Below are 115,343 nucleotides of genomic sequence, written 5' to 3'. Positions count from 1 at the left end.
CGCGAAGCAGACCACTGCACCGCCAGCACGCTGGCCAGCACCACCAGCAGGCCCAGGAAGGACATGCCCGTCATGGACTGCGACAGCAGCGCCCAGCCCAGGACCACGGCGGTGAGCGGGCTCAGCAGGCCCAGCGAAGACACGGCCACCGAAGGCAGGCGCCCGATGCCGCGAAACCACAGCACATAGGCCAGCAGCGCGCCGGCAAGACACAGGTAGGCATAGGCGCCCAGCTGGGTGGGCGACAGCGCGGGCAGCGGCGCATCCACCCACCAGGCCAGCGGCAGCAGCATCAGCCCGCCAAACAGCAGTTGCCAGCCCGTCAGCGCCAGCACCGGCAGGTCCACGCGCCAGCGCCGCGTGAGCCAGGTGCCGGCGGCCATGCACACCGCACCCGCCAATGCCGCCGCCATGCCCACAGGCTCGAACACCGTCTGCGGCGACAGCAGCAGCACCGCCATGCCCGCAATGCCCGCCACGGCGGCCCACAGCGTCAGCCGCGCGGGGACCCGCCCGTCCACGCCCCAGGCCAGCGCCATCACCAGCAGCGGCTGCACGGCGCCGAGCACGGCCGCCAGCCCGCCCGGCAGCCGGTAGGCCGCCACGAACAACAGCGCCTGGAACACGCCGATGTTCAGCGCGCCCAGCACCAGCAGCCGCCACCAGCCCGAGCCTACGGGCAGCCGCCGCGTGAACAGCACCAGCAGCAGCCCGGCCGGCAGCACGCGGATCAGCGCAGCCGTGAACGGACGGTCTGGCGGCAGCAGTTCGGAAGTGACGATGTAGGTGGAGCCCCAGATGGCGGGCGCCAGCGCGGTCAGCAGGATGTCGCGCCAGGACATGGCGGGGCTGGCCGAGGGTGCGGAAGAAGAGGATGGCGAGGAGGACATGGCATTTATCTTCAATTCAAGACAAATCCATTATGCACGACTTATCTTAAAATCAAGACAAATGCCGAAACCCACCCTCCCCCGCCTGCCCGACCGGGTAGACACCATCCTCGAACAATGGGCGCGCGAACGCCCCGACCTGGACGCCAGCCCCATGGGCCCCATAGGCCGCATCAAGCGCTGCGCCGCCCTGCTGGAGCAGCGGCTGGAAGAGTGCTTTGCCCGCTTCGGCATGACCATGTGGGAATTCGACGTGCTGGCCACGCTGCGCCGCTCGGGCGCGCCCTTCTGCCTCACGCCCACGGCCCTGTTTTCCACGCTCATGGTCACCTCGGGCACCATGACCCATCGCATGAAAAGCCTGGAGACGCGCGGGCTGGTGCAGCGTTTGCCCAACCCGCAGGATGCGCGCAGCATGCTGGTGCAGCTCACCGACCAGGGGCTGGAGCTGATAGACCGCGCCGTGGAAGCGCACCTGGACAACGAGCGCGCCATGCTGGCGCCCATGCCCGTTGCCGAACTGGCCGCGCTGGACCAGCGGCTGTCCCAGCTGCTGCGCGTGCTGGAGGGCGGGCCTGACGAGGGCACCCGCCCTGCCCCCTAAACTGGCGTCTATCCAGGTCGTTGGAACTGGCGACGGTCGTGGTGCTCACGCCCTTCGTCATGACCCGGGAACGCTTTTGGCAAAAGAAGTGCTTCCCTTGAAGCACGTCGCAGGCACCCAGCCGCTTCTCGATACGCCATGGCAGGAATTGCTTACCCGCATGTCTCAAGAGCTGCGCAACAGCCCGCATCCTGGACTCGGCTGGGCAATGCCAGAAAATCCTGATCACGCAAGCGCGATCCACAGAAGACCATTGGCTTTCCCACAATCTGCTGCAAAAACCTTGGTGTCGAATTTTTGTAGCCAGATGTAATGATTTCACCAAAGATTTCCACTAAGATGTCCATTCCAACGGTGAAATGGCGATAACAGATTCTCAAACGACTTTGATACTCCCTCAACGCACCACACCATCTTGATAATGGTTTACTAATCTCCCGCCTTGGATACAAAAGGCTGCCACAGGCTGAATACGCGCGATTTTCAATCGTCCAATGTTCAGGATTTTTCCGGCTGATCCTTTACCGCACAATTTTCACACGAATGGCATGACGTCAGTTTACTCAGGCGGTAAACAGGCGGTTTAGCGAGTTATTCAATCTTTCAAACGGCACTGTGCAAAGCAGTCTCGCCGAGGCTTCGGCGTGGAATGGCCCTATGGCATCGGCACATAAAAAATGGGAGACATACCATGGATAGATCGGAAATAGTTTTAGCAAATAGCGAATGCCATCTCGATGCTGCGCATCCAATAGCAGATGAAGTCATCGCGTCTGCGCTCACCGCGCGCGAAATCGATGTACTCGAAGCGATGGCCAAAGGCCTCGGTTGCAAGGACATTGCGCACACGCTGGGCATCAGCGAACACACGGTACGCAAGCACCGCAGCAATATGTGCACGCGGCTGGGCCTGCGCAATGCCGTAGAACTCGTCACGCATGCCAGGCGGCACGGCTGGTTGAGCGCTGCCCGCTCAACGCTCCCTCTGTCGCCCCGCGAGCAGGAGGTGATGGTGCACGTGCTGGCGGGCCAGACCAGCAAGGAGATCGCACGTTCGCTTTACCTCAGCGACTTGACCGTGCGCAAGCATCGCGAAAACATTCTGCGCAAACTGGGCCTGACAAGCACCGCCCAGTTGCAGACATTCGCGCCAACGGCAACTCGCAATGGCGGCAGCATCTGATATCCAGACCAGCGTGCATCGCCTGTCCATGCTCACCGAATACGACATTGGAAGTATTCCATCCTCCTGATGCAATTGGGCATGATGAGTCCAACGAATACTTATGACGGCTTCAGCAGGCGCCAGTGCATTCCAGGTTTGCGCGGTTGATATGGAATATCCGCGGGAGCCTTGAAAGGCTGCAAAGGCTCATATCCCTTCACCTCTTCGCCTCTACGATTAGCGTCCGTCGAGGCATCTTCCCGGCGCCCACGTGTCGGATTCCTGCACGCAACTCAAAGGAGTATCCCGCCATGAACCACTCTTCGCGGTCACCCCCTGCGATTTCTCCCGGGCACCCCATGCCTTAGGCCCAATACCGGGCAATCATTCTCATTGGCAAAGAAAAGCGTTCATGACTTCAAACCTCATATCGCTCCCTATTCATTCAATTTCAGGAATTGCACGCCATGTCAGATCAAGCCATGTTCAGCCAGTTGTACAACGCCCTTGTCGATAATCTCGGCACCCCGAATTTCCAGTTGCTTGGCACCCCCAAGGACTTCAGCTGGGGCACGGCTCCAACCGGGCAATGGGACGCGGCGGCCTATCAGGTCGTCAGCGGCATGCCGCAGTGGTCTGCGATCGGCCAGTACGGCAGCCTCGATGCAACGCTCTTCGACGCCGTTCGCCAGATCTTCGGCCACGTGACATTCAAGGTCAGCCCCGAGCAGCAGGCCGATCAGACAGCGCTGGCCAACCTGTGCGTCCAGAAAAGCAATGCGATCGTCAAGGCCAACAGCGACATGAACCAGGTCTACCTGAGTTCAAAGCAGAACGGCGGCTTGATATTCGCGGCCCGCTACCCTGACATCAACACGTGGATCAGCAACGCGCCGGAGGCTACTGCCTACGTTGCCACCATCCAGGCGGCCACCAACGCCTACAACCAGGCGGTCAAGATGAAGATGGAGCTGGAGCGGGCCAGCATGCCCAGCGATCTGCAGCGCGCCATCGACATGATGCAGACGCCGTCGGGCGACCCCGCCACGAACAACGCACCGGCAGGCTGGACCAAGGTGCCGGATGGCGCGGGCATCCTGCGCTGGCAGCCGGACTTCCACATCGACACGAACGGCGCGGACTGGCGCGCATCGCTCAGCAATGGCAGCGCAGGCGCGTTCTCGATCGCGATGAAATCTTCGCAGTCGAGCAGCGACTTCAAGTCCTCGTTTGCCAAGGGCTCGACCAGCGCTGGCAACTTCTTCTGGAGCGTCAACGCATCGGGCGGCTGGAGCAAGTCCGACCTGTTCAACCAGGACTCGAGCTCGGCAGTGAAGATCAGCTGCGAGTCCTCCACGCGCGTGAAGGTGAATCCGGGCGACTGGTACCCGGGCGGCTTCATGAGCGAGCTGGCCAAGGCACAGCAGGGGCCGAACGGCCAGGGCTACACCATCGTCGCCCCTTGGGTGGCAAACGGTGGCCCGGGATCGAGCTCCCTGTTCGGCCCGAACGGCATCGTCGCGGCACGGGTGTCCGAGCTGCTGGTCGTCTACAAGCCTTCGTTCGAGATCACGATGAGCGCCAACACCTATCAGCAGAACAAGCAGGCCTTCGAGGCCAGCGCGGGTGTGCGCATCGGACCCTTCACCTTCGGTGGCACGGGCGGTCACCAGTCCGAGTACACCAAGAGCACCGCACAGGCCAATACCTTCAAGGGAAGCAGCACCTCGGTGAACCCGCAAATCATCGGCGTGATCGTCGACTTCCCGGGCATCCACTGACCTGAAGACCAGCGGGTGGGCGGGACGCCGCAGCGGGTCCCGCCCACCCCGCTCACCCCCGTCAACCGGAGACAGCGTTCATGAACGTGATCCATCAGTTCCTCGGCGGCCTGGCTGATCTGGTGCCTCCGCCCCCAAGAGCTCCAAGCGTATCGAGCGGGCCGAAAACCGGCATGGTGTTCAAGCGCTCGGCATCCATTTCGGCGCCGCTGGTGCGGGGGCAGATGCTGATGCCGGTGACCGCGTGGAACTGGCCGGATCCAGTGACCGGCACCATGGCCGACGCGCAGTTTCTCTTTGCAGATACGGTGCCCCAGTCCGCTGCCAATGGCGCGCTGTACCAAGCGTCGGGGCGCAGCTTTTCGCAGGGATACAAGACCTTTCTGCAGGTACTCGAAGCCTGCAAATTTCCCTATCAGTCGATGCTTGCAGGCGCCATGCAGAAGATGGCAACGCCTGCGGGCGAACCTGCATACTCGCCCACTCCGGTGGGATGGACCAAGGTGTACGAGACCGGCTACCTCCAGTGGAAACCGATCTGGACACTGCCCAAGAGTTCGTCGGAGTGGAGCGCAGCAGTGGCTGTCGGCACGATTGCAAACCCCGGCACCTTGCGCTTGAATCTCAACGACACATCCGGCGCAGGGCCGCAGGCTCCGGCTTCCCTGCAGGCCCTGGACGCTTCCGGCCGCGTCCTTGCGCTACCCGCAGCTTCGCTGGAGACGGTCACGATCACCTCTGAATGCTGGGACCAAGTGCCGATCTACCCCGGCAGCTGGTACGACGCCTCGATGGTGGCGCTGGGTCGCGGCCTGGTGCCGGATGCAGGCGTATTCTTCGGGCCTGGCGGCCTGATGGCGTGCCGTGTGTCAACTTTCTACGTCGCGTTGAAACCCCGCTTCGACTTCACTGCCGCAGCGCCGATACCCGCCTCGCTGCGCCAGACGCTGGATGAGGCGGACACCGTGCAGGCCATGGGTGTGACGGTTCAGCGAGCAAGCGGAGACGGGCAGCCAAACCAGGCCTTGCGCCTCGTGAACACGGATCCTGCACCCGTCATCGTGGCCGTGAGCCTCGAAACCTTGGCGTGATTCGTCACGTCCACCGCCATATCCGCCGCCATATCCACCGTCATGTCCACCGTCACCCCAGCCCCGCCTACCAGCGGTAGGTGGCCGTGGCCACTGCCTGCCGCAGCTCGCCGTAGCGGCAGCTGCCTGCGCTGCAGTTGCTCAGATAGGCCTTGTTGCCCAGGTTGCGCAGGTTCAGCGCCAGGCTCCAGCGCTGCAGGTCGTAGGCGACCAGGGCATCCACCACCGTGTACGAAGGCAGCGGGGCCGCTGCCGACTCCTGGTAGCCGCGGTTGGAGCCCATGTAGCGCGCTCCAATCCCCATCCGCAGGCCGGTTGCAAAGCGGTAGTCGGCCCATACCGACAGCTGGTTGCGCGACACCGCCTGCATCTGCTTGCCAACCTCCGAAGGCGTGCTGCTGGCCGTGACGATGGCCTTGGGCGTATAGGTATAGGCCGCGATCACGTTCAGGTTCTTCAACGGTTGGAACGCGGCCTCCAGCTCCAGCCCGCGCACCGCAATCTCGCCGGTCTGCCGGGGCAGGAACTCCGGCGTGTAGGTGATGTAGTTCCTGCGGCGCAGATCGAAGATGGCGGCGCTGTAGCGGCCTTTTCCATCTGTCGGCACATAGCGCACGCCGGCCTCGTACTGGCGCCCGGTTTCGGGCTTGAGCGGCGTATTGGTCTCCGGGTCCATGGTCACCGTGGGCGAGAACGACTCGGAATAGCTCACATAGGGCGCCCAGCCGCTGGGGTGCAGATAGACCAGTCCCGCGCGGCTGGTGAACTTGTGGTCGTTGATGCGCGTGCGGCTGCCGTCGATATGGCTGCTCACCGTGGCCGAGGCGCTGTCGTACCGGCCGCCCACCGTGGCCACCCAGTCGTTCCACTTGATCTGGTCCTGCAGGTAGATGCCCGTCTGTGTCAGCCGCGTGCGGGCGTCGAACCAGGGATCACCGGGCACCACATCGTTCGTATACACCGGCGCATAGCCGTCGATGCCCGACACCGTGCCCGCGTTGTAGGTGCGCTGGTCATTGCGCGAGCCCTGGTAGTCCAGCCCCGCCAGAAACGTGTGCTGCCAATCGCCCAGCCGCAGCTTGGCCTGGACCTGGTTGTCTATGGTCAGCAGCCGCGCCCGCTCCTTGCTGCCGAACGGAAAGCGGTTGAGCCGCCGGAAATTGGCCGGGTCCAGCGGATCGGCAGGGTTGACGGTGGCGAAATCGCTCTGGTTGTAGACCTGCTGGTAGTCCACCTTGATGGCGCCGTAGCGCGCGTTCTGGCGCAGCGTCCAGGTGTCGTTCAGGCGGTGCTCGAACAGATAGCCCAGCATCCACTGGTCCTGATTGAAATGGTCGAACCCCGGCTCGCCCACATAGGTGCCCGGCGAGAACTTGCCGTTGGGATTGGGCAGCAGCGTGCCCACCTCGGGAAAGCTGCCGTAGGAGCTGCCATCGCGTATGCGCAGATAGTGCGCCAGCACGGTCAGCGAGGTATCGGTGGAGGGCTTCCACGTCAGCGAAGGCGCCAGGTACACCCGGTCATTGGGCAGGCCGCTGGCCTGCAGCTCGGCATCGCGCACCATGCCGGTCACGCGGTACTGCAGCGTGCCCTGCGCATCCAGCGCCCCCGCAAAATCCCCGCCCACCTGGCGCCGCCCATGGTTACCCACCTGCACCTGCAGCTCACGCAGCGGCTCGCCCGTGGGCCGCTTGCTGACCACGTTGACCATGCCGCCCGGCCCCGTCTGCCCATACAGCACCGAGGATGGGCCGCGCAGCACCTCGATGCGCTCCGTGCCGTAGTTCTCCGTCTGCCACACGGCCCAGCCGTTGTTGTTGCGCAGCGGCAGGCCGTCCAGGTAGTAGCCGGGCGTCTGCGCATCAAAGCCGCGGATGATGGTCCAGTCAAAGCGCGAATCCGCACCCCAGGGCGACACATTGATGCCCGGCGTATAGGCCAGCGCATCCTTGAGCCGCAGCGCCCCGCTGGCGTTGATGAAATCCGAAGTCACCACCGAGATCGACTGCGGCGTCTCCTCCAGCGGCGTATCGGTCTTGGTGGCCGTGGCGCTGCGCCGGGCCACATAGCCGGGCACCGGCCCCGTGGCCGTCTCGGCATCCACCGCCCCGCTCACGGTCACCGTGGGCAGGCGCGGCACCTCCTGGGCCGAGGGGGATGGCGCCGCAGGCGCGGGCTGGGGCGCCGCCCGCAGCACATAGCCACTGGCCGTCCTGGCCAGCGCATAGCCGCTGCCACGCAGCAGTACGCCAAAGCCTTCTTCCACACCATGGCGGCCCTGCAGCCCAAGGGAGCGCAGGCCGCGCAACTGATTGGCATCGATGGCAATCGCCACGCCCGCCTGCAGCGCAAAGCGGTTCAGCGCATCGGCCAGCGGGCCGGCAGGCACGTCATAGGCAATGGGCTGCGCGGGGCCTGCGCGACCGCGGCCCCCGTTCCCGTGGCAGCCAGCGCCGCCACCGCAGCGGCGATGGCGATCCTGGCGAACCGCCCGGGCAGCGACGGGGGGCGGCTGCGGCCTGCGTTGATCGGCAATGGCATGGCAGAGGATTCCTTCCTTGGTTCGTTGGTGTCTTCCAGGGCTTGACGCACGAACTGCGGAAAGGCGAACCGGATCGGCAAAAAAATTTTGAAATCGTCCCCTCAGGGCCTGGGCGCATCCACCAGTACCAGCCAAGGCGTGAGCTTGCGAATGCGCAGCTCGGGAAAACTGCTCAGCAGCAGCTGCAGCGCGCGGTCCGTATCGTCAAGCGGCAGCACGGCGCTCACGCGCAGGTGGTAGATCTGTGCGCTGTCGTAGCGGATATGGCCGGGCCGGTGGCGGGCCAGCGCATCCAGCACCTCGGCCAGGGGCTGGTCGCTCACCACCAGCTGGTGCTGGCGCCAGGCATCCGCCAGGCCCCGGGCGTCCATGGCCTGCACGGGCCCCAGGCCGTGGTCCGTGATGCGCACACGCTGGCCGGCATCCACCGTGGCGGAACCCTGGCCGCCCGCAGCGGCCTGCGCCGCCACGCGCGACTCCAGCACGCTCAACACCGTGGCATCGGCCTGCCGGTCCACCACAAAGCGCGTGCCCAGCGCACGCAGGCTGCCCTGCGCCGTCTCCACCACAAAGGGGCGCGATGCATCACGGGCCACATCGACCAGAATCTCGCCCTGCACCAGCTCCACCGTGCGGCGCCGCTCGTCATAACGCAGGTTCACCGCGCTGCCACTGGCCAGGGTGATGCGCGTGCCATCCGCCAGCGCCCGGGTCTGCCACTGGCCTGTGGCCGTGCGCAGGTCCGCCATCAGATAGCCCGGTGGCCAGGCCTGCAATGCCACCCAGGCCGGCAAGGCCAGCACGGCAGCCAGCATCAGGGCCGCACCGGCACGCCGCGTGCGCCGAGCCCGGCGTGTCTGCCCATCCTGCTTTCTTCCAGCGCTGCCCGACGCATCCAGCGCCGCACGGGCTGGCCGGCTGCCGGCCGGGCCGCTGCGCGCAGCCTGCAGGCGGTCCAGAAACTGCTCCATGTCCAGGGCGGCGGCCGCATGGCGCGGGTCGGCACGCTTCCATGCGTCAAAGCCCGCGCGGGCCGTGGCGCATTCGGCCTCGTCATCGCCCGTCAGCGCCACAAGCCACTGCGCCGCCTGCTCGGCCAGGGCATCGTCATCCGGCCCTGTGCCGGGCATGCGCTCCGCTCTACCGGACATGCTCGGCCACGGCAGGGCAATGGGCGCGGCAGTGCAGCAGCGCCTGCACCAGGTACTTCTGCACCATGCGCGTGGAAACACCCAGGCCCTGTGCAATCTCGGCCTGCGGCTGCTCGTCCAGGTAGTGGCGCAGAAACGCCTCGCGCGGGCGCTCGGCCAGCCCCTCCAGCGCAGCGCCAATCTGCTCCAGCGCCTGCACCGCCATCAGGATTTCTTCGGGCGCCGGATAGCCGGGCAGGCTTTGCGCCACCAGCGCCAGCTCATCCAGATAGGCCTGCGCCATGGCCTGGCGCCGCGCCCGGTCCACCAGCAGCCGCCGCGCCGTGGTCGTCAGGTAGGCCCGCGGTTCCGCCATGCCCAGCAGCGCATCGCGCGACGCCAGGATGCGCACAAACGTGTCATGCGCCACATCGGCCGCATCAAACGCATTGCCCACCCTGCGCCGCAGCCAGCCGCGCAACCAGCCATGGTGGTCGGCATAAAGGGCAGCCATGCGTTGCTGCAGCGCAGATTCGGTGGAAGACACGGTTTCTTCTGCGCTGCGCCCGGGGCAAGGCGGCAGCCGCAGCGGCGGAATTGAGAATGAAACGCATTCTATCGAGACAGAACGCATGCGTATCAGTCTGCGGCGTGGCCACAACGGGCGCGGCGGCCAGCATGGACCGGCGGGCAACGGTGCGGCAGATACGGCCAAGCCAGTCCAGGGCACCGCCATGTGCCCTGCCCCGCCCTATCGCAGCCCTTCCGCCTGCAGCGACTTGCGCACGGCAGGCCGCTCCCGCATCCGCGCGTACCAGCCTGCAAGATGCTCCAGGCCATCGAAGCGAATGCTCGTCTTGTAGACCGACTCCAGCCACGGCGCCTGCCCCCACTGCGTGAGCGCGTACAGATAGGCATCGGCCACGGTGAAGCCATCGCCCATCAGGTAGCGCTTGCCGGCCAGTTGCGCGTTCACCCAGGCATACCGCTGCTCCAGCTTGGGCCTGGCCGTCTCCACGCCGTACTTTCCCGCCGCCACCGCATACAGCAGCGGGATGAAGCCCTTGTGGATCTCCGAGTTCAGAAAGGCCAGCCACTCCAGCAGCCGATAGCGCTCAAGGCTGCCCTGGACTGGCACCAGAAGCGACGCAGGCCGCAGGTCCGCCAGGTACTGCAAAACGGCGGGCCCTTCCCGCAGCAGGCTGCCGTCGTCCAATTCCAGCAGGGGGACATAGCCAAACGGGCTGAGCGCACGGAAGTCCCTGCCGTCTTCCGTCTGGTGGGTCTTGTGGTCCACCCGGACCAGTTGGAAATCAAGCCCCAGCTCGTTCAGGACAATGTGCGGCGCCAGCGAACAGGCGCCCGGCAGGTAATACAGCTTCATGGAATTTCTCTGGTGATGGAACAAGGGGCCTGCGCGTTCAGGCACAGCCCCTGGCCAATGTCATGCACCAGGGATAAATCTGGAAGAAGGCAATAAAACTGCCCATAGGTTAAAAAAATATACCTGCCGCCTGCCTATGATGAATGTGCTATGAAATCCAACATCTCCGGCTGCTCCGTGGAAGAAGCCATGCGCCTGCTGGGCGGCCGCTGGAGGCTGCTCATCGCCTCCTACCTCATCGACGGCCCCCGGCGATTCAACGACCTGCGCCGCGACATGCCCGGCATCTCCCAACGCTCCCTCACCCTGGACCTTCGCGCGCTGGAGGAAGCGGGCCTGGTCAAGCGCACCGTCTACCCCACGGCGCCGATCAAGGTGGAGTACGAATTGACCCAGGATGGAGAACGGCTCAAGCCGGTGGTGGGGGTGATGAAGGAGTTTGGATTGTGGGTGAAGGGGAAGGCGCCGGCCTGAAGAGAGCTGCGCCGGCTGGTTGTCTACATCCACCCCCCTGCTGACAGGCAGGCCCCATCGCCGCATGCACGGTGATTTCCAGAACAACGACCATGACGAACAAGCCTTCCGAGCAGGCATCCCGCGCCGAGTACGCGCGACGGATCAATCGCGTGCTCAACTACATCGATGCCCACCTGGATCAGCCTTTGGACGGTGCGCATCTGGCCGACATCGCCAATTTCTCGCGCTTCCACTTTCACCGAATTTTTGCCGCATGGATGGGAGAAACGCTGGGCAGCTATGCGCAGCGGCGACGGCTGGAGAAGGCGGCGTTCCGGCTGTCCTGCGGCAGCAAGGAAACCGTGCTTGAAACCGCCTTGGCCACCGGCTTCCAATCGGGCGAAGCATTTGCGCGCGCCTTCAAGCTCAAGTTTGGCTGCACGCCATCGGCCTGGCGCTCCACCACGCTTGAGCGGCTGAAAACCCAGGCGGCCGCCATCGGGCAGCCGCCAGGCAGCCAGGAGAGCAATCCTGATCAGGTCTTCGGCAATCTCCATCAGGAAGACCTGTGCCCGTTCGGCGAACCTCAGGGCTCTTGTCACCTGAAGGAAGAAATCGCCATGGACGTCCGCATCATTGATCTACCCAAAGCACATGTCGCCTATCAACGCTTGATCGGCCCCTATGGCCCAGCCATAGGCCAATTCTGGCGAGGCACCATTGCGCCGTGGATGCACTCCAATGGCCTCAGCGATCAAACCTGCTACGGCATAGGTTATGACGACCCCTCTCTCACGCCCGCCAGCAAATGCCGCTATGACGCCTGCGTGGAAGTCCCCGCGCATTTTGTCGCCAGCGGCCAGGTGGACACTCAAACCCTGCCGGGCGGCCGTTACGCCGTGGCAAGGTTCAAAGGAAAACCCGAGGGCTTGGCCAATGCCTGGATGTGGCTGACGCGCGAATGGATGCCGTCCAGCGGCATGCAATGTGACGACCGGCCTTGCTTTGAGATGTTTTCTGCGGCCACTGCCATGGATGCCGACACAGGCGAGTTCTGCTGCGACATCTGCATTCCAGTGCGGGCGCTGTAAAGCGACTCAAGCCGGTTGAGGTTTGACGAATGTGTTGGGTTGGCTGGTTGAATTCACTACCCGCTGCAGGCGTTGGACCTTAGCCGTCAGGTGTCGGCTTTGCAGCGAAAGCGGTCCTCAAGTCACGTCGTCGCGAATGACTGCAAGCTCGCGCGCTGCAGTCATCCCCAATGCTTGTCATTGGTCAATGACTACGTATGAAGAATTGACTGCGCTCTTTCAAGCGGCGTGATATCACTATGAAGCCTGTCACCGTCATCCCGAGCAAGACGTGATGAGTTCCATGGCACCGGAACCTACGAGGATGCGCGTCTCCACCTCAGAAAGCAGTCCCGCTACGGTGATTTCTTACAACGCCCATCAGCTCTCCAGAGCGTCTGTGGAGGCGTCGGCCGCGAGTCCATCGGCATCGCCGTTAGCGCTCTTCGGAATGTAGGGGGGAATCACTCCAAGCTTTTGCAGTTTTTTAAGCCGCGCCACGATGCCTTCTGTTTCCCGACGAATATCGAACATCCGCTTGTAGATGGAAACGGTGTGGTCTACCTCAAGCTGCGTGCGTGCTTCGATGGCACTTAACCTGCCAGTCTCGTAATCATCCCAGACAGATGTGCCCGAGGCCACGTTGGCGGGCTCAGCCAAGTATTTGTTGTACAGCATGGCCTTGCTCTTGGGATAGGAGAAGTAGCGCATCTTCGATGAGAACTGGCAGTAGGTGGCGGTCGAAAGATCAATCTGCCGGCAGCCGCAGAGATAGTCGTAAATTCGCGTCGGAAGGTCTACGAGCGACATGTTCATCTTCGCAAGGAGTGCAGGCACGTCGCTGTGCGAAATGCCGATACCGCATAGGATCAAGGACCCTCGATCACCTCGCTCCAATCCCTTCCATTCACATTTCAGCAGGGCAAGAATCTCTTCAAGAACTCGCTTTTCTGAGCCTGCAGTCCACTCCCAGATCTGAACTGGCGGCCTCAGATCATTCGTCATGGGGAGATACGTCTGAAACGTTCCGCCCAAAATTTTGTGCCCGGGCAAGTACGGCGAAAACTTCATGCTTGAAGGCGCCTTGCGGGTACGGTCCTCAACCGGAACGTAGTACTCTAGATCGAAGAAAACGACCTTTGTGCTTTCGGGGAAATGGCGCAGCATAGACTACCTAGGCAACCCTATCAAATAGACAGAAATAAAAAAATAGGCGTGGGGCGAAGTCTCTAATTTCATAGGTCGTATCACGTCACCATCATTTGATGCGATGCCAAGGCCCGCCAGCTAGTCAGTAACCGTCTTTCGTGGTTTGAGAGCCAACGTACGCTTCTGGTCCCAGAGGGGCCTCATACGTCATGAGCTGCAATTTTAGAAACACCGCAAAGCGGTCGCTGGCATGCCCTTGTCCACAGGCGCCAATCCCCCATTGCTGCCGCTCCCGCCCGCATCGTCAGCTTTCGATCACAGCCGCATGGCGGTAATCCGATTACCAAGACCGCCAGCGCCTCGCTATCGTGGTGCATAGCTTAGAACAGTACGTACTACAATGGGGCCGCGAAATTAAAATAGACATTATCACCACCATGCAGTTGGCGATAATGTCCTAGATGGGAATTAATCTTCCGCTGCTCATGTATGAATCACACACCGCCATCTATTGGCGCCGATCGCAACTTGTGACCAGGGCATGCCTCACTTCTTTTTTGGTACTGCAGGCTTCAGAGCAGGATTATTTCCAGGAGTCTCCTTGTTATCACGGCGACGTTGGTCAGGCTTGCCCGTCGATTTTGCAATCGGTTTTGGTCCCGGCTTAAGGTTCATGAGGAATCTCCTTTAAATTGGTGTTGTGCATAGTAGCTGTTACTTCCCTCCACTGCAACTCCGCAAAGAACTTTGCCAAATTTTTGTTGGCGCACATCCAACAAAGACCGATCAGCCCAATGCCTTCCGTGGATGTTCTTTTTGAGAAAACATTATCATCTTTCGCTACCTCACCGATCGGGCTATTTGGCGACGTGCGCACCAACAGCATCTCGCCTCCAGCCGATGCTCTGAAGTGCAGTCAGGATCGCGGTTGTTGCTACACCACTAGGGATACCCCTATTCAACTTTGGAGAAGTGTATTTACCCTTTGCAGAAACACTGGCATCAAAAATCAGGGAGTAATCCTCCCTGTCGTTCCCGGCATTAAAGCCAAACCACTTGACAGGAGAAGACATGAGCAAGCCCGTAATGTCAGTCACAACTGCAGATGTAAAACCCAATCCACCTCAATACGTCATCGAAGTTGCCGGATCAGTATCCACATCCGGATGGACAAATGCTCGACTTGAACCAAGGTAGTACATCAATTTCCCAGAAGATGGGATACAGGATCTTGATTTCGTTGCAGACCCTCCAAAAGGCATGGCACTCATGGTTATCACACCAATCATCGCTAGCCCAATGGAATGGAGTGATCCGCCAGTGTACGCAAAGAGCATTCGCGTCCACGCTCAGTCCAACGAAATTACAACAATGTTCTAAACCGCAGATGCAAAAGATTGCCCATACGCCTCTGGGCATCTTCATTGGCGGGTACTTGGTGGTCACACATTCCGCATCAGCGCGACCACATCGGACGCGTGCAGCCCAACAGCGCGGCCAGCAACCGCAACGTGCGGCACGTGGATCTCACCGAGAATGGCTCGACTGTCACAAGCCGACCCGGTACAGACGTTTTTCTAGTACCTACGGGTGCCCACGCAGCGATTGCTGACCTTGGACCGATGCTGCCTACAGGCCGCTGTGGACCGGAAGAGACCTTTGCTAGCTCCGTTCCATTTGCATCAACGCGTATATTGAAATCCTCGTCTTCAAACCTCAGGTAGTTGCCAATCGGCTATTGCGTTTGGCTGTTCACTTATGCACGATGAAAACCTTGACGTTGACGCTACGGTCGCTTTTTTTGTGATCACCCTCTAAATCTTTCAGACCTGCTGAATTCGTGAGGTAGTGCTCTGGATCGTAGACCACGCACCAAAGTTTCTTGCAGCCCGGGTGTATTGCGTAGTGCGCAATATCGAGCACAAGCTCATCGCCGACCGCCTTTGCATGTGACCTGTCCCGCACGCATTTGGTCTCAATGACAAGGTCGTGCGCCGGAAGGAAGAAATCCATGCGCGTGCTCCTTCCCGCATAGCTCGGTGTGTATTCTTCAGCTCGCACGTCCACTACCCAAGGTCGAAGCAGGGCATGAAGCAGATCTTGAACATCGTACTCGTTGACGAAGTGCATTGTTTCCGCACCCTTTCGTCGATAAGTGAGTGGGTGCATTGCACGGCGGAGGCCTTGAATGACGACTTTCACTACCTCATCAACGGTGCTAGGCTTAGCAGGAACCATCCGCGCCGCTAATTGCCCGAACTCATCGATATCAACGGCACGCCCGACCGGTAGAACTCGTCCATGTCGATAATAGCGAAGTCCGTCTTCAGCCAGGACGGCCTCGATTCTTGCCCTAGCTTCTTTCCAAGACTCGACTTCTGCCTGGAGTACAGGCCTCGTGTCCATATATTCTTCAAGCACATTGCCAAGAATCTGCAGGCTATCCGAGTTTGGGTCCTGACCGGCTCGAAACAACCACTCCTTCCATTTTGAGTGGTGTGCCAATGCAGGCGGTTCGCCTGGGGCGCCAGAGCTCGAAAACAAAGCATCAAGCGTGGCGTGCCCTCCCGTTCCTTGGATGACGTCGCCTACCACCTTGCAGAGCGCCCTTGAAAGCCGTGTGTTTGTCATGCGGCGTACTATAGCGGCAGCCTTATAGGCTGCAGCGCGTGCTCTTGGCGATTCGGAGAGTACCGCTCTCAGCCACAGAAGTCACTTATAGCCCGCAGCGCGGCCAGGATCAGACGCAGGTTATGCCCGGCGCCGCACATCACCGCGTACAACGCATCTCCCAGCGCGCCCTTGAGCGGATTGCGTTCCAAGCGCCCGTCCATTTTCATGTGCCCAATGGCCGCCTCGATGGCGCTTCTTCGCTTTATCATGGCCTTGAGGGTTTTGGTGAAGCCCCGTATCTACCTGAGCGCAGGATGCGCGCACCGTCTATGTCCACATCCCGATAGCCCTTGTCCACGATGGCTGCTGCGGGCCGTTTGTCCGTTCCGGCGAAGATGCCCACCTGTTCCAGCGCCTCGGCCAGCGTGTGGCCGTCGAACGGGTTGCCCGGCATGGAGCGCATGCCCACCACCAAGCCCTCTTTCAAGGTAATGGCGATGCTGACCTTCACGCTGAACTCATACGGCGTACGGGCTTTGTCCTTGCTGAAGCATTCCACTTCGCACGCGTGCAGGGCGTACAACTTGTTCTTGTCCTTCGTGCGCTGTCTCAGGATGCGGCCAGTGCGCTGCAGCAGATCCTGGACCTTGGCTTTGGCGGCTTGGGGCAGCATGTGCAATTGGCGAGCCACCTCGCGGTGCACGAAGCCGACACGGGTTCGCAGCGTACGCACGGACTTCTTCATGCGCTTGAACTGCTTGGCGGGCGCGTAGCGTCCGATCCGCTTGGCCAGTCGTGGTACCACACAGATGTAGCTCTGGCGCAGCTGCAGGCCGTGGTCCCGGGCCGCCCTGACCAGGTGCTGTCGACCCCTGTCCTGCAGCGTCTCCAAGCCTTCTTCACCAAATCAACGGCTTGCGGTTTGTTCAGGGCGGACTATTTAAATAATTAATTTAACCCCAAAATAGACATAACTACCTCAACAGCACCACTACCATCCGCGTGCGAAGCCTGTGCAATACCAAATACCCAAGGAATAAGAGCTCGCGAAGATAAATGGAGATTGCATATTCATCGGTAGAAATAGACGGCCAAAACAGGCTGACACTTTTGCCAAGTTGATGAAGGGTCTCGCTTTTTGGCATCTTGTAAACGAACTTGTTATATTTATTTGCTTTGATGATTTTTAAATTCACAGCTTAATCGGTAAAATTTTTCAGGAACCTCAACCTCTCTTTCAAAAAATGACTTTAGGTCCTCTACCCTTGCAGCCTTTAAATCTGCCAGCACTATTGATTGTGCTGACCCCAGGTAAACAACCGGCACATCAGGCTTGATATTGGCGCATTCGTTTTTACCATTGAAGTCCAGTGTGTGAGCCAGCTTGTATATCTTCGATGGCAAAACCTCCTCGCTTAGATGATTTTTTGACCAATCCCAAAAGACCACTAATACTATAGTTGCCATTATTGGAAAAACAAATGAGTGAACGGGTGGTAATTTGTAATTCCATTCATCGTTGAACTTAGAATAAATATATCCAGCAGCATCAAATGCAAAAAATACCGCAATGACTCCCACTAAAGCTAAAAATGGGAGCACGTAATAAAAGAAAAACAAACCCGCTGTAAATGTCAAAGTAAATGGAAATGCAGATGCATCAACACCAAAAACAGAATTTATAGAGCCTGCCGCCTTCCCTGTAGAAAATACAATTAAACCTGAAACTGCAATTGATGCAACTAGCTTCGAAATCCCAAACTGCCACAGATTGCGAAAAATTGAAATTCTTTCAGTTGAAATCCCAATATACAGTGTCGCTAGAGCAATACCCCAAATCTTAATAGTAAAACTATTCTTGTGCAACCAACCAAATTCATGGTTCTCTTTAATACCGTTGAAAATTAGCACAAATGCCACAAATGCCAATAAACCAAGCGACCAGCTAAGCTCGAGATCTTTTTTTTCCGTCGAAGTTTTTCTTTTCCAGTCTTCGTTCTTCTGCCTTTCAAGTATTTCATACACATAGGTCTTCAATGTACTAATCCCGCCATTTGATTTTTCGTTCTCAGAAATCTCTTCATAAATTGCAGCCAAGTACTCTTCTTTGGTCGACGGTTTTTTATATTTAAATTTCAACTCTTTTTTTTCGTTCACTTTCTAATCCTTGTAAGGTAAAAACAATTTGAGAAGGAATTTTAAAATACCCCTACCACTAAAATATTTAATTTATCCGCAATTATGCGTATAAGCAATCGCATCCGATCTTTTTAGACATCAAAAAAATTTCGAGATTGAAGATCTTTGTGAGCCGCCAAAGACCAGTGATGAAATGGCTACTTCATGTCCTTAATCAGCTCACGACTGCATCCTCAGCCGGAACGCATGCCGGTCAGCGCGACACCTTGGGCCCTGCATCTCGCATCAGCGAGGTCGGCAGCCTCCCTTCGTAGCCCTCGCGGCGGTCGCAGATCAGCCCGTTGAAGTCATTCGCAGCACCTCGGTCGCCGACTGCCCTGCAGCGTGAGCCATATGTCGATGCCGACAGGCGTATTCACGCTCGCTGGCAACGAGCGGTCAATCAGCGCAGCGATCAGAAGGTTCACCAGCCTGCTGCGCGCGAGGCGCTTTATCTTCGAAAAAATCGCGCCCTGAATCATCGACTCCGCTGACAACCAAAAGATCACCCCTGCGCGTCTGCGGCCACAGCCAGTTCCGCCGCTTGAATGGACTCTGCCGGCATGACCATCCGAAGGCTCTCGCGGTACTGCTCTGCCGCCGCCACATGCTCAACTTCTACCACTGCGTCGTAGTTCGCCCGGATCACCGCTTCGATCTCTTTGAGGTCGGCGCGGAAGAACTCTTTGCGCCCGTTGACCTTATTCATGCGCCCTAATGCAAAGTGCGCGTGCAACTTTGCCTCGAGTGCCGGTGCGTTGTTGGAGAACACCAGGGCGTGCACATCGAACCGAAATGGCACAGAGGCATCGCCTAGTTCGTCGACTCGATCCATGGGCTCCAGACGTCGGGTCATTCCAATCTTGTAGATCCCTTCGCCGAACGCGCCGATGTTCGAGATCACGTATACGTAGCCGGCTCGAGCGTTCTGCTCGCGGTAATCCAAGACTCGCTCTTCTTCGTCAAGCGCCAGGTTTTGCTGCACCACTTCAGAGAGGCGTGCCTGCAAGTCTTCACGCTCTTGCTCGTTCTGGGCGCTTGCCAACCGAAGTTGTAGCTTCTGAATTGCACTGGCAAAGTGCCGACGCTCCTTGTCGATCTTGACCCGCACCTCGCGGATTTCGCGCTCCAGCTTTTCCTGCTCACGCTGGTCCTCGCGAGCCTGGCGCGCCATCTCTTTCTCCTCGGCGCGCTTCACTTGGAATTCGTGAGCCAGGTGCAGCTCTGCCAACTTGCGCTGAAGGACCACTTCCGTCCACCAGCACTCAGTCCGCTTGAGCAGTTTGTTGCAGACGTCGAAAGACCGGCGGATACGTTCTTCCATGCGGTCGAAGTTATTGAACTTGACGTTGTCGATGCAGTTCTCACACTCGCTGTTGAATGCGCGCAGCGAGAGCTTTAAGACATCCTTGCGCAACTGTTTCCACTCCGTCTTTGTCAGCGTGACCCCCGTGTGGTCCCAACTTTCGACTTCCTTGCTCAATCTCCGGGCCGACTCTTTTTGCTCCTCACGGATTGCATCCAGACGGCTCTTGTAGTCGGCGCTGTTGGTGAATTGATACTTGGGCACGTACAGCGCGAACGATTCGAGCTCCACCGTCTCCTCTGCAACCAGGATTTCCTTCTGGATGTCCTTCAAATTTCGAAAGGCGGCGTCCACTTCGGCTTGGGCGGCTGCCACATGCGCCTTGGTCTGTGCAAGCCGGTCTTCTTCCATTTTTACTAAGCCTTTGATTTCACCCAGACTCAGTAGGCCGCTTTCCTGCAGTTGGCCCTCCAGCACCTCACAGCGCTTTCGAAGTTCTTCGGCAGACGACTGGGAAGCCTTCAGCTCTTGCTCTAGTCGTTCGGCTCGAACCCGGTGCTTCGTCCCGTTCCAGAAGTCACTGAGTGTCATCCGTCCTCCATTTTTGTTCCGTTTACGATGACTATATCCGGGGTGAAATTTTTAGCCATAGGCACTCACTTGGCATCGACCTAAGGCAATTGCCTTCTGCAAGAGGCCGAAAGTTCCGACTGCACGCTTTACGCATCCCTTCTGGTATCGAAGATCGGTTGTGCCGATGACAGAACTAATAAGATCGCTGCCAATCGTTTAGTTTGACTCGACCGGCGGCTCCCAGCATGAAGCCGTCGTTCAAACGTCTGCGGTGGCCTACTGCTGACACACAGGCCTTGAACAACTGATCTGCAAAGAAAGCAAAACAGGTGACGTTGCCCTCGCAATTCACTGCAAAGCCCCTCATTCAACACGTCCCTGCCCCCTCCATCCAGCACCTCTACGTAACCGCTTTGGGCACCTCCCGCACGCCCCCACCTGCTACGATCCCCCCCGGTGCTCAACACACCTTCATAGGCGGAAGTCACTCCCGAAAGTCAGTGGCATTTCGCCCATACGCTTTGTCTTGCCCTGCAACCCAGGGCAAGTCTTGTTTATGGCCGGGCTGCCCGCCGCTGCATAAAGCCGTTGCGGCAAAGACAGACGGGCAACCCTATGACCGTGTTGACATAGGAGGCCATTCATGGCTTTGCGATCCCCCTCCCGTGCCGTCCCCGCAGACGACATCACCCCCCAAACCCTCCACTTCGGCGACATCCCGATCCGCACATTCCCCGGGAATGGCGTGACCTGGCTTCTTGCCAAGGATGTGTGCACCGCCCTGGGAATCTCCCGCCACAAGGTGGCTACGGGCCAACTCGACGAGGACCAGCGCTGCACCGTCCGCCTTGCCAGCGAACCCGGCCGCAAGCCCAGGCGCGAAGCTGTGGTGGCCATCAGCGTGGAGGGTCTGCATGCACTGATACAGGCCAGCCCCTCACCTGAGGCAAAGCGCTTCAGGCGCTGGGTGAAGGACAGGGTCCTGGCCAGCATGGATGCATCGGCCAAAGTCAGCAAAACGAAGCGCAAGACCCGGCCCGGGCACGATGCCATGCACCCGCCCCAGAGCCTGATCCCGGGGCCTGCGCCCAAGGTCTTGCGCCGCATCCGCACCTGCGATGACCTGTCTTTCACACGGCGCAATGCGAAGGGCGAGCGCATTCAGTGGTTTGTGCCGCCGCGCGTGAACAGCGGGCATGAGCACTACGGGATTGGAGAGATCTGGTTCAGCGAGGTGGTGGAGCTGGCGCGCCACAACCCCAGGCATGCCTATGACGCCATGCGGTTTGCGGGGCCGGAGATGGCGCGGTACTGGAACCATGGGCACCCTGACGGCTTCTTTGACCGCATGGCACGTTGGGCGCTGGGGGCCATTCTTGCCAATGCGCAGGAGCCCATGCTGCCGTTCGAGCTGCCCTGCCTGGGCTTTGCGCCGCTGGAGGGCATGGAGTCCATGCTGGCGACTGCGGCTGCGCCCCGGCCGTTGCCAACCCATGTGCAGGAGGCCATAGACAGGCAGGCCTGGCAGGAGGCGGCCGAGTGCCAGCGGCATTACTACGAGCGCCGCCGCCGTGACCTGATGGCGCGGCACGACTGACGCGGGCGTCAAATGCCACTCCTTTGCCCCAGGAGTGGCCAGCGGCTGGCCGGGCAGTGAACCGAGCAGTGACTCGGGCAGGGACAATGGCGCATATAGCGAGACTCCCATGAAATTGAACCTGCTCACCCTGCACGAAAGTGACCTGGCCGCGCTGCCTGATGGTGTGTACATTCGCCGCCTGACCCACCCCATCACCGAGATGTTCATGGCCCTGCTGCCTGCGGTTGAGATCAATGGCAGCAGCAAGATTGCCGTGGTTCTTGGCCCCCAGGGCGAAGCGGAGGCGTTCGACAACGTTCTTGGAGTGACTGCGGTTTTTGTTGAGGATTTCGACTTTGCGCATTTTCTGGCGCAGGACCGCACTGCCCAGAACCAGCAGTTGCTGGAGCTCCTGCGCGAGTGCCTGATGGACATCGCCAACCGCAAGGGACCGAACCCGCAAGCCGTGCAGGCCATCAACGCGGCAGCGGATGCGGTGGTGCAGCGCCAATTCCAGCTGACGCTGCCCATCAAGAAGCTGGGCAAGCGCAGCAAGGACAGAAAGTCCCGGGTGGAAGTGTTCCGGCGCCTTGATTCCGAAGTGGGTGAAGCCTGGTATTGCGAAGTGACCAGGGCAGGCCAGAGCACCCCGCAAAAACTGTGGATGAGCGATGTGCCCGGCTTCATTGACCGCCGCGACTATTTCAAGACCGCCGAGATCAGCGGCAATAGCTACATCGTCAAGAGCCGCCTGGGCCGGGTGGTCTTCGAGACTCCGCTGGCGTAGCGCCAAACTACCCCGCCATTTCCTTTGCTGGAGCGCGCTCAGGGCAAATCGATCTTCAGCCCGCGTCCGGTCTGCACGGCCACGTGGTGCGCATCCTTCAGGGCCCGGGCCAGCTCTGGATCGGTCTCGTCGAACTCCTTCACCGCAACGCTGCCGATGGTGATCTGGTGCAGCCTGGAGCGATCCAGGCCCCGGTCCAGCAGCACCGCACGCACGTATTGCAGCTGCTGCGCCAAGTGTTGGAAGACATCGTGACCTGGCAGGGCCAGGGCACGTTGGGCCACCAGCGCCAGGGCGCGATCGATGTATTCAAGGGGCGTCAATGGGATTCAACCGGTTCATGGAGTGGCTGCAGAGCATGCCAGAGCGCCGCGGGCCCGAGAGGGCGGGCCGCTGGAGCCAGGGGCTCCAGGGGCTCCAGGCTCCCCTGGCCTCACCCGGTGGCTCTCAGAAACTGTCCCAGTCGTCATCGGCCGTGGAGGCCATGGCGACGGGCTTGGCGGCGGCCGTTTTTGCCGGGGCGGCCGATGCTGCGGGCTTGGCTGCGGCAGCGCTGGGCGCCAGCGCCGGGGCACGGCGGATTGCGTCGCTGGTGGTTGGCGCGGCGCTCGCTGCGCGGGCCGCAGTCTGCAGCGGCGCACCGCTGCCGCCCGACAGCCTGAAGACCGAGACCACGCGCACCAGTTGATCGGACTGGTGGCGCAGGCCTGCGGCGGCGCCGGCCATTTCCTCGACCAGGGCCGCGTTCTTCTGCGTGGTCTGGTCGATGTGGGTGATGGCCTCGGCCACCTGGGCGACGCCGCTGTTCTGCTCGGCGCTGGCGTGGCTGATGTCCGAGATGAGCTGGGTGACCTTGCGGATTTCCTCCATGGCCTGTTCCATGGTTTCCCCGGCAAACGCGGCCTCCTGGTTGCCGGTGTGGATTTCGGCAACGCTGTGGCTGATGAGCTGCTTGATTTCCTTGGCGGCCTCGGCGCTGCGGCCCGCCAGGGCGCGCACTTCCTCGGCCACCACGGCAAAGCCCCGGCCATGCTCGCCCGCCCGGGCCGCTTCCACGGCGGCGTTGAGGGCCAGGATGTTGGTCTGGAAGGCAATGGAGTCGATGACGCCGATGATGTCGGCGATCTTCTTGCTGCTGGCGTCTATGCCCTGCATGGTCTGCACGACCTTGCGCACGGCCTGCCCGCCTTCGGTGACGACGCGCTGGGCCTCGCGCGTGATGCGGTCGGCCGATTGCGCGTGGTCCGCGTTGTGGGCCACGGTGGAGCCCAGTTCCTCCATGGCGGCGGCGGTCTGCTCCAGCGCGCTGGCTTCGCTTTCGGTGCGGGCGGCCAGGTCCTGGTTGCCCTGGGCGATTTCCGCGCTGGCCAAGGCCACGCTGTGGGCCTGTTCGTTCACGCTGCCGACCACGCGCGTCAGGCCCGTGCTGGTGGTGTTCATGGCTTCCAGCAGGTGGCCGATTTCATCCTGGCGGTCGCTGGCGATGCGCACGGTCAGGTCGCCATCGGCAATGGCGTAGGCCATGTGGCTGGCCTGCTTCAAGGGGCGCACGATCATGCGGCGGATGAGCCAGAACCATGCCGCCGACAGCAGCAGCACGGCGCCCAGGCCCATGAGGGCGAACTGCAGGACCAGGCTGCGGGTCTCGGACACGGCTTCGTCCACGTAGGCGCTGGTGGCAATGACCCAGTTCCAGGGTGCGTATTGGCTGAAGACGACCAGCTTGTCGCGGGCCTGGGTTTCGCCCGGATTGGTCCAGGGATAGGCCATGCTGCCCTGCTTGCGGTCCAGCATGTCGCGGATGAAGAAGCGGCCATCGCCGTCCTTGGAATCGCTCATGTTCTGGCCTTCCAGGGCGGGATGCACGACCAGTTGGCCGCGCTGAGGGCCGTCTTCGGCATTGAGCACGTAGTAGTAGCCGGTCTGGCCCACCTTGAGCGCGCGGATGGAGTCCTTGAAGTGCTCCAGCAGTTGCGAGAAGTCCTGGCCCACGAAGGCGATGCCCACGGTGGCGCCGGAGGCGTCCTTGAGCGGGCGATATTGCGTCATGTACTGGCGGCCGAACAGGTGGGCCAGGCCCATGTAGCTTTGGCCGGCCTGGATGGCGGCATAGGCGGGATGGGCGCGGTCCAGCCGGCTGCCCAGCACGGCCGCGCTCTGGTCGCCTTTCTCGTTTTTGAGCGTGGTGGCAATGCGCACGAAGTCGCCCTGCCCCTGGGCCGCAAACACGGTGGCCACGGCGCCGGTGCTGCGCGTGAAGGCCTGCAGGTGCGCATCGTTGCCGTTGAGCGGCTGGCCGTCCAGGCTCAGCACGGGTTCGCCGCCGCTGGTGTCCAGGCTGAGCGTTCCCTGCAGGCTGCGCGCCAGGCTATCGGCCAGGAACTGGGTGCGCTGGCGCAGCTCCTTGTCGGTGGACTCGACGAAGTTGTGCAGCATCTGGACGCCCTGCTGCATCTCGTTGTGCATTTTTTTCTGCAGGGACTTGCTCACATCCCAGGCAATGCCCAGCACCAGCAGCGCCAGGATGGCGGCGACCCAGACAAAATTGGTGAGTGACAGCTTTGCGCCCAATCCTTGGCGGCGCCAGAAACGTTGACCGATGTGCATTGATGCATCTCCTGTGCGGCGTTGTGCGCCGCTGTTGTGCGCGCACAGGCGGGGAATGCCTGCGTGCCAAGCCATGCTGACCAAAGTCAAGCCCTGGTGATTCATGGGCCGAAGCGTATCGACGCTGCCGCATGCGGGATTTGAGATGGGTCAAGGAAGTAACCAAGTGTTGCAACGACAGCGTCCGGCCATCTCCCCAGGCTTCGGCCAACGCCCGCCAGAACGGCTGGGGCACAACCAGGCGCATGACAACGATGCCGAGGTGGTGGGCTTTGTCACCGAAGCCGCCAACGTGCGCTACCTGGAGACCGAGCTGGCGCTGGAAGGCGGCATCCACTGCACGACGCAGCAGCAGCCGCGTTGATGCGCGCCGTGCGGCAATAAGAATCGTCTTAACCTGGGCTGCGCAAGGCCGGGCAAGACTGGAGAGCGGTATATCGATCCGTTTTTTCCAGAAATGCAGCCAAAGAGAACGTCCCAGAAACTGTGCGACCCGTGCTACGAATTGCTGAGCAATACACGCCTGTCAACGCCCCACCCCGGACTGAGGTTCCGCTTTTATTCACTGGAGCAGGACGCCAATTTCGTGAACTATTGCTGCGTGCATTGCCAGGCGCCCCTGGCGATGAAGACAAGCCGGCGCGGGGCACTTCTGGGGTTTCGCCTGATGCCGTCCGAACCGCACTATCGCCTGGGTGAGGGGGACGCCGAGGACGGCGGCCAGGCGCAAGGCCAGGCGCTAAAAGGGTGACCGGCTTGTGCAGCCCGCAGGCCGGTCAGTCGAAGAGATGGTGCTCGGCGCAGAAGGCCGCCAGGTCCTGGTTGCTGTCCACGTTCAGCTTGCGCATGGCGGAGTTCTTCTGGAGGCTGACGGTCTTGACGCTGCGCCGCAGGCGTGCGGCGATTTCGGTGATGGACTCGCCATTGGCGAAATGCCTGAGGACTTCGAACTCGCGCGGCGAGAGGCTGTTGGCGCGCTCGGTCAGGAAAACGGACCGCTCCTGCCTGGGCGTGTCGGCCTGGAATGAGGGCGAATAGTAGCGGGCATTGAGGCGGACACACTGCAGCGCCGCCATGATCTGGGTGAGCGGCTCTTCCTTGAGCAGCACACCGGCGACGCCGGCGTCATACAGGGCCGAGATGATCATGGGGTTGGAGACGGTCGTCAGCACCAGCACCTTGATGTCCGGGAAGTGGCGTATCAGATAGTCCACGTAGCGCAGGCCATCGCCATAGACATCGTCGCCCGGCATGGAGTAGTCGGTCAGAACCACGTCCAGCGGGTTCGACCTGGCGTATTGCATCAAGGACGATGGCGTGCTGAACGTGGCCACGACCTGGAGATTGGGGTCCTGCTCCAGGAAGTCCTTGACGCCAAGCAGGACCACGGCGTGGTCGTCCACGACAGCAATGCGCAGTTTCAGTTTCATGGGATCGCAAGCAAAGGGTTAGGGCTGGGGCAATTGCGCCATCATGGCTCGAAGGTCGGCCAAGAGGTCGGCCAAAAGGACTGACAGCGCGGCCTGCAGGCCGGGCTCCCGGGTGCCGTTCGGGAGCTGGTCCTCCAGCGACTGGGTGCGCGCGGCAAGCTCCTGCATCCTGGCCAGCAGCAAGGCGCCGCGCATGCGATGCAGCGCCTGCGCGGCCAGGTCGGGCCGGCGCTCCTCCAGGCCACGGGCCAGCATTGCGATGTCGTCGTTCATGCACTGCACGAAGACCTGCCGGTGCGTCTGCAGCACGTTGGGCTCCGACAGGGCCGCAGGCTGCGGGGTATCCCCCACCGGGGTATCGGCCTGGGCAGGCGCCGGACGGAGCCGCTTTTTCGGCGCGAATTTCTCCAGGGTGCGGACCAGCGTGCGCAACGGGATGGGCTTGACCAGCCAGGCATTCATGCCGGCATTCAGGCAGCGGTTTTCCTCGTCCAGCATGGCATTGGCGGTCACGCCGACGATGGGGCAGGCAACGCCCTCCGCACGCAGCCGCTCCGCCAGTTCGTAGCCGTTGAGGTAGGGCATGTTCACGTCCGTCAGCACCAGATCGTGCGGGCTGATGTCCCACAGCGCCAGCGCCTCCTCCCCGTCGTCGGCGACCGTGACCTCGCAGCCCAGGCTCTCGAGCTGGCCGCGCAGCGTCACCTGGTTGACGGGATTGTCCTCGGCGACCAGCACGCGCAGGTCGAACAGGGGCAGATCGGAGCCGGAGCCGGCCGAGCGCTGTGCGCCGCCGAGCACTTGCGCAATGCCCAAACCGATGCTCAGAACGTTGTGCCCGTCGATGCCCCGGTTGTCGGGCGAGGAAAGGTTCAGGTGCGGCCCCGTCCATCCGGGCGCGGGGCTGTCCGCCGGCAACAGGACGTCCAGCAGCAGTTCATCCTTGTCCGCGGCCACCGGGGCGGCACCCGCCGCGCGGGCCTGGCCGGCCCAGCGCTGCAGCCAGGCACAGATGTTGTCCGTCAGTTCCGGGTGGGGAGTGCGCACCGCGATCCGGGCACCCTTGAGCTCGGGCGCCTCCTCCTCCTCCTGCGCGACGGTCTCCAGCCCCAGCTCGAACCAGAACCGGCTGCCCAGGCCGGGCTCGCTCCAGACCTCGATGGAGCTGGACATCATCCGGGCCAGGCTCCAGCAGATGGACAGGCCCAGGCCCGCTCCACGGGCAGTGCGGCTGCTGTTCTTGACGAGATAAAAGGGCGTGAAAAGCTCGCCATGCAGGGATTTTTCTATGCCCACGCCCGTGTCGCAGACCTCGAACACCAGCCGGACCTGGGAGGCCGCGCCCGGCACGCTGCGCAGGCGGACGATCACATGGCCGGCCTCCGTGAACTTGATGGCATTGCTGATGAGATTGCCCAGGATCTGGCGGATGCGCACCGCGTCGCCCAGCACCGACTCGGGCACCTGCGCGTCCACGCAGGAAAACAGCAGCAGGCCGTTTTGCTGCGCCATGGCGGCATAGGAGCTGGTGCAGTTTTGCACCAGCTCCCGGGGATTGAACGGGGCCTTTTCCAGCTGCAACTGGCCCGCCTCGATCTTGCTGGTGTCCAGGATGTCGCTGATGATCTGCAACAAGATGGACGAGGAGGCTTCGATACGGTCCACATACTTGCGCTGCAGCTGCGTGAGCTCGGTCAGGCCCAGCAGCTCCAGCGTGCCCAGCGCGCCATACAGCGGCGTGCGGATCTCGTGGCTCATGGTCGCCAGAAAGGTGGACTTTGCCTCGTTGGCCTCGTCCGCCGCGATTCTTGCCCGCTCCAGATTGCTCTCGATTTCTGCGCGCGCACTGACGTCGGCAAACACGCACAGCGTCACATCCTGGCCCAGGTAGCGGGTGGGCGCGTAGGCCACGTAAAGCGTTCGGCCCTGCGCGGTGACCAGCTGCTCCATGGTTCCTGCGGCCCTGGCGTGGACAATCTCGTCCAGCGCTGCCCTGTTTTCCGGCGAGCCGGGGCGCAGGTAGCCATCGGCCGAGTGCAGCCACTCCTGCACCAGCGAGTTGCTGAAGATGATCTTTCCACTGCCGTAGGCGACAAGGCAGACAGCCACGGGGGCGGTTTCGATCAGCGTCCTGTTGAATTGATTGCTCTCGACGATGACCCGCTGCGCGTCCTGGGCAGGCGCAATCACCTTGCGGTTGAACCAGCGGGTATAGGCAATACCGGCCAGCAGGCTCAGCAGCAGGGCCAGCACCAGGCCGGCAGAGGGCGCGAACAGCCGGCCCTGGAAAAAGGTGGCGTAGTCCACCTGGTAGTAGCCGGTCCACCGGCCGGAGGCATCCTCGGTCTTGAGGATCAGGCCATTGCGCGTATACCGCATCCCCGCCTCGTCCACCTGCGGCACCGGGCCGGTGCCCATGAGCACGCCGAAATCCCGGTGCTCCAGCCAGAAAAGATGCCTGGGCAGCGTATGGATGGATCTTTCTATGGCGCTGATGCGCTGGCGGCTGAAAAGGATGGCGGCGTAGATCGGGCTTGTGGCGGCTTCGTCGCCGGCATCGATATGGCTTGAAAAGCCGGCTGCGACCATGCCGATCATCTTTTCCGGGAACTGGGGCGACCGGAACCAGACGATCTCCTGCGCCGGCGCCGTGGAGCCGGCGCCCGGCCGGGCATCGGCGGCCCTGGCCCGCAGATGCGCCTTGACGGCGGCAATCGTGCTGTCGAACATTTCCTGCGTGACGCTCTCGTTGCCGATGGGCACGTCGATGGCCGGCACGCCGATGCTGATCGCCCCATCCTCCTTGGTGAAGAAGGCAGCGGCTGCCGGGAAGTAGGAGCCTGCCCAGAAGGAGGAATAGCCCGCGGCCAGGGAGCTGCCCAGCGAGAAAAGCCGGTCCGGGAGCGTGTCGCAGGCCGCGCGCGCAGAGCATTGCAGTGAAAAGGGAATGCCGCCGATGGCCTCGCGGCCACGGAACATGCGGTAGTCCGCCTGCGCAGGAGCGGGCACGTCAACGATGGTGGCTACTCTCTGGTCCGGCAGCGCTTTCCAGGACTCGTTGCGGCCCTTGAGCCGCCGAAGAAAGATCTCCTGCTCGTCCAGCGAGCCGACGATGGCGGAGAAGTTCAAGGCCAGGCGGCCCTGCTCCTGCTCGAAGATCCTCTCCGAGCCCCACAGCAGCACGGCGATGAGGAAGATCGCAAGGGGAAGCACTCCAAACAGTACCCGGTTCTGCCAGCGTGTGGTGCGTGTGATCTTGCTGAACGGGGAGTCGGGCATGGACGCCTTGCGTGCTTGGGTCAGGTGGGGTTGCCTTGGTGTCGGGGTTCGGATGCCAGCATAAGGGCAAATTCGCTGGCGGGCACCGCGGCGGACAGCAGATATCCCTGCACGCAATCGCAGCCGATGCTGCGCAGCAACTCCAGGTCCTGGGTGGTCTCCACCCCTTCCGCCGTCACCGTCAGGCCCAGTTGCCGCCCCAGCTGCACCGACGACGTCAAGGCCGCAGTGCGCACCTCGTCACCCGCGGCGCCGGCCACGAAGGCCCGGTCGATCTTCAATTCGGTGAAGGGCGTGGAGATGAGGCTGTACATCGAGCTGTAACCCCGCCCGTAGTCATCCTGGGCCAGGCCGAAGCCTTTGAGCCGCAGGCGGCTCGCGCACATGTAGTAGTTGGCAGGTATGCCGACGGCCTGGTCCTCCAGCAGCTCGAACGTGATGTTCTCCGCAGCGATGCCGCACCGGGCCGCCATGCCGTGCAACTCATCCGGCAGGCCAATATCGTCCAGCAGCGGTATCGGCAGGTTGACGGACACAGGCACGACATGTCCGGCACTGCGCCAGGCCAGGTGCGCCGACATGGCGTCTTCCATCATCCGCACCAGCAAGGCATGGTCCAGGCCATGGAACCGGATGGCGGACATGAACGAGCCCGGCATCATGAAGCCGAACTGCCGATCGTTCCAGCGTGCCAGCGCTTCCACACCGACGGTGTGGCCCGTGAGCAGGGATTTCTTGGGCTGGAACCAGGCCTGTATGGTTTTCTCCTCCAGCGCCTGGATCAGGTGTGCCTTGGCGAAAATCGGCCGTTCCTTGATGCCTGGAGCGCTTTTCCTCTCGTAGGCACGCAAGGACCTGAGTTGGCTGGCCAGGACCTGGACATGGTCCGCACCGAACGGCTTTTGAAACATCCCGACAACGGAAAAGCCGGACTCCTTGGCCATGAGACTGACACTGTTCATCAACCGGCGCGAGCAGGAGCTGGATATGACGAGCATCGGATGCAGGCCGCGCTGGCTCAGTTCATTGATGAACTGCAGGCCGTCCATGTCGGGCATTTTCAGGTCGGTGATGACGAGGTGGAATCCGCCATCGCGCAGCATTTGCAGGGCATCGCGTGCGTTGCAGGCAATGTGCGTGTCCACGATTCCCGCCTCCATGAGCAGGCTGCGCGTGTGCTCGCAGCACAGGGCGTGGTCGTCAAGAATGAGTACTTTGAATGTCGACAGCATGGGATCAGGTCCTGCATTGCTTGATGTGGTTCAGGGTGGTGCGCAGCACCGCCAACGTGAATGGCTTGCACAGCAGGCTGTCGAAGCCGGCCGGCAGTCCGTCGCCCTGCCCTTGCGCCTGCGTTTGCGTCTGCCCTTGCGGCTGCGCATTGGCCGTCAGCCCGACGATCGGGCGGCCGTAGCCACGCTTTCTGAGCGCACGCGCCAGGGCCAGGCCATCCAGCAGCGGCATGTGCAGGTCGGTGAGAACGGCGTCGAATTCGAGCAGGCCGGGCATGGACAGCGCGTCCTGCCCATTGCTGGCCTGCTGGACCTCGCAGCCCAGCACCTGCAGTTGCTCTCGCAGGATGATTCTGTTGATGGGGTTGTCCTCGACGATGAGCACGCTCAGCCCCATCGGCTCGTGGACCTGGGGAACGGCGGCGTACAGGTCAGGGCGCGCGCCCGGCGCAATGCCCTGCTGGGCCATGCCCAGCGCCTGGCCCACGGCCAGCACGCCAGGCATGCTGGTTTCCCACACACGGGCCTGCAGGGTTTCGCGGGGGACCTCGCCCGGCGCCAGCGCCACAACGCATTTGCCCGTCCATTGCGGACGGCGCACCGACCGTGGCCAGGCTTGCACCAGCACCGCCTGTTCATTGGAGCCCTGCACCTGCTCCCGGTAGGGCTGGGCCATCGCGCCCCAATGCCGAAGCCAGGCGCACAGGTTGTGCACGACTTCCGGAATGGCGCCATCCACGTAGACGGTGTGCGGCAACAGGCTGGGCACCGCCTCATAGCCTGCCGCGCTCTCGCGCGGCAGGCGCAGCTCGAATGACACGCAGGTCCCCAGTCCCGGCTGGCTGGCGGCCGTCAGCCGCCCGCCCATCTCCTGGCTGAGGCGCAGGCAGATGGACAGACCCAGGCCCGCGCCCTGGACCTGCTGCTGCGTGGCCGCATGGGCACGGAAGTACGGGTCGAACAGGAAGGGCTGCTGCTCCGGCTCGATGCCGATGCCCGTGTCCTGAACCTGGAACCGCAGGTCGGTGCCTTCCTCGCTCTCTCCCATGACCTGCAGGCGGATGGCCACATGGCCGGAGAACGTGAACTTGATGGCATTGCCCACCAGGTTGTCCAGGATCTGCCGCAGCCGCAAGGCATCGCCCACCAGCAGGGGCGGCGTTTTCACATCGGAGACGGCATACAGCTGCAGCCCCTTTTGCTCGGCACGCGACAGCAGGCCCGCGGCCACGCTGTCGAGCAGTTCGGTGGCCGAGAACGCATGGGCCTCCAGTTGCAGCCGGCCCGCCTCGATGGCCGACAGGTCCAGGCTGTCGTTGACGATGCGCAGCAAGGAGGCCGACGCCTGCTGCATGGCCCCCAGGTAGCGGGTCTGTTCGGAAGGAGCTCTGGACAGCGCCAGCAGCTCCAGCGTTCCCAGGATGCCAAAGAGCGGCGTCCGTATTTCATGGCTCATGGTGGCCAGAAACTGCGTCTTGGCCTGGCTGGCCGATTCGGCGCGCAGCTTGGAATCGACCAGTGCTGCCTGTGCCTGCCTGAGCGCCGTCACATCGCTGACCAGGCAAAAAACCACCGGCTCGCCGGCGTGGCTGGTGTGCGTGGTGCGGACCTCCACCAGCCGACCGTCTCCCAGCACCAGCTCGCGCCGGGCCTGCTGCGCGCCCTCGGCAACGGCATGCTCGAACCACGAAGAATCACTGCATACCCACTGCCGCGCCAGTCCGTTGGACAGCAGCAGGCTGCGATCGCTGCACCGCACCAGCGCCAGGCCCACGGGGGCCGTGTCCAGCAGCTTTCGGCAGAGCGCATCACCGGCGGCGCAGGCGCCTGCCCGGCTCCAGGCCGAAGTCGGCACGCCGCGGCGCAGCCGGCGCACGCACCATGCAAGTACAGCCATGAAGGCAAGTCCCAGCGACACGGACCCCAGCAGCAGCCAGACATGGGCCCTGACCAGCTGCCGCGCGGGCTCCCAGCGGTCTGCAAGCCATCCGGCGTCGTTCGCGGATTTGCGCAGCAACAGGGATTCGGGAAGCGCCCGGCCTGCCTGCATCAGTGAATGGAGCGGCCCGGGCTGGCCCTGCGGTGCGCTGGCGCGCCACGGCCAGGCATAACCGGCTTGCGTGTGGATGGCTGCGTGCGTGGCCCCCACCGCAGCGTCCAGCAGCAGGAAGCATCGGTCCATGAAAAACAACTGAATGTCTCGCACGGGCACATGACCGAGGCTGCGCGACGGCGTCGCCGGGGCGGCGGCGTCCCTGCCGCCGTGACCGGCACAGGCCAGCATGGCCATGATCGCCAGTGCAAATGCCATCAAATCACGCCGTGCCAGGGACAGGCACAGCCTGTGATGTATCGATCTGGAAGAAAACAAGAGAGCTTGAAACTGGCGCATTGCCGAATCTTAGAAATCAAAGGGCGAATTTGGACTAAGAATTTTCTTAATGCTGAAACCTCTTGCACGCCGCCTCGCCAAAGAGCGATTTCAAGCATCGATCCGCCATCGAAAAATCGTCAAATCTCTTTGAAAATGCAATTATTCCTGTCACTTTAAGAAAATTCTTAAACCAATATTCCGATGCCCTGGAGATCATTGCCGGATTGATTCATCGACAAAGGCTGCTCCGTTTCTGACCACCCCCTGTGATATTGAACACAGACGTCGCGCATGCAGAATGCCAGCGCTATTTCACGCCATGTATTGCGCAATATCCAGAATGCGTTTCGGCAGCCCCTTTCAGGGAAAGTAAAAAATGGCAATGAGGATATACAGGCAACGATTCACGACCAGGCCGGCAAGCAGGCCGCTGCGCCTGCTCGCCCTGGCGTTGCTCTTGCAAGGCTGTGTCGCCACGGCCCATGCATGGACCGTCGTGGTGGACAGCGCCGCCGACGCAAGCGGCCCGTGCGCCAGCACCGGCCTGGGACCCTGCTCCCTGCGCGACGCCATCACCTACGCCAACGCCAACCGCAACAAAGGGGGCGACAACCGCATCGAATTCAGCATCGGTGCGGGGGGAGAGCAGACCATCGTCACCCAAAGCAACTGGAATGGCAGCCTCATGCAGCCCATTGCACCCGCCACATCACTGACGGTGGACGCCAGCACGCAACCCGGCTATGAGGACCACTTGCCACGCCGCCCCCTGATCACGCTGCAGGCAGGCAGCTCCGAGTTCGGTACAGGGCTCGAGCTGGCAGGCGCCATCACGGTGCGCGGTCTGGCGATAGGCGGCTTCAACACCGCCCTGGCGGTGACCGGCGACGGCAACACCGTGCTGGGCTGCCATATAGGCGTTGACGCATCGGGAACGGTCGCCATGGGCAATCGCAGCAACATTATTGTCAACTCCGGCAACCGCAACCGCATCGGTAATCTGGATATTGGCGGGCGAAATGTCATTTCCGCGGCGGAAAATTCCGGAGTATGGCTTTCCTGGCCGGGCGTCGGTACAGAAAACATCATTCAGGGAAATTACATAGGCACCGATATCACCGGCAATGTGGCGCTGGGAAACCAGGGAAACGGCATCAGCGTGGCATCCGGATTTACCGGCACGCTGATCGACAGCAACCTCGTCTCCGGCAACGTCAGGGAAACCGGTGGTTCATCCGGCATTTCCATTTCCGGCTCGCACACGCTGGTGACCCGCAACCGCGTCGGGACCAATGCAGCCGGCACGGCCATGATTGCCAACAATGGGCCAGGCATTGCCGTATTCTTTTCGCCGGAAGGCGGACATCGCATTGGCACAGGCCCTGAAGACGGCAACCTGGTTGCCGGAAACAAGGAAACGGCCATTGAATTGAATGGAAACTACGCCGCACGCAACTCGAATACCCTGATTGCCGGGAATATCGTGGGAACCAGCCTGGATGCCAGCACCATGCTGCCCAATCAATGGGGCATCGTCATCAAGGATTCGGACGAGGTCACCGTGCGCGGAAACATCGTCGGTGGCAGCAAGGCGTCCGGCATACAGTTCCAGGGCGCCGGCAAGAACAACCTCGTGCAGGGCAACTACGTGGGCGTCAGTCCCCAGGGAACCGCCCTGCCCAATGGGGAAGGCGTTTCCTTTTTCCAGAAGGCCCATGACACCCTGGTCGGCGGTGACGACGCGGCACATGCCAACGTGATTGCGCACAACAGGCTGTTCGGCGTGGGATTGCGGGGGGACGAAGTCAAGGGCGTCTCCATGCTCGGCAATGCCATCTACGGCAATACCGAGGGAGGCATCGCACGAACCAGCCTGGCCAACGGAGATCCTGCCGATCCGGTACTGCTCACGGTGACGCCCGACGGCCTGTCCGGCACGCTGGACAGCGTCGCCAACGAGAGCATGCGCATCGAGTATTTCTCGACGCCCAGGCTGCCCGACGGGCTGGTGGAGCGCGCCGCCGGCAAGGTTCTGCTGGGCTCGCAGACCGTGACCACCGATGCCTCCGGCCATGCGCCCTTGGCGTTCAAGGGCGCCATGCCTCCGGGCGACCAGGCCGCTGTCACGGCGACCGCCACCCGGATTTCCACCGGCGACACCTCGCGCTTTTCCAACGCGATGGCGGCCAACGCCGCCCCCGTGGCGCTGCCGCAAGCCGTCACGACGCCGCAGGATACGGCGCTGTCCATCACCCTCGCTGGCACGGACTTCGAGTCGGACCCGCTGCGCTTCGAGATCACCGCTGGCCCCGCCCATGGCGGCATCAGCGGCTTCGATCCCCAGACGGGCACGCTGGTCTACACGCCGGCGGCCGGCTACTCCGGGCCCGATACCTTCGCCTTCACGGTATCCGACGGGCACCAGAGCGCTGCCGCACCGGCGGCCGTGTCCATCGAGGTGGTCGCTGCCGATCCTCCCGACCCGGGCCCGGGCACCGATCCCGACCCCGGTCCGGGCACGGACCCAGGACCCGGTCCCGGCCCCGGAAATGTCCAGGCCGTTCCCGGCCTGGGCCAGGGTGGCATGCTGGCACTGTTGTGCGGCATGGCCTATCTGGCCAGCCGCAGGATGAGGAAAAGGCAGGCCTGAGCCTGCAGCGGGCGCAGTGGTCCCCGCGCAAACGTCAGGCCGGCAGCCAGCGCAGCCAGCTCGGCCGCCAGGTCAGGGTGAAGGCAATGGCCAGGGCGGCAGCGGCCAGCGTCATGATCCAGACCAGGGAGGCCATGGAGGCATGGTCCACCGCCAGGCACAGTCCCAGCGAGGCGGCCAGCCCCGCAGCGCCCAGCCAGCGCAGCAGCCTGACCTTGCCATCGGGCTGGGGCATGTCGCCGTGCACCTGCTCCCAGTGCACGTCCTTGGCCAGCGCAAACCAGCCCATGCCGGCCAGCGAGGCGGCAAAGGCGGCGGCCAGCAGCAGTGCGTCCATCAGTCCCTCAGACATGGGCCACCTCCGCGGCGCGCGAGGGCATGGCGGGCACGGCGCGCGTCTTGAGCTTGCGCGCCACCACCACGGCCAGCACGGCGCTGGCCAGCATGAACAGGTCCACGCCAGCCACCGGCCAGTAGCCCTCGCCCAGGGTCTTGAACAGGTGGTCGCCCGTGGTCAGCCAGTTCAGCAGCACGGCCGTGACGGCCATGGCGGCCACGGCCCAGCACTGCTCGCGCCAGGCGGGATTGGGCAGGCCCCGGGCCACGGGGGCGCTGCGCACAAAGGCATGCGCCATGGCCAGCAGCCAGGCGGCCCAGAAGAAATAGCGCTCCATGTCGCCCCGGCCCGGCCAGCCCTGGGGCATGGCCTCGGGCAGCAGGCGGTTGGAAATCAGCATGCCCAGGGCGGCCACCAGCATGCCGGTGACGGTGGTGACGGCCAGGGCATCGACCACGCGCGCGCCCTGCACGCCCTGCTTGGCGTGCTGCTTCTTGCGCTTTTCCACGAAGAAGACAAAGCCGGTGGCAATGCAGGCGCAGCCGGCCAGGCCACCGAGCACGTACAGCCAGCGCAGCAGCCAGTGGCGGAAGTGCTGCAGGTGCAGGCCGGTGAGGAAGGTGTTGAGGCTGTCCACGGCCGTGCGCGGCGGGTCTTCCCGCAACAGCGCGCCCGTGCTGGCCTTGAAGTGGATGCCCTCGCCCGTGAGCGCGATGCGGTCGGTGCCTGCGCGGTAGACGCTGACGTAGCCATTGGCATCGCCCACATGGGTGACGGACAGGAAGCCCACGTCGCCGGCCATGCCCTTGGCGGCCCAGCGGCGCTGCGCCTCGGCCACCATGGCGTCCACCGAGGCCACGGGCGCGGCCACGCCGGCGCGGTCATGCGGCAGGCCGGTTTCCTCGGCCTCCATTTTTTCGTGCAGCTCGTGCAGCGGCTCCAGCTGGGTGTGGGTGATGGGGAAGTAGATGCCCGCAAAGATCACCAGCCCCGTGAAGGCGAAGAAGAAGTGGAAGGGCAGCGCCACCACGCCCGTCATGTTGTGCAGGTCCAGCACGCTGCGCTGGGTGGCCTTCTTCGGACGGAAGGTGAACAGCTCGCGGAAGATCTTGCGGTGCATGACCACGCCGCTGACCAGGGCCACCAGCATGATGAGTGCGGCAAAGCCCACGATCCAGTAGCCCAGGCCCATCCAGTTGAGCGTCAGGCTGTAGTGCAGCGGGTAGAAGAACTGGCTGCCGATCTTGAGGTGGTCGTCCGGCAGGGACTCGCCATTGCGCGGGTCGATGGTGCGCATGGCCCAGATCAGGGTCTCGGGCTTCTTGGCGTTGGCCACCTCGTAGCCGGCGAACAGGCCCAGCACCGGGTCGCGGTGCGTGGTGTAGGCGCCCCAGCGCTGGGGCGTATCGAAGCGCTCGGGCAGCGGGCCGTTGACCTCGCCGCGCATGGCCTCGCGCGCCTGGGCGTTGGGCTGCATGGACTCGAAGACCGGCTTGAGGATCTGGTCGTACGAGGGCATGGGCGTGGGCTCGAAGCGCGAGGCCGGAATGGCCCAGCGGTCGATCTCGCGGTCGAACACCGACAGCGCGCCAAAGAAGAACGCGGCCATGAGCACGAAGCCGAGCACCAGCCCGAACCAGGTGTGCAGCCAGGCCATGGAAAGGCGGAAATTCTGGAACATGGGAAGCAATCTCCGGATCAGGGCAGCAGCATCTGCTGGAGCAGCGATGCGCAGCCGGTCATGACAATGCCGCCACCGGCCAGCACGGCCCAGACGCGCGGGAGGCTCTGCGCCGCAAAGGCCCAGAGGAACACCGTCAGAAACACCAGGAAGCCGAGGATGTAGCCCAGATGCTCGGCATCGTGGAACTCCATTCCGGCGGCAAACATCAGCACGACGCCCAGGGCGATGAAGCCCCAGGTGAAGGCATAGCCGCCGAAGATGGCAGCTGCAATGCGAACCAAAATAGTTTTCATTTACACAGAAAAATACAGTTGTGCACCAAGTTCTCGGGGCGCATTATCCCCGAGGGTTGTTAAAACCTGTAATCGGCTGTGGTCTGTGGCGCCTGTCTTCTGTGCGTGGCGTCTCTAGGCAGCCTGGCCTGCCGCCTGCGCCTTGGCCTGCGGCGCAGAAGGCTTGAGCGTGGGCGGCGCGAACTGGAAGGTGTGGGCGCTGGCGCCCGGCCAGTAGAGCTTGAACACGCTGTGCTGCTTGTCCAGCGGCCCCAGCAGCGCGCCGGGCTCCACGCGCAGGACCAGGTTGGCCAGCTGCCGCACCTCGGTGTCGGAGATGCGCCGCACGATGTGGTGGGCCGTGATGTCGCAAGGGTGCTCCAGGCCCGCAGCCTGCACCAGCTCCTGCAGCGCATGCAGGGTCTTGTCGTGGAAGTTGGCCACGCGCGTGGCCTTGTCGGGCACCACCAGGGCCTTCTGTCGCGCCGCGTCCTGTGTGGCCACGCCCGTGGGGCAGTGGCCGGTATGGCAGTTCTGCGCCTGGATGCAGCCCAGGGCCATCATGAAGCCGCGCCCGGCATTGCACCAGTCGGCGCCCAGCGCCATCATGCGCGCGATGTCGAAGGCCGTGATCACCTTGCCGGCCGCGCCGATCTTGATGCGGTGGCGCAGGCCCACGCCGATCAGCGTGTTGTGCACCAGCAGCAGCCCTTCCTGCAGCGGCACGCCCACGTGGTCGGTGAACTCCACCGGCGCCGCGCCCGTGCCGCCCTCGGCACCATCGACCACGATGAAGTCCGGCGTGATGTCCGTCTCCTGCATGGCCTTGACGATGGCGAACCACTCCCAGGGATGGCCCACGCAGAACTTGAAGCCCGTGGGCTTGCCGCCCGACTTCTCGCGCAGGCGGGCGATGAAATGCATCATCTCCACCGGTGTCTTGAAGGCGCTGTGGCTGGACGGGCTGATGCAGTCCACGCCCACGGGCACGCCGCGCGCGGCGGCGATCTCAGGGGTGACCTTGGCGCCCAGCAGCATGCCGCCGTGGCCGGGCTTGGCGCCCTGGCTGAGCTTGATCTCGATGAGCTTGACCTGCGGGTCGGTAGCGTTGGCGATGAATTTTTCTTCGTTGAAGCTGCCATCGTCGTTGCGGCAGCCGAAGTAGCCCGAGGCCACCTCCCAGATCAGGTCGCCGCCGTGCACGCGGTGGTGCTGGCTGATGGAGCCCTCGCCCGTGTCGTGCGCAAAGCCGCCCATCTTCGCGCCCTTGTTCAGCGCCAGGATGGCATTGGCCGACAGCGCGCCAAAGCTCATGGCCGAGATATTGAAGATGCTGGCACTGTAGGGCTGGGTGCAGGGCGAGGCGCCTTCATCGGCGCAGCCGATGGTGATGCGGAAGTCATGCGAGGCCAGCTTGGTGGGCTGCATGGAATGGTTCACCCATTCATAGCCCTGGGCCGTGACATTGAGCTGCGTGCCCAGCGGGCGGCTGTCCGGGTCGCCCTTGGCGCGCTGGTAGACCAGGGAGCGCTGGGCGCGCGAGAACGGCAGCGCCTCATGGTCGGACTCGATGAAGTACTGCCGCATCTCGGGCCGGATGAACTCCAGCAGGAACCGCAGGTGGCCGATGATGGGGTAGTTGCGCAGCACCGAATGGCGCACCTGGGTCATGTCGCGCACGCCCAGCAGCGCCAGCGCGGCGCACACGCCAAAGCCCAGCCACCACCACAGCCCTCCCCACACCAGCGCCGCCACCAGCAGCCCCGCGCTGCCGACCAGGCTCAGGCAGAACGTGGTGTAGCGCAGCGGCACCCATGCGGGCAGGCGATGAACCGGGGAGGCAGACGTTGACATGGCGTGGGTCCTTGGGGGCGTGTTGACGATCTTGTGCATGCCGCGCCGTCGAGGGCGCGCTGTGCACAAGGGTAACCCACGATCCGCGTCAGCCCTGGCGCGGCCGGGCGCCGGCGCCCGTTGCCTGCGCGGCCGCAGGCAGCACGAACCGGAAGCTCGCCCCCTGCCCCGGCTGGTCCACCAGTTCGATGCGGCAGCCGTGCAGCTCCAGCATGCGGTGGACGATGCGCAGGCCCAGGCCGCCGCCGCGGCGGGCGCCGCCCACGGTGAAGGGGCGCTCGAACAGGCCTTCGCGCAGATCGGCCGAGATGCCGGGGCCGGTGTCGGCCACGGTGACTTCGACCGCGTTGCCCGCTGCCGCCAGCGCCACCTGGATGCTGCCACCGCCGGGCGTGTGGCGCAGCGCGTTGTCCAGCAGGTTGCCCAGCACGCGCTCGATCATGCCCAGGTCGGCCTGGACGACGGGCAGGCGGGGCGGGAAGTCAGCCCGCAGCGCCACCTGGCGCGCCTCGGCACGCAGCTCGAATTTCTGGAACACGTCCTGCACCAGGTCGGGCATGGAAAACGGCTCCGGCTCGGGCTGGACAAAGCCGTATTCCAGGCGCGCCAGCTCGAACAGGCTTTGCGCCAGCTCGCCCACCTTCTGGCTCTGGGCCAGGGCAATGCCCAGGTAGCGGCGGCGCTCGGTGGCGTCGAGCACGGCGTCCTTGAGCAGCAGCGTTTCCAGGTAGCCGTGCAGGGACGACAGCGGCGTGCGCAGGTCGTGCGAGACATTGGCGATGAGTTCGCGCCGCTCCTGGTCCTGGCGCGTGAGCGCCCGCCACTGCTCGCCGATGCGCGCTACCATGCGGCGGTAGGCCGAGTCCAGCACGGCGATCTCGTCACGGCTGTCCTGTGCGGCGCCGGGCTGGGGGGCCGGCATGTCCGGGGGGCGCCATGGATGTCGAAGCCGGCCACCTCTTCGGTGAGCCGGCGCAGCGGCCGCGTGATCAGCGCAAAGGCCACCAGGCCCGCCACCAGGCACAGCAGCGCCACCATGCCGATGGACCACAGCGCCGTGCTGAGCACCGAGTTGGCGGAGCCCTGCGCCACCAGCTGGTCATGCGCCTCGCCCTGCAGCACCACGTAGATGAAGCCCACGTCCTTGCCGTTGACGCGCAGCGGCGCCGCGCTGAAGACCTTGCGGCCTTCGACGCTGCGCGGGTCGTCGCCCAGGATGGGCAGCGTGCCGCCTTCCAGCAGCCGGTGCACGGGCGCCAGGTCCACGCGCTCGCGGCGCACGCGGCCGTCGGGGCGGCATGGCCGGCAATGCGGCCGTCGGCGTCCAGCAGGTAGACCTCCACGCTGGGGTTGACCAGCATGAGCTGGTTGAAGAAGCTGCGCACGGCGCCGGGCATGAGGCCGTTGGCGTCGGTCAGCTGGGCGTCGCGCGCAATGCTTTCGGCCACGTCGCGCGACAGGCCCTGCACCACTTCCAGCTCGTGCATGCGGCTGGCGCGCAGCTGCATCCAGGCCGAGGTGCCGCTGCACACCAGCAGCAGCACGGCAAAGACCAGGGACAGGCGCTGGGTCAGTGTCAGGCGCAGCTTCATGGTCATGCGCCCTCCCCCGCCTCGGCGAACTTGTAGCCGCGCCCCCAGACGGTGAGGATGCGCGCGGGCTGGGCCGGGTCGGCCTCGATCTTGGCGCGCAGGCGGTTGATGTGGGTGTTGACGGTGTGCTCGTAGCCTTCGTGCTGGTAGCCCCAGACGGCGTTGAGCAGGTCCATGCGCGAGAACACCTTGCCGGGCTGGCGCGCAAAGAAGTACAGCAGGTCGAACTCGCGCGGGGTCAGGTCCAGCCGGGCACCATGAAGCCGGGCATCGCGCGCCACGGGGTCCATGGCCAGGCCGGCGATGGTCAGGCTGCCGGACTCCAGCCGCGCATTCTGGGCCAGCGCCTCCACGCGGCGCAGCAGCGCCTTGACGCGCGCCACCAGCTCCAGCACGGAAAACGGCTTGGCAAGGTAGTCGTCGGCGCCGATCTCCAGGCCCAGGATGCGCTGCACCTCGCTGGAGCGCGCGCTGATGATGATGATGGGCGTGTAGCGCGCCATGGCGCGGGCGCGGCGGCAGATCTCCAGGCCGTCCACGCCGGGCAGCATGATGTCCAGCACCAGCGCGTCCCAGCCGCCGCGCTCCAGTTGGCGCAGGCCGTCGTCGCCACGCGCGCAGTGCATGACTTCCAGGCCTTCGTCGCGCAGGTGCAGCGTGAGCAGGTCGGCGATATGGGCGTCGTCCTCGACGAGAAGTACGCGGCGCGTGGCGGTCATCGGATGCGGTTTCCTGGAAGTGGCGGGAGTGGCTGCCATTGTGCGCAATACCGGGGCCGGGAGTTATCACGAATCTTTGAACTCTGCGTGAAGACTTCGGGAGGCCGCCGCCCTAACCTGACTGGCATCGCATCGTTTCAGACGCACGCAACCTTCAGGAGCACACCATGACCACCAGACGCCATCTTCTGTGGACTGCAGGCGCCGGCACCACCGCCGTGCTGGCGGCCAGCCTGTTCCCGCGCAGCGCACCGGCCGCCGCCTCCAGCGAAATCTTCGAGGTGAGCTACAGCGACGCCGAGTGGCGTGCCCGGCTCACGCCCGAGCAGTACCAGATCCTGCGCAAGGAAGGCACGGAGCGCGCCGGCACCAGCCCCCTGAACAAGGAGCACCGCGCCGGCACCTTTGCCTGCGCGGGCTGCGCGCTGCCGCTGTTCTCGTCCAAGACCAAGTTCGACAGCGGCACCGGCTGGCCCAGCTTCTGGCAGCCGCTGGACAAGGCCGTGGCCACGCGCCAGGACCGCACCTACGGCATGCTGCGCACCGAGGTGCATTGCCGCCGCTGCGGCGGCCACCTGGGCCATGTCTTCGACGACGGCCCCAAGCCCACGGGCCTGCGCTACTGCATGAACGGGCTGTCGCTGACGTTCACGCCCCAGCCTGCCTGAACCCGGGAGCCACGCCATGCTGCTGATCGTCCTGGCCTATCTGGGCGGGGTGCTGACCATCGTCAGCCCCTGCATCCTGCCGGTGCTGCCCTTTGTCTTTGCACGCGCCGACCAGCCCTTCGCCAAAAGCGGCCTGCCGCTGCTGGCGGGCATGGCGCTGACCTTCGCCCTGGTAGCCTCGCTGGCCGCCGTGGGCGGCGGCTGGGTGGTGGCCGCCAATGAATACGGCCGCTGGCTGGCCCTGGGCCTGGTCGCCGTGTTTGCGCTGACCCTGCTGTGGCCCGGCCTGTCCGAGCGGCTGACGCGGCCGCTGGTGGCGGCGGGCTCGCGCCTTTCCGAGCGTGCCCAGGGCACGGAAGGCGGCGCCCGCCCCGGCGCCTCGCTGCTGCTGGGCGTGGCCACGGGCCTGCTGTGGGCGCCCTGCGCGGGCCCCATCCTGGGCCTGATCCTCACGGGCGCCGCACTGCAGGGCGCCAACACCACCTCCAGCCTGCTGCTGCTGGCCTATGCGGCCGGTGCGGCCACCTCCATGGCGGCGGCCCTGCTGCTGGGCGGCAAGGTGTTTGTGGCGCTCAAGCGCATGCTGGGCGCGGGCGAATGGGTACGGCGCGGGCTGGGCGCAGCCATGCTGGCCGGTGTGGGCGCGATTGCGCTGGGGCTGGACACGGGCGTGCTGGCGCAAGTGTCCACGGCCTCCACCGGCGGCCTGGAGCAAAGGCTGGTGGACCGCCTGAGCGGCAGGCCCGAGGGTGGCGCCATGGCCATGCAGGCCGGTCCCGCCATGATGGCCGCCGTGGACAGAGGTGAGGGTTCGGGCCAAGGCTCGGGCCAGGGCTCCGGTACCGGCCCGGCCATGATGGCCGCAGGCGGCGCCATGCGCTTGGCCGGCGGCCCGTCCCGCGCCGCCCTGCCCGACGAAGGCCTGGCCCCTGCGCTGGACGGCGCCACCGACTGGCTCAACTCCACCCCGCTGACGGCCGAACAACTGCGCGGCAAGGTGGTGCTGGTGGATTTCTGGACCTATTCCTGCATCAACTGCCTGCGCACCCTGCCCTATGTGAAGGCCTGGGCCGAGAAATACCGCGACCAGGGCCTGGTGGTGGTGGGCGTGCATGCGCCGGAGTTCGCCTTCGAGCGCAAGCTGTCCAACGTGGAAAAGGCCATCAAGGACCTGGGCATCAGCTACCCCGTGGCCGTGGACAACGGCTACAAGATCTGGCGCGCCTTCAACAACCAGTACTGGCCGGCGCACTACTTCATCGATGCCCAGGGCCGCATCCGGCACCACCACTTTGGCGAAGGCGGCTATGCCGAGTCCGAGCGCGTGATCCAGCAACTGCTGCAGGAAGCCGGATCGAAGCAGGTGGACCAGGGCCTGATCGACGTGCAGGCCAAGGGCGTGCAGCAGCCCGCCGACATGGCAGCCGTGCGCTCGCACGAGACCTACCTGGGCTATGAGCGCGCCGAGCAATTTGCCGCCACGCCTGCCGCCGTGCACAACCAGGCCACCGCCTATGCCACGCCCGAGCGCCTGCCGCTGAACGCCTGGGGCCTGAGCGGCCAATGGACGGTGGGCCCGGAAAGCGCCACGCTGGACGGCGCCACCGGCCGCATCACCTACCGCTTCCAGGCACGCGACCTGCACCTGGTGCTGGGCCCCGGCAGCGATGGCAAGCCCGTGCGCTTCAAGGTGCTGATCGACGGCAAGGCGCCCGGCGCCTCGCGCGGCATGGACGTGGCCGCCGACGGCAGCGGCAGCGTGACCGAGCAGCGCCTGTACCAGCTGGTGCGCCAGGACGGCGGCGCAGCCGAACGCACCTTCAGCATCGAATTCCTGGATCCCGGCATCTCCGCCTATGCCTTCACCTTTGGCTGATCCCTGGCCACTTCACTTTCACCGGAGAGACACCATGACCAACGATTCCACCCTCGCCACCGCACCCCGCCGCCGCGGCCTTCTCCAACTGCTGACCGGCAGCGCCGTGCTGCTGGGCGGCGCCCTGCTGTGGCAGGGCAGCAACCTGCAGGCGGCCGAGCAGGCCGTGCGCATTCCACCACCCGCGCAGGATGCGCCCGCCACGGGCCAGGGGCCGCAGAAAGCCATCTTTGCGGGCGGCTGCTTCTGGGGCGTGCAAGGCGTGTTCCAGCATGTCAAGGGCGTGCAGCGCGCCGTCTCGGGCTACAGCGGCGGCACGGCGGCCCAGGCCTCGTATTCGGCGGTGAGCAGCGGACGCACCGGGCATGCGGAGTCGGTCGAGGTCACCTATGACCCGGCCCAGGTCAGCTACGGGCAGCTGCTGCAGATCTACTTTTCCGTGGCCCATGACCCGACCCAGCTCAACCGCCAGGGGCCGGACACGGGCACGCAGTACCGCTCGGCCATCTTCGCCACCGACGCCGCCCAGCTCAAGACCGCCCAGGCCTACGTGGCCCAGCTGGACGCGGCCAAGGTCTTCGGCAAGCCCATCGTGACCCGGCTGGAGGACAAGCCCAGCTTCTTCCCGGCCGAGAACTACCACCAGGACTTCATGACCGAGAACCCGCGCCATCCCTACATCGTCATCAACGACCTGCCCAAGGTGGAGCAGCTCAAGCAGCTGTTCCCGGGCAGCTACCGCGCCGAACCGGTGCTGGTCAAGCAGGCCGCCCGGCAGATGTAGCGTCTGCGCAGCACAGGTGCGGAGCGGGTGCCGGCAGGCGTCGGCGGCGGCTGCCGTATGAGACATTTGCGGCATGCCTCCCAGTTCGCTTGATGCACCCGCTGCACCCCTCCCGCCCACCCGCGCCGAAGCCCTGCGCTACTGGCTGAAGCTGGGCTGCATCAGCTTTGGCGGGCCGGCCGGGCAGATCGCCATCATGCATGAGGACCTGGTGGAGCGGCGGCGCTGGATCTCGGAGGGGCGCTTCCTGCATGCGCTCAACTACTGCATGCTGCTGCCCGGCCCCGAGGCGCAGCAGCTGGCCACCTACATCGGATGGCTGCTGCACCGCACCTGGGGCGGCATCGTGGCCGGCGGGCTGTTCGTGCTGCCTTCGCTGCTGCTGCTCATCGCCCTGTCCTGGATCTATGTGGCCTTCGGCCATGTGCCGGCCGTTGCCGGCATCTTCTATGGCATCAAGCCGGCCGTGACGGCGCTGGTGGTGCAGGCGGCCTGGCGCGTGGGCTCGCGCACTCTGCGCAACGGCTGGCTGTGGGGCATTGCCGCGGCGGCCTTCGTGGCCATCTTCGCGCTGAAGCTGCCGTTTCCGCTGATCGTGCTGGCGGCCGGCGCACTGGGCTACCTGGGGGGCAGGCTGGCGCCGCGCCACTTCTCCCCTGCGGGCGGGCACGGCCCGCGCGGTGGCAGCCACGGCCCGGCCGTCATCGACGATGACACGCCCACACCGGCCCATGCACGGTTCCGCTGGCGCTTTTTCAGCCAGGTGCTGGCGGCCAGCCTGGGGCTGTGGGCGCTGGCACTGGGCCTGCTGGCCGCCGCCTTCGGCTGGCAGGGCGCACTCACCCAGATGGGCTGGTTCTTCACCAAGGCGGCGCTGCTGACCTTTGGCGGCGCCTACGCCGTGCTGCCCTACCTCTACCAGGGCGCCGTGGACCACTACCACTGGCTCACGGCCACGCAGATGATGGACGGGCTGGCCCTGGGCGAGACCACGCCGGGGCCGCTGATCATGGTGGTGTCCTTCGTGGGCTTCCTGGGCGGCTGGAGCACGCAGGTGTTCGGCCCCGATGCGCTGCTGCCGGCCGGCGCCGCCGCCGCCCTGGTCGTGACCTTTTTCACCTTTTTGCCGTCCTTCGCCTTCATCCTGCTGGGCGGCCCCTTCATCGAGTCCACCCATGGCAGGCTGGGCTTCACCGCGCCGCTGACAGGCATCACGGCCGCCGTGGTGGGCGTCATCGCCAACCTGGCCGTGTTCTTTGCCTGGCACGTGCTGTGGCCCCAGGGCTGGGCGGGTCCCTTCGACTGGCCGTCCGCACTGCTGGGCCTGGCTGCGGCGGCCGCGCTGCTGCGCTGGAAGGTGGGCGTGATCCCCGTGGTGGTCGGCGCGGGGCTGGCCGGCCTGGCGATCACGCTGGCGCGCCAGGGTGGGTAGGAAAGGCTGCGGCATGGTATCGACCACGGATGGGCATTTCAGCTGGCTGCGCTGCCGCACCGCAGGCGTGGAGGCCGTGGCCGCCGACACGGCGAGGCACTTTGGGCGGCACGCCCACGAGCAGTACGGGATCGGCCTGATCGAGCGTGGCGCGCAGAAATCCGCCAGCGGGCGAGGTCTGTACGAGGCCGGGGCTGGCGACCTCATCATGGTCAACCCCGGCGAGTTGCATGACGGCATGCCCCTGGGCGATGGCGGTCGCGCCTGGCGCATGCTTTACCTGGAGCCCTCGGTCGTGGCCCGGCTCATGGCGGACATGGATGGCGCAGGGCCGGCGACCAGCTTCGAGTTCCGCCAGCCCGCCGTGCGCGACCCGCGCCTGGCCGCGTGTTTTCAGGCTCTGTACCGCAGGATGACCGGCAGCGGCGAGGCAACGGACGCCCTGGACCTGGACGAAGCCCTGCTGCAGCTGCTGGGCGGCATGCTGCAGCCCCCTGCCCCGGCGCCCCGCGCACCGGCCCCCATCACACTGGCCCGCGCCCGGATGGACGACGATCCCGGTGCGCCGCTGACCCTGGGCGCCCTGGCCCACGAGGCGGGCCTGAGCCGCTACCAGTTCCTGCGTGCCTTTGCGCGCGCCACGGGAATGACGCCCCATGCCTATCTGCTGCAGCGGCGCCTGCACCAGGCGCGCAGGCTCATCGCCAGCGGCATGCCGCTGGCCGAGGCCGCCGCGCACAGCGGCTTTGCCGACCAGAGCCATATGACGCGCCTGTTCGTGCGCAGCTTCGGCATGGCGCCCGGCTTCTACGCCAGGGCAGCCAAGGCCTGCGCTGCGTGACGCGCTGCAATTTCCTTCAAGACCACGCAAACCGGCCTGGCGAGGATGGAGATCACCTCCCCTCTCCACTCACAAGGCCTGATCTTGCAGTTCTCCTACTCACCCTCCATCCCCCGCGACTTTCCTGAACTGGCCTCGCAGACCTTGCTGCTGCGCGGCCTGTCGCCCGACGTGCCCGTACACGCCGTGATCGCCCCCTTCATGGCACAGGCCAGGCAGAACCTGGCCTGCACCCCGGAAAGCGAGATGCCATCCATTCAGGCCTGGCGGCGCGGCTTTGCCAGGATGGGCCTCAAGCCCACGCAATACCGCTGCGCCGCCGAGGCCCTGCTGCGCCGCTTGCGCAAGGAAGGAGATCTGCCGGGCCTGCATCCGCTGGTGGACCTGTGCAATGCGGCCTCGGTGGCCTTTGCCATTCCCGTGGCCGTCTTCGACCTGGACCGCATCAGCGGCTGCCTGCAGGTGCGCCCCGCAACCGGCAGCGAGGTCTACGAGACCTTCTCGGGCGAGATCGAATATCCCGAGCCCGGCGAAATCATCTTCGCCGACACCGCTGGCCGCGCCCACGCCCGGCGCTGGTGCAACCGCCAAAGCGGCCACTCGGCAGTGCGCGAATCCACAGTCAACGCGCTGATCGTGACCGAAGCGCTGCACGCCACGGGCAAGGCGGATACGCGGCAGCTGGTGGAAGCATTGCAATCGGCGGCCGGGCGGCTGTGGCCCGAGGCCGTTTCACACCGAAGCAACCCCTCGCAGGCCGCCCTGGCCTGAGGCGACCGGGGCCGTTGGCGCCCCGGCGTGAAAGGGGCTAACACGCTGCGCGGACTTCCCGCAAGCAAGACCGCACGCGTATCGCACCGCCCTGCACATCGACTCACAGATCTCTTCAAGACATGCTTTGTTGCTATCAAAAGGATACCAATGCGTTGCATGCTACATACAAATAAAAAGAAAAAGCAATCATTCTCATTGTCATTCTAGAATCCGCACCCGCCATGACAGGCTGCGCCGCTGGCCCCAGGCCGGCAGCAGCGCCGACGCACCCAGAGCACGCCCCACGGCACAGGTTTCCCAGCTCTCGACCATTGACCATGCTTATCCAAAGACTCTCGCGCACGGCAGTTGCGCATGCCGCCCTGCTTGCCCTGTGCGGCGCAGCCCACGCGCAGGCCCAGCCTGAAAATGTTCCCGAGGCCACGCTCGCCCCGGTCACCGTGAACGCAGGCACCGAGAAGGAAAATCCCACCGGAGCCGTGGTGGGCTTCACCGCAAAGCGCGCCATCTCGGCCACCAAGACCGACACGCCGCTGATAGAGACGCCCCAGGCCATCAGCGTGGTCACGCGCGACCAGTTCGAGGCGCAGGGCGTGCAGACGCTGCGCCAGACCACCGCCTACAGCGCGGGCGTGGTGTCCAACTACTTTGACAGCCGCGTGGACAGTTTCTCGGCACGCGGCGGCAGCGTGAGCCAGTACCAGGACGGGCTGCTGCGCACCTACGGCACCTACAACACCAGCCGCCCCGACCCCTACACGCTGGAACGCGTGGAGTTCCTGCGCGGCCCCTCTTCCGTGCTCTACGGCCAGGGCAGCGTGGGCGGCGTGCTCAATCTGACCAGCAAGCGCCCGCAGGCCGAGGCGCTGCGCGAGGTGCAGGTGCAGATGGGCAGCTACGGGCGCAAGCAGATCGCCACCGACCTGACCGGAGCCGTCACCGAAGACGGCCAGTGGCTGTACCGCCTGGTGGCCGTGGGCCGGGAAAGCGGCACCCAGGTGGACCATGTGAACGACGACCGCCTGGTCATCGCGCCCAGCCTGACCTGGCGGCCCAGCGCTGATACCTCGCTCACGCTGCAGGCGCTCTACCAGAAGGACAAGAGCGGCTCGCTGATCGGCTTCTTCCCCTGGCAGGGCACGCGCCTGCCCAGCCCCTACGGCCAGATTCCCACCAGCACCTTCATCGGCGAGCCCGGCTGGGACTCGTTCGACACAGAGAACAAATCCTGGGGCTACCTGTTCAGCCACCGCCTGAACGCGGACTGGACCGTGCGCCAGAACCTGCGGCGCACCATCAGCGACGTGGACTACCGCTCCATCTACACCAGCTTCACCGCCATCCCCGGCCAGGGCCGCCCTGCGCGCCCGGTCTTCAACCCCGACAACCGCAGCGTCTACCGCGATGCCTCCTGGCAGGTCAACGGCGGGCGCATGCTGGTGATCGACACGCAGCTCGAAGGCCGGCTGCGCTGGGGCACGGCCGAGCACACCGTGCTGGCCGGCATGGATGCGCAGCGCAACAGCACCAGCCAGTCCACCTGGCGCGGCCTGACCGCGCCGTTTGACGTATACAACCCCGTCTACGGAAATTTCACGCCGCCCACGGCCTCGCAGCTGGTGCGCCAGCCGGGCGTGTCGCAAAAGCAATTGGGCTTCTACGCCCAGGACCAGATCAAGTGGGGCCGCTGGACCGCCACCCTGGGCCTGCGCCACGACAGCGCCCAGACCGATACCGAAGGCCGGCCCGCCTCCGCCGTGGACGAGAAGGCCTGGACCAAGCGCGCAGGCGCCACCTACCAGATGGACGGTGGCTGGGCGCCCTACCTGGGTTACTCCGAGTCCTTCCAGCCGCTGGGCGGCGTGAACGTCTACGGCACGCCCTACAAGGCGCAGCGCGGCGAGCAATGGGAAGCCGGCGTGAAGTGGCAGCCGCCGGGCCAGGGCCTCTCGGCCTTTGCCGCGGTCTATACGCTGCGCGAGAAGAACCGCAAGACCACCGACCCGGCCAACCCGCTCAACAGCCTGCAGATCGGCGAGGTCAAGGTCAACGGCTTCGAGGCCGAGCTGACCGCAAGCCTGGCCCGCCACTGGGACGCCACCCTGGCCTATGCGTACACCGACGCCGTCATCTCGCGCAGCAATGGCGGCGACCAGGGCCAGCGCGTGACCAGCGTGCCGCGCCACACGGCATCGGCCTGGCTGACCCACCGCTTTGCCAGCGAAGGACGCGGCGGCTGGAGCCTGGGCGCGGGCGTGCGCTACACGGGTTCGCAGTGGACGGGCACCAGCCTGGTGGACACGCCCTCTGCCACGCTGCTGGATGCCATGGTGTCCTATGACGCCGGCCCATGGCGCCTGGCCTTCAACGTGGTCAACCTGACCGACAAGGTGCAGATCACGCAGTGCCTGGCACGCGGCGACTGCTTCTACGGCCAGCGGCGCACCTTTGCGGTGACGGGAACGCACCGCTTCTGAGGACCGCCGCGCGCCTTTCACAGCGCAGGCAGCTCAGGCAGGCAGCTGCCTGAAGCTCCTTCGGTCCGCCGTGCTGCCAAACGATGCGCAGCCCGACAGCACGGCGGGCGAAGGCGCGGTGGTCGACAGCGCCTCGCTGCACAGCCGGGGCAGTTGGCTGTGCTCGTCTTCCAGGGCCTGTGTCTGGATCATGGGGGCCATGGCCACCACGTTGCCGAAGATGGTGGCAAAGGCCACGTCGGCCGCGTCCCGGCCCGTGCCAAAGCGCATGAAGCCCATGGGGATGGCCGTGCCCGATGCATCGAACAGATACCACCTGTCGCCCAGGTAGGCTTCCACGTAGGCATGGAAATCGGGCGGGCCCAGCGCAGGGTCGGCACCGTAGTCCGTGCCGGTGGCGATGCGGGCGGGAATGTTCAGCGCACGGCACAGGGCGATCATCAGGTGCGTGAAATCGCGGCACACGCCCACCTGCTCCACCAGGGTATCGACGGCCGAGGTGGACGAGTTGCTGGTGGCCGAAGCGAAGGTCACCAGCTCCTGCACCCACTGCTGTATGGCCAGCACGCGCGAATAGCCGGGCGCCAGTTGGCCGAAATTGCGGAAGGCCAGCTGCATCAGCCGGTCGGACTGGCAGTAGCGGCTGGGGTAGATGTACGGCAGGACCTCCAGCGGGATGCAGCGCACCGGAACCTCGCCCAGCGCCGCCGGATCCTCGCGGTGGTGCGCGATGCAGACGGTGGCCGTGTAGGTCAGGTGCAGGGGGCCTGGGTTGGCATGCAGGCGCATGAAGCGGGTGGAGGTGGCAGGCTCGGTGGCAATGTCGGGCTCCACGGGCTGGCTGAGCACCAGTTGCTCGTTCTCCACCGTCTGGTGGGAGGTGTGGGCCGCATGGATGTTGAACACGAAATCGGCCCCGGCCGGATCGCGGATGTCATAAGCAAGATCCACCTGGATCTGCAGCCGGATCGCTGCGTTGGCCATTGGTTGTCCCTGGTTGGTTTGTCTGATCGCCACCATGGTGCGGGCAGCCACGCCCGCAGGCCGTAGGCCCCTGCTGAAAAGCCTGTAGTGCTTGGCAGGGACAGCGCGTGCGCCGGGCGGGAGGCGCGCCTGGGGTGCAAACTCGGCTAACATCGGCGCCGCCCCGCATGGCGCAATGCCTGTGGCGGGGGCATCCACCAGCCAGGAACAGCCAAGGAGACCGCTAGATGGCGGAGATCATCGAGATATCGCGGGCGGCGCTGCACGAGCAGGTGGCGGACCGTTTGCGGTCCATGCTCATCGAAGGGCGCATCGCCCCGGGAGCCAAGCTCAACGAGCGCGAGCTGTGCGAGCAGCTGGGCGTCTCGCGCACGCCGCTGCGCGAGGCCATCAAGCTGCTGGCCGCCGAAGGCCTGGCCGACCTGCTGCCCAACCGCGGCGCCATTGCCGTCAAGCTGAGCGAGGCCGATGTCATGCACGCCTTCGAGGTGCTGGCCGGCATCGAGGGCCTGTCGGGCGAACTGGCCGCGCAGCGCATCACCGACCAGGAATTCGCCGAGATCCGCGCCCTGCACTACGAGATGATGGCCAGCGTGGCGCGCGCCGACGTGTCTGCCTACTACCGGCTCAACGCCGCCATCCACGCGGCGCTGAACAGCGCTGCCAAGAACCCCGTGCTGACGGAGACCTTCCAGCGCATCAACAACCGCGTGCAGTCGCTGCGCTTTCGCACCAACCTGGACACGGCCAAGTGGAAGCAGGCCGTCAAGGAGCACGAGGCCATGATCGAGGCCCTGGGCGCACGCGACGCCACGGCCCTGCGCGAGCTGCTGGTCACCCACCTGCACCACAAGCGCGATGCCGTGCTGGCCATGCTGCGTGCCGAGGCCCTGCAGCCGCGCAAGTCGCGCTGAAGCCCAGGGCCGCTACCGCTGCGGCGCGGCCCCAAGCGCCGCAATCCCCGCCCGCGCCACCTCCGCATCCTCTGCCGGCTTCACCCCGCTGACGCCCACGGCGCCCAGGCAGTGGCCCTCCCTGGTGATGGGCACGCCGCCTTCCAGCAGGCCCTGCAGCGCGGGCACGCTCAGGTAGGCGGTACGGCCACCATTGATCATTTCCTCATAGACCTGGCTTTCCTTGCGGCCCAGTGCTGCGGCGTGGGCCTTGGCCGGCGCGATGTGGGCCGAGGCCGGTGCCGCGCCGTCCAGGCGCTGCAGCCACAGCAGGTGGCCGCCGTCATCGGCGATGGCGAAGCTGACGGCCCAGCCGCGCGCCGTGGCATGCGCCTCGGCGGCCTGGGCGATGGTCTTGATGTCCTGGAGGTCCAGGCAGGGCTTGTGCTTCATGGGAGTGCCTTGTCTTGTGCGGTAGGGAGGATGGCGGTCAGCGGGCGTCCAGCAGGCTTTCCAGCAGCCGCGCCACATGCACGGCTTCGCGCGCCGCGCCGTCGGCGATCTGGTGGCGGCAGCTGGTGCCGTCGGCCACGACGATGGCTTCGGGGCGCTGGCGTATGGCCGGCAGCAGGGCCGCCTCGGCCATGTCCATGGAGACCTGGTGGTGGCTGACCTCGTAGCCGAAGCTGCCGGCCATGCCGCAGCAGGAGCTTTCGATGAGCTCGGGCTGGGCGCCGGGAATCAGCCGCAGCACGTCGAGGATGGGGCTGACGGCGCCAAAGGCCTTCTGGTGGCAATGGCCGTGCACGAGGATGGGTGCCCCGGCGGCGCGCAGCGGCAGCGCGAAGCGGCCGGCCTTGACTTCACGGGCAATGAATTCCTCGAACAGCAGGGCCTGGGCGGCAACGGCCTGCGCAGGCTCACCCAGGCCCATGACCAGGGCTTCGTCGCGCAGGGTCAGCAGGCAGGAGGGCTCCAGGCCGACGATGGGGATGCCGGCGCGGGCCAGGGGCGCCAGGGCGTTGATCAGCGCACCGGCGCTGGCCTTGGCCTGCTCGACCATGCCGGTGGCCAGGTAGGTGCGGCCGCAGCAGTGGTGGCCGCCCCCCTCTTTGGCGGACTTGCTGGCGGTGTGCAGCGCATAGCCGGCCGCCTGCAGCACGCGCGCGGCGGCCAGGGCGTTTTCGCTCTCGAAGGTGCCGTTGAAGGTGTCCACGAAAAGCACGGCCACGCGCTCGCCGGCCGCCGCGCGGGCCAGGGCCTGGTCGCGGTCAAGAAAGGTATGTGCTTCGGGCGCGCGCCAGAAGGTGTCGCTGCGCCAGGCCGGCAGCGAGCGCCTGGCGGACAGGCCCAGCAGTTTTTCGCCCAGTTGGCGCAGCACGGGCAGGCGGTTGCGCAGGTTCAGCAGCCAGGGCATGCGGCTGGCCGTGGCGGCGTAGCGCGGCAGATGGGCGACCAGCCGGTCCTTGAGCGTGTGGCCATGGCGGGCCTTGTAGTGGGCCAGGAATTCCACCTTCATGCGGGCCATGTCCACGCCTGTGGGGCAGTCGCGCCTGCAGCCCTTGCAGCCCACGCACAGGTCCATGGTGTCGTGCAGGGCCTCGCTGGTGAAGGCGTCCGGCCCCAGCTGGCCCGAGATGGCCAGGCGCAGGGTGTTGGCGCGGCCCCGCGTCAGGTGCTGCTCGTCGCGGGTGACGCGGTAGCTGGGGCACATGGTGCCGGCGTCGAACTTGCGGCAGTGGCCGTTGTTGTTGCACATCTCCACGGCCTTGGCAAAGCCGCCGGTGACGTCGCCGCCCGTGCCGGGCGCCGTGGTGACTTCGGTGACCGGGTCGGCCTGCACGTTCCAGGCAGACCAGTCGAGCACGGGCGTGATGGGAATGCGCCGGTAGGGCCGGGGCGTATCGGCGGGCGCAAAGCGGAACAGCCGGCCATCGTCCATCCTGGGCGTGTCGATGATCTTGCCGGGGTTGAAGAGGCTGTCCGGGTCGAAGTGCTGCTTGATGGCGCGCAGGGCCTCGGTGATGGCGGGCCCGAACTGCCAGGCAATCCACTCGCCGCGGCACAGCCCGTCGCCGTGCTCGCCGCTGAAGGCGCCCTTGTATTTGCGCACCAGTTCGGCCGCTTCCTCGGCAATGGCGCGCATGCGCGCCGCGCCGTCGGTGCGCATGTCCAGGATGGGCCGCACATGCAGCGTGCCCACGGAGGCATGGGCGTACCAGGTGCCCCGGCTGCCGTGGCGCGCGAACACTTCGGTGAGCGCATCGGTGTACTCGGCCAGGCGCTGGAGCGGCACGGCGCAGTCCTCGATGAAGCTCACGGGCTTGCCGTCTCCCTTGAGGCTCATCATGATGTTCAGCCCCGCCTTGCGCACTTCCCAGAGGTTTTTCTGGGCCGCTTCCTCGGGCATTTCCACCACGCTGCCAGGCAGGCCCAGGTCGCCCATCAGCTCCACCAGCTGGCGCAGCCGCGCCAGCAGCGCGGCGCGGTCGTCGCCGGCGAATTCCACCAGCAAGATGGCAGCCGGGCGGCCGATGAGCGCGGTCTCTATGGTGGGCTTGAAGGCCGGGTTGGCCAGGCCCAGTTCGATCATGGTGCGGTCCACCAGCTCCACGGCCGTGGGGCCCAGCTTCACGATGTGCTGGGCCGAGTCCATGGCCGCGTGGAAGGTGGGAAAGTTCACCACCCCCAGCACCTTGGCACGTGGCAGCGCGCTGAGCTGCAGGGTGAGCGAGCGCGTGTAGGCCAGCGTGCCCTCGGCGCCTATCAGCAGATGGGCCAGGTTGACGCTGCCGTCGGCCGTGTAGGGCCGCTCGCTCTGGTTGTCGAAGATGTCGAGGTTGTAGCCCGCCACGCGGCGCATGACCTTGGGCCAGTGCGCGTGAATGTCCTCGCGGTGCTGTTGCGCCAGCCCGTGCACGAACTGCGCAATGCGCGCCGCGCGGCCCGTGGCCTGGGCGACGGGGCCGAAGTCCAGCAGCTCGCCATCGGCCATCCAGGCGCGGGCGCCGCGCACGTTGTGCACCATGTTGCCGTAGGCAATGGAGCGCGAGCCGCAGGAGTTGTTGCCCGCCATGCCGCCCAGCGTGGCCTGGGCGCTGGTCGATACGTCCACCGGATACCACAGGCCGAGCTTCTTGAGCCGGGCGTTGAGGTGGTCCAGCACCAGGCCGGGCTCGACCTCGGCCGTGCCTGCATCAGGGTCCACCGAGAGGATGTTGCGCAAATGCTTGCTGTTGTCGATCACCAGGGCCGCGCCCGTGGTCTGCCCGCACTGGCTGGTGCCGCCGCCACGCGGCAGCACGGGCACCCTCAGCTCGCGGGCGATCTGCAGGGCCGTGGCGATGTCTTCTTCGCAGGTGGGCACGAAGACGCCCACCGGCATGATCTGGTAGATGGAGGCATCGGTGGCATAGCGCCCGCGCGAGGCGGCGTCGAACAGGACCTGGCCGCGCGTGTCCGAGCGCAGGCGGCGCGCCAGCGCCTGGCAGACATCGTTAGGCGGCAGCACGGTGCCGGGGGCGGGCACGGTGTCGTCGGGGGAAGCGGCAAGGCGGTGCGTGGATTCCATCAGCATGGCGGCTCTCATTCGTTCATGGTTCGGGGGTAGATCTGGCCTGCCTTGAGCAGGGCGATGACGGTGTCGCGCTTGTGCTCCAGGTGGGCGACCAGCACTTGGCGCAGCGCGGCGGCGTCGCGCGCCTGCAGCGCCTCCAGCATGCGTTCGTGCTCCTGGACGGCGCGCTTCCACTTGGCCGCGTCCTGGTTGGTGCGAAAGCGCAGCGACTGCACGCGGGCGTTGATGCGGCCATAGGTCTCGGCCAGCACGGGGTTGGCGGCGGCGCGGTTGATGGCCGAGTGGATCAGCGCATTGAGCCGGTAGTAGCCGGACAGGTCCTGGCGCGCATGGCTGGCCAGCATCTCGAAGTGCAGGGCCCGCACCTCGGCCAGTTGCTGCTCGCTGATGCGCTGCGCGGCCAGCTCGCCCGACATGCCCTCCAGCCCCGCCAGCACCTCGAAGGTCTGCAGCACATCGGCCTCGCCCAGCCGCACGGCCACGGCGCCGCGGTTGGGCACCAGGTCCACCAGCCCTTCGGAGGCCAGCAGCTTGATGGCCTCGCGCAGCGGCGTGCGCGAGACGCGCAGCTGCTCGCACAGCGCGCGCTCGTTGAGCTTGGCGCCGGGCGGTATGCGCCCCTCCACCAGCCAGGTGCGCAGCCGCGCCGCCACCTGGTCATGCAGGGCAAGCCGCGAAATCTCGATGATCTCCGCCATGGATTCTCCTGGTCGAATGAATTTTGCATTCATTTTTACGCAAGCATTTCTCAAGGCATTCATGGTTATCACCAAGGCATTTATGAATTTTGAATGCAAAAATTTGCAAACACCCTCCCCCGCAGACCGACCTGGCATTTCCTTGAAAAGGACGCACCATGCTCACGCTCGACAACCATCCCACGGGCCGCCACTTCCTCCAGATCCCCGGCCCCAGCCCGGTTCCCGACCGCATCCTGCGGGCCATGAGCCTGCCCACCATCGACCACCGGGGCCGGAGTTCGGCCAGCTCGGCCTCAAGGTGCTGGCCGGCATCCAGCAGGTCTTCAAGACCCGGCATCCGGTGGTGATCTACCCGGCCTCCGGCACGGGCGCCTGGGAGGCGGCCCTGATCAACACGCTCAGCGCTGGCGACCATGTGCTGATGTTCGAGACCGGCCACTTCGCCTCGCTGTGGCAGAAGATGGCCACGCGCCTGGGCCTGTCCACCGAGTTCCTGTCCTATGGCGGCTCCGATGAGCACCTGCCCCAGGCGCCGGGCTGGCGCCATGGCGTGCAGGCCGGCCTGATCGAGGCGCGGCTGCGCAAGGACACGGAGCGCCGGATCCGCGCCGTATGCGTGGTGCACAACGAGACCTCCACGGGGGTGACCTCGGACATCGCCGCCGTGCGCCGGGCCATCGATGCGGCGGGCCACCCGGCCCTGCTGCTGGTGGACACCATCTCGGGCCTGGCCAGCGCCGACTACCGCCACGATGAATGGGGCGTGGACGTGACCATCAGCGGCTCGCAAAAGGGCCTGATGCTGCCGCCCGGCATCAGCTTCAACGCGCTGTCGCCACGTGCGCTGGAGGCCGCCAAAAGCGCGAAGCTGCCCAAGTCGTTCTGGGCCTGGGACGAGATCGTGGAGATGAACCAGACCGGCTACTGGCCCTACACGCCCAACACCAACCTGCTGTACGCCCTGTCCGAATCGCTGGACATGCTGCTGGCCGAAGGGCTGGATACGGTGTTTGCGCGCCACCAGCGCTGGGCGGCCGGCGTGCGCGCCGCCGTCCAGGCCTGGGGCCTGCCCATCCAGTGCGCCGATCCGCAGGTCTACTCGCCCGTGCTCACCGGCGTGATCACGCCCGAAGGCGTGGATGCCGACGCCCTGCGCCGCCTGATCCACACGCGCTTCGACCTGTCGCTGGGCGCGGGCCTGGGCAAGCTCAAGGGCCGCATGTTCCGCATGGGCCACCTGGGCGACAGCAACGACCTCACGCTGCTGGCCATGGTGGCGGGCGTGGAGATGGGCCTGAAGCTGTCCGGCATCCGGCTGGCCGGCAGCGGCGTGCAGGCGTCCATGGACTACTTCGCTGCCCACGCCGCAGCCGGGGCGCTGCGCAAGGCCGCCTGAACCCATCGGCCCCGCGCCGAAAACCCTTGGCAGAGCCGGAGCACATGGCTCGCCCCCTTGATCGTGGATTGCACCAATACCAGGAAATAACAGGAGACAAGAGACATGACATCGCCCCGCAACCGCCTGGCGGCAACTGCCGTCGCCACCCTCGCCGCCACCGCCCTCTGCGCCCTCTCAGCCCCTGCCGCCTGGGCGCAGTGGAAGCCCGCCAAGTCCGTCGAACTCGTCGTGCCGTTCTCGGCCGGTGGCGCCTCGGACCAGATGGCGCGCGTGATCCAGGCCATCGTCACCAAACACAAGCTGATCGAGCAGCCCGTGGTCATCCTCAACAAGGCCGGCGCCTCCGGCGCCGAGGGCATTCTGGATGTCAAGGCCTCGGCGCGCGACCCGCACAAGCTGCTGGTGGCCTCCACGGCCATCTTCACCCTGCCCATGGCCACGGCCCTGCCCTTCCAGTGGCGCGACCTGAACCCCGTGGCCATGATTGCCCAGGACCAGTTCGTGCTCTGGGTCAATGCCGAGACCGGCTACCAGACGCCCGCCGACTACCTGGCCGCCGCGCGGCAGGCCGGCGGCAAGTTCAAGATGGGCGGCACCAGTTCCAAGCGCGAGGACCAGATCATCACCGCCAACATGGAACAGGCCGCCGGCGTGAAGTTCACCTACATCCCCTACAAGGGCGGCGGCGAGGCCAGCACGCAGCTGGTGGGCAAGCACATCGACTCCAACGTCAACAACCCCAGCGAGTCCATGGCGCAGTGGCGCGCGGGCCAGGTGCGGGCGCTGTGCGTGTTCGACACGCAGCGCATCGAGTACACGGCCAAGGTCACGGGCAGCCAGGCGCTGTCGGACATCCCCACCTGCAGGGAGCAGGGCCTGGATGTGCAATACACCATGCTGCGCGGCTTCTTCCTGCCGCCCGGCACCACGCCCGAGCAGGCGCAGTTCTATGCGGGCGTGATGCACAAGGTGGTGGCCACGCCCGAGTGGAAGGAGTACCTGGAGAAAAACGCGCTCAAGCCCGAGTACATGACGGGGCAGGCCTTCGTGGACTTCCTGGCCAAGGACGAGACGCGCCACCTCGACATCATGAAGAAGGCCGGCTTCCTGTCGGCCAGCGTGGCCGCCGCCGCCAAGTGAGGAGCCGCGCCATGGACACCGCCATCCACCTTGCCCCGCCCTCCTCCAATGCAGCGGCAGCAGCCCCGGCCCAGCCCTCCGGCGCGGCCACCGAATCCATCCCCGCCACCGAAGCCCAGGCCCCCGGCCTGTCCCGCCGCCATGTGGAGTACGGCGTGGCCGCCGTGCTGCTGGCGCTGGCCGTGCTCGTGGTCTGGGACAACCAGCGCATTGGCGCGGGCTGGAGCGACACAGGCCCGCAGGCCGGCTACTTCCCGCTGCGCGTGGGCGCCGTGCTGGGCATCTGCGCCATCGCCGTCTTCGTGCAGGCGCTGCGCAGCCGCAGCCAGGAGCAGTTCGCCAGCTGGCTGCAGCTCAAGCGCGTGGCCCAGGTGCTGCTGCCGCTGACGGCCTACATCGCCGTGATCGCGCCGCTGGGCATCTACGCGGCCTCGGTGCTGTTCATCACGGGCTTCATGGTGTTTGCGGGCCGCTATCCCTGGTGGAAGGCCGTGGCGCTGTCGGGCTTCACCAGCGTGCTGCTGTTCTACGTCTTCGAGATCCAGTTCAAGGTGCCCCTGCCCAAGGGTCCGCTTGAAGCCTGGCTCGGCTATTGACCCCTGTCGCCGCCACGGAGCAACACCATGGACGAACTCCAATACCTTGCGCACGGCTTCGCGGCCGTCACCACCTGGCAGAACACGGGGCTGATGCTCACGGGCATCCTGCTGGGCATCGTGGTCGGCGTGCTGCCGGGCCTGGGCGGTCCCAACGGCGTGGCCATCCTGCTGCCGCTGACCTTCGGCATGTCGCCCACCTCGGCCATCATCCTGCTGTCTTGCATCTACTGGGGGGCGCTGTTTGGCGGCGCCATCACCTCGGTGCTGTTCAACATCCCGGGCGAGGCCTGGTCGGTGGCCACCACCTTCGACGGCTATCCCATGGCCCAGCAGGGCCACGCCGGGGCCGCGCTGACCACGGCCTTCACGGGCTCGTTCATCGGCGCCATCTCGGGCGTGATGCTGATCACCTTCCTGGCGCCGGTCGTGGCCTCGTTCGCGCTGCAGTTCGGGCCGCCGGAGTTCTTTGCGGTCTTCTTCCTGACGTTCTGCTCCTTCATCGGCATGGGCAAGGAGCCCAAGGCCAAGATCGTGGCCGCCATGGCCGTGGGCCTGCTGCTGGCGGCCGTGGGCATGGACACCATCTCAGGCGACCTGCGCATGACCTTCGGCTCCACCGAGCTGCTGCGCGGCTTTGATTTCCTGGTGGTGGTGATCGGCCTGTTCGGCATCAGCGAGATCCTGATGACCATCGAGGAAGGCCTGGCCTTCAAGGGCAAGAAGGCCTCCATCGACCTCAAGGTGGTGTTCAGGACCTGGGCCCAGCTGCCGCGCTACTGGCTGACCATGCTGCGCTCGGCCCTGGTGGGCTGCTGGATGGGCGTGACGCCGGGCGGCGCCGTGGCGGCCAGCTTCATGGGCTACGGGCTGGCCAAGAAGTTCTCGCGCGACCCCGACAGCTTCGGCAAGGGCAACCCCGAAGGCGTGCTCGCCCCCGAGACCGCCGCCCACGCGGCCGGCACCTCGGCCCTGCTACCCATGCTGGCCCTGGGCATTCCGGGCTCGGCCACGGCGGCCGTGCTGCTGGGCGGGCTGATGATCTGGGGGCTGCAGCCCGGCCCGCTGCTGTTCACCGAGCAAAAGGACTTCGTCTGGGGCCTGATCGCCAGCATGTACCTGGGCAACATCGCCGGCCTGGTCATCGTCATGGCCACCGTGCCGCTGTTCGCGGCCATCCTGCGCGTGCCGTTTTCCATCGTCGCGCCCATGATCCTCATGGTCTGCGCCATCGGCGCCTTCACCGTGCACGGCAATGCCACGGACATCTGGCTCATGCTGGTCTTCGGCGTGGTCGGCTACGTGTTCAAGAAGCTGGACTATCCGCTGGCGCCCATGGTCCTGGCCATCGTGCTGGGCGACCGCATGGAAGACGCCTTCCGCCAGAGCATGCTCTCCAGCCAGGGCGAGCTGGGCATCTTCTGGCACAACGGCCTGTCGGGCACCATCACCACGCTGGCCCTGCTGATGCTGGTGTGGCCGCTGCTGGGCAGGCTGCGGGCGATGGCGTTCGGGGCCGGAACAAAAGCTGTTGAGGCCTGAGGGCGCGGACTACTGGAGAGGGACTTCGCAATGCCCTGCATGCGGCAGTGCTTGCGACATCCATCTCAACGGCAACCTAATGATCCATAAGGAAAAAAACCGGATCTTCCGGCTTCCTTTGCGAGATTAGTTGCGAGGTTGACAGCAAAGCTTCCAGGCCGCAAACCTTCGTTTCCTGGGTTCGTCTCACCCATGCTTTCGCTTCGGCCTGGAGTTTGGGGTTCGCGGCACTTTCATTACCCCAATAGGTCAGCAATTACCGCATTTCGCACAGGCAGATGGCCCTCGCTCCCTAATCCCTGTACCGCTTCTTGCGAAACGCCAGCCAGGCGGCAATGACGGTGAAGGCGATCACGATGGACACCACGATCCAGAAGCCGTGCTCGTGCTCTGCCAGGGGTATGCCGCCCACGTTCATGCCGAACAGGCCGGCCAGGATGTTGATGGGCAGGGCCAGCACGGTGACCACGGTCAGCACGAAGAGGCTGTTGCTGTTGTCCTCATTCACGGCGGCGGCCACTTCTTCCTGCAGCAGCTTGATGCGGTCCTGCAGGGTCTGCATGTCGCGCAGCATGAGCGAGAACTCCTCGCTGGCGGCGGCCAGGCCGCGGCGGTCGTCCTCGCCCATCCAGGCGGGGGGCTGCTGCAGCAGGCGGAACAGCGCGGCCGGCTCGGGCGCCAGCAGGCGCTGCAGGCGCACCAGCAGCCGGCGCAGCCGGCCCAGGTGGGCGCGCGGATGGTGGTAGCGCTGCGCGATGATGGCGTCTTCGATGTCGTCCACGCGCGCCGTGGTCTCGCGCACCACCTTGACCAGCACGTCGGCCTGGGTGCGCATCAGGTGTTCCAGCAGCTCGGCCGTGCTGGCGGGGCTGTCACCCTGGCGCACGCCGGCACGCAGCGCATCGACCGAGCGCAGCGGCTGGGTGCGCGCGGTGACGACCAGGCGCTCGTCCAGGCAGATCCACAGCGTGGCGATGTCGGCCGACTCGAAGTTGAACTCGAAATTCACATCGTTGAGCACGGCGACCAGGGAGTCATCGGAGCGCTCGATGCGCGTGGAGGCCAGGCCCTCGCGCAGCGTGGTGTAGAAGACTTCGGGCAGCGCTGCGTGGCGCTGCAGCCAGCGCAGGGACTGGGTATTGGCCAGGTTGAAGTGCAGCCACAGGAAGTCGCGCCGGCCCGGCTCGGTGAGCGGACGCTCTGCGCCCAGCCACTGCGCGGCCGACTGCGCCGTCATGGCCTCCACACGCCGCTGCGTGTCGCAGAAAAACCGCCAGCCGCAGATCAGGCCTGCGTCTTCATTGGCCTGGGCCAGGGGGGAGGCTGCGTCAGTCATGGATGGGTGGGGCACCTGCGGGGAGTGGCCTGCGCGGGCCGGACAAGTGCGGGATTCTTGGCCGCCTCCATGACAGAGGTGTGACAACTGTCACGGAGTCGTCATCCGGGGGGTCTGCCCCTCAGTCGGGGGTGCGGGGCAGGCCTCAGCACATCACGACGTTCTCCAGCGTGAACGAGAACGGCGTGGACCCGGCGCCCGCACCGCCGCCTCGCATCACGATGTCGGCGCGCGAGATGCCCAGCAGGGAGATCTCGGTGTTGATATCGCCCAGGATGGCCGAGTTCATGACCTGGCCCTGTTCGATCTGCGAGACCACCCCGATCCAGATGGAGGGCTTGAATTCGAAGACGGCCTTTTGCTGGGGGGCAATCGCGGTCTTGACGGCCAGCAGCCGGCCGTCCTTGTAACAACTGGCATTGATGGCGCCCCGGGGCAGCGAGTTGAGCACCTGCACTTCGTTGGAGCTTGCGCCATAGCCTGCGGGCGCCAGGCGATCGCCGCTGCTGCTCAGGGACAGCTGGAACTGCTGGCCGAACTGCGCCTCCAGCTGGGGCGTGTGGTTGCCATAGCTGTCGCTGGCACCGACCTGCAGGCCCAGCGGGAAGGTGAACGGGTGGTTGTCGCCCTGGCCGCAGTACTTGATGACCCGCCACGCCACGGCCAGTTCCTCGAAATCGCTGGCCACGTTTTTCTGGAAGATGACGATCTGCGAGTTGTTTGCGTCGTTCGATTGATTGACGAAGTTGAGTTGAACGCCCATGCATCTCTCCTGATGGATCAAAAAAGCGCTGCGGCGCTTTCTGCTGCCCCGCCGTGCGGGCGCAAGCGCACTGTAGGGAACAACGATCCTTCAGAAAATTACGCCTGATTACATCCCGCCCCCTCCACCGGGAACGGCCCAGACCCGCCCGCCGCCTACGGCAAAGCACTGGAGGCCAGGACCGGCCGGCAGGCTGGCCATGCCCGTGAACAGACCGAAGGCCGGCAGCAGGGTGAAGCCGGCATGGACGGCAAAGCACGGCAGGCGCAGCGCATCTCGCCCCGGGCCGCGCAGCACGACGGCGGGGTGGACATGGCCGGCCAGCACATGGCAGGCAGGAGCCTCCTGCGGGTAGTGGCAGCCCGCGAATGGCCCCAGGCGCCAGGGTTCGTCCACCACGCCGATGCCCAGCGCGGACGGCGGGTCGCCCGCATGGCTGTCGTGGTTGCCACGCACCAGGACCACCTCCAGCGCCGCGTGGCGGAGTCGCCAGTCGGCCAGGGCGGCCAGCACGGACGGCGTGCGGGCCTGCGCGGCATGCAGGAAGTCGCCCAGAACGACCAGCCGGCGCACCGGCAGGCCCTGCAGCAGCGCCGACAGCCGTTCCAGGTTGCCCTGGGTGGTGCCGGCCGGCACGGGAATGCCGCGCGCGCGGAAGGTGGCGGCCTTGCCCAGGTGCAGGTCGGCAATGAACAGCGTGCCCTGGGCGGGCCACCACAGGGCGTGCTGGGCCAGCAGGTGGACGGGCTCGCCCGCCAGGAGGAGGCCCAGGCTGCCGGCCAGGGCGTCGGGGGAAAAAGGACTTGGCAACGGTGCGTGGCCTTTCATCAGCGGTGCAATGGTTCTACAGCAGCGGCAAGGGCCGCGAGGGCTTGCGCACGCGGCGCGGGCGGCGGCTGGCGGCATCGGCCTCGGGGCCATCGGTGGCCTGCAGCGAGAAATCCAGCGTGCGGCGCACGGCGGCCGTATCCTCGTCCACGGCGGGGGGCTGGTTTGCCTTGGGCTTTTTCCGTGGACGCAGCGGTGGATCGGGCGGGACCAGGTCCTGCGTGCGCGGCTCGCTGGCTGCACCGCCGGCGTCTGCCGCCTCGTGCAGCTGGGCCAGCATGCGCGCGATGCGGTCGGCCAGGTGCTCGTTGGTGAGCTTTTCGCGAAAGCGCTCCACCATCAGCGGAAAGGCAAACGGGCTGGGCCGGCGCAGCGCGCTCACCACCAGCTGCTGCGCCTGCATGCGGCGCAGCGCGGCCAGCAGCTGGGCGACATCGAGTTCCTGGCTCAGGACTTCCTCATCGGCCTGGCGCAGCAGCAGGTTCATGTCGTCGTACTTGCGAAAGACCTCGAAGAACAGCTGGGCCGAGGCCTGCAGCTGGCGCGCGCTGCGGCGCTCGCCCGGGTGGCTCTGGAAGATCAGGCCGGACACCCGCGCTATCTCGCGGAAGCGCCGCCTTGCCATCTCGGTGGCGTTGAGGCTGGCCAGCACTTCGTGCAGCAGGGCGTGGTGGGCGTCATCGCCCGCCAGGTGGACATCCTCGGCGGCCTGGTCCCAGTGGCGGTCGGCATTGGCGGTATTGCGCATGGCGCCCGCCTCCGTGGCAGAGACACGTCCGGGCGCCGCCACGGCCTGCACGGGCTCGGCGCGCAGCAGTTCGGGCAGCATGGCGGCCCAGTCACGCTCGGTGGCGCTCAGCAGCTCCAGCCCGTAGTCGTTGACGGCGATGGAGAAGGTACCCGTCTCGCCCTGCGCGGCGCGCCAGGCCAGCAGGCTGGCCAGCCCCGTATGGGCATGGCGGCCCGCAAACGGATAGAGGAACAGATGCCAGCCTTCGCGCGTGCGCAGGGTTTCGGCCAGCAGCGTGCCGGGCGTGGGCAGGGCCGACCAGCGCTGCTGCACCTCCAGCAGGGGGCGCACGCAGCGCAGCTCGGGCGAGTGGTAGTCGCCCGCTGCCGCCAGCGCCAACTGCTGCACCACGAAGTCGGCCAACACGGTGGACAGCGGCATGCGCGCGCCCGCCCAGCGCGGCACGGTGGGCCGCGTTCTGGCGGCGCGGCGCACGTAGGCGGTCATGTCCTCGATGCGCACCAGCTCCAGCACCTGGCCCGCGAAGACAAAGGCATCGCCGGGCGACAGGCGCGACAGAAAGCTCTCTTCCATGCTGCCCAGCCGCGCGCCGTGCAGGATCTGCACGCTCATGCTGGCGTCGCTGACGATGGTGCCGATATTGGCGCGGTGCCTGCGCGCCAGCCGCGCGTCGGGCATGCGCCAGATGCCCTCCCCGTCGGGCCGCACGCGCTGGTAGTCGGGATAGGCGGCCAGCGAGGGGCCGCCGCGGTGCACGAAGTCCAGGCACCACTGCCAGACCGCAGGCGCCAGCCCGGCGTAGGCGACGGTGCGGCGCACTTCGGCATACAGCTCATCGGGCACGAAGCCGCCGCCCAGGGCCACGGTGGCCAGGTGCTGCACCAGCACGTCCACGGGCTGGCGGGGGCTGGCGCGCATTTCCACCTGCTGCGCGCGCACGGCGGCGCGGGCGGCGGCGGCCTCCACCAGCTCCAGGCTGTGCGTGGGCACCAGGGTGATGCGCGAGGGCCGGCCCGGCGCATGGCCGGAGCGGCCCGCGCGCTGCAGCAGCCGCGCAATGCCCTTGGCCGAGCCGATCTGCAGCACGCGCTCCACGGGCAGGAAGTCCACGCCCAGGTCCAGGCTGCTGGTGCAGACCACGGCCTTGAGCGTGCCGGCCTTGAGCCCGGCCTCCACCCATTCGCGCACACCCCGGTCCAGAGAGCCATGGTGTATGGCCAGCAGGCCGGCCCAGTCGGGCCGGGCCTCCAGCAGCGCCTTGTACCAGAGCTCCGCCTGCGAGCGCACATTCACAAAGACCAGGGTGGAGCCTGCCGTGGCCTCCAGCTCGCGCACCACGGCCGGCAGCATGGCCAGGCCCAGGTGGCCGGCCCAGGAAAAGCGCTCGGGCCGGTCGGGCAGCAAGGTGTCCACCACCAGGCGCTTGTCCACCTGGCCCTGGACCAGTACGCCGGGCCGCGGCTGGCCATGGTCGTCCAGGCCCAGCAGGGTCTGCATGGCTTCGTCCAGATTGCCCAGCGTGGCCGACATGCCCCAGACGCTCAGTTGCGGGCTCCAGCCGCGCAGCCGCGCCAGGGCCAGCTGCAGTTGCACGCCGCGCTTGTTGCCCAGCAGCTCGTGCCATTCATCGGCTACCACCAGGCGCACGGAGCCCAGCAGCTCGCGCGCATCGGCCCGCGCCAGCAGCAGGGACAGGCTCTCGGGCGTGGTGACCAGCACGGTGGGCAGCTGGCGCGACTGCGCGCTGCGCTCGGCGCTTCCCGTATCGCCCGTGCGTGCGCCCACGGTCCAGCGCGCCAGCGCGGGATGGCCCTGGGCCAGCGCCTCCAAGGGCGTCTGCAGCGCCTTGAGCGTGTCGGCCGCCAGGGCGCGCATGGGCGTGATCCACAGCACGGTCAGCGGGGCGGAGGCCGGTTTTCGTTTTCCGGTGTGCGCCGGCATCGGGGTTTGCGGCGGGCCCGCAAAGGCCTGCAGCGCGCCCAGCCAGACCGCGTAGGTCTTGCCTGCGCCCGTGGTGGCGTGCAGCAGGCCGCTGTGGCCCTGGGCCAGCGCATTCCACACGGCGCGCTGGAAGGCAAAGGGCTTCCAGCCCCGTGCGGCAAGCCAGGCGGTGGCGAGGGGGTGGGGGGAACGGGTGGCCATGGCGCGGTGCGTCAAGGGTGGGTCGCGGGTGGGTCGCGGGTCGGTCAAGGGTTGATCAAGGGTCGGAATGCGGCAGCAGGGCGGCCAGCGTGTCGATGGAGTCGGCCTCCTGCACGGGCTTGTCCTCGCGCCAACGCAGCATGCGCGGAAAGCGCACGGCAATGCCGCTCTTGTGGCGTGCGCTGCGCGCAATGCCCTCGAAGCCCAGCTCGAACACCAGGGTGGGCCGCACGCTGCGCACGGGGCCGAAGCTCTCCACCGTGGTCTTGCGGATGACGGCGTCCACGCGCGCCATTTCGGCATCGGTCAGGCCCGAATAGGCCTTGGCGAAGGGCACGAGGGCGCGGCCCTCGGTGCCGGGCGGCGCGTTCCAGACGGCAAAGGTGTAGTCGCTGTAGAGGCTGGCGCGACGGCCATGGCCGCGCTGTGCATAGATGAGCACGGCATCCACGCTCAGCGGATCGATCTTCCACTTCCACCACACGCCGCTGTCCTTGGTGCGGCCCACGCCGTAGGCGGCATCGCGGGCCTTGAGCATCATGCCCTCCACACCCAGGGAACGGGCCTGTTCGCGAAGTTCGGCCAGGGCCTGCCAGCTGTCGCCCGCCAGCACGGGGCTGGGCAGCAGCGCCGGGTGCGCCACCAGGGCCACCAGCCGTTCCAGCCGCGCGCGCCGTTCATGCTGGGGCAACGCGCGCAGGTCCTGGCCGCCCTCCTCCAGCAGGTCATAGGCCAGCAGCACCACGGGCAGCTCGCGCAGCAGCTTGGGGCCCAGGGTCTTGCGGCCTATGCGCTTTTGCAGGTCGGCAAAGGGGCGCACATGGGCGGGCGCATCGCCCTGCTGCGCGGCCCAGACGACGATCTCGCCGTCGATCACGGTGCCCGCAGGCAAGGCATCGCCCATGGCCTGCAGCTCGGGGAAGCGCTCGCTCACCAGTTCCTCGCCGCGCGACCAGATCCAGGTGCCCAGCGCGTCACCGCTGCCGCGCCGCACGATCTGGGCGCGTATGCCGTCCCATTTCCACTCCACCACCCATTGGGACGGCGGGCCGAGCACGGCGTCGAACTGCTCCAGCGGCAACTGCAGCGGATGGGCCAGGAAGAAGGGATAGGGGTGGCCGCGTGCTTCGCCCGAATGCGCGTCATCGCCCTCTTCCTCTCCCGCCACCAGCCGCAGGTAGTCGGCCGCCCCGGGCCGCGCGCCGATGTGGGTGTAGCCCATGAGCCGTTGGGCGATGCGCTTGGCATCCACCCCGCTGACGGCCGCCAGCGCCTGCGTGACCTGCAGCCGCGACACGCCGACCCGGAAGGCGCCGGTGATCAGCTTGAAGTAGACCAGCCGCTCATCGGCCGCCAACCGCGCCCATTGCATGCGCAGCGTGTCCGCCAGCGCTTCGGGCGCCATGCCGCGCAGCGGCAGCAGGTGGTCCGTGACCCAGGCGGCCAGGCCCAGGTCGTGCGCGTCACCGGGTGGCGGCAGCAGCAGCGCAATGGTTTCGGCCAGGTCGCCCACGGCCTCGTAGCTTTCGTCGAACAGCCATTCGGGCAGGCCGGCAGCCTCGCGCGCCAGCTCCTTCAAGACCTTGGTGGGCACCAGCTGGCGCGGCTTGCCGCCGGCCAGGAAGTAGACGGCCCAGGCCGCATCGGCAGGCGCGGCGGCGCGCAGATAGGCCTGCAGCGCGGCCTGCTTGTCGCGGCTGGCGGTGCTGGCGTCCAGCGCGCGGTAGAGGGCGGCGAAATCCTTCATGGCGCGGGCGCCTCATCCGGTGCAGCCTGGGCTGCGGCAGCCTCGTCCTCATCGCCGTATTCGGTCTGGAAGGCTTGCGCATCCAGGCCCTGCTCTCGCAGCCAGCGCACCAGCACCGCCACGCTGCCATGCGTGACGAAGACACGCTCGGCGCCCGTGGCGCCTATGGCGTACTGCAGGCCGGGCCAGTCGGCATGGTCGGACATGACAAAGCCCCGGTCCACGCCACGGCGACGGCGCGTGCCGCGCAGCTGCATCCAGCCGCTGGCAAACGCATCGGCATGGCCGGGAAAGCGGCGCATCCACGGCGTGCCCTGCGCCGAAGGCGGCGCCAGCACCAGGGCGGTCTTGAGCAGTTGTGCATCCACGCCGGGGTCGGTCACGCGCAGCGTGGGCGGCAGGTCCACGCCCGCTGCGCGGTACACGGCATTGAGCGGCTCCACCGCGCCATGCACGACGATGGGGCCGATGCGGCGGTCCACCCCATGCAGGATGCGCTGGGCCTTGCCGAAGGCATAGCACAGCAGCACCGAGGGCCTGCCCTGGGCCGCATTGGCCTGCCACCAGGCGTTGATGTCGGCCATGAGCTCGGGCTGGCGGGGCCAGCGGTAGATGGGCAGGCCGAAGGTGGATTCGGTGATGAAAGTGTCGCAGCGCACGGGCTCGAAGGGGGTGCAGGTGCCGTCGGCCTCGGTCTTGTAGTCGCCCGATGCCACCCAGACCTGGCCGCCATGCTCCAGCCGTACCTGGGCCGATCCGAGCACATGGCCGGCCGGGTGCATGGAGATGCGCACGCCGTGGTGTTCCACGGCTTCGCCATACGGCAGGGTCTGCAGCGTGATGTCCGCGCCCAGCCGTGCGCGCAGCACGCCTGCGCTGTCGTCATGGGCCAGGTAATGGGCGTGGCCGGCGCGCGCGTGGTCGGAGTGGCCATGCGTGATCACGGCCCGGTCCACGGGCCGCCAGGGGTCGATGTAGAAGTCGCCGGCCGCGCAGTACAGGCCTTCGGGGCGGGCCACGATCAGGTCGGCGGCCATGCGGGATCAGGGGCGGGAATGCTCATGGCCCCATGCTAGTGGGGCGGTCGCCGCGCGCACGCTGGCCCGGAGCGCGGCAGGCTGTCAGCCTGCACCTACCCGCTCAATGAATGACCGCAACCGGGCTGCAACCGCGGGACAACCGCGACACAACCGGTCCGCAGGGCCGGTCAAATCGGGGAAGATAGCGCCCTCTCAACCCACACACATCCACACGCCTTCATGAACAACTCCGTCGTACGCATGTCCAATCTCTTCCTGCAACTGGGCCTGGATGCCAGTGACCAGGCCATTGCCGATTTCATCCGCGCGCACCAGCTGGCCGCCGATGTGGATGTGGTGGATGCGCCCTACTGGAGCGATGCGCAGCGCCAGTTCCTGGCCGAGCAGCTCAAGGCCGATGCGTCGTGGTCCATCGTCGTGGACCAGCTCAGCGAGTCGCTGCACGAAGACGCGGTCAGGCAGCGCGCTGCCCTATAGCACGGGCAGTCAGGCCGCCAGCGGCTCGGGCACCGTGATGTCCACGCTGTGGCGGCCGTCCACGCTGGTGGCCACGGTGCCGGTCACGGTGACGCGGCGCACCACGCGGTGGGCATCGCCGTAGTCGTTGATGGCGTAGTGCTGCGTGGCGCGGTTGTCCCAGATGGCCACGTCGCCCTGCGCCCACTGCCAGCGCACGGTGTTCTCCAGCCGGATGATGCGTTCGTTGAACAGCTGAAGCAGCGCCGTCGATTCATTGGCGCGCAGACCCTTGATGCGCTTGGCGAAGTGGCCCAGCAGCAGCGCCTTCTCTCCGGTTTCGGGGTGCACATGCACCAGCGGCTGCTCCGACTCGATGGTCTTGCGCGTGAACACCTTGCGGTAGCTGGCGCGGCCTGCGGTCTCGGTCTGGCTGGCCGCGTTCTGGCGGAAGTTCTCGGCGTAGTCGTAGTCGTTGCCATGCACGGCCCACAGCTGCTCGGCCAGCTGCCTGAGCGGCTCGGGCAGGCCCTCATAGGCGGCCACGGTATTGGCCCAGACGGTGTCGCCGCCATGGCCGGGCAGCGTGACGGCGCGCAGCACGCAGACCTTGGGAAAGGCCGCCTTGAAGGTGACGTCGGTATGCCAGGAATCGGCGCGGCCGCCATGCTGGGAATTGAGCTCCAGAAAGGCCGTGCCGTCCGGGGCAGGCACGGTGGGGTGCGATTCGATCTCGCCGAACAGCCGCCCGAAGGCTTGGTGCGATGCATCCGTCAGATGGTGCTGGCCCCGGAAGAACAGCACGCGGTGGCGCAGCAGGGCCGCATGGATCTGCGTGAACTGTTCGGCCGCCAGCTCGCCCGACAGCCTGGCGCCGTGGACCACGGCGCCTATGCGGCCGGACAGGGGCTGGATCTGCAGCGGCTGTTGCCGGTCCTGCTCCAGGTCTTGGGCCACGGTGCTCAGGTGGCTGGCTTCGGTGACAGCGTTCACGGCGTCTCTCCTCAGTGCTTGCATGGGTGGAAGCCCCCATGCTAGGAACCGCCCTGCCACGCCACAACGAAGCTTTTGGCGCATGGTTATGCGCAAGACAAGTGCATGCCAACCAGGGCCGTGCGCGTCACAAAACTGCAACAAGGAAAACGTAACATTCCTTAACAATTTTGCGATGTGCCTTCCATGGATGAGTCCCGCGCCTACCTGAGCGATTCCAGGCCACGTTTCCGCCCACCCAGCGCTGCGGACCTGTGTACCCCCGTTCCCTGCATGACCGCCGACGAGACCAACGAGAAGGTGCTCGAGGTCTTCACGCGCCACCGGGACCTGATCAGCCTGCCCGTGGTGGAGGGCAACCGCCCCATCGGCCTGATCAACCGCAGCATCTTCCTGTCCCAGTTCAGCAAGCCGTTTCGCATGGAGCTGTACGGCAAGAAGAGCTGCATCGCCTTCATGGACAAGGAGCCGCTGGTGGTCGATGCCTCCACCGACATAGACACCCTGACCGTGAAGACCGTGGAGTACGGCGAAAAGGCGCTGACCGATGGCTTCATCATCACGCGCGACGGCCTGTTCGCGGGCGTGGGCAACGGTCTGCAGCTGATGCGCGCGGTGGCGGACATGCAGGTGGCGCGCAACCGCCAGATCATGCACAGCATCGAATACGCCAGCGTGATCCAGCAGTCGCTGCTGCGCAGCTCGCGCGACTCCCTGGCCCGCGCCTGCCCCGGCGCCGACCTGGTCTGGGAGCCGCGCGATGTGGTCGGCGGCGACTTCTACCAGTTCAGCCAGGACGGCGATGGCTGGTTTGCCACCGTGGCCGATTGCACGGGCCACGGCGTGCCCGGCGCCTTCATGACGCTGATCGCCACCAGCAGCCTGAGCCAGGCCATCAAGGAGCACGGCCCGCGCGACCCGGCAGCGCTGCTGGGCCATGTGAACCGCAGCGTCAAGCAGATGCTGGGCCAGCTCGATGGCAAGGATGGCACGCCCGGCTCCGACGACGGGCTGGACGCGGCCTGCTTCTGGTTCGAGCCCGCGCACCGGCGCCTGCGCTTTGCAGGCGCGCGCCTTGCGCTGTTCGTGCTGCGCCCCGGCGCCGAGGCGGTGGAGGTGATCGATGGCCAGCGCAAGGGCGTGGGCTATGTGGACAGCGAGTTCGACTTCGCCTGGAACAACATCGACCTGGAGCTGCCCGCCGCCACCCTGGTCTTCATCACCACCGACGGCCTGATCGACCAGGTCGGCGGCCCGCGCGGCATCACCTTCGGCAAGAAGCGCGTGCGCGAGCTGCTGCTGGAGCAGGCAGGCCGCACGCCCGCCGAGATCAACCGCGCCTTGCTGGACGCCCTGCAGGCCTGGCAGGGCGAGCACCACCGCCGCGACGACCTGACCTTTTTCTGCTTCAGAACCTGAATGCCTCCCATGCCCTCCGCACAGATCGCCGACAAGTACGGCAGCTTCTTCCACCTGGCGCGCCAGCACCAGGTGATCTTCTACTACGTGGGCTACTTCTCGCAGAACATCGTCGCGGCCATGGCCGAGGCCGTGCGGCTGCAGCTGGAAGTGGCCGGCGTGCCGGGCCCCACGCGGCGCAAGCTGTTCTCGTCCTTTGTCGAGATGGCGCAGAACATCATCCATTACTCGGCCGATGCCCTGACCCCGCCCCACCAGGACGATGGCGAGCTGCGCCACGGCGCGGTCTGCATCCGCCGCGAGGACGACGGCAGCTTCGTGCTGCTGTGCGCCAACCCCATCGAGCCGGGCATGGGCGAGGCGCTGCGCGCCAAGCTCGACGCCCTGCGCAGCATGACGCTGGACGAGATCAAGAAGGCCTGCCGCCAGTCGCTGCGCGATGACGCGCCCGAAGGCAGCAAGGGCGCGGGCATGGGTTTCCTGACCCTGGCCCGCGATGCGCGCGAGCCGCTGCAGTTCGACTTCGATCCCGCCCAGACCGTGGACGGCCGGCCCGTCTTCTACCTGAAAGCCACGCTCTGAGCCGTCGCTCCGGCACCAGGCCTGGACAGGCCCGGCCCGCAGGCACGGACAACGCACCGAGATCACGCATGGACAACCTCTACATCGCACCGACTCCCAGTTCCCCGGAAGTGGACTTCCAGTTCGACACGCACACGCTGCACCTGCGTGGCGAGTCCTATCCCGAGAACGCCGCCGCCTTCTACGGCGGCATCCTGGCCCGCCTCAAGGACTACCTGGCCCAGCCGCAGCCGGCGCAGCAGCAGGCGCGCATCGAGGTGCACATCGCGCTGGCCTACTTCAACAGCTCCAGCACCAAGATGCTGTTCAACCTGATCGAGGCACTGAGCGGCGCCGCCGAGGCCGGCCGGCCCGTGGCCCTGCACTGGTACCACGACGAGGAAGACGACACCATCTGCGAGTTTGGCGAGGAGCTGCGCGACGACTTTCCCGCCATCGCCTTCACCGGCCACCCCGTGAAGGCGACGTGATGGACACCGTGGCCGCTCCCGCGGACCTCTTCGATGCCGAGCACCAGGCCCTTTTGGCGGCCCGCGCCGCCCATGACCGGGGCGAAGAAGCCGGCGCCCAGGCCTGCCACCAGGCCCTGGGCGTGCTGCTGACCGCCTATGAGCGCCTGCTGCGCGAAACGCGCCGGCTGGTGCGCCGCAGCGACCGGGCCGAGCTGGAGATGACCCAGCTCAACCAGCGCCTGCAGGAGCTGGCCGGCGAGCTGGAATACCGCGCCACGCACGACCCGCTGACCGGCGTGCTCAACCGCGCGGCCATCATCGAGCGCGTGAACCGCCACTTCACCCAGCAGGGGCTGGCCCTGATCGTGCTGGACATAGACCACTTCAAGCGCGTGAACGACAGCTTCGGCCACCCCGTGGGCGACAGCGTGATCCTGGGCGTGGTGCGCTGCCTCAAGGCCGCCGTGCCGGCCACGGCCCACATCGGCCGCGTGGGCGGCGAGGAATTCACCGTGCTGCTGCCCCAGCACGACAGCGACGGCGCCGTGTGCGTGGCCGAGCAGGTGCGCGCCGCCATCGAGGCCCATCCCTTCGGCCTGCCCGACGCCAGCTGCATCACGGCCAGCTTCGGCGTGAGCTGGCGCCCGAGCGGCGGCCGCTTCGACGACGCCTACAGCCTGGCCGACGAAGCGCTGTACGCCGCCAAGCGCAGCGGGCGCAACCAGGTCGTGCGCGCGGCAGACCATGCCACGGCCTGAGCGGCGCGGACACAGGCAGGGCTGAGGCATGAGTTTCGTGATGCGCGCACGGGCGCCCAGGGCGCCCGCCCCTGCTTCCGCCCTCCTGCAGCCGGCTCTGCAGCCGCCCCCGCCATCGCCCGTGCCCGGGCCTGAATGGCGGGTGCTGATCGTGGACAGCGACCCCGACGTACACGCCGCCTTCCGCCTGGCGCTGGAAGGCCACACCCTGTTCGGCCGGCCGCTGGTGTTCCTCTACGCCCGCTCCGGCACGCAGGCGCGCAATCTGCTGCGCAGCGAGCAGGACCTGGCCGTGGTGGTGCTCGACGCCGTGACCGATGGCACGGGCGCCGGGCTGGACCTGGTGGACTTCATCCGCTACACGGCCGGCCTGCGCAACAGCCGCATCGTGCTGCGCACCGGCCGCCCGGGCCAGGCGCCCGATCTGGAAACCCTGCTGCGCTACGACATCAACGACTGCCGCACCAAGACCGAACTCACGCCCGACCGGCTGCTGGCCATCGTGGTGACCGCCGTGCGCTCCTACGAGCAGCTGTGCGCCATCGAGGCCAACCGCCGCAGCCTGGAGCTGATGGTGCGCTCCAGCGCCTCGCTGCTGGAGGAAACCAATCTGCACGCCTTCGCGCGGGGCGTGATCACCCAGCTGGCCACCTTGCTGGGCGTGGCCAGCGAAGGCCTGGTCTGCTCGGAGGGCACGCACCCGGCCGAGCCCTACCGCGTGCTCGCGGCCACGGGGCCATTCGCCCGGCTCATCGACCAGCCCATCGCCACCGTGCTGGCCTCGCGCGGGCTGCGCCTGCTGCGCCAGGCGCTGCAGACCCGCCGCAACATCTACGGCGTGCAGCGCGGCGTGGCCCTGTACATAGGCCGGGGCGACGAGCAGGACATGGCAGTCTTCATCGACGCACCAGCCTCGCACAGCGCACTGGACCGCCAGCTGCTCGAAGTCTTCTGCGCCAACCTGCGCACGCTGCTGCACAACCGCGGCCTGCTGGAGCGCCTGCACCAGTCCGCCTACTTCGACCCCCTGGTCTGCCTGCCCAACCGCGCCCACTTCGTGGAAAAAGTGGACGAATGCGTGTGGCGCGGCACGCGGGACCATGTGCTGGCCCTGGTGGACATTGACGACTTCAGCGCCACCAACGACGTGATGGGCCACCGCTTCGGCGACCGCCTGCTCGAAGCCATGGCCCGCCGCCTGGCCAGCGCGCTGCCCGCAGGCGTGCTGCTGGCGCGCGTGGGATCGGACACCTTCGGCATCCTGGGCCCCACCGACGAGGTGGCCCTGGCCCAGTTGCTGGACTGCGCCCGCCAGCCCCTGGCCGTGGACGGCGTGCCGCACAAGGTCTCGCTGACCTGCGGCTACGTGTACCTGCCCCATGAACGCCAGGCCGGCACCGACCTGGTCAAGGACGCCACCATCGCCCTCAAGCGCGCCAAGCGCGATCACCGCGGCCAGCTGCTGGAGTACTCCGAGCAGATGGGCATGGAGGCGCGCGACCGCGCCCTGCTGCTGTCCGACCTGCGCGCCGCCATCGACGGCGCCCAGCTTTTCCTGGTCTACCAGCCCCAGGTGGACCTGGAAACCCATGCCCTGGTCGGCCTGGAGGCCCTGCTGCGCTGGCGCCGGCAGGACGGCAGCTTCGTGCCGCCCGACCGCTTCATTCCGGTGGCCGAGCATTCGGGCCTCATCGTGCCGCTGGGCCAATGGGTGCTGGCCACGGCCTGCCGCACCATGCGCGAACTGCTGGACGCCGGCCGCGCCCCCCGGCGCATGGCCGTCAATGTCTCCACCGTGCAGCTGCAGGACCCGGGCTTTCTGCAGACCGTGAGCAACGCCCTGACAGAGCACGGCCTGCAGGGTGCGCAGTTGGAACTGGAGATCACCGAGTCGGTGGCCGTGCTGCCCACCCAGCTGCTGCAGGCCACGCTCAGCGCCCTGCGCACGCTGGGCGTGACCATTGCCATCGACGACTTCGGCACCGGCTACTCCTCGCTGAGCTACCTGGAGCGCCTGCCGCTGGACCGCATCAAGATCGACCGCAGCTTCGTGCGCCAGCTTGGCGAATCACAGGAAGCGCGCATCGCCGAAATGATCGCCCAGCTCGGCCGCAAGCTCGGCCTGCAGGTCCTGGCCGAAGGCATAGAGGACGCCAGCGCCTGGCAGGCCCTGCGCGCCATGGGATGCCAGGAGGGTCAGGGCTATCACGTTGCCCGGCCCATGGACAAGGCGCAGTTGCTGGGCTGGCTGCACCGGCGCACTGGCGCACCGCAGTGAATGGCGCGCCGGAGTGAATGGCGCGCCGGAGTGAAGGCGCTCTGTCGCCCGTTCACGGCAGATGGGGCGCGATCACCTCGGCCAGCAGGCCGAAGCTGTGGCGGATCTCCTGCTCCGTCACGGCACCGTAGCCCAGCACCAGGCCCCGGGCCGGATCGGGCCTGAGCGAGTACAGGGACAGCGGCCGCGTGAGCACGCCCAGCTTGCGTGCCTGCCGCGCGATGGCGTCATCGTCCGAGCCGGGCGGCAGGCCCAGCACCAGGTGCAGCCCCGCGTCTCCGCCCTGCACGGTCACCGCCGTGCCCAGGCGCTGGCCTATCTCGTCGATGAGCACGCGCCGGCGCTCGCCATAGACCTGGCGCATGCGGCGGATGTGGTTGACGTAGTGGCCCTGCCGCATGAACTGCGCCAGCACGATCTGCTGCATGATCTGCCCCTCCCGGAACAGCTCGCTCAGCGCGCGCGCAAAGCTGTCGGCCAGGTCGCTGGGCAGCACGAGGTAGGCCAGCCGCAGCGAGGGGAACATGGTCTTGGAGAAGGTGCCCAGGTAGATCACGCGGCCATGCTCGTCCAGGCCCTGCAGCGCCGGCAGCGGGCGCGAGGTGAAGCGGAACTCGCTGTCGTAGTCGTCCTCGACGATCCATACCCGCTGGGCCACCGCGTAGTCCAGCAGCTGGCGCCTTCGGCCATGGCCCATGAGCACGCCGCTGGGGTACTGGTGCGAGGGCGAGATGAACATCAGCCGCGGCGGTGTCTTCAGTTGCTGCGGCGTGGGCGCCAGGCCCTCGCCGTCCAGCGCGATGGGCTGCAGTTGCAGGCCGGCCATGCGGAACACGCTGCGTGCGCCCCAGTAGCCGGGGTCCTCCAGCCAGACGGTGTCGCCGGGATCGGCCAGCAGCTGGGAAATCAGGTGCAGCGCCTGCTGGGCGCCGCTGGTCACCAGGATCTGGTCCGCGCTGCAGGCCACGCCGCGCGTGCCCTGCAAGTGCTCGGCAATGGCTTCGCGCAGCGCGGGATGGCCTGCGCCCGTGGCATAGCTCAGTTGCAGCGGGTTGTGATCGCGCCAGGCCTGGGCGTGCAGACGGCTCCATAGCGCGGCCGGAAACTGGCGCAGCTCGGGCACGCCCGGCGCGAAGGCGCCCCACTGCAGGTGGCTGGCCCGCGCCCCGCCCACGATGGCGCTGCCGCGCCGCGACAGCGGCGTGCCACGGCGGCGCGGCAACGGCGGCTGGCTCACGAAGGCCGGCGCCACCTCGGCCACATAGGTGCCCCGCCCCACTCCGGCCTGCACCAGGCCCTCCAGCGCCAGTTGCTCATAGACCTGGACGATGGTGTTGCGCGCAATGCCCAGCGTCTGCGCCAGCTCGCGGCTGGTGGGCAGCCGCGAGCCCGCCGGCAGGGCCTTGCGCAGGATGCCTTCCTTGACGATGCGGTAGAGCTGGCGGTGGTTGTACTCGGCATCGCTACGTTGGAAATGCCGATTGACAAAGTCCGGCAGCGTGGAGTTTCCAACGCGGGAAATTGGTTCTCTCTTGTTCACGGTATTTGGTTCTTTTGTTGGGATCAATGTGAACATAGACTCGCCCCCATGTATAGCTATCGAAGGCGTGAAAGCCGAATATTTTTTCAATGATCCGCCTCCAGACACTTCAAAGACCTGTGCCTTCCGCCCGGTTCTCTCCGCCCCTCAGTCAGCCTATGTCCTTGAAGTTGAAAGCTTTTCGTTGCGGCACCCTGCCGGCCCGGCAAGCCGCCTGCCAGGAGGTGCAGCCATGAGCACGGCCACCACCTTCGGCATCGCCGGCGTCCAGATGGAGGTTTGCGCCTTCGACAGCAACCTGGAGCGCATGGCCGGTTACCTGCGCCACATCCGCTCGCGTTTTCCCTGGGTCCGCATGGTGCTGTTCTCCGAGCTGGCGGCGCTGGGCCCCAAGCACGACAAGGCCGAGCCGCTGCCCGGCCCCACCGAGGACCGGCTGTGCGGGCTGGCCCGGGAAACCGGCCTGTGGCTGATTCCCGGCTCGCTGTTCGAGAGCGTGGCCGGCCCCGAGGGCACGGTGGTCTACAACACCACGCCCGTCATCAACCCGCAGGGCGAGGTCGTCACGCGTTTTCGCAAGCTCTTTCCCTTCAGGCCCTATGAGCGCGATGTGGCCGGCGGCACCGGCTTTTGCGTGTTCGACGTGCCTGGAGCGGGCCGTTTCGGCGTGTCCATCTGCTACGACATGTGGTTTCCGGAAACCACGCGCACGCTGGTGGCCATGGGCGCCGAGGTGATCCTGCACCCCACCATGACGGACACCATCGACCGCGATGTGGAGCTGTGCATCGCACGCGCCTCGGCCGTCACCAACCAGGTCTATTTCTTCGATGTGAACGGCGTGGGCGACGGCGGCGTGGGCCGTTCCATCATCGTGGACCCCTCGGGCTACGTGCTCCACCAGGCCGACAGCGGCGCCCAGATCATGCCCATCGAGGTCGACTTCGCCCGGCTGCGGCACGAGCGCGAACACGGCCTGCGCAGCAACCTGGGCCAGCCGCTCAAGAGCTTCCGCGACCGCGACTGCGATTTCACCGTCTACCGCAAGGACGGCACCGACTTCCCCTACCTGCACAGCCTGGGAGCACTGGACAAGCCCCAATGACCTGACACGCCCCTTTTCCCAGCGATCGACATCAAGAGCACCACAAAGCCGCAAGCCACCGGGCGATGCGGCAAAAAACCAGGAGACAACGATGACATCCCGCCCCCGACCGAAACGCGCGCCCGTGCCTCCCTCAGCCGCCACCGCAGCGTCTGGGAAATGCGTGCCGATGGCTGGATCAGCCTGGTGGACGATCTCAGCCGGCTGGCCATCCTGGCGCCCGAGCACCCCGAGCGTGCCAGCCGCCTGGCCCACGTGCAGACCATCATCGACGCGCTGGCCCCGGTCGAAAGCTACTGGGCCTTTCCCGGGGGCCGGGTCTTCGGCGAGCTGTGCCAGTGGATAGAGCGCGAGGAACTGGCACGCGCCCACCAGGCGGCGCGGCGCATCCACCGCGTGCTGGCTGCGCGCACCTACCGCCATGACGCCAACACGCTGGACAACGACAACGAGCTGCCCTCGCAGATAGAGACCGACAGCGAGCGCCAGGCACAGCTGACGCGGCCTTACTTCGAGGTGCTGATCGTCGACGAGATGTCGGCCAGCGAGGAAGACGCGCTGCGCCGCCGCGTGCAGCGCAAGCGCAGCGCCGACGATGATTTCGTGTTCGACATCGTGGTGGTGCCCAGCTTCGAGGACGCGCTGATCGCCACCCTGGTCAACTTCAACCTGCAGGCCGTGGTGATACGCCACGGCTTTCCATTCCGCTCGGTCAACAGGAACGGCATGCTGCGCCGCTTCCTGGAAGGCATGGACGACAACAGCGAGTCCATGCCCGAGTTCGAGCGGGGCCCGCTGCTGGGCCGCCAGATCGCGCAGCTGCGCCCCGAGCTGGACCTGTACCTGGTCACCGATGTCAGCGTCGAGGAGATCGCCGCGCGCGTAGGCGAGGTCTTCAAGCGCATCTTCTTCGGCGAGGAAGACCACATCGAGCTGTACAGCGCCATCATGAAGGGCGTGGGCGAGCGCCACAGAACGCCCTTCTTCCACGCGCTGCGCGACTACGCCAAGCAGCCCACGGGCGTGTTCCATGCGCTGCCGCTGGCGCGCGGCAAGTCCATCATGAACAGCAACTGGATCGGGGACCTGGCCCAGTTCTACGGCATGAACCTGTTCATGGCCGAGACCTCGGCCACCTCGGGCGGGCTGGACTCGCTGCTGGATCCCGTGGGCCCGCTCAAGCTGGCCCAGGAGTACGCGGCCCGCGCCTTCGGTGCCAGGCGCACCTACTTCGCCACCAACGGAACCTCCACCTGCAACAAGATCGTGGTGCAGGCCCTGGTGCGGCCCGACGACATCGTGCTGGTGGACCGCAACTGCCACAAGTCCCACCACTATGGCCTGGTGCTGGCCGGCGCCCAGGTGGCCTACCTGGACTCCTATCCGCTGGACCAGTACTCCATGTACGGCGCCGTGCCGCTGCGCCACATCAAGGAGACCCTGCTGGGCTTTCGGCGCGCGGGCACGCTGGAGCGCGTGCGCATGGTGCTGCTGACCAACTGCACCTTCGACGGCATCGTCTACGACGTGGAGCGCGTGATGACGGAATGCCTGGCCATCAAGCCCGACCTGGTCTTCCTCTGGGACGAGGCCTGGTTCGCCTTCGCGCGCTGCCATCCCATCTACCGCCCGCGCACGGCCATGGCCAGCGCCGCCAGGCTGTGCGAGACCTTCAAGGACCCGGCCTACGCCAGGCGCCACGCCGAGTTCGCCGCCAGCATCGACTGGGAGGACGACCAGCAGTTGCTGGAGACCCGGCTGATCCCCGACCCCGCCAAGGCCCGCATCCGGGTCTACGCCACGCATTCCACGCACAAGACGCTGACGGCGCTGCGCCAGGGCTCGATGATCCATATCTGGGACCAGGACTTCAAGGACAAGGCCGAGGAGTCCTTCCACGAGGCGTACATGACGCACACCTCGACCTCGCCCAACTACCAGATCCTGGCCTCGCTGGACGTGGGCCGCCGCCAGGTGGAACTGGAGGGCTACGAGCTGATCCAGCGCCAGCTGGAGCTGGCCATGAGCCTGCGCGAGCAGGTGCTGCACCACCCACTGCTCAGGCGCTACTTCCGCTTCCTGCGCATCGGCGACCTGGTGCCGCTGGCCTACCGCGAGTCGGGCGTGGACAACTACTACAACGACGAGACGGGCTGGGACAACCTGGAGGTGGCATGGCGCAGCGACGAGTTCGTGCTCGACCCCAGCCGCGCCACCCTGGTCATCGGCACCACGGGCATGGACGGCGACACCTTCAAGAACAAGGAGTTGATGGACAGGTACGGCATACAGATCAACAAGACCTCGCGCAACACCGTGCTGTTCATGACCAACATCGGCAGCACGCGCTCGGCCATCGCCTACCTGATCGAGGTGCTGATCAAGATTGCCCGCGACGTGGACGCCCGCGTGGCCGACCTGAGCGCCATCGAGCGGCGCATCCATGAAAGGCGCGTGCGCTCGCTCACGCTGGAGCAGCCGCCGCTGCCCAATTTCTCCAGCTTCCACTTCGCCTTCCGGGGCCGCAGCGTCGAAGGCCGCGCAGGCACGCGCGACGGCGACATCCGCAGCGCCTTCTTCCTCTCGTACGACGACACCAACTGCGAATACATCGACATGGCAGAGGCAGCGCGCGCCATCGCCGAGGGGCGCGAGCTGGTGTCCGCGCTCTTCGTCATCCCCTACCCGCCGGGCTTTCCCATCCTCGTGCCCGGGCAGGTGATCAGCGCCGAGATCCTGCAGTTCATGGCCGCGCTCGATGTGCGCGAGATCCACGGCTTCCGGCCCGAGCTGGGCTTTCGCATCTTCAGCCGGGCCGCGCTGGACCGCGCCGCCCAGGCCACGGCCGCGCGCGCCGCGCTGGCGCTGTCGGGCCGTGCGGCGCAGCCGCAGGCGGGCGACGAAGGCCTGGGCCTGCTCCGACCCGAGCCCGAACCTGAACTGATCACGCTTTCCCCCACCCCGAAGAAGACCACGACGAGGAGCAAGAAGTGAACAACAAAGTCAAAAGCGTTGCCGACCTGCTGCTGATGTTCCACCGCAACGAGCGGCCCATCTACTTCATCAGCGCCACCAACTTCAACCTGCTGGGCATGGACCGCTGGGTCAACCGCTTCCGCTACATCAACTACATCGACTGCTTCGACGGCCGCCACCCCAACGCCTTCGTGCCGCAGGAGCTGCCGCACGAGCCCTTCGAGTCCATCGAGGACATCAACAACTACCTGCTGCAGCACAAGGACGTGGTGGACCTGATCGAGCGACGCGGCGGCAAGCCGGTCGCCACCTTCCTGATGTTCGACGAGAAGACCGAGGCCCTGGCCCGCGAGCTGGGCATGGAGGTCTGGTTTCCGCCAGCCGCGCTGCGCCAGCGCTGCGACAACAAGATGGAGACCGTGCGCATAGGCAACAAGGCCGGCGTCTACTCGGTGCCCAACGCGCTGGAGAAGGTGGACAGCTACGAGCACCTGATGCAGATCGCCGAGCGCCACGGCCTGGGCAAGGACCTGGTGGTGCAGTCGGCCTTCGGCGACTCGGGCCACACTACCTTCTTCATCGCCTCGCGCGAGGACTTCGACAAGCACAAGGACGAGATCGTCAACGACCCCGAGGTCAAGATCATGAAGCGCATCAACTGCCGCGGCGCCACGCTGGAGGCCTGCGCCACCCAGTCGGGCACCCTGGTCGGGCCGCTGCTGACCGAGGTGGTGGGCGCGCGCGAACTCACGCCCTACAAGGGCGGCTGGTGCGGCAACGAGGTGTTCCCGGGCGCCTTCTCCGAGGAGGTGCGCGCCAGGGCGCGCGACATGGCCGAGCGCTTCGGCAACCAGTTGCTGGCCGAGGGCTACCGCGGCTACTTCGACCTGGACTTCCTGATCGACACCGACACCGGCGAGGTCTACCTGGGCGAGCTGAACCCGCGCATCTGCGGCGCCAGCCCCATGACCAACCATGCCGCCTTCGCCTACGCCGATGCGCCGCTGTTCCTGTTCCACCTGCTCGAATTCTCGGGCGTGCCGTTCGACCTGAACGTCAAGGAGATCAACGAGCGCTGGGCCCAGCCGCATTTCATCGATTCCTGGTCTCAGGTGGTGCTCAAGTTCAACGAGGACCGCATCGACCAGGTCACGCATGCTCCGGCCACCGGCATCTACCGCATGGGCGAGGACGGCAGCGTCGCCTACCAGCGCTTCGACTACAACCGCAAGGCCATAGACACCGAGCGCGAGGCCTTCTTCCTGCGCATCACCGGCCCCGGCGACTACCGCTACGAGGGCGCCGACCTGGGCATCCTGATCACGCGCGGCCGCTCGATGGACGACAACTTCAAGCTCAACATCCGGGCGCGCGACTGGATACGCGGCATCAAGAACTACTACGCGGGCAAGCCCATCCTGGCCACCCAGCCCGGCGCAGCGCCGGCGCCGGGCTCGTTCAAGATCCTCTGAAGGCCTCCCATGCCCCTGCCTACCCGCATCCGCTTCCAGGCCATCGCCGAAGACCTGCCCGGCCGGAAATGGCAGGCCCTGTGCGAGCAGGCCTGGCCCTACTACCGCGCCTGGTTCCTGCGCCAGGGCGCCGTGGCGCGCGCCGGCTTCCTGGAGTGCCGCCGCGCCCTGCGCCAGCACATGCCGGAGCTGGTGCCCACCTGGGAGCGGCTGGTGGAACTGGCCGGCGGCGGCGACATCGAGGCGCGCTTCCTGTCGCTGTGGTGCCCCCCGCCCTACATCACCGGCTGCTCCCAGGCAGTCTGGCTTGATGCGGCCGGCCAGCAGGAACCCATGCTGCTGCGCAACTACGACTTCGCCCCCGCGCTGCTGGAGGGCCACTGGCTGGCCACGCGCTGGAGCGGGCAGCGCGTGGCCGCCATGGGCGACTGCCTGTGGGGCGCGCTGGACGGCATGAACGAGTCGGGCCTGGCCGCCTCGCTGTCCTTTGGCGGCCGCACGGCCCATGGCGACGGCTTCGGCATTCCGCTGGTGCTGCGCTATGTGCTGGAGATCGCGCAGGACACCGCATCGGCCGTGGCCATCCTGCAGCGCGTGCCCGTGCACATGTGCTACAGCGTCACGCTGCTGGACGCCCGGGGCGAATGGGCCACGGTGTTCCTGAATCCCGACCGCCCCGTGGAAGTGACCCGGCGCCGGGCCGTGACCAACTTCCAGCACACGGTGGAATGGCCCGAGCATGCACGCGCCACCAGCGCCTGCGAGCGGCTGGCCGCCCTGCAGCAGCAGATCGATGCCGGCATGCCGGCCAGCGACACCCAGGCCGCGCTGCTGCGCGAGCCCCTGTACCAGCCCGCCTGGCGGCGCGGCTACGGCACGCTGTACACGGCGGCCTACGCCCCTCGGTCGGGCCGGCTCGAACTGTCCTGGCCCGGCCAGGCCTGGCCGCAGACGCTGGCGGCCTTCGAGGAGGGCCACAGGGAGATCGCCTACCTGAGCCAGGGCCCCTGAGCGCCCCGCCCAGCATCCCGCGCCTGCATTCAGCGCTTGCATCCGACGCCCGGGACAAGGTGCCACGCACTGCCGTCCAGGCATTCCCCACAGGTTCCGAAGGAGACATGGAAATGACAAGAAGACTTCCGCCCGCCGTCTGGATTCTGGTTGCCATGGTGCTGGGCATCGTGATCGGCTACATGGTGTTCATCAACTTCCCCGACAAGAAGGCGGCCGCGCAGATCGCGGGCTACATCTCCATCATGTCGGACGTGTTCCTGCGGCTGATCAAGATGCTGATCGGCCCGCTGGTGTTCTCCACGCTGGTGGTGGGCATCGCGCACATGGGCGACGCGGCCTCGGTGGGCCGGGTGTTCCTCAAGGCCATGGGCTGGTTCGTCACCGCCTCGCTGGTGTCGCTGGTCATGGGCCTGGTCCTGGCCAACCTGCTGCAGCCGGGCCACAACCTGGGGCTGCCGCTGCCGGACATCGGCGCTTCGGCCAACCTCGCCACCGCCAAGTTCACGCTCAAGGACTTCGTCAGCCACCTGGTGCCCAAGTCCTTTGCCGAGGCCATGGCCAACAACGAGATCCTGCAGATCGTCGTGTTCTCCATGTTCTTCGGCGTGGCCCTGGCCGCGCTCGGTGAAAAGGGCAGGACGCTGGTGGCCGCCATCGACGAGCTGTCCCACGTCATGCTCAAGATCACCGGCTATGTGATGAAGCTCGCGCCGCTGGCCGTGCTGGCGGCCATGGCGGCCACCGTGTCTGTCAACGGCCTGGAGATCCTGCTGAAGTTCGCCGTCTTCATGGGTGACTTCTACCTGGGCCTGTTTCTGCTGTGGGGAGTGCTGGTGATCGCCGGTTTCCTGTTCCTGGGCCCGCGCATCTTCAGGCTGCTGGTGCTGATCAAGGAAGCCTTCATGCTGTCGTTCGCCACCGCCAGCTCCGAGGCCGCCTACCCCAAGATCCTGGACGCGCTGGACCGCTTCGGCGTCAAGCGCAAGATCTCCAGCTTCGTGATGCCCATGGGCTACTCGTTCAACCTCGACGGCTCCATGATGTACTGCACCTTCGCCGTGCTGTTCATCGCCCAGGCCTACGACATCCACCTGTCGCTGGGCACGCAGATCACCATGCTGCTGATCCTGATGCTGACCTCCAAGGGCATGGCCGGCGTGCCGCGCGCCTCGCTGGTGGTGATCGCCGCCACGCTCAACCAGTTCAACATCCCCGAGGCCGGCCTGCTGCTCATCCTGGGCGTGGACACCTTCCTGGACATGGGCCGCTCGGCCACCAACGCCGTGGGCAACTCCATCGCCACCGCCGTCGTCGCCAAGTGGGAGGGCGACCTGCTGCCCGAGGCGGAGGCCGCCGCCAACGCCGCACGGCTGGATTCGGAGGCCAGGGCCACGCTGGCCCATCCCGCCTCCCCGGCCCATTCCTGACAACCCGCACAAGGAACACGCCATGAAACCCGAACCCAGATCACGGCACGGGCAGCCATGGGCGCTGCGGGGGCCGGCGCGGGCGGCAGCGGCAGCGGGCGTGGCGGCCCTTGCGCTGCTGGCCGCCACGGCCGGCGCCCAGGAAGCCGACACGCCAGAGCGCACCGCCGCCAGCCGCGCGCCCGCCACGCTCAGCGGCACGCTGGCCAAGGTGCGCGCCAGCGGCTCCATTGCGCTGGGCTACCGCCAGGCCTCGGTGCCGTTTTCCTACCTGAACGCGCGCAACGAGCCCATCGGCTACTCCATCGAGCTGTGCAAGGCACTGGTGACCAGCATCGAGGATGCGGTCAACAGGAGCCTGGCCATCCGCTGGGTGCCCGTCACGGCCGACAACCGCGTGGATGCCGTGGCCAGCGGCCAAGTGGACCTGGAATGCGGCTCCACCACCAGCAACCTGGAGCGACAAAAGCGCGTGGCCTTCTCGCCCATCATGTTCGTGGCCGGCACCAAGGTCATGGTCCGGCAGGACGCGCAGATCCGATCCTTGCGCGACCTGGCCAGCAAGAAGGTGGCGGTGACGGCCGGCACCACCAATGAAAAAGCCATGCGCGACCTGGACCGCAAGTTCCACCTGGGCATGCAGCTGCAGGTGGTGCCCGACCACTCCCAGGGCTTTGCCCAGGTGGCCGGCGGCCAGTCCGACGCCTTCGCCACCGACGACGTGCTGCTGTACGGCCTGATCGCGGAGAACGCCGGCAAGGCGGATGGCAACGGCGACACGGGCGCGAGCCCGGGCGCCAGGTTCCAGGTGGTGGGCGACTACCTCTCCTACGACCCCTACGCCATCATGTTCCGCAAGGACGACCCCCAGCTGGCCCAGGTGGTGAAAACCAGCTTCCAGGCGCTGGCCGAGGACGGCGAGATCGAGCGCCAGTACAGGCGCTGGTTCCTGCGCCGCCTGCCTTCGGGCACCAGCCTGGACCTGCCGATGAGCGCCCAGTTGCAGACCCTCATCGAGACCCTGGCCGCCCAACCCCGTTGAGGCGGTTGCTGCCTGCACCCATTGCGCGCCGGATGGCGCCTCGCCCGGCCTTGCTCTGCGCAAGGCACGCAGCACGCGGGCCGCACCCCCTTTGCAACAGCAAATACAAGGAGACAGGAAATGAGTCAGCAACTCGAAGGTGGGCTGAAGCCGCGGCACCTCACCATGCTATCCATTGCGGGGGTGATCGGCGGTGCGCTGTTCGTCGGCTCCGGCAAGGTGATTGCCAGTGCCGGCCCCGCAGCCATCCTGGCGTACATGGGCGGGGGCATCCTGGTGGTGCTGGTCATGCGCATGCTGGGCGAGATGGCCGTGGCGCAGCCTGACAGCGGCTCGTTCTCCACCTACGCAGACCGCGCCATCGGGCGCTGGGCCGGCTTCACGATCGGCTGGCTGTACTGGTGCTTCTGGACACTGCTGATGGGCTGGGAGGCCTATGTGGCCGGGGCCATCCTCAACGCCTGGATGCCGGCCGTTCCCATCTGGGGCTACATGCTGGTGGTGGTCTTCGGCCTGATGGCCGTCAACTTCCTGCCGGTGCACAACTATGGCGAGTTCGAGTTCTGGTTCGCTCTGATCAAGGTCGTGGCCATTGTGCTGTTCATCGCCATCGGAGCGCTGGCCATCGCCAGGCTCTGGCCTGCGGGCGATGTCGCAGGCATGGCGTACCTGACCAGCAAGGGCTTCATGCCCAACGGCCCCGGCGCCGTGGTGGTGGCGCTGCTGGGCGCGATGTTCGCCTTCATCGGTGCCGAGATCGTCACCGTGGCGGCGGCCGAATCCCAGGACCCGGGCAAGGAAATCGTGCGGACCACCCGGTCCGTGGTCTGGCGCATTTCGCTGTTCTACGTGGGCTCCATCTTCATCGTGGTCTGCCTGATTCCGTACGACACCCCGGGCCTGATCCTCTCCACCGAAGGCACCTACGCCGTCGCGCTCAAGCACCTGGGCATTCCCTTCGCCGGCCAGATCGTCAACTTCGTGGTGCTGACTTCCGTGTGCAGTTGCTTCAACTCGGCGCTCTACACCTCCAGCCGCATGCTGTTCTCGCTGGCGCGCCGCGGCGACGCCCCCCGCCTGTTCACGACCCTGGGCCGCAGCACCAGCGCGCCCTACATGGCCGTCATCGCCTCCAGCGCGCTGGCCCTGCTGACGGTCGCCCTCACCGCCACCGGCCAGATGGACGTGTTCGATGTGCTCATGGCCGCGACCGGCTCCATCGCGCTGCTGGTGTACCTGTGCATCGCCGTGTCGCAGTTGCACATGCGCCGCAAGCTCGAAGCCAGCGGCACGCCCATCCGCCTGAAGATGTGGTGCTTCCCGGCGCTGACCTACGCCACCATCTTCTTCATCGTCGCCTCCATGGTGGTCATGGTGGCCGAGGGCACCTACCGCAAGGAAGTGCTCTACACCAGCGTGCTGGGCGGTGCATTGGTCGCCCTGGGCATGCTGGCGCAAAAGCTCCACTGGGGCCGCCCGAAACCCGGCCGCGTGGAGCAGGAGCAGGCCGTTCAGGAAGGCCTGGGTCCGTTGATCGTCAAGTCCGAATAAATGGAGACACAAGCATGAGCACCGATCCATCCGTCCGCATCGAACACGACCTGCTGGGGGACCGCGAGGTCCCTGCCGACGCCTACTACGGCGTGCACACCCTGCGCGCCCGGGAGAACTTCGGCATCACCGGCACGCCCATCTCCATCTACCCCGAACTGATCCGCGCCCTGGCCAGCATCAAGCAGGCGGCGGCGCTGACCAACCATGAACTGGGCCTGCTGGACCAGCGGCGCTGCGATGCCATCGTGAGCGCCTGCCAGGAGCTGCAGGGCGGACGGCTGCACGAGCAGTTCGTGGTGGACGTGATCCAGGGCGGTGCAGGCACCTCGACCAACATGAACGCCAACGAGGTCATCGCCAACCGCGCGCTGGAGCTGCTGGGCCACCACAAGGGCGAGTACCGGTACCTGCATCCCAACGAGCAGGTGAACATCGGCCAGAGCACCAACGACGTCTACCCCACCGCGCTCAAGATCGCCACCTGGTTCGGCATCCACGGGCTGATCGACGCCATGGACACGCTGCGCCTGGCCTTCGCGCAAAAGGCAGAGGAGTTCCGGGATGTGCTGAAAATGGGCCGCACCCAGCTGCAGGATGCCGTGCCCATGACGCTGGGCCAGGAATTCAGCACCTATGCCGTGATGATCGAAGAGGACCAGGCGCGGCTGCGCGAGGCCGTGCTGCTGATCTGCGAGATCAACATGGGCGCCACCGCCATAGGCACGGGCATCACCGCCCATCCCGACTACGCGCCCCTGGTGCTCAAGCACCTGCAGGAGATCACCGGCATTGCGCTGCAGACCGCGCCCAACCTGATCGAGGCCACCCAGGACTGCGGCTCTTTCGTCCAACTGTCGGGCGTGCTCAAGCGCGTGGCCGTCAAGCTGTCCAAGACCTGCAACGACCTGCGGCTGCTGTCCAGCGGCCCGCGTGCAGGCCTGGGCGAGATCAACCTGCCGGCCATGCAGGCGGGATCGAGCATCATGCCGGGCAAGGTCAACCCCGTGATCCCCGAGGTGGTGAACCAGATCGCCTTCGAGGTCATCGGCAACGACATCACCGTCAGCTTCGCGGCCGAGGCCGGGCAGCTGCAGCTCAATGCCTTCGAGCCCATCATCGCCCACAGCATCTTCAAAAGCGTGAGCCACCTGCGCAACGGCTGCCTGACGCTGGCCGAGCGCTGCGTGCAGGGCATCACCGCCAACCGCGAACACCTGCGCGCGGCGGTGGAGAACTCCATCGGCATCGTGACCGCGCTCAACCCCTACATCGGCTACGCCAATGCCACTTCCGTGGCCCAGCAAGCCCATGCCAGCGGCGGCAGCGTCTACGACATCGTGCTGGCCCGGGGCCTGCTGAGCAAAACGCAGCTGGACACCATCCTGCGGCCCGAGATCCTCACGCGGCCCTCGGCACTGAAACTCGGATGACCGGTCTGCCCTACCTGCACACCGCAGGAAACCCATGCCGCCTGGCCGCCCACACCACGGCCAGCGATGCGCCCAGCAGCGCCAGCAGCACGGGCGTGAAGGCGCCCACGCCCATGCGCGCCAGCAGCAGGCCGCCCACGATGCCGCCGCCGGCAATCGCCATGTTCCAGGCCGTGACCAGCATGGACTGCGCCACGTCGGCGGCCTCGCCCGCCGTGTGGGCAATGGCGGTCTGCAGCAGCGTGGCGGCGCCGCCAAAGGCCAGGCCCCAGACGGCCACCGCCGCATACACCAGGGCCGGCGCATCTGCGGCCACGCCCAGCATCAGCGTGGACAGTGCAAACAGCGCAATGCTGGCCAGCGTGAGCGCACGCAGGTGGCGGTCGATCAGCACGCCGGTGATCCAGATGCCCAGCACGGAGGTGGCGCCGAACACCAGCAGCACCAGGTCCGTGCGCGCGGCCATGCCCGCCACCGCCAGGAAGGGCGCGATGTAGGTGTAGAGAATGTTGTGCGCCAGCACGAAGGCCAGCACCACGAACAGCACGGGGCGCACGCCCGCCAGGGTGAACACGCGCCGCAGCGGCAGGTGGCGGCCTGCCGCCTGCCCCGCGAAGTCGGGCAGGCGGGCGCGCACCCAGACCATGAGCGCCAGCGCCAGCACGCTCATGAGGCCGAAGCACAGCCGCCAGCCCACCCACTGGCCCAGCACGGTGCCGGCCGGCACGCCCAGCGACAGCGCCAGCGGCGTGCCCACCATGGCAATGGCGATGGCGCGGCCCTTGAGATGGCCGGGCACCATGCGTGCCGCGTAGCCGGCCAGCAGCGCCCAAAGCAGCCCGGCCGAGACCCCCGCCAGAAAGCGCGCCACCAGGGTCAGCGCAAAGTGCGTGGACAAGGCCGTGACCGTGTTGGCGACGACAAAGCCCGCGATCGCCGCCAGCAGCAGGGGGCGGCGGCGCATGCCGTGCGTGGCGGCCGTCAGCGGTATGGCGGCCACCAGGGAGCCTATGGCGTAGAGGGTGACGGTCTGGCCTACCCAGGCCTCAGTCACGGCCAGGCCCTGGGCCATCTGCGGCAGCAGGCCGGCCGGCAGCGCCTCCGTCAATATGGTGATGAAGGCCGCCATGGCCAGCGCCAGCAGGGAGGCAACGGGCAGGCGGTCCTGGCGTGTTCCGGTCATTGCGGCGCTCCCGAAACCCCTTGGACCTCACAAACCCCGTATACCGCGTCGCGCAAATCGTTGACGAAGCGCCCCGACATGCCCTCGTACAAGGTGTTGGTGAAGGCCACGACGCTGAGCTCCTGCGCCCGGTCCACGAACCAGGAATGCCCATAGGCCCCGCCCCAGCGCCAGGTGCCCACCGACTCCGGCGATGCCGCCTGCGCCGCATCGCGCAGCACGGAAAAGCCCAGGCCAAAGCCGAAGCCCGGCGCATTGGGCAGGGCCAGCCCGCCGGTCTGGTCCCGCTCCATCTCGGCGACCAGGGCGTCGGGCAGCAGGGTGTTGCCGCCCTGGCGCAGGGCTTCCAGCAGCCGCAGGAAATCGCCTGCCGTCCCCGCCATGCCGGCGCCGCCGGAGGCAAAGGCCTGGGCGTCAAAGATGCGCGAAGGGCTGAAGGCAATGCCGATGCTCCCCTCGAAGGGCGACACGGTCTCGCCCTCGGCCAGCGGATGGGGCTGCGGCACATCGCTGACATAGGCCGTGGCCACGCGCTGCGCGGCCAGCGCATCGGTGACGGCAAAGCCGGTATCGGTCATGCCCAGCGGCCCGGTCACCAGCTCGCGCACGGCCTGGTCCAGCGGCCTGCCATGCACCTGTTCAATGAGGGCGCCCAGCACATCGGTGGCCAGCGAGTAGCCCCAGGCCGTGCCCGGCGCGTACAGCAGCGGCACGCTGGCGATGCGCTCCAGGTTCTCTGCCAGTCCGATGGCCTGGCGGTCCATGCCGTCCGAAACGCCCGCGCGCGCATAGGGGCCTTGTGCATCGGCCTCGAAGAAGCGGTAGCCCAGCCCCGCCGTGTGGCTGAGAAGCTGCCGCACGGTGATGCGGGCGGGCCGGCCATCGGCCAGCCGGGGGCGGAACCGGGGCAGCCAGCGCTCCACCCCCTCGTCCAGCGCCAGCAGTCCCCGCGCCACCAGCACCAGCGCGGCAGCCGAGACGATGGGCTTGCTGGCCGAGGCCAGGCGAAACACCGCATCCACGGCCATGGGCAGCCCGCGCTCGCGGTCGGCCCAGCCTGCGGCCTGGCGGTGGACCAGCGCGCCGCCACGCGCCACCAGCACCACGGCGCCGACCAGGCGCTGCGCCTCAAGCGCCTGCCGGACCACGGCCTGGATGCGGTCGGACAGGGGCGCGGACGACAGGGTCGCAGGCAGCGCAGCGGGTGCATCGGGTGCAGCAGGTGCTGAAGGCGCTGCAAAAAGGGCAATCGTCATGGGAATTCCCGGGATCAAATGAACAGGGTTCCGACGATAGAAAGACCGCGATTAAAGAAAAAGTGGGGTAGATTTCCGCGCTATGCGGATCTTTCTGTCCGCAATGAAGGAGTGGCCTTGGACAGCCTCAACGGTTTCCTGGTGTTCGTGCAGGTCGCCGAGACCCGCAGTTTCGTGGCGGCCGGCCGGCTGCTGGGCGTCTCGGCATCGGCCATCGGCAAGAGCGTGGCAAGGCTGGAGGACCGGCTGGGCGTGCGCCTGTTCCACCGCAGCACGCGCAGCATCACGCTGACGGCCGAGGGCACGCTGTTCCTGGAGCGCAGCCGGCGCATCCTGGCCGAGATCGAGGCCGCGCAGCTGGAGCTGTCGCAGGCCAGCACCGCGCCGCGCGGCCGGCTGCGGGTCAGCCTGCCCCTGGTCAGTTCGCTGGTGCTGCCGGTGCTGGGCGAGTTCATGCGCGCCTATCCCGAGATCGAGCTGGACCTGGACTTCACCGACCAGCTGGTCGATGTGATCGAGGAAGGCTTCGACGCCGTGGTGCGCACGGGCGCGCCCGCCGACTCACGCCTGTCCGCGCGCCGGCTGGGCGCCTTCGGCTACCTGCTGGTGGCCTCGCCCGGCTACCTGGCGCAGCGCGGCACGCCCCGGGTGCCCGAAGATCTGCTGCAGCACAGCTGCCTGCACTACCGCTACCCCCACAGCGGCAAGCTGGAGCCCTGGGTGCTGCGGCGCGCAGCGGGCGCGCCCGAGCTGCAACTGCCCACCTCCATGATCTGCAACAACATCGAAACCCGGCTGTGCTTTGCGCTGCAGGGCCTGGGCATCGCCTACCTGCCGGAGTTCTCCATCCGCGAGCCGCTGGCCGACGGCCGGCTGCAACCCGTGCTGGCGGACTGCATGGAGCACACCAACGTCTTCCACGTGCTGTGGCCCGCCAGCAAGCACCCCTCGCCCAAGCTGCGGGCGCTGGTGGACTTCCTCTGCGCGCGGGTGTTTCCGCAGGCGCAACCCGGGCAGGCCCCGGACGCTGCCAGGACCGCGGCGCCCAAGACACCCAAGACACCCCAGACATCCGGGACGCGCAGATAGGCTGCGCGCCGGCTGCTGCAGCCTGCAGGCCCCGCCCTGCCTTGCTGGCTATCGCGCGGGCCCCTATCTGGGTTAGCATGCTTACAGAGCAGCGTATCCACAGAGTCATATCGGTTGCTCTGGCCCACCGGCAGGCAGGACCTGCGTCTCGAACGCTGTGGCGTGCAGGGGCGCCGTATCGGTGGGTCATTGCGGTTGACGGCTGGCGTTGCAGATCTCTTTTCTTGTCTCGCTGCGTTGCATGTCTTCTCGTTCCACCGCTATCCATCGTTCCGCCCTTTCCTCGCGCTCGCACGCAAGAACATCATTGGCCATCATCGTGGGCGTCTGCTTCATGGTGCTGGCAGCGGGGCTGTACTGGGCCGCGTTGCTGACCAGCCACCAGTACATGCAGCGCTACACACGGGATCAGGCATGGCTGCGCGTCTCGCAGATGTCCCAGGCGGTTTCCGCGCAGGCCGGGACCATGCTGTCGGGCCTGAACTATTCCCTGCGGGACCTGGCCCGGGACTACGAGTCGGGTGACTCCGAGGCGTTCGGGCGGGCCGTCGCCAGCGTCCAGGAGGCCTATCCGCCCGGCACCATCGTCCAGGTGGCCGTGGCCGATGCGAACGGCCAGGTGGTGTATTCGAGCCTGGCAGCCTCGGAGCCGCCTGCGCAGAGCGTGTCCATTCTCGACCGCGAACATTTCCAGGCGCATCTGAAGGGTCTGACGCAGGGAACCTTCATCGGCCGTCCGGTGCAGGGACGGGTTTCCGGGCAATGGGGTATCCAGCTGAGCCGCGCCCTGCACCACCGAGGCGCGTTTGCAGGCGTGCTGGTGGTGTCGCTGTCGCCGCAGTACCTGTCGCGGCAGCTGCAGGCCATCTTCGACAGCCCGCGCGACGTGATCTTGCTGCTGCGCGAGGACGGCACCTATCTTGCACGCTCGCAGAACCAGGATCGGGTGCTCGGGCGCCAGCTGCCCGCGGCGCGGGTGGCGCTGTTTGCCCCCGACGTCACGCATGGCACCTACGAGGCGCTGGCGAGCACCGACGGCATACAGCGCATGTATGCCTGGAGCCGCGTGAGCGGCTTTCCGATCCTGGTGAGCACGGGGCTGGACCACGAGGCCGTGTTCGGCCCGCTCAACGAGACCATACGGCAGAGCCTGTGGCGCAACGGCATAGGCACGCTGCTGATTTTTCTGGGCGGGATGCTGACGGCCTGGCTGGCGTTCCAGCGCTGGCGGGAGGAGGACCAGCGGGTCCAGTCCGAAGAGCGCTTTCATCTCCTGTCCGAGGAAGTCCCGGGCGGCCTGTTCCAGTACAGCTGGGACCCTGCCGGCCACTACGCCCTGTCGTTTGCCAACCCCGGCTTTTATGCAATGCACTGCATCGATGCGGATACGGCAGGCACGGCCTTGCAGGACCTGGCACAGCGGGTTCATCCGGAAGATATCTCCGCGCTCCGGCAGTCCATCGACGAAGCGATGCGCAGCCAGGGGGACTGGGCCTGCAAGTACCGCGTACAGTCCGCCGATGGCTCCGTGCGCTGGCTGCAGGGCCATGCACGCCCGCAACGCACCGAAGACGCAACCGTGCTCTGGCATGGCTACATCCTCGATGTCACCCAGGACGAAGGCCTGCGCAAGGCGCTTCACGAAAGCGAGGAGCGTCTGCGGCTGACCATCGGCGCCGTGCGTGACGGACTTTGGCAGTGGGACCGCGAACAGGACCAGGTGCTGTGGGATGCCCGCTGCTACCAGATGCTGGGCATGCCGGACCAGGCACTCGGTTCGTTCACCGTGGCCGGCTTCATGCATCTGCTGCACCCACTGGACCAGCCTCGCGTCCAGGAACGGCTCAGGCGCCACCTCGAACACGGCGACCCATTCCGTGTCGAGATGCGCATAAGGCAGGCCGATGGCTCCTGGCGATGGATCGAATCGCGCGGGGAGGTCACCCTGCGCGATGCCGACAACAAGGCACTGCGCATGCTCGGAATGCACACCGATATCCAGGAACGGGTGGAGCAGACCCACATGGTGGGCGCCCTGCTGGAGCGCGGAAGCGCCCTGGTGCTTGTCGCCAGCCATCGCCGCAGCATCGTCTACGCCAATGCCCGGGCAGCCGAGTGCTTTGGCCTTGCGGCGGGCGCACTGGAGCCGCAGTGCTCATTCCAGCAACTGCATCCGTCCAGCGACAGCTTCCACAGCTTCGCATCGCTGTACGAGCGCCTGAGCCTGAAGGGCACGGTGCGTACCGAGTGGGCACTGAAGGTCAAGGGCGGACACATGCGCTGGTTCGACATGCAGGGGGCACTGCTGGACCCCGAAGATCCCCAAGGCAATGTGATCTGGACACTGTTCGACGTAGATGCCCGCCATCAGGCAGAAAGCGCCTTGCACGAGGTCCAGCAGCGGCTGGAGGCCATCATCGAGAAATTTCCGGCGGGCATCCTGGTGACCGACGACGCGGGGCAATGCATCAGGGCAAGCAACGCAATGCTGGTGGACCTGTTCGAGCTGCCGCTGTCCGCCGCGGACCTTGTGGGGGAAAGCCTGCAGACATTGCTGTCCTATTTGCCCCCGGCCATGGCAACGGCCTTGCAGCCTGCGCCGCAACCGGGGGCAGGCGCCCTGTCGCAACGAACGATCTTTGCCCTGTCCAACGGCCGCCATATAGAAACGGAGCTGCTGCCGCTTCGCAGGCAGGAGCGGCTGCTTGGCTACTGCTGGGTATTCCACGACGTGACCGACTACAAGAGGCGCGAAACGCAGCTCGAAGCCCTGGCATTGACCGATGCGCTCACGGGTGCCAGCAACCGGCGGGCCTTCATCACGCGCATGGAGTCGGAGCTGGAGCACCTGCGCCTGGGACTGAGCCATCCGTCGGCACTGATCATGCTGGATATCGACCATTTCAAGCGCGTCAACGACAGCTTCGGCCATGGCGTGGGCGACGAAGTGCTCAGGCATCTGGTGATCGCGGTGTCCAAGCAGCTGCGCCAGGGCGACATGCTGGGCCGCCTGGGCGGCGAGGAATTCGCCGTCTTGCTGACGGACGTGGACGCCCCCACCGCACTGCGGCGCGCGGAGAACCTGCGTGAGGCCGTGGCAGCGCTGGCCGTGTCCGTACAGGGCCAGGACAGCCCGATCCGCTTCACCGTGAGCCTGGGCGTATGCCTCATGGACGAGGGCGAGGCATCGGTCGAGCGCTGCCTGGAGCGGGCCGACGCCGCCATGTACTTCTCCAAGCGCAATGGCCGCAATCGCACCACGTGCTGGACGCCCGATACCCCCGTGATTTCGGACGCCAAGTGAGCGCCATGCCAGTGCCGCGACACGCCCGTGCGCCCGGGCAAGGCGATGTGTCAGCTACCCGGCCGCCTCATTCATCGCCGGGCACTCCGTAGCTGGGCGCGGCCGTGGGATGGATGGCGCGCGTCTGGTAGTCCTGCATCTGCGGCGCGTAGGCGGCCCAGAGGCTTTGCAGCGCGCCGATGGGATCGTGCTCGGACCAGTCCACGCGCAGGTCCGCCATGGGCCAGCTGTGCTCGCCCGCCACCTTGAGCGCGGCCGAATGCACGGGCCCGGCCTCGCCGCCCGCGGCCATGGCGGCCCGCATGGCGGCCAGCAGGCGCTCGGCCAGCGGCAGCGCCGCGCTGCGCTCGAAGGCCGGCACCATGGCCTCGATGGTGCGTTCGCTGGCCAGCAGGTTGCCGGCCGCCACGCACTGCCGCCCCACGGCGCTGGTGAAGATGCCCAGCGCCTGGCTGCCGCTGAAGACGCCGGTGCGGCCCTGCGCGTCCACGACGGTGACCTGGCGGTACTGGGGCCAGCTGCCGTCGTCCAGCGCCTGGCGCAGCGCGGCCTGGGGGTCGGCGCCCTGCTCCAGCAGGTCCAGCACGCGCGGCCCCAGGGCGGGCAGCGTGATGTTCTGCGTGGACACCACGCCCACGCCCGCGCGCACCCAGGGGCAGCGCGCGCCCACCGCAATGCTGGACGAGCTGATGGCCACGCCCAGCTGCCCGGTGCGCTCGCAGCGCCCCACAATCGAAAAAGTCATGGTTTCTGCCTCCTGCCTATGCGGCTGTAGTACGTGCTTGCTGTGGTTGACGTTCAGGCGCTGGCCGGTGGCTGCCAGTCATCGGGGATGACCGCGATCACGTCGATCTCCATCAGCCACTGCGGCTGCCCCAGGGCCGAGATGCACAGCCCCGTGGAGATGGGAAACACGCCCTTGAGCCACTTGCCCACTTCCCGGTAGACGGGCTCGCGGTAGCGCGGATCGATGATGTAGGTGGTGGTCTTGACGATGTGCGACAGGTCGCTGCCCGCCTCCTCCAGCAGCTGCTTGACGTTCTTCATCGCCTGCTCGGCCTGCTTTTGCGGATCGCCCAGGCCGACCAGGTTGCCCTCGAAATCGGTGCCGATCTGGCCGCGCACATAGACGGTGTTGCCGGCGCGCACGGCCTGGCACAGGTCGTTGTCCAGCGACTGGTTGGGATAGGTGTCCTTGGTGTTGAACATGCGGATGCGGGTATGGGTGGGCATGGTCTGGCTCCTGCAGGGGGTGGATGGGAAGGTGTCTCAGAGCGCGCTACCTGCTACCTGCTACCGGCTACCGGCTGCGGGCAGCGGGCAGCGGGCAGCGGCGTCGTAGTCGCTGTAGCGGCGCTGCTTGGCGATGTGGTCGGCCACGAACTTGGCGTCATGCCACACGCCCCAGATGAAGGACGAGCCACGGCGCGACAGCCAGGGCAGGCCCAGGAAGTAGATGCCGGGCTCATGGCCCACGCCGCGGTGGTGGCGCGGCTTGCCGCCGGGCTCGAAGCTGTCCACCTGCAGCCAGCTGAAATCCACCCTGTAACCCGTGGCCCAGATGATGGAAGTGATGCCTGCGGCGGCCAGGTCGAGTTCGCGCAGCGGATGGGTCACGCACTCGGGATCGGGCAGGCGCCTGCGCGCCTCGGGCTCCTCGGGCAGGTCCAGGCCGTTGCGGCGGATGTAGTCGTCGGCCGCATCGAGCATGGCCAGGTAGTTGGCGTCGCCGTTGGCGATGTTCTCGGCCAGGTCGTCCCGGAAGCGCACACTGCCATCGGCGAAGGACTCGGTCAGCCCCACCAGGGTGATGCCCTGGTGTCCCAGCGCGCGAAAGTCCACGGTGTGGCCGCCGCGCGCGCCGCTGACGGCGATGGTCACATGCTCGCGGCCGGGCTTGGCAATGGCCGCATCCCATTCGCCCAGCACTCCCAGCCACCAGCAGAAATCACGGCCGCGGTAGGCGCGCGGCGGCCGGTCATGGGCGCCCACCGACAGGAACACCTTGCGGCCCGCGCGCTGCAGTTCGTCAGCGATCTGCACGCCCGAGGAGCCTGCGCCCACCACCAGCACGGCGCCTTCGGGCAGCTGCGCGGGGCGGTGGTAGTGCGCGGAATGAATCTGCAGCAGGCTGCCATCGGCGGATGCAGCGGGCGCAGCCGGCGCTATCGGCGGGATCACCGGCACCTGGAACGGCCCCGTGGCCGCGATCACGTTGCGGGCCTCGATCACGCCTTCGGACGTTTCCACCGTGAAGCCCGGCCGGCCCTGGTTGCGCGTGACCCGCCTGACCTCCACGCCGGTGCGCACGGGCGCCTTGATCTGGCGGACATAGTCCTCGAAGTAGTCGGCCACCTCGTCCTTGCCGGGAAAGCCGTCGCGGTCGCCCTTGAACTCCAGGCCCGGAAAGCGGTCATGCCAGGCCGGCCCGTTGGCCACCAGCGAGTCCCAGCGCCCCGTGCGCCAGGCCTGGGCGATGCGCTGGCGCTCCAGCACCAGGTGCTCTACGCCAAGCTGGCTCAGGTGTTCGCTGGCCGCAATGCCGGCCTGCCCGGCGCCGACCACGAGCGTGTTGATGGTTTGGATTTCAGCTGTCATGGTGTGGGTCTCTCAGGAAAAAAAGGCGCAGGCCGTCCCGCATCGGCGCGGTGCCGACTGCCTTGGTGTGGTCCGCAACAAAAAAGGGAAGGAGGTGAAGGCCGCCCGTGCGGCGCTACAGGTACAGGTGCTTCACCACGTCGTTGGCCAGCAGCTCGCTGGCCGTGCCCGAGGCCACCAGCTGGCCCTTGAGCAGCAGATAGCCCGTGTGGGCGATGGACAGCGCCGCCTCGGCGTTCTGCTCGATGAGCAGCACGGTGATGCCTTGGCTGTGGATGCGCTGCACCGTCTCGAAGTACTCCTCGATGAGCTTGGGCGACAGCCCCAGCGTGGGCTCGTCCATCACCACCAGGCGCGGCTCGCCCATGAGCACGCGGCCCAGCGCCACCATGGCCTGCTCGCCGCCGGACAGCGTTCCCGCCGCCTGCGACAGGCGCTCGCCCACCCGGGGGAACAGGGCCACCACACGCTCCAGCGCCTGGGCAAAGCCCTGCTGCGGGCGCAGCGCGTCGTGGCCGATCTTCAGGTTCTCCTGCACGGTCAGCTCGGCAAACAGGCGCCGGCCTTCGGGCACGAAGCCCACGCCCAGGCCGGCCAGGTCCTCGGTGCGCATGCGCGCCAGCGGCTGGCCCATGACGCGGATGGCGCCGTGGTGCACGGGCAGCAGGCCCGCAATCGCCTTGAAGGTGGTGGTCTTGCCCGCCCCGTTGGGGCCCAGCAGGCAGACGATGCTGTGCTCGGGCACCTGCAGCGAGACCTGGTTGAGCATGTTCACCACGCCATAGCGCGTGCTGATGGAGTCCAGTTCAAGCATGGCTGGCCTTTCTGCCCAGATAGGCTTCCTGCACGCGCGGCAGCCGGCGCACTGCCTCGAAGCTGTCGTCGCCGATCTTGCGTCCGTAGTCCAGCACCATCACGCGGTGCGGCAAGGTGGCGATGAGCCGCATGTCGTGCTCGATGATGATGAAGCCCAGCGCCGGATTGCCTTCGCGCAGGCGCTGGATGTCGGCGATCAGCGCATCGGTGTCGCGATCGTCCATGCCGCTGGAGGGCTCGTCCAGCAGCACGATGCGGGGCTCGGCGGCCAGGGCGCGCGCAATCTCCAGGCGGCGGCGGTCGGCCTGCGGCAGGCTGCTGGCCAGCACGTTGCGGCGCTGGTGCAGGTCGCTGGACACGCTTTGCAGCAGCGCGCAGGCGCGCTCGGCGCAGCGCTTCATCTCGGCGCGCGATACGGCCGGGCGCAGCAGCGCGGTGAGCACGCCGCAGCGGGTGCGCGCGTGCATGCCGATGATCACGTTGTCCAGCACGCTCAGCGAGCCGAACAGCCGGCTGGTCTGGAAGGTGCGCGCAATGCCGGCGCCCGCGATGTCGTGCGCGGCCATGCCCTTGAGCGAGCGGCCTTGCAGCAGTACCTCGCCCTCGGTGGGCTGGTAGATGCCGGTCAGCAGGTTCAGCAAGGTGGACTTGCCCGCGCCGTTGGGCCCGATGATGCCCAGCACCTCGCCCGCCGCCAGGTGGATGTCCACGCCCTGCACCGCCGTCAGGCCGCCGAAGCGCATGGTCAGGCCACGCCCCTCCAAAACCCGCGGGCCTGCGGGCGCGGCATGGTGGGTGGGATGGGAATCAATGCTCATGGTTGCGCACCCGTTGGGGGAAGATGCCGCGCGGGCGGATGATGAGGAAGGCGATCACCACCAGGCCGTAGAACAGGATGCGGTAGTCGGAAAACGCCCGCAGCTTCTCCGGCAGCATGGTCAGCAGGAAGGCGCCGACGATCACGCCCAGCGTGTTGTCCATGCCGCCTGCGATCACCAGCGTCATGATGGTCACGGACACCAGGAAGGTGAAGTTGTCCGGCGAGATGAAGCTCACATAGAACGCATACACCGTGCCCGCGAAGCCCGCCAGGAAGGCGTCCACCGCAAAGGCCTTGACCTTGAACCAGGTGACGTTGATGCCGCAGGCGCGCGCGGCGATCTCGTCGTCGCGCAGGGCATTCCAGGCCAGTCCCACGCGCGAGCTGTGCAGGCGCTGCGCCGAGACGATGGCCAGCCCCAGCAGGGCGACGGCCACGTAGTAGAAGTTGGCCTGGCCCGGCAGGCTGTGGCCCCACAGCGTGATGGGGTCGTTGAACGAATGCCCGAACAGTGTGGGCGAAGGAATGCCCACCAGGCCGTTGGCGCCGCCCGTCCACTCCAGGTTCATCAGCAGCTGGTGCACGACGATGCCGAAGGCGATCGTCACCAGCGCCTGGTAGCTGTCGCGGGTGCGCATGGACGGCAGGCCCAGCAAAAAGCCGAACACCGTGGCCACGGCGGCGGCCACCAGCAGGCAGATCCAGAAGCTCACGCCAAAGTGGATGGCCAGCAGGGCCGACGCATAGGCGCCGATGCCGTAGGACGCGCCGGTGGCGAAGTTCGGTATGTTGGCGCTGCCCAGCTGGAAGTTCAGCGCCAGCGCCAGCACCGCGTACAGGCAGGCGATGATCATCAGGTGCATGGCGTAGCTGTCACCGCCCAGCACCCACGGAAACACCAGGGCCAGCACCACGCCCGTGCCCACGGCCAGCGGCCTGCACTGGCCGAAGGCGGCCACGATGCGGTCTTCCACCAGCGGGCGTTTCTGCACCGCGACCAGGGCCACGGCAAAGCAGGCCAGCAGCGCCAGCACCGTGATCCAGCTTTCGGCCAGCAGGAACTGGCGCAGCAGCACGGCGCCCGCCAGGGCCACGCCCAGCACGATGGCGGCAGAGCCCGCACTCCGTGGTGCCGCCTGCGGCGGCGCCTGTATCGTCGTTGTCTGCATCACACCTTCTCCATTTTCTGAACGCCGAACAGGCCGGCGGGGCGAAAGATCAGCACCAGGATCACCAGGGCGAACACGAACACCAGGCGGTACGAGGTGCCGTTGGGCACATAGCCCTGCACGATGGTCTCGATGGCCGCAATCAGCAGGCTGCCGACAATGGCGCCCCCGAGCCGCCCCAGGCCGCCGACCACCGCGGCGGAAAAGCCGATCAGCCCCGCCTGCACGCCGAAGTCAAAGCGCACCACGCCCGCATAGCTGGCCAGGAAGATGCCGCCCACCGCGCCGGTGGCCGAGGCAATGAAGAAGGTGTTGCGAAACACCGGCCCCGGCGCAATCGAGAACAGCCGCGCGGTTTCGCGGTCCTGCGACACGGCGCGTATGCGCATGCCCATGGGCGTGTGGTGCAGCACATAGAGCAGCGCGCCCACCAGCGCCACCGCCACCAGCACCGAGACCACGCTGATCAGGGGCAGCGGCCCGAACGGGGTGGGAACGGCCCCCTGCGCAATCGCCGGGAACGCGTGCGGATTGCTGCCCTGCGGGTACAGGTGGCGGATCAGCTCGCGGATCACGATGCCCAGCGCCACCGTGGCCACCAGCGGCATCATGGCCGGCGCATTGCGAAAGCGGCTGATCACCAGCCGGTCCAGGGCAACGCCCAGCCCTCCCACCGCCGCAATGGCCACCAGGCAGGCCAGGCCCAGCACCAGCCAGGGGGCCGAGCCGCCCAGCGCGGCAGCCAGGGCCTGCACGGCTGCCAGGGCGATGAAGGGGGCGACCATGGCCACGTCGCCATGGGAAAAGTGAATCACCTGCAGCACGCCAAACAACAGGCTGAAACCCAGGGCAAGCAGGCTGTAGATGCAGCCCAGGGTCAGCCAGTTGATGAGTTGCTGGAACAGCGCGTCATGCATCGATAGGGTTCCTCTTGTGTCGGGTTCGGCCGGGTTGGCGGGGCTTCGCTTGTCTCCATGTCACGCAGCCATTGAAGCAAGAAACCGCGCAAAACCTGCGTCGCTTTTGCCGAGGCGCTGCTTCGGAAAACGCGATCCAGTCCCGGGCAGGTGCGGCGATACATTGATCCGGCGGCGTTGCCAGACAGCGCCGGCCAGCCCGCCATGCACCGTGGCGCCCCGCCGCCCCGGCCCCCCGGCCTCCCCGGGCCGCCATGGCTGCCCCTCGTCTTCACCTGAACAGGACCGACCGACCATGCAAGCCTTCACGACAACCACCGCCCTCCTGCCATCGCGCAGGCGCCTTGCCGCATCCGCCCTGGCGCTGGCCGCCGCCACGCTGGCCTGCGGCGCGGCCTGGTCCCAGTCCACCGTGAAGCTGGGCTTCATCGGCCCCGTCAGCGGCGGCAACGCACAGCAGGGCCTGGGCGCGAAGAACGGCTTCCTGCTGGCCATAGACCAGTGGAACGCCACGGCCGGCGTGCCGTTCAAGGTGGAGGGCGTGGTGCTGGACGATGCCTCCGACCCGCAGACCGGCGTGTCCGCCGCGCTCAAGCTGGTCAACGACCGCGACGTGGTGGGCGCCATAGGCCACTGGAACAGCCCCGTGGCCCTGGCCACGCTGCCGGTGTTCAACCGCGTGCAGATGCCCTTCATCGTCTGGGGCGCCATCGGCCCCAAGATCACCGACCAGAACTTCGCCAACACCACGCGCGTGACGCCCACCCTGGTCAACGAGAACAAGCCCCTGGCCGCCTGGGCCGCCACGGGCCTGGGCGCAAGAAAGATCGCCATCATTGCCGACACCAGCGACTACGGGCGCGCCAACCTGGCCTCGTTCGGCAGCTTCTACAAGGCAGAAAAAGGCAGCGTGGTGGCCGAGGAAAGCTACCCCGTGGGCACCACGGATTTCCGCTCCATCCTCACCAAGATCAAGAGCCTGAACCCCGACGCGGTCTACTTCGGCGGCGTGATCACGGAGGCCGGCATCGTGCGCAAGCAGATGGCCGAGCTGGGCATGAAGCAGCCCATGCTGGGCATCAGCGGCATCTTCGACCCGCAGCTGATCCAGATCGCCGGCCCGGCCGCGGACGGCACCATCGTCGGCACGCCCAAATCGCAGACCAACCCCCGGCTGGACGCCATGAGCCGTGCCTATGCCGCCAAGGGCTATGCCGACTCCGAGAGCCCGTATACCAAGTACGCCTACGACGCCACCGGCATCCTTTTGCAATCACTCAAGACGGCAGGCACCAAGGACCGGCAGGCCGTGGCCAAGGCCATCCGCGCCATACGCTACGACGGCGTGACCGGTACCGTGACCTTTGATGCCAACGGCCAGACGCAGGTGCCCGTGGAGCTGCAGCTGCACGAGGTCAAAGACGGCAAGTGGGCCAGCCGCTGATGATCAGGACAGGCAGCCAGTACCGCGACTCCATCCGCGATGGCCGGCGGGTCTGGATGAACGGCGAGCGCGTCAAGGATGTGACCACCCACCCCATGTTCAAGCCGCTGGTGGACATCCGCGCGCGCATGTACGACCTGCAGCACGAGGCCGCGCTGCGCGACGCGCTCACCTACGACGAAGGCGACGGCGAGCGCCACCCCATCGCCCACAAGCTGCCGCTGACGCGCCAGGACTGGTGGGACAAGCGCCGCGCCACCGACCTGCTGCTGGAGGACATGGGCGGCGTGGTCATGCGCGTGGGCGACGAGAGCGTGGGCGAGATGTGGTCGCTGTTCGACGGCCAGGACGTGCTCAACGAGCTGGACCCGCGCTTTTCCGCCAACATCCGCACCCACATCCGCCGCGTGGTGCGTGGCGACCTGTTCCACGTATCGGCCAACACCGACCCCAAGGGCGACCGCTCGCGCCTGCCGCAGGACCAGGACCCCGACGTGCTGCTGCACGTGGTCAAGGAGACCGATGCAGGCGTCATCGTGCGCGGCGCCAAGTACGAGACCGCTGCCGCCTATGCCAACCAGGCCTTCACCAAGCCGGGGCTGGCGCACTGGGGCGACGCGGCGCAGTCCGAATACGCCATAGGCTTCATCTGCGACCTGGGCGCGCCCGGCCTGCGCTTCATCTGCCGCCCGGGCCTGGCCGCCCGCGCATCGGCCCAGGACCATCCGTTGAGCCATCGCTTCGACGAAGTGGATGCCATCGTGGTCTTCGACGACGTGCTGGTTCCCTGGGAGAACGTGCTGTTCTACCGCCACACCCGGGCCGCCCATTTCCTGCGCGAGACGCTGCACCGCTACTCGGCCTTCACCTTCCTGCAGCGCAGCCTGAAGCTGGCCGACATGCTGATAGGCACGGCCCTGCACAACGCGCGCCAGACCGGCGTGGAGAAGCTGCAGGCCGTGCAGGACAGGCTGGCCGGCCTGGCCTGCTACCGCGAAGGCATCAACGCCCACCTCACGGCCGCCATCGCGCTGGCCGAGCGCAGCCCGGCCGGGCTGATGATGCCCAACCAGTCGCTGCTGTTCACCGGAAGGTCGCTGGCCACCGGCCAGCTGCACCACATGATGAACACCGTGCGCGAGCTGTGCGGCGGCCAGGTCTGCCTGACGCCGGACCACGCCAGCTTCGAGAACGAGGACACCGGCCCCTGGCTGCGCAAGTTCTACACGCTCGGCCCGCAATCGCAGGCCGACGACCGCCGCAGGCTGCTGGCCTATGCGCGCGACCTGCTCGACTCGGACCACGCCGGCCACCGGCTCAGCTTCCAGCTGTTTGCGCAATGCCCGCCCTACGCCCAGACGGCGGCCGTGTACCGGCACTTCAACTGGGATGCGCCGCTGGACTTCGTGGGCAAGTCCGCCGGCCTGACGGACCGCGTGAAGGCCACGCAGGCGCCGGCCCAGGGCGACGGTGCGGTGGCGCAATGGTTTCGCAATCACAACGCCAGCGACTGAAGGCTGCCGGGGCCCGACCGCCGCACAATGCAGGCGCCTTGCGGGAAGGGCCTCTTGCAGCGCGGCCCGCCGCTTGGTCAACTACGCGGCAGGTCACCCTGGCCGCCCTCCCCCTCTCCACCTCTTGCACACCGTGCTGACACGACTGACCTTCAGACAATTGGAATACTGCGTGGCAGCGGGCGAATTCGGCAGCATTGCCGAGGCCGCCAACCGCATCCACGTCTCACCCTCGTCCATCTCATCGGCCATCACCCAGGTGGAGGCGGAGCTGCAGGTGCCGCTGTTCGTGCGCCACCATGCGCAGGGCCTGTCCGTCACGCCCGCAGGCGCCGAGGTCCTGCGGGAAATCCGCGGCCTGCTCGACCAGGCCATGGCCTTGTACGACGTGGCCAGCAGCGCGCAAAGCCAGGTGCGCGGCCCCGTGCGCGTGGGCTGCTTCACCACGCTGGCGGCCATGGTCGCCCCCGAGCTGTGCCAGGGATTCGCGCGCGCCCACCCCAAGGCCACGGTCACCCAGATCGAGGACCACCAGGAAGGCCTGATCCACAAGCTGCGCACCGCGCAGATCGATGTCGCCATCACCTACGACCTGCTGGTGGCCGAATCGGACATCTGCTTCGAGCCCCTGGCCCAGCTGCCGCCCATGGTCATCGTCAGCGAACTCAACCCGCTGGCCAACCACCGCTCCACCACGCTGGAGGCGCTGGCCCAACTGCCCATGGTCCTGCTGGACCTGCCCCTGAGCCGTGAATACTTCATGTCGCTGTTCCGCGAAGCCGGCGTCTCGCCCCTGATCGCGGCCCGCAGCGCCAGCCCCGACGTGGTGCGCTCCCTGGTCGCCAACGACGTGGGCTACTCCCTGGTCAACGTGCGCCCGCGCAACTCCCATGCGCTGGACGGCAAGAAGATCGTCAACCTGCACCTGAACGGCAACCACCGCCCCATGAAGCTGGGCCTGGCCTGGGCCCGCGAACAAAAGCCCCGCCACGTGGTGGAAGCCTTCATGCACCGCTGCCGCAGCTTCATCTCCAATGAATACATTCCGGGGATGACGGCGCCTGGGCGCGGGGAGGCGAACTGAGCGGCGCGCAGACCGAATCAGGGAGCCCGTCAGGCCGTGCTCTTGCGCACCTCGTAATGCAGCACCGCCATGCCCTCGCCGATCTGCCGCACGGACAACAAACGCAGCACCGGATGCAGCACCCGGCGCGGAAACAGCGGCTTGCCCCGGCCCAGCGTGGCCGAGCCCACGCTCAGGATCATCTCGTCCAGCAGGCCCGCGTCGTAGAACTGGCCTGCCAGGTCCCCGCCTCCCATGATCCAAAGGTTGCGCCCGCCGGCCGCAGCCTGCATCTGCGCATGCACGGCACGCACATCACCGCTGACAAACCGAATATCGGCACCCGGGATACCAGGCAGCGTGCGGCTGGAAAACACCCAGGCAGGCTGCGTATAGGGCCACGCCGCCCCGGTCTCCTGCGCCACCGTCTCCGCGTGGCGCAGCATCCATTCGTAGGTGGCGGACCCCATGGCCAGCGCGCCCAAGCCGGCAATGAACTCCGGGTAGCCCGTGGCCTGCATGTCGCCCAGCGGGAACAGCCAGTCCAGGGAGTCGTCCTCGGTGGCCAGGAATCCGTCGAGTGAGGTGGCGGCGAAGTATTGGGTCTTCATGGGGGAGATGGTAGCCAGGCAGGCGGGGCAAGGCCATCCGCCCGGCTGTTGTGCAGGCCGCGCCCTGACCTCATCGTCAAATTTCTTTTGAAGCCGCCTTCAGTCCTGCGGGTCTTTTTCAATTGAAACGCCCAGGTCAACATCGCTCCATGCCCAGACGACTTGCGAACCGGGTTTCCGCCACCGCCCCAACACCTCTACAGCTCCGCCAAGAAACCGAATGACCACCGCCTCCACGCCCCTGTTTCGCCCCCTGCAGCTCGGCACGCTCAGCCTGCCCAACCGCATGGTGATGGCCCCCATGACGCGCAGCCGCACCAGCCAGCCAGGCGACGTGCCCAATGCATTGATGGCCACCTACTACGCACAACGCGCCAGCGCCGGCCTGATCGTCTCGGAAGCCACCCAGATCTCCCGCCAGGGCCAAGGCTACAGCTTCACCCCCGGCATCTATTCAGAGGCGCAGGTGGACGGTTGGCGCCGCGTCACGGACGCGGTGCACGCCGCCGGCGGGCGCATGGTGCTGCAGCTGTGGCACGTTGGCCGCATGTCGCATGCCAGCTTTCACGCCGATGGCCTGCCGGTCGCGCCTTCGGCGCTGTCGCCCCAAGCGCAGGTCTGGGTGGTCGGCGACGACGGTGTCGGCCGCATGGTCGACTGCCCCGTGCCGCGTGCACTGAGCGCACAGGACATCCAGGACGTGATCGGCGACTTCCGCAGGGGCGCGGCCAATGCGATGCGTGCCGGTTTCGATGGCGTGGAAATCCACGGCGGCAACGGCTACCTGATCGATCAGTTCCTGCGCACCACCTCCAACCACCGCACCGACGCCTACGGCGGCGGCATCGCCCAGCGCACGCGCTTCGCCGAAGAGGTCGCGGCCGCCGTGGCGGGCGAGGTCGGGGCCGAGCGCACCGGCATCCGCCTGGCGCCCTTCATCACGCAGCGCAACATGAACTGCCCGCAGATCATCGAGACCATCCTGCATCTGGCCAGCAGGCTCGACGAAATCGGCCTGGCCTACATCCACCTGTCGGAAGCCGATTGGGACGATGCGCCCGAGATTCCGCAGGACTTCCGCCACGCGCTGCGCCGCGCCTACCAGGGCAAGGTGATCGTTGCGGGCAAGTACGACGCGGAGCGCGCCCAAGCCATCCTGCACGAGGGCCTGGCAGACCTCGTCGCCTTCGGCCGCCCCTTCATTGCCAACCCGGACCTGCCGGCGCGCTACGCCGCCCAGGCGCCGCTGGCCGCATTCGATCCGAAGGCCCTGTTTGGCGGCGACGCGCGCGGCTACTCGGACTACGCAGCCCTCGCCACTGCCTGAATCCCTCCTTGCTCTCCCTTCTTGCTATCCCCTCTTCCTCAACCTTTGAAAGCACGACCATGAAAGCCGTTGGATACCAGAAACCCCAGGCCATCAGCCAACCCGAATCGCTGATCGACATCACCCTGCCCGATCCCGTGGCCACCGGCCGCGACCTGCTGGTCGAAGTCAGGGCCGTGTCCGTCAATCCGGTGGACACCAAGGTACGCGCCAGCGGCGCGCCCGCCGAGGGGCAGACGCACAAGGTGCTGGGCTGGGATGCCAGCGGCATCGTCAAGGCCGTGGGCCCCGAAGTCACGCTGTTCAAGCCGGGCGACCGCGTCTGGTACGCCGGCTCCATTGCGCGCCCTGGCACGAACAGCGAACTGCACCTGGTGGACGAGCGCATCGTGGGCCACGCGCCCAGGTCGCTGGACTTTGCACAGGCTGCGGCCCTGCCCCTGACCGCCATCACCGCGTGGGAGATGCTGTTCGACCGCCTGGGCATCGCGCCGGGCAAGCACCCCAGCCACAAGACACTGCTCATCATCGGCGCCTCCGGCGGCGTGGGCTCCATCCTCACGCAGCTGGCCACGCGGCTGACCAGCCTTACCGTCATCGGCACCGCATCGCGGCCCGAGACGCAGGCCTGGGTCAAGGAGCTCGGCGCCCACCACGTGATCGATCACAGCCAGCCGATTGCCGACGAACTCAAGCGCATCGGCTTTCCCACGGTGGACCTCATCGTGAGCCTCACGCAGACCGACCTGCACTTCGCACAGATCGTCGAGGCGATCGCGCCCCAGGGAAAATTCGGCCTGATCGACGATCCCGCGTCGCTGGACATCACCAAGCTCAAGCGCAAGTCGGTGTCGGTGCACTGGGAATTGATGTTCACCCGCGCCCTGTTCGGCACCGACGACATGATCGGCCAGCACCGCCTGCTCAACGAGGTTGCCGCACTGGTCGATGCCGGCCTGATCCGCACCACGCTGGCCGAGCGCTTCGGCAGCATCAACGCCGACAACCTCAAGCGCGCCCATGCCCTGATCGAGTCGGGCAAGGCGCGCGGCAAGGTGGTGCTGGAGAACTGGGGCTGAGCCATGAAGACAGAGACCATTTTCAACCTGGCCATCCTCGAGGCGAAGGCCGGCCAGCAAGACCAGCTGCGCGACGCCCTGCGCGCGCTGGTGCCATTCACCCGGCAAGAGGCCGGATGCCTGGACTACACGCTGTTCGAGCTGGCGGACAAACCCGGCACCTTCTACATGCGGGAGTCATTCAGGGACCAGGCAGCGCTGGATGCGCACTTCAGCATGCCGTACTTCAAGGCGTTCGAGAAACGCTTCGACGAACTGCTGGCACGCCCCCTGCAACTGGTGGGCTTGAAGGAAGTGCCCTGACGGGCGGTACGGGTCCGGGCGGTACGGGTCCGGCCGACGACTAGCGCGCGGCTGCAACGCGCCGCCCCCACGCTGGCGGCAGCGTGGGGGTTGCCGCCGACAGCTGGTCCCATACGTACTGGGCGGCAAAGCCGTGGTGACGGCTGCGTGAGCGCACCAGGCAGGCTTGCCGGCCCAGATTTCTTTCGGCCAACGGGACTGCGTCCTGCACGTCCAGGCTCATTGCCGCGGCACCGTTGAGCAGCGCAACCATGCCGTTTTCACGGGCGGCATGCACCAGGTCCTCCAGCGTATCGGACTCCAGATGCACGCCCGGCTTCAGCCCCTGCGCCGCAAAGGCGTTGTCGAGCTGGCGCCGCATTGCGTATTCGCTTGGCAGCAAGGCCAGGGGGTGGTTCGCGACCTCGCTGAGCTCCAGCAGGCGTCGCCGCCGCCGGGGCTTCAATCCCACGGCCACCACGGGCTCGTCGAAGCAGGCCAGGATCTCCAGATCGGCATGCGGCTCCGGGTCGAAGCTGACGGCGAGATCGAAATCGCCGCGCAACACGCCCTCCACCAAGGCCTGTGCGGTGCGCCTGCGCAGTGCGATCGCCAGCTGCGGCCACTGCGCCTGGGCCATGCGCACGACGGGCAGTACCCAGCATCCCGCGTATGACTGCACCAGGCCGATGCGCACCAGGCCCGCCACGGTGCTCGCACGCGCCTGCACGTCGCGCAGCGCCGCCTGCAGCTCACTGAGGCAGGCCGACACCCGGCGGTCGAGCTCATGTCCGGAGGCCGTGGCAACGGCGCGCCCGCTCGCACGGTCGAACAGATGCACGTCCAGGGTCGATTCCAGCAAGGCGATCTGCTCCGACAGCGCCGCCTGCGAGATCGAGGCATCGCGCGATGCCGCACTGAAGCTGTGCGCCCGCATCGCCGACACGAAGTAGCGCAACTGGCGCAATGAGACGAGATCGAGGGGGTCGCGGCTGCGTGCGGACATGGCCATCGGATTATCCGATAGGCGCGGCCAGAAAATGCGAATTGCGAAGAAACAAGGGCCTGCCGACACTACGGCCACGAGACAACTCTGGTCACGAGAGCACCGATGAAACGACGCAACTTCCTTCAGTACGCCAGCACGGCGACGGCCATTTCAGCCTTGGGCGCAAGCCCCTCGGCGCGCGCACAGGCATTCCCTTCCAAGCCCATCCGCATCATCTGCCCCTATCCGGCAGGTGCGACCACCGATGCCGTCTCCCGCCTGATGGCGAACGCCTTGCAGTCGGACAGCGGCAGCACGGTGATCGTCGACAACCGCAGCGGTGCGGGCGGCAACATCGGCACGGAGGCGGCAGCACGCGCCGAGGCCGACGGCTACACGCTGCTGCTGGGCGCACTCGGCCCCATGGCCGCGAACCCGGCGCTGTACTCCAGACTCAACTTCGATCCGGCCAAGGACTTCACACCGCTGGCGTTGGCCGCCTCGGTGCCGTTGATCTGGGCCGTGCATCCCTCCTTCTCGGCGGCCACGGCCAAGGAGGCGCTTGAATGGCTGCGCAAGAACCCGGGCAAGTTCTCCTACGCATCCGCCGGCAACGGCACGCCGCAGCACCTGGCGGGAGAACTCGTCAAGCGCCAGACCGGCACCTCGATCCTGCACATTCCCTACCGCGGCTCCGCGCCTGCACTCAACGACGTGCTGGGCGGCACGGTGCAGATGGTGTTCGAAGCCACGCCGGCCATCCTGCAGCATGTGCAAAGCGGGCGCCTGAAGGCGCTGGCGGTGACGTCCGCCAGGCGCATTCCCGCGCTGCCCGGCGTGCCCACGCTCAAGGAATCGGGCGTGGACGCCGAGATCAGCGGCTGGTACGGCTTCCTCGCGCCCGCTGCAATTGCGGCCGACCGCAAGGCCTGGCTGATCAAGCACATGGGCGCGGCGCTGGCGGCCAAGGCCACGCAGGACAGGCTGGCCGAACTCGGCTCGGTGCCCATCGACAACTCGCCCCAGGCATTCGCACGCCTGCTGGACAGCGAGCGGGCACGCTGGCAGACGCTGATCCGCGAAGTCGGCATCAAGCTCGACTGAAGGCGCCGCCCCATGCCGCACATCGCCATCGAGGTATCGCCATCCTTGCTCCCGTCGATCCAGTGGGAGCCGGTCCTGCACGCCATGCACCTTGCGCTGGCCGAGCGCGGATGGGCACGGCTCGCGGACCTGAAGTCGCGCGTGGCCCCCATCGCCGTCGGACTGTGCGGCGACGACCCCCACGCGCAGCAGCTCATCGCCACCCTGACGCTGACCAACCCGCGCCCGCCACAGATGTGCTCGGCCATGGCCGAGGTCGTGTTCGAGCATCTCTCGCGTGCGACCGGTGCGATCGGCACGATCGACGCGCACCCGGAGTCAGCGGCGTGGGTGCAGTGCTGCGTGTTCCTGCAGGAGCACCCGAAGTCGCACTACCTCAAGCGGCAATGGAACGCGCCGCCGCCCGCTCCCCCAATTCCATGACAACGGGAAAAGCGCCATGTGTTGCGACTGGCAGCGGGCGGTTGGCCGCTGGCCGCTGACCGCTGATCGCGCGCTGCCGGCTCAGGCCGCCAGGCCTGCGGCCAGTTGCCGCACGGCCCGGGCACTGGCGCCCTTGCCGGTGATGGCCACCGCCGGAGGGTGGGCCAGCATGCGCTCGAAGACCTTGCGCACTTCCTCGGCCCCGATGCCATCGATCAACGCCAGCGTCTCGGCCACGGACGTCACGCTGCCATGGGCAAAGAGGTCCTCGACAGCCCGCTCCATGGTGGCGTAGGTCCGCTCGCCCGCACGCACCCGCGAGACCGCCAGCTGGTTCTTGGCCCGTTCCAGATGCACGGGGTCGATGCCGGCAGCCTGGGCGCGCAGCAGGCCGCCTGTCGCTGCCACCAGCGCTTCGAGCTTGTCCGGGGTCGTGACGGCATGCACGATGAAGTTGGCCCAGACGTCACCGCCCTCCATCGCCGCATAGGCCGTATAGGCCAGTCCGAGCCGTTCGCGCACGGTATCGACCAGGGGCGACGACATCCCCTCCCCCAGCAGATGGGCCGCCAGCGAGGCCACGAGACGCGCACGCTGCGGATGCTCGCCCTGCAACTGCTCGAACACCAGGGGATAGGCCAGGTTCACGAACACCTGGGACACCTGCGTGAAACGTTGCGCCAGGGCCTGCCCCACATACTTTGCGGGCTGAGGGGGCAACGCCACAGCGGAATCGGCCGACGCAGGCATGCCGGCGAACAGCTGCGCCGCCTGCTCCAGCCAGGCCGGCACATCGAAGTTTCCGGCCGCAACAACGACGGTCTTTTCTCCCACGTAATGGGACTGCACATGGCGCACCAGATCCTGCCGGGTGAAGCCTTCGATATTGGCCACCGTGCCGATCACCGGCATGCCCATGGGGTCGTCGCCCCAGATGGCGCGGTCCAGCAGGTCGCCGGCGCTGTCCTCCGGGTCCTCTTCGTACTCGATGGCCTCCTGCCGGATCACCTGCAGCTCTCGTTGCAGCTCATGCTCGGGAAACACGCTGTTCAGCACGATGTCCGCAATCATTCCCAGCAAGGCCTGCGCATGCCAGCCCAGGCCGGTCATGAAATAGCCGGTGATGTCCTTCCCGGTGAAGGCGTTGACCTCCGCCCCAGCCGCTCCGCATCCAGGTTGATCTCCTGCACGGAACGCGTGTGCGTGCCCTTGAACGCCATGTGTTCCAGCACATGGCTG

At 66.5% G+C, this 115,343-nt stretch carries 91 protein-coding genes and 4 pseudogenes (2 of these 95 cut by a window edge); 48 read left to right on the top strand and 47 right to left on the bottom strand.

Annotated elements, in window-relative coordinates; all coding sequences use genetic code 11:
- Positions 1–842: the 5' portion of an EamA family transporter gene (locus tag CLV01_RS14630; protein ID WP_043796810.1), read on the bottom strand. The gene continues 10 nt to the left of window position 1, outside the view; only the first 842 of its 852 coding nucleotides appear in the window; its start codon is at positions 840–842; the stop codon falls past the left edge of the window.
- Between the two features lie 109 nt (positions 843–951).
- Between CLV01_RS14630 and CLV01_RS14625 the strand changes: the two genes are divergently transcribed.
- From CLV01_RS14625 to CLV01_RS14610, 5 genes are all read left to right on the top strand, one after another.
- Positions 952–1,494 carry a MarR family winged helix-turn-helix transcriptional regulator gene (locus tag CLV01_RS14625; protein WP_012204944.1) on the top strand — a complete coding sequence of 181 codons (543 nt, stop codon included), beginning with the start codon at positions 952–954 and terminating at the stop codon, positions 1,492–1,494.
- A gap of 97 nt (positions 1,495–1,591) precedes the next feature.
- A complete protein-coding gene (locus CLV01_RS28720) occupies positions 1,592–1,807 on the top strand; it encodes a hypothetical protein (protein ID WP_143290067.1) in 216 nt (71 codons plus the stop codon).
- A gap of 378 nt (positions 1,808–2,185) precedes the next feature.
- Positions 2,186–2,677, top strand: coding sequence for a response regulator transcription factor (locus CLV01_RS14620; protein WP_099733991.1), 492 nt, complete (start codon positions 2,186–2,188; stop codon positions 2,675–2,677).
- A 449-nt stretch (positions 2,678–3,126) separates the two neighbouring features.
- Positions 3,127–4,440, top strand: coding sequence for a hypothetical protein (locus tag CLV01_RS14615; protein ID WP_097202666.1), 1,314 nt, complete (start codon positions 3,127–3,129; stop codon positions 4,438–4,440).
- Positions 4,441–4,520: 80 nt separating this feature from the next.
- Complete coding sequence (locus tag CLV01_RS14610; protein WP_097202667.1) at positions 4,521–5,531, top strand: hypothetical protein; 1,011 nt, start codon at positions 4,521–4,523, stop codon at positions 5,529–5,531.
- 67 nt (positions 5,532–5,598) lie between these two features.
- Here the strand turns inward: CLV01_RS14610 and CLV01_RS14605 are convergent, their stop codons facing one another.
- The 4 genes from CLV01_RS14605 to gstA form a co-directional block, all read right to left on the bottom strand.
- Complete coding sequence (locus tag CLV01_RS14605) at positions 5,599–7,920, bottom strand: TonB-dependent siderophore receptor (protein WP_257221302.1); 2,322 nt, start codon at positions 7,918–7,920, stop codon at positions 5,599–5,601.
- Between the two features lie 254 nt (positions 7,921–8,174).
- Entirely contained in the window at positions 8,175–9,224 is a 1,050-nt protein-coding gene (locus CLV01_RS14600) for a FecR family protein (RefSeq protein WP_257221301.1), read from the bottom strand.
- Positions 9,214–9,750: a sigma-70 family RNA polymerase sigma factor gene (locus CLV01_RS14595; protein ID WP_043824270.1), complete on the bottom strand. Its 537-nt coding sequence runs from the start codon at positions 9,748–9,750 to the stop codon at positions 9,214–9,216. Before CLV01_RS14595 ends, CLV01_RS14600 begins: the two co-directional genes overlap by 11 nt.
- 204 nt (positions 9,751–9,954) lie before the next feature.
- Entirely contained in the window at positions 9,955–10,587 is a 633-nt protein-coding gene (gene gstA, locus CLV01_RS14590; protein WP_099733993.1) for a glutathione transferase GstA, read from the bottom strand.
- Between the two features lie 150 nt (positions 10,588–10,737).
- On the opposite strand from gstA, the gene CLV01_RS14585 reads away from it, so the two are divergent.
- The gene (locus tag CLV01_RS14585; protein ID WP_013802924.1) at positions 10,738–11,061 is read left to right on the top strand and encodes a winged helix-turn-helix transcriptional regulator; all 324 of its coding nucleotides are present in this window, start codon (positions 10,738–10,740) and stop codon (positions 11,059–11,061) included.
- A gap of 92 nt (positions 11,062–11,153) precedes the next feature.
- On the top strand, positions 11,154–12,134 hold the full coding sequence (locus CLV01_RS14580) for an AraC family transcriptional regulator (protein ID WP_099733994.1): 981 nt from the start codon (positions 11,154–11,156) through the stop codon (positions 12,132–12,134).
- Positions 12,135–12,494: 360 nt separating this feature from the next.
- Here CLV01_RS14580 and CLV01_RS14575 read toward each other — a convergent pair whose 3' ends face one another.
- The 6 genes and pseudogenes from CLV01_RS14575 to CLV01_RS14550 form a co-directional block, all read right to left on the bottom strand.
- Complete coding sequence (locus CLV01_RS14575) at positions 12,495–13,280, bottom strand: hypothetical protein (protein ID WP_099733995.1); 786 nt, start codon at positions 13,278–13,280, stop codon at positions 12,495–12,497.
- A 528-nt stretch (positions 13,281–13,808) separates the two neighbouring features.
- Entirely contained in the window at positions 13,809–13,937 is a 129-nt protein-coding gene (locus tag CLV01_RS29555; RefSeq protein ID WP_257221300.1) for a hypothetical protein, read from the bottom strand.
- Between the two features lie 1,077 nt (positions 13,938–15,014).
- Positions 15,015–15,893, bottom strand: a complete 879-nt coding sequence (locus CLV01_RS14565; RefSeq protein WP_065345879.1) for a transposase — start codon at positions 15,891–15,893, stop codon at positions 15,015–15,017.
- A gap of 68 nt (positions 15,894–15,961) precedes the next feature.
- Positions 15,962–16,758, bottom strand: a pseudogene (locus CLV01_RS14560) (IS5/IS1182 family transposase); the annotation flags it as partial.
- 284 nt (positions 16,759–17,042) lie between these two features.
- Entirely contained in the window at positions 17,043–18,032 is a 990-nt protein-coding gene (locus tag CLV01_RS28715) for a hypothetical protein (protein WP_139093394.1), read from the bottom strand.
- Positions 18,033–18,558: 526 nt separating this feature from the next.
- Positions 18,559–19,950 carry a DUF4041 domain-containing protein gene (locus CLV01_RS14550; protein WP_065345881.1) on the bottom strand — a complete coding sequence of 464 codons (1,392 nt, stop codon included), beginning with the start codon at positions 19,948–19,950 and terminating at the stop codon, positions 18,559–18,561.
- A 727-nt stretch (positions 19,951–20,677) separates the two neighbouring features.
- On the opposite strand from CLV01_RS14550, the gene CLV01_RS14545 reads away from it, so the two are divergent.
- Both CLV01_RS14545 and CLV01_RS14540 read left to right on the top strand, forming a co-directional pair.
- Positions 20,678–21,529 carry a BRO-N domain-containing protein gene (locus CLV01_RS14545; RefSeq protein WP_257221299.1) on the top strand — a complete coding sequence of 284 codons (852 nt, stop codon included), beginning with the start codon at positions 20,678–20,680 and terminating at the stop codon, positions 21,527–21,529.
- Between the two features lie 34 nt (positions 21,530–21,563).
- Positions 21,564–22,298: a hypothetical protein gene (locus CLV01_RS14540; RefSeq protein WP_257221298.1), complete on the top strand. Its 735-nt coding sequence runs from the start codon at positions 21,564–21,566 to the stop codon at positions 22,296–22,298.
- A gap of 38 nt (positions 22,299–22,336) precedes the next feature.
- Here the strand turns inward: CLV01_RS14540 and CLV01_RS14535 are convergent, their stop codons facing one another.
- Positions 22,337–22,621: an immunity protein Tsi6 family protein gene (locus CLV01_RS14535; RefSeq protein WP_034392327.1), complete on the bottom strand. Its 285-nt coding sequence runs from the start codon at positions 22,619–22,621 to the stop codon at positions 22,337–22,339.
- A gap of 124 nt (positions 22,622–22,745) precedes the next feature.
- Complete coding sequence (locus CLV01_RS14530) at positions 22,746–24,905, bottom strand: methyl-accepting chemotaxis protein (protein WP_099733998.1); 2,160 nt, start codon at positions 24,903–24,905, stop codon at positions 22,746–22,748.
- Between the two features lie 166 nt (positions 24,906–25,071).
- Here CLV01_RS14530 and CLV01_RS29130 point away from each other — a divergent pair, with 166 nt between their 5' ends.
- A complete protein-coding gene (locus CLV01_RS29130) occupies positions 25,072–25,269 on the top strand; it encodes a hypothetical protein (RefSeq protein WP_180289119.1) in 198 nt (65 codons plus the stop codon).
- Positions 25,270–25,681: 412 nt separating this feature from the next.
- On the opposite strand, the gene CLV01_RS14515 is transcribed toward CLV01_RS29130, so the two are convergent.
- The 4 genes from CLV01_RS14515 to CLV01_RS14500 are packed head-to-tail and all read right to left on the bottom strand — an operon-like array spanning position 25,682 to position 33,028.
- The gene (locus CLV01_RS14515) at positions 25,682–26,335 is read right to left on the bottom strand and encodes a response regulator transcription factor (protein ID WP_099734000.1); all 654 of its coding nucleotides are present in this window, start codon (positions 26,333–26,335) and stop codon (positions 25,682–25,684) included.
- An 18-nt stretch (positions 26,336–26,353) separates the two neighbouring features.
- Positions 26,354–29,614 (bottom strand): hybrid sensor histidine kinase/response regulator, encoded by a 3,261-nt coding sequence (locus CLV01_RS14510; RefSeq protein ID WP_099734001.1) that lies wholly within the window; start codon positions 29,612–29,614, stop codon positions 26,354–26,356.
- Positions 29,615–29,634: 20 nt separating this feature from the next.
- Positions 29,635–30,846, bottom strand: a complete 1,212-nt coding sequence (locus CLV01_RS14505; protein ID WP_043824289.1) for an EAL domain-containing response regulator — start codon at positions 30,844–30,846, stop codon at positions 29,635–29,637.
- 4 nt (positions 30,847–30,850) lie between these two features.
- Positions 30,851–33,028: an ATP-binding protein gene (locus CLV01_RS14500; protein WP_257221297.1), complete on the bottom strand. Its 2,178-nt coding sequence runs from the start codon at positions 33,026–33,028 to the stop codon at positions 30,851–30,853.
- A 30-nt stretch (positions 33,029–33,058) separates the two neighbouring features.
- Between CLV01_RS14500 and CLV01_RS29125 the strand changes: the two genes are divergently transcribed.
- Complete coding sequence (locus tag CLV01_RS29125) at positions 33,059–33,397, top strand: hypothetical protein (RefSeq protein WP_180288342.1); 339 nt, start codon at positions 33,059–33,061, stop codon at positions 33,395–33,397.
- A gap of 322 nt (positions 33,398–33,719) precedes the next feature.
- Positions 33,720–35,870, top strand: coding sequence for an Ig-like domain-containing protein (locus CLV01_RS14495; protein ID WP_257221296.1), 2,151 nt, complete (start codon positions 33,720–33,722; stop codon positions 35,868–35,870).
- 34 nt (positions 35,871–35,904) lie between these two features.
- Here the strand turns inward: CLV01_RS14495 and CLV01_RS14490 are convergent, their stop codons facing one another.
- The 6 genes and pseudogenes from CLV01_RS14490 to CLV01_RS14465 form a co-directional block, all read right to left on the bottom strand.
- The gene (locus tag CLV01_RS14490) at positions 35,905–36,222 is read right to left on the bottom strand and encodes a DUF3325 domain-containing protein (protein WP_034364405.1); all 318 of its coding nucleotides are present in this window, start codon (positions 36,220–36,222) and stop codon (positions 35,905–35,907) included.
- Positions 36,215–37,888, bottom strand: a complete 1,674-nt coding sequence (locus CLV01_RS14485; RefSeq protein ID WP_099734004.1) for a PepSY-associated TM helix domain-containing protein — start codon at positions 37,886–37,888, stop codon at positions 36,215–36,217. The genes CLV01_RS14490 and CLV01_RS14485 overlap by 8 nt, the downstream gene beginning before the upstream one ends.
- A gap of 17 nt (positions 37,889–37,905) precedes the next feature.
- A complete protein-coding gene (locus CLV01_RS14480; protein WP_063326477.1) occupies positions 37,906–38,184 on the bottom strand; it encodes a hypothetical protein in 279 nt (92 codons plus the stop codon).
- A 114-nt stretch (positions 38,185–38,298) separates the two neighbouring features.
- Positions 38,299–40,017: an FMN-binding glutamate synthase family protein gene (locus CLV01_RS14475; protein ID WP_099735148.1), complete on the bottom strand. Its 1,719-nt coding sequence runs from the start codon at positions 40,015–40,017 to the stop codon at positions 38,299–38,301.
- An 88-nt stretch (positions 40,018–40,105) separates the two neighbouring features.
- A pseudogene (locus CLV01_RS14470) lies at positions 40,106–41,609 on the bottom strand (sensor histidine kinase).
- A 2-nt stretch (positions 41,610–41,611) separates the two neighbouring features.
- Positions 41,612–42,328 (bottom strand): response regulator transcription factor, encoded by a 717-nt coding sequence (locus CLV01_RS14465; RefSeq protein WP_012204915.1) that lies wholly within the window; start codon positions 42,326–42,328, stop codon positions 41,612–41,614.
- A 167-nt stretch (positions 42,329–42,495) separates the two neighbouring features.
- Here CLV01_RS14465 and msrB point away from each other — a divergent pair, with 167 nt between their 5' ends.
- The 7 genes from msrB to CLV01_RS14430 all read left to right on the top strand — a co-directional run bounded on the left by msrB (position 42,496) and on the right by CLV01_RS14430 (position 51,180).
- Positions 42,496–42,996, top strand: a complete 501-nt coding sequence (gene msrB / locus CLV01_RS14460; protein ID WP_012204914.1) for a peptide-methionine (R)-S-oxide reductase MsrB — start codon at positions 42,496–42,498, stop codon at positions 42,994–42,996.
- A 16-nt stretch (positions 42,997–43,012) separates the two neighbouring features.
- Positions 43,013–44,872: a cytochrome c biogenesis protein DipZ gene (locus CLV01_RS14455; RefSeq protein ID WP_099734006.1), complete on the top strand. Its 1,860-nt coding sequence runs from the start codon at positions 43,013–43,015 to the stop codon at positions 44,870–44,872.
- A gap of 34 nt (positions 44,873–44,906) precedes the next feature.
- On the top strand, positions 44,907–45,656 hold the full coding sequence (gene msrA, locus CLV01_RS14450) for a peptide-methionine (S)-S-oxide reductase MsrA (RefSeq protein WP_034392299.1): 750 nt from the start codon (positions 44,907–44,909) through the stop codon (positions 45,654–45,656).
- Between the two features lie 73 nt (positions 45,657–45,729).
- Positions 45,730–47,088 (top strand): chromate efflux transporter, encoded by a 1,359-nt coding sequence (chrA, locus tag CLV01_RS14445; RefSeq protein WP_099734007.1) that lies wholly within the window; start codon positions 45,730–45,732, stop codon positions 47,086–47,088.
- 13 nt (positions 47,089–47,101) lie between these two features.
- Positions 47,102–47,929, top strand: a complete 828-nt coding sequence (locus tag CLV01_RS14440; protein ID WP_099734008.1) for an AraC family transcriptional regulator — start codon at positions 47,102–47,104, stop codon at positions 47,927–47,929.
- Positions 47,930–48,013: 84 nt separating this feature from the next.
- The gene (locus CLV01_RS14435; protein ID WP_099735149.1) at positions 48,014–48,700 is read left to right on the top strand and encodes a B3/B4 domain-containing protein; all 687 of its coding nucleotides are present in this window, start codon (positions 48,014–48,016) and stop codon (positions 48,698–48,700) included.
- 320 nt (positions 48,701–49,020) lie between these two features.
- The gene (locus CLV01_RS14430; protein WP_099735150.1) at positions 49,021–51,180 is read left to right on the top strand and encodes a TonB-dependent siderophore receptor; all 2,160 of its coding nucleotides are present in this window, start codon (positions 49,021–49,023) and stop codon (positions 51,178–51,180) included.
- Positions 51,181–51,213: 33 nt separating this feature from the next.
- On the opposite strand, the gene CLV01_RS14425 is transcribed toward CLV01_RS14430, so the two are convergent.
- Positions 51,214–52,164 carry a transglutaminase-like domain-containing protein gene (locus CLV01_RS14425; protein WP_065345925.1) on the bottom strand — a complete coding sequence of 317 codons (951 nt, stop codon included), beginning with the start codon at positions 52,162–52,164 and terminating at the stop codon, positions 51,214–51,216.
- Positions 52,165–52,391: 227 nt separating this feature from the next.
- Between CLV01_RS14425 and CLV01_RS14420 the strand changes: the two genes are divergently transcribed.
- Complete coding sequence (locus CLV01_RS14420; protein ID WP_013802958.1) at positions 52,392–53,078, top strand: GntR family transcriptional regulator; 687 nt, start codon at positions 52,392–52,394, stop codon at positions 53,076–53,078.
- A gap of 12 nt (positions 53,079–53,090) precedes the next feature.
- Here CLV01_RS14420 and CLV01_RS14415 read toward each other — a convergent pair whose 3' ends face one another.
- Genes CLV01_RS14415 through CLV01_RS14405 form a run of 3 tightly spaced genes read right to left on the bottom strand, consistent with a single transcriptional unit; the run spans position 53,091 to position 57,332 of the window.
- Positions 53,091–53,510, bottom strand: a complete 420-nt coding sequence (locus CLV01_RS14415; RefSeq protein WP_099734009.1) for a heme-binding protein — start codon at positions 53,508–53,510, stop codon at positions 53,091–53,093.
- 37 nt (positions 53,511–53,547) lie between these two features.
- On the bottom strand, positions 53,548–56,634 hold the full coding sequence (locus tag CLV01_RS14410) for an FAD-binding and (Fe-S)-binding domain-containing protein (protein WP_099734010.1): 3,087 nt from the start codon (positions 56,632–56,634) through the stop codon (positions 53,548–53,550).
- 8 nt (positions 56,635–56,642) lie between these two features.
- A complete protein-coding gene (locus CLV01_RS14405; protein ID WP_012204897.1) occupies positions 56,643–57,332 on the bottom strand; it encodes a GntR family transcriptional regulator in 690 nt (229 codons plus the stop codon).
- A 158-nt stretch (positions 57,333–57,490) separates the two neighbouring features.
- Between CLV01_RS14405 and CLV01_RS14400 the strand changes: the two are divergent.
- The 4 genes and pseudogenes from CLV01_RS14400 (at position 57,491) to CLV01_RS14385 (ending at position 62,012) form a co-directional block, all read left to right on the top strand.
- Positions 57,491–58,731: pseudogene (locus CLV01_RS14400) on the top strand (pyridoxal-phosphate-dependent aminotransferase family protein).
- Between the two features lie 105 nt (positions 58,732–58,836).
- Entirely contained in the window at positions 58,837–59,874 is a 1,038-nt protein-coding gene (locus CLV01_RS14395) for a Bug family tripartite tricarboxylate transporter substrate binding protein (protein WP_034392278.1), read from the top strand.
- An 11-nt stretch (positions 59,875–59,885) separates the two neighbouring features.
- Positions 59,886–60,470, top strand: coding sequence for a tripartite tricarboxylate transporter TctB family protein (locus CLV01_RS14390; RefSeq protein ID WP_099734012.1), 585 nt, complete (start codon positions 59,886–59,888; stop codon positions 60,468–60,470).
- Between the two features lie 27 nt (positions 60,471–60,497).
- A complete protein-coding gene (locus tag CLV01_RS14385; protein ID WP_065345929.1) occupies positions 60,498–62,012 on the top strand; it encodes a tripartite tricarboxylate transporter permease in 1,515 nt (504 codons plus the stop codon).
- 292 nt (positions 62,013–62,304) lie between these two features.
- On the opposite strand, the gene CLV01_RS14380 is transcribed toward CLV01_RS14385, so the two are convergent.
- The 6 genes from CLV01_RS14380 to CLV01_RS14355 form a co-directional block, all read right to left on the bottom strand.
- Positions 62,305–63,348 (bottom strand): transporter, encoded by a 1,044-nt coding sequence (locus CLV01_RS14380; protein WP_012204892.1) that lies wholly within the window; start codon positions 63,346–63,348, stop codon positions 62,305–62,307.
- A 145-nt stretch (positions 63,349–63,493) separates the two neighbouring features.
- Positions 63,494–64,111: a hypothetical protein gene (locus CLV01_RS14375; RefSeq protein ID WP_034392269.1), complete on the bottom strand. Its 618-nt coding sequence runs from the start codon at positions 64,109–64,111 to the stop codon at positions 63,494–63,496.
- Positions 64,112–64,219: 108 nt separating this feature from the next.
- Positions 64,220–64,939, bottom strand: coding sequence for a ligase-associated DNA damage response endonuclease PdeM (pdeM, locus tag CLV01_RS14370; protein ID WP_180288392.1), 720 nt, complete (start codon positions 64,937–64,939; stop codon positions 64,220–64,222).
- A 16-nt stretch (positions 64,940–64,955) separates the two neighbouring features.
- Positions 64,956–67,832, bottom strand: coding sequence for a ligase-associated DNA damage response DEXH box helicase (locus tag CLV01_RS14365; protein WP_099735151.1), 2,877 nt, complete (start codon positions 67,830–67,832; stop codon positions 64,956–64,958).
- Between the two features lie 55 nt (positions 67,833–67,887).
- Complete coding sequence (locus CLV01_RS14360; protein WP_099734014.1) at positions 67,888–69,579, bottom strand: ATP-dependent DNA ligase; 1,692 nt, start codon at positions 69,577–69,579, stop codon at positions 67,888–67,890.
- Positions 69,576–70,616 carry a ligase-associated DNA damage response exonuclease gene (locus tag CLV01_RS14355; protein WP_099734015.1) on the bottom strand — a complete coding sequence of 347 codons (1,041 nt, stop codon included), beginning with the start codon at positions 70,614–70,616 and terminating at the stop codon, positions 69,576–69,578. Before CLV01_RS14355 ends, CLV01_RS14360 begins: the two co-directional genes overlap by 4 nt.
- A 222-nt stretch (positions 70,617–70,838) precedes the next feature.
- Between CLV01_RS14355 and CLV01_RS14350 the strand changes: the two genes are divergently transcribed.
- Positions 70,839–71,096: a DUF2789 domain-containing protein gene (locus CLV01_RS14350; protein ID WP_099734016.1), complete on the top strand. Its 258-nt coding sequence runs from the start codon at positions 70,839–70,841 to the stop codon at positions 71,094–71,096.
- Between the two features lie 9 nt (positions 71,097–71,105).
- Here the strand turns inward: CLV01_RS14350 and CLV01_RS14345 are convergent, their stop codons facing one another.
- Positions 71,106–72,068 carry a TauD/TfdA dioxygenase family protein gene (locus tag CLV01_RS14345; protein ID WP_063326491.1) on the bottom strand — a complete coding sequence of 321 codons (963 nt, stop codon included), beginning with the start codon at positions 72,066–72,068 and terminating at the stop codon, positions 71,106–71,108.
- Between the two features lie 186 nt (positions 72,069–72,254).
- Between CLV01_RS14345 and CLV01_RS14340 the strand changes: the two genes are divergently transcribed.
- From CLV01_RS14340 to CLV01_RS14320, 5 genes are all read left to right on the top strand, one after another.
- Positions 72,255–73,487: a SpoIIE family protein phosphatase gene (locus CLV01_RS14340; RefSeq protein ID WP_099734017.1), complete on the top strand. Its 1,233-nt coding sequence runs from the start codon at positions 72,255–72,257 to the stop codon at positions 73,485–73,487.
- Between the two features lie 9 nt (positions 73,488–73,496).
- Positions 73,497–74,069: a SiaB family protein kinase gene (locus CLV01_RS14335; RefSeq protein WP_013802972.1), complete on the top strand. Its 573-nt coding sequence runs from the start codon at positions 73,497–73,499 to the stop codon at positions 74,067–74,069.
- Positions 74,070–74,137: 68 nt separating this feature from the next.
- The gene (locus CLV01_RS14330) at positions 74,138–74,539 is read left to right on the top strand and encodes a DUF1987 domain-containing protein (RefSeq protein ID WP_099734018.1); all 402 of its coding nucleotides are present in this window, start codon (positions 74,138–74,140) and stop codon (positions 74,537–74,539) included.
- The gene (locus tag CLV01_RS14325) at positions 74,539–75,279 is read left to right on the top strand and encodes a GGDEF domain-containing protein (protein WP_012204881.1); all 741 of its coding nucleotides are present in this window, start codon (positions 74,539–74,541) and stop codon (positions 75,277–75,279) included. The genes CLV01_RS14330 and CLV01_RS14325 overlap by 1 nt, the downstream gene beginning before the upstream one ends.
- Before the next feature lie 28 nt (positions 75,280–75,307).
- Complete coding sequence (locus CLV01_RS14320) at positions 75,308–77,557, top strand: putative bifunctional diguanylate cyclase/phosphodiesterase (protein WP_099734019.1); 2,250 nt, start codon at positions 75,308–75,310, stop codon at positions 77,555–77,557.
- A gap of 52 nt (positions 77,558–77,609) precedes the next feature.
- On the opposite strand, the gene pdxR is transcribed toward CLV01_RS14320, so the two are convergent.
- Positions 77,610–79,097, bottom strand: a complete 1,488-nt coding sequence (gene pdxR, locus CLV01_RS14315; protein ID WP_224986001.1) for a MocR-like pyridoxine biosynthesis transcription factor PdxR — start codon at positions 79,095–79,097, stop codon at positions 77,610–77,612.
- A 232-nt stretch (positions 79,098–79,329) separates the two neighbouring features.
- Here pdxR and CLV01_RS14310 point away from each other — a divergent pair, with 232 nt between their 5' ends.
- The 8 genes from CLV01_RS14310 (at position 79,330) to aspA (ending at position 91,117) form a co-directional block, all read left to right on the top strand.
- A complete protein-coding gene (locus tag CLV01_RS14310; RefSeq protein WP_099734020.1) occupies positions 79,330–80,202 on the top strand; it encodes a carbon-nitrogen hydrolase family protein in 873 nt (290 codons plus the stop codon).
- Between the two features lie 159 nt (positions 80,203–80,361).
- Positions 80,362–83,196: an aminotransferase class I/II-fold pyridoxal phosphate-dependent enzyme gene (locus CLV01_RS14305; RefSeq protein ID WP_257221295.1), complete on the top strand. Its 2,835-nt coding sequence runs from the start codon at positions 80,362–80,364 to the stop codon at positions 83,194–83,196.
- On the top strand, positions 83,193–84,650 hold the full coding sequence (locus tag CLV01_RS14300; RefSeq protein ID WP_013802977.1) for a biotin carboxylase: 1,458 nt from the start codon (positions 83,193–83,195) through the stop codon (positions 84,648–84,650). Before CLV01_RS14305 ends, CLV01_RS14300 begins: the two co-directional genes overlap by 4 nt.
- 9 nt (positions 84,651–84,659) lie before the next feature.
- Entirely contained in the window at positions 84,660–85,661 is a 1,002-nt protein-coding gene (locus CLV01_RS14295) for a C45 family autoproteolytic acyltransferase/hydolase (RefSeq protein WP_099734022.1), read from the top strand.
- Between the two features lie 113 nt (positions 85,662–85,774).
- Positions 85,775–87,091, top strand: coding sequence for a dicarboxylate/amino acid:cation symporter (locus tag CLV01_RS14290; protein ID WP_099735152.1), 1,317 nt, complete (start codon positions 85,775–85,777; stop codon positions 87,089–87,091).
- Between the two features lie 22 nt (positions 87,092–87,113).
- Complete coding sequence (locus tag CLV01_RS14285; RefSeq protein ID WP_099734023.1) at positions 87,114–88,133, top strand: amino acid ABC transporter substrate-binding protein; 1,020 nt, start codon at positions 87,114–87,116, stop codon at positions 88,131–88,133.
- Between the two features lie 120 nt (positions 88,134–88,253).
- On the top strand, positions 88,254–89,684 hold the full coding sequence (locus CLV01_RS14280; RefSeq protein ID WP_043796316.1) for an amino acid permease: 1,431 nt from the start codon (positions 88,254–88,256) through the stop codon (positions 89,682–89,684).
- Positions 89,685–89,698: 14 nt separating this feature from the next.
- Entirely contained in the window at positions 89,699–91,117 is a 1,419-nt protein-coding gene (gene aspA, locus CLV01_RS14275; protein WP_099734024.1) for an aspartate ammonia-lyase, read from the top strand.
- A gap of 10 nt (positions 91,118–91,127) precedes the next feature.
- Here the strand turns inward: aspA and CLV01_RS14270 are convergent, their stop codons facing one another.
- Positions 91,128–92,300: an MFS transporter gene (locus CLV01_RS14270; RefSeq protein ID WP_099734025.1), complete on the bottom strand. Its 1,173-nt coding sequence runs from the start codon at positions 92,298–92,300 to the stop codon at positions 91,128–91,130.
- Positions 92,297–93,556: a serine hydrolase domain-containing protein gene (locus CLV01_RS14265; protein WP_099734026.1), complete on the bottom strand. Its 1,260-nt coding sequence runs from the start codon at positions 93,554–93,556 to the stop codon at positions 92,297–92,299. Before CLV01_RS14265 ends, CLV01_RS14270 begins: the two co-directional genes overlap by 4 nt.
- A gap of 117 nt (positions 93,557–93,673) precedes the next feature.
- Here CLV01_RS14265 and CLV01_RS14260 point away from each other — a divergent pair, with 117 nt between their 5' ends.
- Together CLV01_RS14260 and CLV01_RS14255 are read left to right on the top strand one after the other, a co-directional pair.
- Entirely contained in the window at positions 93,674–94,645 is a 972-nt protein-coding gene (locus CLV01_RS14260) for a LysR family transcriptional regulator (RefSeq protein ID WP_099734027.1), read from the top strand.
- A 307-nt stretch (positions 94,646–94,952) separates the two neighbouring features.
- Positions 94,953–97,949, top strand: coding sequence for a diguanylate cyclase (locus CLV01_RS14255; protein ID WP_257221294.1), 2,997 nt, complete (start codon positions 94,953–94,955; stop codon positions 97,947–97,949).
- Positions 97,950–98,016: 67 nt separating this feature from the next.
- Here the strand turns inward: CLV01_RS14255 and CLV01_RS14250 are convergent, their stop codons facing one another.
- The 7 genes from CLV01_RS14250 to CLV01_RS14220 all read right to left on the bottom strand — a co-directional run bounded on the left by CLV01_RS14250 (position 98,017) and on the right by CLV01_RS14220 (position 104,269).
- Positions 98,017–98,694, bottom strand: coding sequence for a DUF1028 domain-containing protein (locus CLV01_RS14250; RefSeq protein WP_099734028.1), 678 nt, complete (start codon positions 98,692–98,694; stop codon positions 98,017–98,019).
- 53 nt (positions 98,695–98,747) lie between these two features.
- Positions 98,748–99,182: a RidA family protein gene (locus CLV01_RS14245; protein ID WP_012204875.1), complete on the bottom strand. Its 435-nt coding sequence runs from the start codon at positions 99,180–99,182 to the stop codon at positions 98,748–98,750.
- Positions 99,183–99,242: 60 nt separating this feature from the next.
- The gene (locus CLV01_RS14240; protein ID WP_099734029.1) at positions 99,243–100,547 is read right to left on the bottom strand and encodes a flavin-containing monooxygenase; all 1,305 of its coding nucleotides are present in this window, start codon (positions 100,545–100,547) and stop codon (positions 99,243–99,245) included.
- A gap of 115 nt (positions 100,548–100,662) precedes the next feature.
- A complete protein-coding gene (locus CLV01_RS14235; protein ID WP_016448200.1) occupies positions 100,663–101,361 on the bottom strand; it encodes an ABC transporter ATP-binding protein in 699 nt (232 codons plus the stop codon).
- The gene (locus CLV01_RS14230; RefSeq protein ID WP_088165169.1) at positions 101,354–102,181 is read right to left on the bottom strand and encodes an ABC transporter ATP-binding protein; all 828 of its coding nucleotides are present in this window, start codon (positions 102,179–102,181) and stop codon (positions 101,354–101,356) included. The genes CLV01_RS14235 and CLV01_RS14230 overlap by 8 nt, the downstream gene beginning before the upstream one ends.
- A complete protein-coding gene (locus tag CLV01_RS14225; protein ID WP_026062742.1) occupies positions 102,171–103,352 on the bottom strand; it encodes a branched-chain amino acid ABC transporter permease in 1,182 nt (393 codons plus the stop codon). The genes CLV01_RS14230 and CLV01_RS14225 overlap by 11 nt, the downstream gene beginning before the upstream one ends.
- A complete protein-coding gene (locus CLV01_RS14220) occupies positions 103,352–104,269 on the bottom strand; it encodes a branched-chain amino acid ABC transporter permease (protein WP_099734030.1) in 918 nt (305 codons plus the stop codon). Before CLV01_RS14220 ends, CLV01_RS14225 begins: the two co-directional genes overlap by 1 nt.
- Before the next feature lie 295 nt (positions 104,270–104,564).
- On the opposite strand from CLV01_RS14220, the gene CLV01_RS14215 reads away from it, so the two are divergent.
- From CLV01_RS14215 to CLV01_RS14205, 3 genes are all read left to right on the top strand, one after another.
- Positions 104,565–105,713, top strand: a complete 1,149-nt coding sequence (locus CLV01_RS14215; RefSeq protein ID WP_013802993.1) for a branched-chain amino acid ABC transporter substrate-binding protein — start codon at positions 104,565–104,567, stop codon at positions 105,711–105,713.
- Positions 105,698–107,227, top strand: coding sequence for a 4-hydroxyphenylacetate 3-hydroxylase family protein (locus CLV01_RS14210; RefSeq protein WP_257221293.1), 1,530 nt, complete (start codon positions 105,698–105,700; stop codon positions 107,225–107,227). Before CLV01_RS14215 ends, CLV01_RS14210 begins: the two co-directional genes overlap by 16 nt.
- Positions 107,228–107,360: 133 nt before the next feature.
- On the top strand, positions 107,361–108,311 hold the full coding sequence (locus CLV01_RS14205) for a LysR family transcriptional regulator (RefSeq protein WP_034398359.1): 951 nt from the start codon (positions 107,361–107,363) through the stop codon (positions 108,309–108,311).
- 29 nt (positions 108,312–108,340) lie between these two features.
- Here the strand turns inward: CLV01_RS14205 and CLV01_RS14200 are convergent, their stop codons facing one another.
- Positions 108,341–108,901 carry a dihydrofolate reductase family protein gene (locus CLV01_RS14200; protein WP_099734031.1) on the bottom strand — a complete coding sequence of 187 codons (561 nt, stop codon included), beginning with the start codon at positions 108,899–108,901 and terminating at the stop codon, positions 108,341–108,343.
- A 220-nt stretch (positions 108,902–109,121) separates the two neighbouring features.
- On the opposite strand from CLV01_RS14200, the gene CLV01_RS14195 reads away from it, so the two are divergent.
- Genes CLV01_RS14195 through CLV01_RS14185 form a run of 3 tightly spaced genes read left to right on the top strand, consistent with a single transcriptional unit; the run spans position 109,122 to position 111,610 of the window.
- Positions 109,122–110,228 (top strand): alkene reductase, encoded by a 1,107-nt coding sequence (locus CLV01_RS14195; RefSeq protein WP_099734032.1) that lies wholly within the window; start codon positions 109,122–109,124, stop codon positions 110,226–110,228.
- A gap of 59 nt (positions 110,229–110,287) precedes the next feature.
- Positions 110,288–111,307 carry a zinc-binding alcohol dehydrogenase family protein gene (locus tag CLV01_RS14190; RefSeq protein ID WP_016448208.1) on the top strand — a complete coding sequence of 340 codons (1,020 nt, stop codon included), beginning with the start codon at positions 110,288–110,290 and terminating at the stop codon, positions 111,305–111,307.
- Positions 111,308–111,310: 3 nt separating this feature from the next.
- Complete coding sequence (locus CLV01_RS14185) at positions 111,311–111,610, top strand: putative quinol monooxygenase (protein ID WP_016452308.1); 300 nt, start codon at positions 111,311–111,313, stop codon at positions 111,608–111,610.
- A gap of 40 nt (positions 111,611–111,650) precedes the next feature.
- Here CLV01_RS14185 and CLV01_RS14180 read toward each other — a convergent pair whose 3' ends face one another.
- On the bottom strand, positions 111,651–112,601 hold the full coding sequence (locus tag CLV01_RS14180; RefSeq protein ID WP_099734033.1) for a LysR family transcriptional regulator: 951 nt from the start codon (positions 112,599–112,601) through the stop codon (positions 111,651–111,653).
- A gap of 99 nt (positions 112,602–112,700) precedes the next feature.
- On the opposite strand from CLV01_RS14180, the gene CLV01_RS14175 reads away from it, so the two are divergent.
- On the top strand, positions 112,701–113,681 hold the full coding sequence (locus CLV01_RS14175) for a Bug family tripartite tricarboxylate transporter substrate binding protein (protein WP_099734034.1): 981 nt from the start codon (positions 112,701–112,703) through the stop codon (positions 113,679–113,681).
- Positions 113,682–113,693: 12 nt separating this feature from the next.
- Entirely contained in the window at positions 113,694–114,104 is a 411-nt protein-coding gene (locus tag CLV01_RS14170) for a 5-carboxymethyl-2-hydroxymuconate Delta-isomerase (RefSeq protein ID WP_099734035.1), read from the top strand.
- A gap of 81 nt (positions 114,105–114,185) precedes the next feature.
- On the opposite strand, the pseudogene CLV01_RS14165 reads toward CLV01_RS14170, so the two are convergent.
- Positions 114,186–115,343, bottom strand: a pseudogene (locus tag CLV01_RS14165) (M16 family metallopeptidase); it runs 128 nt beyond the window's last position.

Origin of the sequence: Delftia sp. 60 (genome assembly GCF_002754395.1) — a bacterium.
Lineage (GTDB): Bacteria > Pseudomonadota > Gammaproteobacteria > Burkholderiales > Burkholderiaceae_C > Comamonas > Comamonas acidovorans.
The sequence above is the reverse complement of the archived record's forward strand: the minus strand, read 5'-3'. Positions and strand labels throughout refer to the sequence as shown.

Excerpts from the sequence above, each read along its gene's own strand:
- CLV01_RS14170 (WP_099734035.1), top strand. The coding sequence starts at position 113,694 with ATGCCGCACATCGCCATCGAGGTATCGCCATCCTTGCTCCCGTCGATC.
- CLV01_RS14485 (WP_099734004.1), bottom strand. The coding sequence starts at position 37,888 with ATGTTCCAGAATTTCCGCCTTTCCATGGCCTGGCTGCACACCTGGTTC.
- CLV01_RS14280 (WP_043796316.1), top strand. The coding sequence starts at position 88,254 with ATGAGTCAGCAACTCGAAGGTGGGCTGAAGCCGCGGCACCTCACCATG.
- CLV01_RS14500 (WP_257221297.1), bottom strand. The coding sequence starts at position 33,028 with ATGGACCGATGCTTCCTGCTGCTGGACGCTGCGGTGGGGGCCACGCAC.
- CLV01_RS14475 (WP_099735148.1), bottom strand. The coding sequence starts at position 40,017 with ATGTCAACGTCTGCCTCCCCGGTTCATCGCCTGCCCGCATGGGTGCCG.
- aspA (WP_099734024.1), top strand. The coding sequence starts at position 89,699 with ATGAGCACCGATCCATCCGTCCGCATCGAACACGACCTGCTGGGGGAC.
- CLV01_RS14230 (WP_088165169.1), bottom strand. The coding sequence starts at position 102,181 with ATGAGCATTGATTCCCATCCCACCCACCATGCCGCGCCCGCAGGCCCG.
- pdeM (WP_180288392.1), bottom strand. The coding sequence starts at position 64,939 with ATGAAAGGCCACGCACCGTTGCCAAGTCCTTTTTCCCCCGACGCCCTG.
- CLV01_RS29125 (WP_180288342.1), top strand. The coding sequence starts at position 33,059 with ATGACCGAGGCTGCGCGACGGCGTCGCCGGGGCGGCGGCGTCCCTGCC.
- CLV01_RS14325 (WP_012204881.1), top strand. The coding sequence starts at position 74,539 with ATGGACACCGTGGCCGCTCCCGCGGACCTCTTCGATGCCGAGCACCAG.
- CLV01_RS14425 (WP_065345925.1), bottom strand. The coding sequence starts at position 52,164 with ATGGCCAACGCAGCGATCCGGCTGCAGATCCAGGTGGATCTTGCTTAT.
- CLV01_RS14250 (WP_099734028.1), bottom strand. The coding sequence starts at position 98,694 with ATGACTTTTTCGATTGTGGGGCGCTGCGAGCGCACCGGGCAGCTGGGC.
- CLV01_RS14265 (WP_099734026.1), bottom strand. The coding sequence starts at position 93,556 with ATGACGATTGCCCTTTTTGCAGCGCCTTCAGCACCTGCTGCACCCGAT.
- CLV01_RS14320 (WP_099734019.1), top strand. The coding sequence starts at position 75,308 with ATGAGTTTCGTGATGCGCGCACGGGCGCCCAGGGCGCCCGCCCCTGCT.
- CLV01_RS14365 (WP_099735151.1), bottom strand. The coding sequence starts at position 67,832 with ATGGCCACCCGTTCCCCCCACCCCCTCGCCACCGCCTGGCTTGCCGCA.
- CLV01_RS14385 (WP_065345929.1), top strand. The coding sequence starts at position 60,498 with ATGGACGAACTCCAATACCTTGCGCACGGCTTCGCGGCCGTCACCACC.
- CLV01_RS14620 (WP_099733991.1), top strand. The coding sequence starts at position 2,186 with ATGGATAGATCGGAAATAGTTTTAGCAAATAGCGAATGCCATCTCGAT.
- CLV01_RS14600 (WP_257221301.1), bottom strand. The coding sequence starts at position 9,224 with ATGTCCGGTAGAGCGGAGCGCATGCCCGGCACAGGGCCGGATGACGAT.
- CLV01_RS29555 (WP_257221300.1), bottom strand. The coding sequence starts at position 13,937 with ATGAACCTTAAGCCGGGACCAAAACCGATTGCAAAATCGACGGGCAAG.
- gstA (WP_099733993.1), bottom strand. The coding sequence starts at position 10,587 with ATGAAGCTGTATTACCTGCCGGGCGCCTGTTCGCTGGCGCCGCACATT.
- CLV01_RS14225 (WP_026062742.1), bottom strand. The coding sequence starts at position 103,352 with ATGCAGACAACGACGATACAGGCGCCGCCGCAGGCGGCACCACGGAGT.
- CLV01_RS14285 (WP_099734023.1), top strand. The coding sequence starts at position 87,114 with ATGAAACCCGAACCCAGATCACGGCACGGGCAGCCATGGGCGCTGCGG.
- CLV01_RS14215 (WP_013802993.1), top strand. The coding sequence starts at position 104,565 with ATGCAAGCCTTCACGACAACCACCGCCCTCCTGCCATCGCGCAGGCGC.
- CLV01_RS14180 (WP_099734033.1), bottom strand. The coding sequence starts at position 112,601 with ATGGCCATGTCCGCACGCAGCCGCGACCCCCTCGATCTCGTCTCATTG.
- CLV01_RS14415 (WP_099734009.1), bottom strand. The coding sequence starts at position 53,510 with ATGAAGCACAAGCCCTGCCTGGACCTCCAGGACATCAAGACCATCGCC.
- CLV01_RS14390 (WP_099734012.1), top strand. The coding sequence starts at position 59,886 with ATGGACACCGCCATCCACCTTGCCCCGCCCTCCTCCAATGCAGCGGCA.
- CLV01_RS14505 (WP_043824289.1), bottom strand. The coding sequence starts at position 30,846 with ATGCTGTCGACATTCAAAGTACTCATTCTTGACGACCACGCCCTGTGC.
- CLV01_RS14395 (WP_034392278.1), top strand. The coding sequence starts at position 58,837 with ATGACATCGCCCCGCAACCGCCTGGCGGCAACTGCCGTCGCCACCCTC.
- CLV01_RS14175 (WP_099734034.1), top strand. The coding sequence starts at position 112,701 with ATGAAACGACGCAACTTCCTTCAGTACGCCAGCACGGCGACGGCCATT.
- CLV01_RS14565 (WP_065345879.1), bottom strand. The coding sequence starts at position 15,893 with ATGACAAACACACGGCTTTCAAGGGCGCTCTGCAAGGTGGTAGGCGAC.
- CLV01_RS14240 (WP_099734029.1), bottom strand. The coding sequence starts at position 100,547 with ATGACAGCTGAAATCCAAACCATCAACACGCTCGTGGTCGGCGCCGGG.
- CLV01_RS14305 (WP_257221295.1), top strand. The coding sequence starts at position 80,362 with ATGCGTGCCGATGGCTGGATCAGCCTGGTGGACGATCTCAGCCGGCTG.
- CLV01_RS14515 (WP_099734000.1), bottom strand. The coding sequence starts at position 26,335 with ATGAAACTGAAACTGCGCATTGCTGTCGTGGACGACCACGCCGTGGTC.
- CLV01_RS14355 (WP_099734015.1), bottom strand. The coding sequence starts at position 70,616 with ATGGCCGCCGACCTGATCGTGGCCCGCCCCGAAGGCCTGTACTGCGCG.
- CLV01_RS14490 (WP_034364405.1), bottom strand. The coding sequence starts at position 36,222 with ATGTCTGAGGGACTGATGGACGCACTGCTGCTGGCCGCCGCCTTTGCC.
- CLV01_RS14510 (WP_099734001.1), bottom strand. The coding sequence starts at position 29,614 with ATGCCCGACTCCCCGTTCAGCAAGATCACACGCACCACACGCTGGCAG.
- CLV01_RS14610 (WP_097202667.1), top strand. The coding sequence starts at position 4,521 with ATGAACGTGATCCATCAGTTCCTCGGCGGCCTGGCTGATCTGGTGCCT.
- msrB (WP_012204914.1), top strand. The coding sequence starts at position 42,496 with ATGACCACCAGACGCCATCTTCTGTGGACTGCAGGCGCCGGCACCACC.
- CLV01_RS14575 (WP_099733995.1), bottom strand. The coding sequence starts at position 13,280 with ATGCTGCGCCATTTCCCCGAAAGCACAAAGGTCGTTTTCTTCGATCTA.
- CLV01_RS14295 (WP_099734022.1), top strand. The coding sequence starts at position 84,660 with ATGCCCCTGCCTACCCGCATCCGCTTCCAGGCCATCGCCGAAGACCTG.
- CLV01_RS14340 (WP_099734017.1), top strand. The coding sequence starts at position 72,255 with ATGGATGAGTCCCGCGCCTACCTGAGCGATTCCAGGCCACGTTTCCGC.
- chrA (WP_099734007.1), top strand. The coding sequence starts at position 45,730 with ATGCCTCCCAGTTCGCTTGATGCACCCGCTGCACCCCTCCCGCCCACC.
- CLV01_RS14550 (WP_065345881.1), bottom strand. The coding sequence starts at position 19,950 with ATGACACTCAGTGACTTCTGGAACGGGACGAAGCACCGGGTTCGAGCC.
- CLV01_RS14380 (WP_012204892.1), bottom strand. The coding sequence starts at position 63,348 with ATGACTGACGCAGCCTCCCCCCTGGCCCAGGCCAATGAAGACGCAGGC.
- CLV01_RS14290 (WP_099735152.1), top strand. The coding sequence starts at position 85,775 with ATGACAAGAAGACTTCCGCCCGCCGTCTGGATTCTGGTTGCCATGGTG.
- CLV01_RS14245 (WP_012204875.1), bottom strand. The coding sequence starts at position 99,182 with ATGCCCACCCATACCCGCATCCGCATGTTCAACACCAAGGACACCTAT.
- CLV01_RS14440 (WP_099734008.1), top strand. The coding sequence starts at position 47,102 with ATGGTATCGACCACGGATGGGCATTTCAGCTGGCTGCGCTGCCGCACC.
- CLV01_RS14335 (WP_013802972.1), top strand. The coding sequence starts at position 73,497 with ATGCCCTCCGCACAGATCGCCGACAAGTACGGCAGCTTCTTCCACCTG.
- CLV01_RS14615 (WP_097202666.1), top strand. The coding sequence starts at position 3,127 with ATGTCAGATCAAGCCATGTTCAGCCAGTTGTACAACGCCCTTGTCGAT.
- CLV01_RS14200 (WP_099734031.1), bottom strand. The coding sequence starts at position 108,901 with ATGAAGACCCAATACTTCGCCGCCACCTCACTCGACGGATTCCTGGCC.
- CLV01_RS14465 (WP_012204915.1), bottom strand. The coding sequence starts at position 42,328 with ATGACCGCCACGCGCCGCGTACTTCTCGTCGAGGACGACGCCCATATC.
- CLV01_RS14625 (WP_012204944.1), top strand. The coding sequence starts at position 952 with ATGCCGAAACCCACCCTCCCCCGCCTGCCCGACCGGGTAGACACCATC.
- CLV01_RS14190 (WP_016448208.1), top strand. The coding sequence starts at position 110,288 with ATGAAAGCCGTTGGATACCAGAAACCCCAGGCCATCAGCCAACCCGAA.
- CLV01_RS14580 (WP_099733994.1), top strand. The coding sequence starts at position 11,154 with ATGACGAACAAGCCTTCCGAGCAGGCATCCCGCGCCGAGTACGCGCGA.
- CLV01_RS14270 (WP_099734025.1), bottom strand. The coding sequence starts at position 92,300 with ATGACCGGAACACGCCAGGACCGCCTGCCCGTTGCCTCCCTGCTGGCG.
- CLV01_RS14350 (WP_099734016.1), top strand. The coding sequence starts at position 70,839 with ATGAACAACTCCGTCGTACGCATGTCCAATCTCTTCCTGCAACTGGGC.
- CLV01_RS14185 (WP_016452308.1), top strand. The coding sequence starts at position 111,311 with ATGAAGACAGAGACCATTTTCAACCTGGCCATCCTCGAGGCGAAGGCC.
- CLV01_RS14585 (WP_013802924.1), top strand. The coding sequence starts at position 10,738 with ATGAAATCCAACATCTCCGGCTGCTCCGTGGAAGAAGCCATGCGCCTG.
- msrA (WP_034392299.1), top strand. The coding sequence starts at position 44,907 with ATGACCAACGATTCCACCCTCGCCACCGCACCCCGCCGCCGCGGCCTT.
- CLV01_RS14195 (WP_099734032.1), top strand. The coding sequence starts at position 109,122 with ATGACCACCGCCTCCACGCCCCTGTTTCGCCCCCTGCAGCTCGGCACG.
- CLV01_RS14330 (WP_099734018.1), top strand. The coding sequence starts at position 74,138 with ATGGACAACCTCTACATCGCACCGACTCCCAGTTCCCCGGAAGTGGAC.
- CLV01_RS14405 (WP_012204897.1), bottom strand. The coding sequence starts at position 57,332 with ATGGCGGAGATCATCGAGATTTCGCGGCTTGCCCTGCATGACCAGGTG.
- CLV01_RS14360 (WP_099734014.1), bottom strand. The coding sequence starts at position 69,579 with ATGAAGGATTTCGCCGCCCTCTACCGCGCGCTGGACGCCAGCACCGCC.
- CLV01_RS14430 (WP_099735150.1), top strand. The coding sequence starts at position 49,021 with ATGCTTATCCAAAGACTCTCGCGCACGGCAGTTGCGCATGCCGCCCTG.
- CLV01_RS14220 (WP_099734030.1), bottom strand. The coding sequence starts at position 104,269 with ATGCATGACGCGCTGTTCCAGCAACTCATCAACTGGCTGACCCTGGGC.
- CLV01_RS14410 (WP_099734010.1), bottom strand. The coding sequence starts at position 56,634 with ATGCTGATGGAATCCACGCACCGCCTTGCCGCTTCCCCCGACGACACC.
- CLV01_RS14420 (WP_013802958.1), top strand. The coding sequence starts at position 52,392 with ATGGCGGAGATCATCGAGATATCGCGGGCGGCGCTGCACGAGCAGGTG.
- CLV01_RS14530 (WP_099733998.1), bottom strand. The coding sequence starts at position 24,905 with ATGCACATCGGTCAACGTTTCTGGCGCCGCCAAGGATTGGGCGCAAAG.
- CLV01_RS14455 (WP_099734006.1), top strand. The coding sequence starts at position 43,013 with ATGCTGCTGATCGTCCTGGCCTATCTGGGCGGGGTGCTGACCATCGTC.
- CLV01_RS14375 (WP_034392269.1), bottom strand. The coding sequence starts at position 64,111 with ATGGGCGTTCAACTCAACTTCGTCAATCAATCGAACGACGCAAACAAC.
- CLV01_RS14480 (WP_063326477.1), bottom strand. The coding sequence starts at position 38,184 with ATGAAAACTATTTTGGTTCGCATTGCAGCTGCCATCTTCGGCGGCTAT.
- CLV01_RS14235 (WP_016448200.1), bottom strand. The coding sequence starts at position 101,361 with ATGCTTGAACTGGACTCCATCAGCACGCGCTATGGCGTGGTGAACATG.
- CLV01_RS14310 (WP_099734020.1), top strand. The coding sequence starts at position 79,330 with ATGAGCACGGCCACCACCTTCGGCATCGCCGGCGTCCAGATGGAGGTT.